This is a genomic window from Tardiphaga sp. vice304 (assembly GCF_007018905.1).
Lineage (GTDB): Bacteria > Pseudomonadota > Alphaproteobacteria > Rhizobiales > Xanthobacteraceae > Tardiphaga.
Genome location: NZ_CP041402.1, coordinates 980001 through 1095343, shown reverse-complemented (window position 1 = coordinate 1095343; position 115343 = coordinate 980001). Strand labels below are relative to the sequence as shown.

Below are 115343 nucleotides of genomic sequence, written 5' to 3'. Positions count from 1 at the left end.
CATGATTAGCGGATGATGCTGATGCGCTTCTGCAGTCGCTTGACGAAGAACGACGCGGTGAAGCAGATCACGAAGTAGACCACTGCCGCGAACAGATACATTTCAGTGAGGCGGCCGTCGCGCTGCGCAACCTTCGAGGCAGCACCCAGGAAGTCGGTGATCGACAGCACGTAGACCAGCGAGGTGTCCTGGAACAGCACGATGGTCTGGGTGAAGATCACCGGCAGCATGTTGCGGAATGCTTGCGGCAGCACGACATAGCGCGTCACCTCGCGGTAGTTCAGCCCGATGGCGTAGCCGGCCATCACCTGGCCGCGCGGGATCGACTGGATGCCGGCACGCATGATCTCGGAGAAATACGCCGCCTCGAACAGCGTGAAGGTGACGATGGTCGAGGCATAGGCGCCGACCTGGACCGGCGCGTCGGCGCGCAGGATCCATTGCCCGATATAGGGCATCAGGAAATAAAACAGGAAGATCACCAGCACGAGCGGCAGCGATCGCATCAGATTGACGTAGCTCGCCGCGATGGTCGAGAGCAGCATGTTCGACGACAGCCGCATCAGGGCGACGAAAGTGCCGAGGATCAGGCCGCCGACGGTGGCGATCGCCGTCAGCGTCAGCGTGAAGGTCATGCCCTCGCGGAACAGATAGGGCAGGCTGCGCCAGATGACGTTGAAATCGAAATCTGCGAACATCACGCCTTGCCCCCGTTGAAGCCGGGGATGACCAGGCGCTTCTCGGCATAGCGCATGCCGATCGTCACCACCGCGCTGAGCAGCAGATAGATCACGGTCGCCGCGGTGAAGGCCTCGAACACCTGGAAGGAAAATTCCTGCATCGAGCGCGCCCGCGCCGTCAGCTCCAGCACGCCGATGGTCAGCGCCACCGCGGTGTTCTTGATGGTGTTGAGAAATTCGGAGGTCAGCGGCGGGAAGATGACGCGGTAGGCGAGCGGCAGCAGGATGTAGCGATAGGTCTGCACCGTGGTCAGGCCGATCGCAGTGCCGGCCATGCGCTGGCCCTTGGGCAGCGAATTGATGCCGGCCGACACCTGGGTGGCGACGCGCGACGCCATATAAAGGCCAAGGCCAATCATCGCAGTGACGAACGGGCCGTTGCGCAGCTGCTTGACCCAGGTGCCGAGTTCCTGCGGCAGGATCTCCGGCACCACGAAGAACCAGATGAACAATTGCACCAGGAGCGGCACGTTGCGGAACATCTCGATATAGACATTGCCGATAAACACCGGCACCCGCCCCGGCAGCGTGCGGATGATGCCGATCAGCGAGCCGACGACAAAGGCGATGGTCCAAGCGCACAGCGCCAGGGCGATCGTCACGCCGAGCCCGCTCATCAGCGAAGCAAAGTAGGTGCCGGTCGCCTCGGGCGTCTGCTCCCAGAAGATAGCCCAGTTCCAGTTGTAGTTCACGCCCCGCCCCCTGCCGCGAATATCCCGATCGAAACTTCATGCAATGGCCGGGCCATTGCTCTCTTCCCTGGCCCCGCACTCGCGGGGAGAGGTGGCTCGAAGGACCGCAGGTCATTCGAGACGGGTGAGGGGGTTGCGAGTGAAACACCGACTCCCCTCACCCGAACAGCTTCGCTGCGCTTCGCCGGGTGACCTCTCCCCAACGGGAGAGGTCAGAAGGGTTACATTGCGTAGGCGTCGGGATCGGCCGAATCGCTGGGCTTCTCGAACGACTTCTTCTGCTCCGGGCCCATCGGCACGTTGAGCGTCAGGCCCTTCGGCGGGATCTTGGCCATGAACCACTTGTCATAGAGCTTGGCGCCTTCGGGGCTCTTGTAGAGCGCTGCGGTGGCGGCATCGACGGCCGTCTTGAACGGCGCGTCGTCCTTGCGCAGCATGATGCCGTAGGGCTCGGGCTTGGAGAACGCATCCTTGGAGATCACGTAGCCGGTCGGATCCTTGGAGCCGGCGGCGAGGCTGGCCAGCAGGATGTCGTCCATCACGAAGGCGACGGCGCGGTCGGTCTCGACCATCAGGAACGCTTCGGCATGGTCCTTGGCGGCGATCACGTTGATGCCGAGGTTGCGCGCGGCGTTGGCCTCGGTGAGCTGCTTGATGTTGGTGGTGCCGGAGGTCGAGACCACCGACTTGCCCTTCAGATCGTCGATCGAATTGAGCTTGCTGGTTTTCTTGGAGACGAAGCGGCTGGCGGTCAGGAAGTGGGTGTTGGTGAAAGCGACCTGTTTCTGGCGGTCGACATTATTGGTGGTGGAACCGCATTCCAGATCCACGGTGCCGTTGGCAATCAGCGGAATGCGCGTCGCCGAGGTGACCGGGTTGAGCTTGACCTCGAGTTTCGGGAGCTTGAGATCGGCCTTCAGCGCATCGACGATCTTGTAGCAGATGTCCATGGCGAAGCCGATCGGCTTCTGGTTGTCGTCGAGATAGGAGAACGGCACCGAGGAATCGCGGAAGCCGATGGTGATGGCACCGCTGTCCTTGATCTTTTTCAGCGTGCCGGTCAGTTCCTGCGCCTGGGCCTGGGTGGCGCAGAAGGCGACCGCGAGCGCGGCGCCGGCAAGACGGATCGAATTCATCGTTGAATTCATATGGGCTGTCTCCTGGTTCGGTGGATATGAGCGTGGGGCTCGTCGCGATGCCCCGCGCCGGACTATTGCGATGCTTGCACAACCCGGGCAAAAACGGAATTGGTTGTATCTGCACCGTTTGTCGGGGTGCACAGCATCCCGTACAAGTCGGTCATGAGCAATGCCCTCCCCGCCCCCTGCGACGCTGCAGCCGCGCAGACGGCGCTGCACGCCGGCCCGTGCACGCGACCTAATCTGGTGATCGTCACCACCATTCTCGCATCCAGCCTCGCTTTCATCGACGGGTCGGTGGTCAATGTCGGCCTGCCGGCGATTGCAGCGAGTTTCAAGGCGGATGCCGGCCAGCTACAATGGGTGATCAATGCTTACTTGCTGCCGCTCAGCGCGCTGCTGTTGCTCGGCGGCGCAGCAGGCGACCGCTTCGGCCGACGCCGGTTGCTGATTTTCGGCGTGGGCCTGTTCGCACTCGCGTCCCTCGCCTGTGCCGCTGCGCCCAGCCTGATCTGGCTGCTGGTGGCGCGCTTCGCTCAGGGCGTTGCTGCGGCGATGCTGATGCCGAACAGCCTGGCGATCCTCGGCCAGACCTTTTCCGGCGAGGCCAAAGGCCGCGCGATCGGCATCTGGGCGGCATCGGGCGCAGCCGGCGGCGCGCTCGGCCCGGTGCTGGGCGGCTGGCTGATCGACATCGGCAGCTGGCGATACGTGTTCCTGATCAATGTGCCACTGGCGCTCGGCGCCCTGGTGATGGCGCGGATTTCGGTTCCCGCGGACCGCGCCGTTAGCGGCGACCGGCTCGACGGCCTCGGCGCGACGCTGGCCACCGCCGGGCTGTTTCTCACCACCTGGGCGCTGACCGAAGGCTCCAGCCGCGGCTGGTCGGGCTGGGTGCTGGCCGCGCTCGCGGCCGGCGCGGCGCTGCTGGTGCTGTTCGTCGCGGCCGAGAGGCGGCAGGGCGAGCGCGCGATGATGCCGCTGGCACTGTTCGGTTCGGCCAGTTTCGTCGGGCTGTCGCTGCTGACCTTTCTTCTCTATGGCGCGCTCGGCGGCCTGTTCGTGCTGGTGCCCTATCTGCTGATCGAAGCCGGAGGCTACAGCGCGACGCAGGCCGGCGCGGCCCTGCTGCCGCTGCCGCTGGTGATCTCGCTGACTTCTCCGCTGGCCGGCGCATTTGCGGCACGGACCGGGCCGCGGCTGCCGCTGACGATCGGGCCGGTCATCGTCGCTCTGGGATTCCTGCTGGCGTTGCGCATCGGGGACGGCGCCAACTATTTCACCGACGTGCTGCCGGCGATGCTGGTGATCGCGCTCGGCATGGCGGGCGCTGTGGCGCCGCTGACCACGGCGGTGCTGATGTCGGTCGACGCCCGCCATGTCGGCTCGGCCTCGGGCTTCAACAGTGCGGTGGCCCGGACCGGCGGCCTGGTCGCCACCGCGCTGATCGGCGCCGTGCTCGTCGCCACCGGTCCCGCCCTGATCTCGGCTTTTGGCGGCGCCGCTATGGTCGGCGCGGCGCTCTGCCTCGCCTCGGCGCTCAGCGCGTGGTGCCTGATCCCGGCGAGGACCTAACGGCGCTTGCGGTGCGCCAGCACGGCGGCGCCGAAATTCTCGAATAGCGCGCGATTGATCGGGTTGAGCTGCGGGTCGTATTCCGCGTGCCACTGCACGCCGAGCGCAAAGCCCGGCGCGTCCTGGATGCGGATCGCCTCGATGGTGCCGTCCTCGGCGACGCCTTCGATGACGACGCGCTGGCCGGGCGTGTCGATGCCCTGGCCGTGCAGCGAATTCACCGTGATGGTATCGCGCCCGAGCAGATGGGCGAAGGTGCCGTCCGGCGTCAGGTGCACCGCGTGGCGGTCGGCGAACACGATCGCCGGGTCGGGATGGATTTCGCCGGTCTCAAGGCGCGGCATGCGGTGATTGATTCGGCCGGGAATGTCGCGGATCTCGGGATGCAGCGATCCGCCGAAAGCAACGTTCATTTCTTGCAACCCGCGGCAGATGCCGAAGATCGGCACGCCGCGCGACACGCATTCCGACGCCAGCGCCAGGGCCACGGCATCGCGGGCATTGTCATAGGGCTCATGGCGGATGTCCGGCTCGACGCCGAAATGCGACGGATGCACATTTGCCCGTGCCCCGGTCAACACGATGCCATCGACCACACTCAGCAGCGCATCGATGTCGGTGATGTCGGGCGCGCCGGCGAACATCAGCGGCAGCGCGTCCGCGACCTGGGCGATGGCGCGCAAATTCGCTTCGCCGACGTTCTGCACCGCGAAGCGATCTTCCACGCGATAGGCGTTGCCGATCACGCCAATTACCGGCCGGGTCATGCCAGAATCACTTTCGGTCAATTATTCCATGCTTGTGCATGACAATAGAATGTCGATGCTGCGTTGGCGAGCATTTCGACGCGCCTGGGCTGATTTGCCCAACGGACGGGCAAAGTTGCGGAAATGGCCGACATCCGGCCCCTGGCCCGCGATCGATCGACCGGGTTTTGCGATGCGAAATGTCTGTTCAAGGAGGGTGACATAATGGTGGTGCTCGCAGTCAGCTGCGAACCAGTCTCCGACCAGTTATTGCGTCAGCAAGCCTGATAACAGGGAATTTTTGACAAATTCGAGTAGATAACAGGCTTTCGGCCTGACCTATCGCCGGCGGCAGCCGCAAATTCTTCAGCGATCTCCTTGAGTTAGGCAGGTGCTCAGGCACTTTCCTGTTATTCCGCAGAACAGGCATTTTATGTGAAATAACAGGCGTCGGTTGCCAATTAGTCGATAATCGAAACCGAACAACAGGCGACATTAAACTAAGAATCATGCGAGATTTCAGGGCCGCTCAGATCTGACTTAGCTGACCGGTCTTGACCTGACCCGCCCTGCCCTGGCCCGCCCTGCGTCGACCCGACTCGCCCCGCGTTTCATCGCTTCTAAGCTGAAGCGGCGCGACCCCGTGCCGCTGGTCATTGGCAGGATCTCTAAATTGGATCAGAAAACTACTGCGGCCGACTTTTTGTTGCGCCTGGCGATCGTCTATCGGCCGGTGGGCGACCTCATGCCCGATCCCCGCAATGCGCGCACCCATCCGAAGCGGCAAATTGATCAGATTTGCGCATCGATCAAGGCCTTCGGTTTTACGAACCCGGTTTTGGCTGATCCCGAAGGTCGTCTCATTGCGGGTCATGGCCGGCTCCTGGCGGCTCGCCTCGCGGGCCTTGCCGAGGTCCCGGTCATTACCTTGCCGGGCCTGTCAGAGACGCAGAAGCGTATGCTGCGGATCGCGGACAACAAAATTGCGCTCAACGCCAGTTGGGACGTTGAAATTCTGCAGCAGGAACTTGCTCAGCTTGGGTCGATTGACGTCGATATCGATCTTAACCTGACTGGCTTTTCGACGGGCGAAATCGATGTGATTCTGGCTTCGGCGGTCGATCCGGATGATGAAGTCATCCCCCCAGTTCCGGCCACACCCCACACAAAGCTCAACGACATCTGGCTTCTCGGAAATCACCGGGTGGGTTGTGGCGACGGCCGGGATAGCACGTTCCTGCAGAGCGTCATCGGCCATGGAGCGCGCGTCGACGCGGCATTTCTCGACCCGCCCTATAACGTCGCAATCGGAGGTCACGCAGTGTCCGTCGGCCGTCACCGGGAATTCGCAATGGCCTCTGGCGAGATGAGCGAGCAAGAGTTCCGGTTGTTCCTCACCGACACGTTAGGTGCCGCGGCACGCGTCTCCCGCGATGGCGCCGTCCACTTCATCTGCATGGACTGGCGCCATATGGATGACGTGTCAGCGGTCGGTCGGGCAGTTTATGGCGATCGCCTGAATCTGTGTGTCTGGAACAAGTCCAACGCGGGTATGGGATCGCTCTACCGTTCCAAGCACGAACTGGTTTTCGTGTTCCGGGTCGGCACAGCGCCCCACCTCAATATGGTTGAGCTCGGCAAGCACGGCCGCAATCGCACCAACGTCTGGGACTATGCCTCCGTGAACTCCTTGCGTGGCAGCAGATCGCAGGACCTGGCGCTGCATCCCACGGTTAAGCCGACCGGGATGGTGGCCGACGCCATCAAGGATGTCACCCGCCGTGGCGATCTCGTCCTTGATATGTTTTTGGGCTCGGGCACGACGCTTTTGGCAGCTGAGCGCACTGGGCGGCGCTTTCGCGGCCTCGACATCGACCCTGTATATGTGGATGTGGCGATCGAACGCTGGTCAGCAATAACGGGCCTCGAACCGCTGCTCGAACGGCCGGCGTCATGAGCGGGTCGGGATCCGATAAAACACCAAACTCCGGGCAGTTCCGGAAAGGCCAGAGCGCCAACCCTGGAGGCCGCCGCAAAGGGTCTGGTGCTGCAAAATCTTCTGCGTTCGCTGTCATTGTCGAGAAGGTCATCACCGAGACCCGTAACGGCGTGACGCGCCAACTTTCAGCGGAGGAAGCACTTCAACAGCGGTTGTATAACGATGCCTTGGCAGGCGACATGAAGGCTTTCGAAAAAATACTCACCTGGATAATCGAGCGCGAGGCGTGGTTCGCTAAAAACAGTAAGAAGACAATCAAACCGGCAATTCGTCGTCGCTCGCCAGATTCGGAAAATGCGGACGCAGCTCTGCAGATCCTCGGAGTCGCAAAGGTTGACCAGTCGAAAGCAGAATACCCTGCGCGAGATCGCGCTTATTTGCTTCTCGAGCCTTCGATGGTCGACGCGGCCTTCCGGCACAGACGCGGCGGTCAACGCCTAACCGTCAATGAGCGCAACGAAATTAAGCGCTGCACTAGAGATGCTGACTCTTTGCGCTGGCCCCGTGGAACCGACGAATGAGTTCGCAAAGCATTCCGCCAGACGATAAAAGCAATGATGCTGGGTATAAGCGCCCACCCGCGGCGTCCCGTTTTAAGAAAGGCAGGAGCGGCAACTGCGCCGGCCGTCCGCGCGGTCGTGCCAGCGAAGCACCTTACGAGGCCGTTCTTGGCCAGATGGTAGACATCCGCGAAGACGGCCTTAGCAGGCGAGTTACGGCGACTGAAGCCTTGTTGCTGGTCATGATGAAGAAAAGCCTCGAAAAAGGCGGAACCATCGCTCGCAAATTCCTGGCAGCAATCGAGAAGAATAAGTATCGCGCAGGGACCGCCCAAGATCTCGGGTTTATTATCCGTGTTTCTTTGACACCCGGAAGTGTCACTCTCGCACTGCAGTATTTGCGAATGGCGAAACAACTAGATCCATTTCGGGAGACTGGAAGGATGGCCATTGAGCCCTGGCTCGTAGAAAGTGCGTTGGGCAACCTCGTTCGGGTACTTAGTCCCGCCGAGCAGCGAACCATCATGAAGGCGACGCGTACTCCCCACAGGGTCAAGTGGCCGGAGTGGTGGAGCGCATTTCCTTGACGTTGCGCTAGCTCTCTATGCTCGACCGGCAGGTTTCCGACCTCAATGGCCTATTCTCTCGTTCACCCAGGCCGGAAACCCATCGGGGCAGATAGACGCAGCGATACCATCTTGCGCTTATCGAATTGAGCCCCTGGGTCGTAGGGCGTGAGATATACGCCATCGATTTTCACGACCTTCATACCCATTTAGCGCACCGCGAATACCGCAATATCACTTCGCCAGGCTAAAGTCTTCAAAGCCGAATTTCTCACAAATCCCATTCAGCCAGCGGGGAAGCCTGAACACCGTCTGACGGCCGACCGGCGCAGCCTGCGCTATCCCAGTGATTTGAGTGACGCGGATTTGGCGCTTGTTGCTCCGATGATCCCGCCGCGCGACGAGGCGGACGCCGCCGTTCGGTCGATATACGCGAGGTGTTGAACGCGATCTTCTATGTGCTGTCTACCGGCTGCCAATGGAGGGCAATGCTGAAAGATCTGCCTCCCAAGAGCACAGCGCATCTTTATTTCAAGTTATAGGACTAAGACAGCACGTTCGATCGTATTCACGACGCGCTCTATGTAGAGACACGCGAAGGTCGGCGACAAAGTCAAATTCACGGCAGAGCGCGGCAGCGATGGCATTGCCATCACCAAAATGCAGAAGGCAGAATAGGCTAGGTCATACAAAAGCCTACAGTGGACCTATGGTCATGAATGCAGGGTGAATAGGGTGTTCCCAAAATGTTCAGAACAAACAGTTACGATCAATGAAGTGAACTTTGCAGACGTCGCTGCGTTATGCCAAAGCACTTAAACGGGAGATGACAATGACCATATCAAAATCACTGATCGCATCAGTCGTGTTAATGCTCAGCATTCCTGCCGTCCCGGCGCTGGCGCATGATGATGAAGACCGCGGCGGCGGGGGTCATGGACAGCTTCATGATCAGCTATCGAATTCACATGAACGAGCCCATGACGAGGGTTTTGAAAGCCGCGGCGAGCATCGCGCCTATCACCGCGCTCTGCGCGACTATCATGACGATTCACACGATCGTGCCGAAACACGCAGTTACTATGAGCGGCCGCGCTACCGGTCATATCGCTTCTACCGCGAATACTGAGATTAGATATTCCTTTATGGGCGTCTTAAAGAGACGCCCATTTTTTTATTGAAAGGACTTCACGAAATGCGGTACCTCGCGAAAACGGTCGGCCTGTTTGCAACGCTCGCCATATTGACGACGGCAAACGCTGCAATCGCCCATCCGAAGTTGGAATCGTCTTCTCCCGCGCCAGACGTATCGACAAACCCCGCCCCAAAAGAGATCAAACTGAATTTCAACGAGGGCGTGCTTGCAAAGTTTTCCGGAATTGAATTAAAGGATGAAGCAGGCAAGGCGGTCGCAACAGGAGTGCCGGCTACGGATCCAAAAGATCAAAAGCAACTCATCGTCCCGATTTCAGGCGGCCTAATCCCTGGTCGATATACGGTCAGTTGGCACGCGGTTTCAGACGACACACACCGGGTCGAAGGCCAATATTCGTTTCAACTTGCGCAAGATTCGGCGCCCGGTGCATCGGAAAAACCGCGTGGTACCGAATATCGGCCCGATAGCGAATTGAAGGCCGCTGATAAAGACGGTCGCGGGGACATGTGTAAATGCCCGAGCTCCGAAGACAAAAATGTTGGTCGCGGATCTGATCGAGAAGATCGAGTAGACCGTAGCCGCAACCGACGCGATGATCGTGAGATGGAACGGGATGATGGATATCGCGGCCGCGATCGTGAATCACGTTATCGAGACAGTTCTCGCTTGCGACCGGAATGCGTCGTCGACGATGAGGGCGTGAAATACTGTCGCGTTCGATAAGGTCAATGCCAGCACAGGAACGCGCCCGGCCAAGCCGTCGGCCGCGTTCTCGCGTTTGAATTCCTCTCGGAAAAAATAAATGAAACATTCCCAACTAATTGTTACGCTCGTGCTTCTCGCGGCTGGGCCAGCCTTCATCGGATCGGCCGCGGCTCATCCAAAACTGCAAGTGAGTGTCCCACCTCAAGGTGGGTCCGTCGATGTATCACCGACAGAGTTGCAGCTCAGCTTCAACGAGGGTGTTACGCCAAAGTTCTCTCAGGTAGATCTCAAAGATGCAGGTGGGAAAGCTGTAGCTATCGGAGCCGTAGCCTCAGGTGCTTCCAAAAAACAGCTGGTTGTTCCGCTTCCGACAAAACTTCCTGTTGGAAATTACACCGTGAATTGGCGGGTGGTGTCTGAGGATACACACCGCGTTGAGGGCAACTATTCGTTCAAGGTGAACCGCTGATGATTGAATTCGCAGTCGTGGCTGGGCGTTTCCTTCACTACAGCGCTGCCCTACTGCTTTTTGGTCTCACACTTTTTCCCGTCTATACATATTCCGCTTTCGGTGCGCGCCCGCCGGATAGCTCGTCTGAATGGTTGCGGCAGTCGATCAAATGGATAGCCTGAACTGCACTTGTCAGCGCTTTACTAATATTTGCATTCGTCACTACCAATATAACAGGGACGTTTAGCAGCTTGGTGGATTCGTCCTCATTATGGACGGTATTGGTCGATACAACCTTCGGGCGTATATCGCTGTTTCGCATTGCGCTCATGTGTGTAATCGTGATCGTCGCGACGACGACGGCGAAGACTCCGAATTGGACGTGTATTTGGTTGTCTGCTCTGTTCCTGGCGACCTTGGCTGGCGTGGGACACACGCAAGTCGAGGACGGGTTTTCATACGCTGTGCACGTTATCGCGGACGGCATTCATCTTCTCGCTGCAGGTGCGTGGCTTGGTGGATTGATCCCGCTCGGGTACATAGTATCAAGATCAGTTCTGTTACATTCGACATCGGCAGCCAAAGAGGCTGAGGACGCCGCCATACATTTTTCGGACGTCGGCTACGCAGCAGTAGCGGCGCTCATTGGTTCGGGAGTTATAAATTCTTGGTTTTTAGTCGGCTCCATCGACCACTTGTTTGATACAAGTTATGGGCGGCTACTGTTGGCGAAGATTTTCTTGTTCGCTGGCATGCTCCTGCTGGCTGCAGCCAACCGCTTTTGGATCGTCCCCGGTGTGTCGGCTCGCGCTTGCTACGGCGGGGGCCGTGAGATGCTGCAGCAGTTGCGACGACATGTTTTAGCCGAGCAAGCGCTTGGTGTCATAGTTCTTCTAACAGTCAGTATTCTCGGCACGATGCAGCCGGGGATTGGTCAATAACTACTGAACGAGGCGCAACTCTTTTGGTCGTCTCAGTCTGTTCCCCGTCAGCACCCTTGAGACAAATTGAGGGACTTCACGAAGGGAGGATTTCTGGTTCATCGTAGCAGCAAGGAGCGAAGATGGAACGGAAATCCGTACCGGGCAAAGCGCCCGCCGCCCCCTTGGCAGGATGGAGGATGAAGACGCGGTCGCCGTCCTGACCATAGTCCTTGGTGTCGACCAGCAACCTCAGCATGTCGGCAAGTTCCCCACGATTCCAGCGCGTGCGGAACTTCGCATCCATTACGAGGCCGGAGTGCTGCCCGGGCGGGTTTCCGAAGATTGATGGGCGATATCCCCATGCCATATCATGATTGTCTTCGAGCTCCTCTGCAGCTGTAGAGGCGGAGACCTTGAAACGCAGCCGAAAATCCGGCCGCTTTCCGTTGGCTAACACGGGTTCAACAACCAGTTGGGCCGTCATACTGGGACGCTGACGTGTGAATCTGACGGTGAAACCTGTGGCTCTGGGTGCAGTCGCTTGAGTGGAGAACATCACAACATGTTCGACCCAATCCGACTTTGGGATATAGTCGGACTCTACCTCGCCCAGAGCCCCTGTCGGCTTCCCAATCGCCAGCCAGACCAGTTCGTCCCGAAAGTCGTCGAGATACTCCCGCGCATGGGCGCGATCGAGCTCATTCGCGACGGCGTCGATGACCAGGTTCCGGTATGGTCCAAGCTCCACCGCAAAAGTCCCAAAGGATCGATGCATCTCAGAGCGATGTCGTCTGTTGGACTTGCTCCAGCCGGTAACGGGAATCCACCAGACAGCACCTTGTGTCAACGCCGGAGAGATTTTACAGCGGCTGGCCGGAGTAAAAGTGCAGCACGGACGCAAGCAAGAAGGCCCCCGATCGGGGGCCTTCTTGCTTGTCGCGTTTCATTCCTGAGGGGCTGCGTCCGACGGCGGTTCTGACCGCGCTCGGCGTGACCGGCGTCTGGAGTCGGCGAGCCTAAAGCTGTCGCCGTTCATCTCGAGAATATGGACGTGATGTGTGAGGCGGTCGAGGAGCGCGCCGGTGAGCCGCTCGGAGCCGAACACGGACGTCCACTCGTCGAACGGCAGATTGCTCGTGACCAACGTGCTGCCTCGCTCGTAGCGCTGGCTGAAGACCTCGAACAGCAGCTCGGCCCCGGTCACAGAGAGTGGTACATAGCCGAGTTCGTCGATGATCAGCAGCTTGTAGCCGGCGAGCTGACGCTGAAGACGCAGTAGCCGTTTTTCGTCGCGCGCTTCGAGCAGTTCGTGGACCAGAGCCGACGCCGTGATGAAGCCAACCGATAGACCCTTCTGGCAGGCCGCCAAGCCAAGCCCGAGCGCGATGTGGCTCTTGCCTGTGCCGCTGTTGCCGACAGCAATGATGTTTTCGCGCCGCTCGACGTAGTCCGAGCGCGCCAGTTCCAGCACCAACATCTTGTTCAGCGATGGCAACGCCAGGAAGTCGAAGCTGTCGAGGCTTTTAACGGTCGGGAACCGCGCCGCCTTGATCCGGCGCTCCACCATACGTCGCTCGCGATCAATCATCTCCATCTCGGCCAGCCGCATCAGGTAACGCGGATGGTCGACGCCTTCAGCCGCACACAGCCGGGCGACCTTGTCGTACTCCCGCAGGAACGTCGGCAGCTTCAACGCCTTCAGATGATGGGCGAGCAGGATCTGCGGCGCGATGCGATCGAGATAAGATCGGGACACGGCAAGCGTAGGGGCATCCATCCCGGCAGCGGGAGACTCATCTCGATCTGGCGCCGCGATTCCGGTTCGCCACTCCAGGCATCCGCAATCCCGCCTTTGGTCAGGACCGCCGAGATCCGCTCTTTCCGTCCGGCCGGGGATATCAACAGTAATCCCTGCGCAGTGGCGCCGTCGACGCCGGTGACGACAATTGCCTTGATGCTGCCACCATCCCATGTCGCGCAATCGATCCCGGCCGCCCGCGCCTTGCGGATGACCGCATCGACTTCGGCCCGCTCGTTCTCGGGCCGCCAATTGCGCATCGCGATCAGCCGCCGAACCTCGGTCGGCGTCAGCGAAGCGGCGACCTGCCCGAGCGCTCCGGCAACCGCGCGGCGCATAGTCGAATTTGGATCGAGCAGGAAAAGAACCGCGGCTCCGCGCGCTTCGGGGATGCCGGCAAGCGCGAGGCCCAGATAACCGATCGCAAGCGGCTCATCCTGGCCAACTGGAGGCATGTGGCGAGCCCGTGAAGGCGGCAAAGATTTCGCGTGGGAAGCTTTCGCAGTACCGATCGAAGGCATCATTGAACGGGGGGCGGTCGACCCTTGGCGATCGCCTGCGCAATCCGTCTCGCATGCTCATCCGTCGGCGAGGATTTTGACTGGGTTAGGCTCATTGAGGCGCCTCCGCGAATCATTGCCAATGATAGCCAGGAGTTGGTCTCGCTCCTTTCAGATCTGGCGAGATCCACTCACAAAATCAGCGCCCTTGGCGTCGGACATGGCGGCATGACTTAAACTAAACAGCCTCCCGAAAACCGGAGCTTCAGTAGGAGGTCGTACAGAGATTTTAACGGCCGACCGACCTCAACTACTAAAAGCACCGCAATCGGCGTGTTGGCAGTCAAAAAAACAAACCCCGTCAAATCGACGGGTTCTGCTGATTGCGGGTCTATCAATGATTTGATTTAAAAGCCACCGAAGCTGAATCCGATGCTCGGCCCACCGCCGTATCCGTAGCCACCGCCATATCCACCACCGTATCCGTAGCCGGAGCCATATCCTCCGTAATACGGACTCCCGCCGTAGCCGCCATATCGATAGGAGCGGACGACCGGATAACTATCGTCATAATCGTAGCTACGGTATACGTAGCGGGGACGGTAGTGGCGGCGGGCACCATAGTAGCGGCGGTGATACACCGGGACGACACCTGCTTTGCTGCTTACAACGGGAGCCATCTTTGCGACCGGCATAGCGGACGCGGGCGCGGTGAGGGCCACTAATCCAAGAACAGCAGTTCCTGCGAATAGCGATATGCGCATATTCATCTCCTTGGTTGACAGACCAATTCACGCGCGAGCTTCACGTTCCCAAACCGAAGTTCAGTCACAAAATCGTGAGGTAAACTACGGAAGGACCGGACTGCAGAACAGCCGCTAGGGCTTGGGCCATCATCGGCGACGGCGCTAGGAATGTTCCGGAGACGAGGCGGGACTGGCCCGCGGGCCTGATGGCCCAGCCGACGAGCGCCGAAGGCGAGCCGACGCAAAATCGATCGGTTCGAAAGGCAAATCGAAGGCCCGACGCGGTTTGCGCGGCGTACAGCTGGTGATCTCAGACGCCCACTGTGAATGCTGATCGAACTTTGACCCCGTAGTTGTCGCCCGCGCGGATCTAAAGTCTTGATGTTGTTGATGTGGGAACGGTGACCCCGGCGCCGATCGGCGTCCAGACTCCACGCCGAAACACAGGGAGTCAATTGTGTTGCCCATCTGCAGCCTCATCTTATCGCTTTGCCAATTTCTTCATCGCAGCGATTTGTCGAAAGAAGTCCTTTATCGGTTGTGCAGGACTTCCAAGAACTTTAGCGCCAGGAGACAAATTCGAAATAACTCCTGACTGCGCACCGATCTCCGCGCCGTGACCGATCCTAAGATGCCCGGCCATACCTGATTGCCCCCCAACGCGGACGAAATCTTCAAGGTGGGTTGAACCCGAAATACCCACTTGTGCGACAATTACACAACATCGGCCGAGAACAACATTGTGGCCAATCTGTACAAGGTTATCGAGACGAGAGCCGGCACCAATCACCGTATCTCGCGACGATCCTCGATCAATCGTCGTATTAGCACCGATTTCGACATCGTCTTCAATGATCACGCGACCGAGTTGACGGACAGAAATAAATCCATCCTTCGTAGAGGCGAAGCCGAAACCTTCCTGTCCAATCCTTGCGCCCGGATAGACGCAAACGCGTGCTCCCAAAAGCGCGTAACTTAGGCTCACATGTGCGCCAATCCGGCAATCTCGACCGACAATTACGCCGGCTCCAATGACAGAACAAGGTCCTATCCGGCAGCCAGGTCCTATTTCTGCCCCGGTCTCAATCACAGACAGCGGTCCTATTTCCGACGATGGATCGACGAGAGCTCCCTCTGCCACGATTGCGGAAGGATGAATGCCTGGAAACAGCGGTGGCTCGGGATAGAACAGTGACGTAACGCGCCCCCAGGCAGCATAAGGTTCGGTCGTTAAGATTGCGACCGTTGCCTTTGGTACTCGGGCCGCCATATCCGGATGTACAATCACCGCACCCGCCAACGTATCATCAAGGGCCGAAGAGTAACGTCGATTTTCGAGAAAACTCACTTCACTCGGGCCGGCCGATTGCAGAGGCGCCACACCCTCGAAAAATAGTTCACGATCATCTGCAATACCGCGTGCCATACTCACAATATCTGCAAGTGTGTGGGGACCGCTTCGACGAAAGAACCTTGAATCGCCTAAAGTTTCTTTTGTCATCCGGTTCCCCACAAATATGAGACTGAAGCGTTTCGACTGGTAGTGTCCAGAATCTTTCGCACATTCATCATGCGACGGCTTCGATTTCCGATTGCTGCTGTTGATAGAGTGGCTGCATATTCATGTAGCATTTCGCTGTGTCAACGCCGGAGAGATTTTACTGCGGCTGGCCGGATTAAAAGTGCAGCATGGACGCAAGCAGGAAGGCCCCCGATCGGGGGCCTTCCTGCTTGTCGCGTCTCACTCCTGAGGGGTTGCGTCCGCCGGCGGTTCAGGCCGGGCTCGGCGTGTCCGGCGCCTGGAGTCAGCGGGCCTGAAGCTATCACCGTTCATTTCGAGGATATGGACGTGATGCGTGAGGCGGTCGAGGAGCGCGCCGGTGAGCCGGTCGATGACGACCGGAACCCCATCGCCGGCGTAATCGACGAACAGCCGCTCGCCGGCCGCGTGCGTCTGCCGCATCGTCGGCGACAAATTCGATTCAAAGCCGCGATAGAGCTCGCAAAATTGCGAATAGCTGTAGCCGCCGGGATTGGCGGCGATATATTCATCCCAGACGATCACCAGGGTGACGTGCTTGCGCTTCAGCTCTCGATGAACCGTCAGCCAATCCGGCTCGGCGTGGCGGCGATGGCCCCGTTTGGTCCCGTAATTAGCGTAAAGCGCCGCCTCCAGGTCGCCGTCGCTCATGCCGTCCGGCAAGGGCCAACCCAGCTCGGCGCCCTCGAAACGCCTCAACGTCTCGCGCACCGTCGAGGCCGCTATGCCCAGCCGACGCGCGATTTCCCGCGTCGAAACACCGGCGGAAAACTTCAAACGAATGATCTCGCGCACTTGGCGCATCGCAACTCTTTCCGCTGGCATCATCGCTCCCTTGGATTGCCAAAGGAGGGACCCTAAACAGGCCAGCGGAGGCACTCGTCGCCATTCCAGACCCCGGGCGGCTTTATTCCGTTCCGGTGGGCGGCATCATCTCGTTATGTTGGGCGGCATCATTCCGTTACGGCGGGCAACATCATCTCGTTATGATGGGCGGCTTGGACAGGAATCAGCATTGACATCACACTTGCCGCTCGATTTGCCTGAAACTGCGTTGAAAATCGGTTGTGGGCTGGGGTGTAAAGCGATACGGACTTTGTAGGGCGGCAGGATCGACGGCGAGACCCTGATGCGGGCGGGGTCGGTAGCGCCTGCCTCGCGATCACGCACACGCGGCTGGCGGACGACGACCGGACCGATACCGGTCATTACCTCGCGCTCCGGCAGGTGACCGTAGCGCACGATCCGCTGGTGGCCGTCCGCGGTCTTCAAATCGGTATGCTTGCCGAGAAAGTCTGCGACCTCGGCCTCTACCGCCTGGACGAGCAGGGTACGCGCCCCGTTGCGCAAGATTTCAGGGAGTTGATTCCCTGGATCAAACCGCCAGCCCGCAAGTTCCGGGATGTTATCCAGCCGATCTCCGCACCTTCACATCGGACGCGGCCCATTCGAGCAGAACGACGCGTGGGACTCATTCGCGCGGTTGACGCCTATTTTGATCGCAGCTTATGCCGGCGCGGCTTCCAAATTCCAGACAATGCGTTGACGGCGGCCTTGAGCGTCTCCCGGTCGATGACGTTGGGATCGAACCGCTCCGGGCCCCAGATGCGCATATGTTCGTGCTCCGGATGTGCGGGGTCGCTGATGGCATCGAGGTATTCGGCATAGCCTGGCGCACCGCCGACGTCTTTCGGAGGACAACGACCGGCGGCCTCGAGCAAGAGGGGAAGTCCCTCTGTTGTCGTGTTGTCGAGCCATTTTTCAAGCTTGATCACATGGTCCCAACTGTCGCTGAAGTCATAGAGATAATGGATCATCTTGGCGCCGGTCTCTTGAACGATATCGCAGAGCCGCGCCTTGCGGACATCGATGGGCGGGGAGCCAAAATCACCATCGGGATCGGGGATGCCCCAACGTTCCCCGTACCGAACTTCAGCACCCGCGTCTCGCCTTTTCCGTGTCCTTGGAGCACGAAGATTTCGCCTGTCGGCCTTGTTCCCCGTCAGCACCCTTGAGACAAATTGAAGGACTTCACGAAGGGAGGATTTCTGGTTCATCGTAGCCGTAAGGAGCGAAGATGAAACAGAAATCCGGACCGGGCAAAGCGCCCGCAGAACAAGTTCTGAAGGACATCCGGCGCCAGACGCGTCGGCATTATTCGGCCGAGGAGAAAATCCGCATAGTCCTGGAGGGGCTGCGTGGTGAGGAGAACATCTCGGAGCTCTGCCGCCGGGAAGGCATCGCCGCCTCGATGTATTACGGCTGGTCCAGGGAGTTCCTGGAGGCCGGCAAACGTCGATTGGCCGGTGACACTGCGCGCGCCGCAACACCCGGCGAGGTGAAGGATCTTCGTCGTGAGGCCACCGCATTGAAGGAGGTGGTGGCCGATCTCACTCTCGAGAACCGTCTGCTTAAAAAAAATATGATCGGGGATGGGGAGGACGAGGCATGAGGTATCCCGCGTCCGAGAAGGCCGAGATCATTGAGTTGGTCGAGCAGTCGCATCTGCCCGCCAAGCGCACGCTGGACAAGCTCGGCATTCCGCGCGCCACTTTCTATCGCTGGTATGGCCGTTACCGTGAGGGCGGGCTGGCGGCGTTGACGGACCATCGCTCACGACCGGATCGCGTCTGGAATCGTATCCCAGACGAAGTCCGCGGGCAGATCATCGATCAAATGGGGGCCTTTCTCGGCTCATTGATCGGCCTGGCCGAATGCCTGCACTTGTCAGCTGAGGCGGGAGGATCCGATTTCGAATTAGCAAATTGCAATTCGGGTGCTCTCGCTTGTCCGACAGGGATTCGAACCGTCAGCGAGACCGCAGCTGAAAACACCTTAAATGGCTGCCTCCGAAAACCGTACCAAACCGCCGCACTACGAAGCTTTGGAGAAAAACGCCGTCTCCAGCCTCACATCTCGGAAAATAGGCAATTCTCTCGTACGGCACAAATTCTAAGGGGCCTGTTTTTATTGGGCTTTTCGGCGCCTTTAGCTACGGGTAGCGTTGGGAGAGCAGCGGCGGTGGCGGAGGGAGAGGAACTGGGATCGAACCTTCTCCGCGTAAATCAGCGCGGCTGGCAGTAGAACGGGGGGCACCAAGGGGTCATTGCTATATGAGCTGGCGCCGATGCCCTTTTTTGTCCTCTTCTTCGGTAGTACGGCTCTAACAGTCCGCTGAAAAAACCAGAAACTGGTCTATTTTCCTGTCCGATCGACAGGCGTGATAGTGGTGTAGTTGGCTGATCGGCGTTGTGCGTGGTCGCCTGGACGGCGACGTGGCTATGCAACGAGCAGTTTTGGAATGCGGATCAGGTTGTAGGCGATCAGGTTGAGCATGAAGTCGGCGGCGACGGCGCCGATGCCGCGATGTTTGGTCTTGCGCATCGTGCCGTGTTGCTTGCCCCATCCGAAGATGCATTCGATCATCGCGCGGCGGGTCTGCGACATGCCGTAGCCCTCGTGGCGGGTGGTTCGCTCATCGATGGCGCTGCGACGGCTCCGGCCGATCTTGCCGATTGCATTGTTCTGCGTCACATGCGGCGTCACGTCGATGGCGCGCAGATTGGCGACGTGATCGGCGGTGTCATAGGCCTTGTCAGCGCCAGCGGTGATGCGGCGGCCGGCCTGTCTGGCCTTTGCCTTGAGCATCACCTGCGCGGCGCGACGCTCGGCGGTGCCGCTGGCATGCGTCACCATGCCGGCGACCGCCAGACCATTACGGTTCTGCATGGTGGCGTGGCCCATGTAGCAGAGCCTGGCCTCGCGGCCGGCGGCCTTGCGGTAGAGCCGGCTGTCGGGATCGCTGGTGGAGGCATGGGTATCGTTCTTGCGGGTCTGGCCGTGGAAGTTGGTGCCGTCATCGCCGTCGCTGCCGTCCTTGGGACGGAAGCTCTTGTGGGAGGCCCAGGCTTCGATCAGCGTGCCGTCCACCGAAAAATGCTCGTCCGACAACAGCGCCTTGACCTCGGCGAGGTTCAGCAACCTGGTCATGAATTTGGTGAACACGTCGCCGTTCTGCAATCGCTCACGGTTCTTCGTGAAGGTGGTCGGGTTCCAGACCCGGTCGTCCGGCGACAACCCCACGAACCAGCGGTACAACAGGTTGTAGTCCAGTTGCTCCATCAGCTGGCGTTCCGAGCGGATGCCATAGAACACCTGCAGCAGAAGCGCGCTGAGCAATTGCTCCGGCGGGATCGAGGGACGCCCTTCCTTCGCGTAGAGGCTGGAAAAGCTGCGGCTCATCTCGCCCAGCACATTACGGACCAGCGCCCGGATCTTCCTCAGCGGGTGGTCCTGCGGCACCCGCGCATCCGGCGAGATGTATGAAAACAGCCCGCCCTGATCCTCGAATACCCCGCGCATCCGACCTCCACCGATTCTCGATCAAATTGAATCAGGAAATGAACGCCGCCGCGAGGAGTTTTTCAGCAGACTGCTAAAGCAGCCGCCCGATAAAACGGCGGGCTGGGCGCGAGGCCTGTCCGATCTGGGTGCCGAGCCCGGCAAACGCCCTAGGAGCGCTCCCGCTGCCTGTTGCCTGTTGCTTCCGCCCCCGCCAAACTGACGAGGCGGTGCCTACCGCCAGTATGAACGTTCAGCGCCGCTGATTCTGAGCCGGCGACGGTTTCGATTTGCTGCGTCATGAAGATTGTATGGGGTTCAATCTTCGTTGGATCGCCCCCTCCGATCACGGCTCCGTGAGCTCGGTCGGAGTTCGGGCGCCGTCGGCCCCATTGATCCTTCCAAGCAACCAGGGCAGATTTTGCCTCATCTTAGCCGAAAGAATTTTGCCGCCGCGAAATCCAAATTCGCGCGCCAGCCGTAAGATTATCATTACGGCCATCTGGCAGTGCCCCGCTACTGATGGCTGCATTGTACCCGGTCGTTGCCCCGCGACCGGGCACCGATTTTTTATTGATCGGGATCACAATGCCCGCAGCCGGCCGACTCGTAAAAAGGACAGTACCGTGACCGTACAAGGCAGCCGCTTCGCGGGTCTGGCGACCGTTGGCGCGGCGGTTCTTATTACTCACCGACGCGTACTTGGACGCGCGTTTTCGTGGATTATCTACTTTTGGCTTTCACGAATACGACAGCATTTTCTCCTGGCGACATATTTCCGCTCGCGACACGCGCAAAACTTTTTGGTGTCGGCTGAGTGCGCGATCCCTTGATACTAATCGCCTCTATTGCATCAAGGGACGTTCGCATCTTGTACTCGTCCCGCGTACGACGAAGCCCTAGGGTGCCCAGATATTTGCAACAGCATCGTGTATAAGACAAAGTATGCAACGCAATATGCCAGCGTAAATAATGCAATTATATCTGCCATGACAGCGAAGCCTCAGTGTGACATTTCAATCTCATGACGGCATTCGGAACGCGCGCACCTGAGCACGTTACAGTTACAATCAATAGCAAGAATGGTTTGGTTCGACCCACGTTTATAACGCATTGCGATTTTGGAAATTAGATTTGTCCTACGAAAATAATTGGAGCCAACTCGATCCGTATTGTACCACAGCGCGCATGGCGCTCGAACCTTGGCTTGTCGAATCAGCTTTCACAAACCTCGGTCGAGTGCTTAGGAGGCATTCAAAATTCAGTAAGATTATGGGAGAGCAAAGATTCTTAACGAAATTCGTCTACTATCGGCCTCGCAGAGCCGCAGCGTCCGTAATGCGATTATCTACGTTTCGCTTCGGCGCAGCCACCATTCAAGGACTCGAATATGTTGGCGGATAGAAGTCGTTTTAACCCGACATTAGGCTTGGTCCCGCGGATCGTAATTCTGTCGGTGTCCGGCATCCTTTTGCTGGGTGTCTGCGTAATAAGCCTTTCCGGATATTTTCTCAAACGCGGCGCTATCGCTACAGCTAGGGAGCGGGTCGACGCCAACATGCGCGTTGCATGGGAGGTACTCCGGTCCAACGGCAAGAATTTCAGCCTCGTCGACGGCAAGCTAATGGCTGACGGCCACGTACTGAACGGCGATATTTCCATGGTCGACAAGGTCAAGGACTTAGTCGGCGGCAGCTGTACTGTCTTCATGAATGATCAGAGAATAGCGACCAATGTGCTGAAGCCGGATGGCATGCGCGCGGTGGGGACACAACTTGCGCGCAGCGATGCCTACAGCGCGATCTTCGATCAAAAGGTATCGTATCGCGGCGAGGTCCGAATTCTCGATGAACCTTACATGACAGCCTATGACCCGATCTTCGGCCAAAATGGCGAGTTGCTGGGCATTCTCTACGTCGGAATAAAAAAGGCCGAATTCCTGAAGGCCGCCGATGAGACGTTCTGGACGATCATCTATTCGATCGCGGCGGTAATCTCGATCGTGGTCATCGTCAGCTATCTCGTCGCGCGCAGAAGCGTGGTGGGTCCGTTAAAGGTGAGCATTGTCACCATGAATCGCCTGGCGCAGGGCGACCTTGGTGCCGAGACGCCGGTGCCGCGACGCGCTGATGAGATCGGCGAGATCATGGCGGCGCTGGTAGTCTTCAAGCACAACGCAATCGAGAAACAGCGGCTGGAAAAACTGCAGGCCGCAGATCGGGCTGCGTCGAAGGTTAGGCAAGAGGAGATCAGCCAGCTGATCGGCTTCTTCGGACGCAGCATGAGCGGCTCCTTTAATTCCCTGTCCGGCGCCTCCGCCGATATGTCACGCACGGCAACGTCTCTGGAAAGCGCCGCGCAGACGACGGGTAGCCAGGCTACACAGGTACTGAGCGAGGTCGAGCAAACCTCGCTTGCGATCCAGACGGTAGCGGCGGCATCGCAGCAGCTGTCGGCATCGATTGGGGAGATCGGCCGACAGTCCACCGAGTCCGCCCGCGGCTCCGGTATTGCGATGCAGCAGGCCGAGGATGTCGTAGCGAAGGTTGATCAATTGCGACAGGCGGCTGATGAGATCGGCAATGTCGTGAAACTGATTAACAGCATCGCCGCCCAGACCAACCTGCTGGCGCTCAACGCGACGATCGAGGCTGCCCGGGCCGGCGAAGCCGGCCGAGGCTTCGCTGTCGTTGCCGGCGAGGTTAAGGCGCTGGCCCAACAGACCGCGCAGGCGACCAGCGACATTGCAAGCCAGGTCGCTTCGATTCAAGCCGCCACCACCGGTGCCGCCGAGGCAATCCAGGGGATTTCTGGAACAGTCCGCGGCGTCAACGAAACGGCGGTGGCGATCGCCACGGCGGTCGAACAGCAGAGCGCGGCGACCCAGGAAATCGCGCGGAGCATCGAATACGTGACGGCCAACGCCGCCAGCGTGACCCGCAGCATGGGGCAGGTGCGCGGCGCGGTCGACGACACCAGCGGCAATGCCGCCGAGGTGAAGCATACGTCGTCAGCGCTGTCGGCGGATGCCGCAACGCTGAGCGCGGAGGTGACGGATTTCCTGGAGTCGCTTCGCGATCTCGGTGAGGACCGGCAGTTGACTCAGCTCGATGTAAATCTTTCCGCCACGGCCCTGGCGGGCGGGAAAAGCGTCGCAGGCCGGGTGCTGAGGGTTTCGCCCGGCATGGTTCTGTTCGACGGGCCGTTGCAGGTCGCCGCGGGAACCCTGCTGGAAGTGCGCATCGATTCGCTTGGACGTTCGCTGGAGGGCCGCTTCGTCGATCGCGTTGCTGCCGGCTGCCAGATCCAGCTGCTGCTCAATCACGCGCACCTAAGCTTCATGGAAAGCGCCATGGCTCGCCTCGCGGCCGCTGCATGAGCGCGGCATCGCAAACGAAGCCGCAGTACGAGGTCGCGGCGTCTGCCGAAATTGAGCGGCGTACTGTGCTCGATCGTTATCAGATCCTAGATACGCCACAGGAGCATGCCTTCGATCGTATCGTCCAGCTCGCCGCGCTCCTGCTCGATGTTCCCATCGCGCTCATTTCGTTGATCGACGCGGATCGGCAATGGTTCAAATCCAGGTATGGATTGAACCTGCCGGAAACGCCACGTACGCTGGCCTTTTGCGACCATGCCATTCGTGGCAGCAACGTGATGGTTGTTCCTGACGCCGCGCAAGACCCGCGGTTTCGCAGCAATGCGCTCGTCACCGGTGATCCGCATATTCGGTTCTATGCAGGCGCGCCGCTGGTGACGCCCGATGGTTTTGCGCTCGGCACCATCTGCGCGATCGACCGTGCGCCAAGGCAATTGACTGCGCGCGATGCCGCGGTTCTAACGGCGCTCGCCGAACAGGTGATCCATGAGCTGGAAGTTCGCGCGGCGCTGGGCGAGATGTACAAGGAAGTGTCCGAAGGACGCCGCGCCACGCGCACCCTCCAGGGTGAGGGTGCGCGGCTGGAAGCCCTGCTGAATGCAACCGGCAATGCGGTGGTCACCGCGGATCCGGATGGCTGTATCGCAAGCCTGAACCGCGCCGCCGAGGCTATGTTCGGGTTCGAGCCCGGTGAATCCGTCGGCCGGAACCTGAAAACCCTCATGTCGCAGAACCTGGATATCGACTTGGACATTCCGACAAGCCCTGACGCCGGAATCGGGTGGCGCAAGGATGGGACGAGCTTTCCGATCGAAGTTTCCCATGCCGATTGGATCGACATGCACGGCCGCAACGCATCCGGCGCCATTGTGCGGGATTGCACCGAGCGCCGGCGCGCCGAATCGGAATTGCGCAGCCGCGACGCGGCCGACCAGGCGCAGGAGAAGCTCGCGGCGGTGGGCCGTGTTTCCGGCGGGGTGGCGCACGAGCTGAACAATCTCCTGCAGCCGGTCATCGGCCTTGCTCAGCTGGAACTGGATTCGCAACCGGTCGAGGGTTCGACCGAGCAGTTGGAGACCCGAGAAAACCTGACTACAATTCTGGACTGTGGCGCACAGATGCGAAGCATCGTACGCAAGATTTTGATGTTTTCCCGCAAGTCCAATCCAGAGCGACTGCAACTGGATTTTCGTGCGGTTCTGGAACGCGCGTGCAGGTTCGTCGGCAAGCTGCTTCCGCCGGGAATTCGGGTGGATATGGTTATCCAAAGCGACGTCTGCGGCCTTGCGACGATCAACGAAGCCGAGCTGGTCGAAGTCTTCACCAATCTCGCAATCAACGCCGCCCATGCCATGGAAGGCAACGGGACGCTCGCGATCGCGGCGGATCGTCTGGAACTGGCCGAAGGCTCGGTGATGCCGTTGGGAGTCCAGGCAGGCGCTTATTTCAGAGTCGCAGTCTCCGATACCGGCCGTGGCATGGACGCGATTACCAAAGCAAGAATTCTGGAACCATTCTTCACCACCAAGCCGATAGGCCAAGGCACCGGCCTCGGGCTGTCGCTGGTTTACGGGGTGCTGCGCGACTGGAATGGCGCGCTGTCGGTCGATAGCATTGTCGATGTCGGCAGTACCTTTACGCTTTACATCCCCATCACCGGTACCCACTGAAAAGGAAAAGCCATGGCTAAAATTCTTTTGATCGACGACATGGCGGGCGTGCGCCGCACGGTCTCAGCCGTATTGAAGCGCGCCGGGCATAAAGTCACCGAAGCCGATGACGGTGGCATCGGTCTGCAGCTGCTCAAGAGCGATCAATTTGATCTCGTGATAACCGACATGCTGATGCCGAACCATGATGGCATGGAAGTGATCCTGTTCCTGGAACAGCAGCCGAAACGGCCGAGGGTGCTGGCGATCTCCGGCGGCGGAAGCCAAGTCTCCTCCGATGATGCTTTCATGCTGGCACGTAAAAAGGCCGACGCGACACTGGCAAAACCGTTCGACAATTCCGAATTGCTTGCCGCGGTCGACAAGCTGCTCAAGGTCGAGGCATGATATCTTTTTCGGCTTGACGTTCTTCCCTGACTCGCCGGCGCCAGCCAAATAATTGCTGCGGCGACAATCCGTGCCGCCGTGCCACTCCAGAAACAGAGTCGCCACTGGCTTCGATCTCCGCGACGACCCGCACCTTGTCCTCGCCGCTCCGTGTCTGCTGGCGTCCCGCACCGGTGAACACCTCCAGCCGCCGAACCGGCTTGGTGATAGCACTATCTACTGTGTCCATTCTAAGCCTTTCGGTTCGAACGAATCACAACATCGCAGATCAGCACGTCAACCGGAAGGTGGGGCCAGGACGACGCTTATAGAGCACCGCAACGGCCTCCATTGGCCTTTTCCTGTCGGAGCCCGATTGTGCTGTCTTGTTTATGACAGCACAGGTGTCGATCCGTAATTGTACGTAAACGAAAAGGCAGGCAATATTTTATTCAATCCGGCACTCTGCGGATCAGATCCTTATTTGATCGCTCTGCATTAAAGAAAAGTTCCCTCGGCAATGTTTCCTTTAGCCAAAACCCAAAAGTCCGCGCCCCGGCGCGGGACAACCACCCTCATCGTCACAGCGATGCTCGCCGTCGTCGTCGGCTTTTCTGCCATCTCCGTGAATGTACTGCTGCATATGCGGAAGGCCGCATGGGAGCTGGCGCGCCAGAGCAGCGAGAATCTCGCCTCCACCCTAGATGCAGATATCAGGCGGAATATCGACGTCTACGATATCTCGTTGCGCGCCGTAGTGACCAACATCATGATACCGGAAATTGGCGAGCTCAGCCCGGCGATCCGGCACCTGATCCTGTTCGACCAGGCAGCCACCGCGAAACATTTCGGTCCGCTCAAAGTGTTCAACGCCGCGGGGCATCTTATGATCGATTCATCCGCACTGGAGCCCGCGCCTGACAGAGCGGTCAATCGCGAATATTTCCAGGTTCATCGTACAGACGAGAATGGAGGACTTTTCGTCAGCCACCCGGCCGCCGATGCCAAAGGGGAAATGGCGGTCTATCTCAGCCGTCGTATATCCGGAACCGATGGAGCATTCGGCGGCGTCGTCGTCGGGTCGATCCGGCTCAGCTACTTTCACGACCTGTTCCGCCGCGTAAAACTAGGCCCGGAAGACTCGTTGACGCTCATCCATAGGGATGGGTTCGTGGTGATGCGCAGCCCGTTCGACATCGCCATGGTTGGCCGGGACTTGCGCGGCGTCGTCGGCGTCGAGCGCATCCGCAGCGAGCAAACAGGCTGGCTGGAAGCTCCCGGTGCGGTCGACGGAGTTCCCCGGCAGTTCGTGTGGCGCGACGGTGGCGGGCCGCTGGTGACGCTGCTCGGCAAGTCTCTAGCCAGCATCTATGACCCTTGGCAGTCCGACGCGGCTTGGATCCTCAGCGCCATGGCGGTGCTTGCCATTGTTGCGGCAGGTGCATCCATCCTGCTCGCCCGCGAGATGAGGAAGCGCAGCGCCGACGAACACCGCTTTGCATTGCTCTCAATCACGGATGGCCTCACCGGCCTCGCCAACCGCCGACAGTTCGACGATATCTTGCAAAGCGAGTGGCTGCGCAACCAGCGCAACAAGACGTCGCTGGCACTACTGCTCATCGACGTTGATTATTTCAAGATTTTCAACGACACCTACGGTCATCAGGGTGGCGACAGGGCGCTCAAGCAAATTGCCACGACGATCCGTCACGAGGTGCAGCGCGCGGCTGATTGCGCGGCGCGATATGGCGGTGAGGAGTTTGCAGTCATCCTGCCCGAGGCGACTATCGAAAGTGCGCAGATGGTGGCGGAACGGATCAGAAGCGCGGTCCAGGCCATCTCCCTCGACGGAGCCCATATCACCGTCAGTATCGGCATTGCTGCGGTCGTGCCGGCTTCCAATTGGCAGCCGGCGGAGTTGATCGCAGCAACTGATGCAGCGCTTTACAATGCCAAGGATGCAGGTCGCAACCAGTGCCGGTCAGCCCGCCCGCTCACACCAGCCCCGGGTCAGGGATCTGCCGGCCTGAGCGCGAGGTCGGCCGGCGACCGTATCACGGCGGCGGCGGGCTGAGCCGCCTAGCATCCACGCGATGCCGACCTCTTGGATGCCATCCAAAAAAATGTAGGGACCGATGCCGTCGATGTTAGGATCGTAATCCAATTGCAACTTGCCCGGTGGCTGCCTTTCGCTAAAAGGAGAGTGCGATCGACGGCATGCCAAAAGGCTAGGTGGCTTTTTTTGTATTAGTTACGCTGAATGGTCAGTCACGGATTCCACCCGGCAAATAGGCTTTTCTAATTAAAAAGCAATTTTTACGTGCGGATCACCCTAACTGGTCCGAGCCCCTCCCGGCGCAAATTTTGATACCCCCCTGAACTGTCAGCAACCTGCAATCGAAATACAGCCGTCGCCGAACGCCGTCGTTCGCCCATCAGATGTTATGAAAGGACTAACCGGAGGCAAGGCGAGTGTCGTCTAGATGGGCACTTTTAATATCCATGTGATGCAAGACTTGTCCGCTCAAGGAGCGGAGAACGATGAAGGCATCGAAGTTTTCGGAGGCCCAGAAGGCGTTCATTTTGAAACAGGGCGCTGATGGCATGCCGATGGCGGACATCTGCCGGAAGGCAGGGATCAGCGCGGCGACCTACTTCAACTTCAAAGTTCGGACGCGGCCACGTCGATAGTCAATGATGCCATTTTCTCTAAGAGTCCGACTCATAATGATTATGTTTGATGTCAAGCTCTTACGAGTCGTCTTGTAAGGATGCGAATGTGAGCTACGAGCGCCCAGGCAACGGCGCTGGCGATTGTCGCTTCGAAATCCTTTGCCAGTCTGCGACAGCGACCGAGCCACGAGAAAGTACGTTCGACGACCCATCTGCGGGGAAGAACTTCGAAGCCCTGCGCGGTGTCGGAACGTTTGATGATTTCTACCGTCCATTCGCCGATGCGCTTCAACGCCTTGCGCAATTTATCTCCGGCATAGCCACCATCGGCAAAGATATGGCGCAGCCAAGGATAGCGCGAGCGGATCGAAGCAAGGACACACGGGGCGCCATCGCGATCTTGAATGCTGGCTTCGTGCACGACGAGCCCGACCAGATTGCCTTGGGTGTCGGTGACGATGTGGCGCTTGCGGCCCTTGATCTTCTTGCCTGCGTCAAAGCCCCGTGGGCCGCCGCTTTCCGTGGTTTTCACCGACTGGCTGTCAATCACTCCGGCCGTCGGGCTCGCCTCTCTGCCAGCAGCCTCGCGTGCCGCCATGACAAGCGTGTAGTTCAGCGAGGCAAAAATTCCACCACGCGACCACGCGTAGAAATAGCCCTGCACCGTCGAGTAGGGTGGGAAGTCCTTGGGCAACTGCCGCCATTGGCAACCGGTGGACGCAATGTAGAGGATCGCATCTATCACCGTTCGCATGTCTGTTGCACGTGGACGCCCGAGCGCTGAAGCGGGCGGCAGAAGCGGCTCCATCACAAACCACTCTGCATCCGTCGTATCGCTTTCATACCGCAAGCCCTCGCGTCTATAATGTCGACGAGTGATTTCAGTCCAGACCATCGTGCTCTCCCTCGAATCTTCGCAAATCCGAAGGAATCACAACTGGCTGAAATCACTCAGCTTCTTTTTCAGTCCGGCTCTCAGTCACCGATAAATGCCGGGTTCCGGTCGATGATTACTCATCGTAGGACTCACATCCAGAAAAGCGAGTCATTTTAATCTAAGCTACTACGGATTGGTCAGACCAGCACCAAAAGCGTGCGGACTTTACCGTCAGGTCAAGGTCGGCGGCGATATCGCCGTGCTGCTCGGCAGGTGCAAGCACGTGTTCGCCGCCAACGACGCGGCCCAACAGCTTGGCAAATGCGTGCTGGATGTTGCGTTCATCGCGCAGCACACCGACGGCCTCGCTGAATTCGAGGCCAAAGTGCGAGACACGTCCTGGGAAGAGATCGAAGTGGCGTCGGGGCTGTCTCGTCAGGACATTGAACGCGCCGCCTAGTCTATGTCAAAGCCGAGCGGGTCATTGGGATCTACGGCATGGGTCTGACCCAGCACGTCCGTGGCTTCCAGAACATCACGATGTTCGGCAACCTGCTGCTGCTCCGAGGCAACATCGGACGCGAAGGCGCCGGGATTTCGCCGGTGCGCGGCCACTCGAACGTGCAGGAGCAGCGGTCAGCGCGTTAAGCATCATGCAGCTCTACCATTTGCGGAGCTAGCATCATTCATGAATGCACTTCGCTTGCAAGACGGAGCTTCAGCTCAGGCGCTTGAATTTGCGATCTTGACCGCCGCCCGAACTGGCGAGGTCATCGGCGCCAAATGGTCTGAAATAGATTTGAACCAGAGGATTTGGATTGTGCCGGGAGTGCGAATGAAAGCGGGACGCGAGCATCGAGTGCCATTATCATCGAGGGTTACGGAGGAATCGAAGGGTTGCAAAATTCAGTTTTCAGCAGACTGAAAATCTCGTGAATGGTGCCGCGCGACAACCAAGATGAGGATTCTCATCTTGGTTGTCGCGTTATAATTAGGGCAGCATCGACTTGGTGCGGTCTGCGGGTTAAGCCAAACAAACTGCGGTTGTCAGGCGTCTTTTGATAGCTATCACTTCCCTAAGTCGTTGTTCGACATCCCTAATGACGTAAGGCTTGGCTATGACAGCACTTCCCGCGAGGTGGTCGGGCAGCACGCTGGACACGTCATATGCGGTGCCGAACACGAACGGAATGCCGCGGCTCATCAGGATCGCTGCAACGTCCCAAGATGTCTCACCGTCAAGATTAACGTCAAGGAGGGCTGCGTCGAACGTCTCCAACTGCGCCAGCGCGATCGCCTCGGCCTTCCGTGTCGCCGGTCCGACCGCCACCCAGCCAAGGTCGTCGAGCATGGCTTGGATCGTCATGATCAGAAGAAACGAATCCTCGACCACAAGGATCCGGAAGATTTCCGGAGGTGACGCAGCCGGCACTTCCGCCATCTGGACGCGTTGCGCTTGTACACTCGCGCCATCTACTACGTTCGCATCGGATTCAGAAACTGACGATGCAGGCAGCAAGATATTGCAGACGACGCCGCCGCGCAGGTACTGCACAATCGAATGGCCGCCGGTTTCCATCGCCAGCGCACGTTCGATGAGCGTCGTGCCGAAGCCGCGACGCTTGGGCTGCTCGACGAGCGGTCCTCCCGTCTCGGTCCAGGACAATTCGACACTACCGTCGTTGGCCCGCCGCCAGTCCACCGCCACATGTCCGTAGGTTTCGGTGAACGCGCCGTATTTGGCCGCGTTGGTCGCCAGCTCATGAACCGCCAGCGACAGCGACAGCGCCGACTTCGGCGTCAGTACGATGTCGACCCCGTCAAAGCTCACCGCCCGATGTCTAGTGGCATAGTGATTAAGCTCCTCGCGAAGCAGCCTGGCGATCGACACGCCCTCCCAGCGACTCTCGGAAAGCAGGCTGTGGGCCTTGGCCATCGCCAGGATGCGGCCCTCTAATCCTTTGACGAAGCCTGTCAACGATTCTGCGTTGCGACTCGATTGGATAACGAGGGCCTGGATGTTGGCGATAGTGTTCTTCACGCGATGGTCTAGTTCGGCCATTAGGACTTTGTCGCGTTCAGCCGCCCGCTTGCGTACCAGCGCAGCCGTGTTGATCCGGCGCAAGACCACGTGGAGCAAGGAGACCCGCAGATCGAACGCCGCATCGAGATCGGCGGGCGTCCATGGAAGGCAATGTCCGCAAACCGTTTCCTTCCAGACCTCGAAGGACTTGCGCGGACGAAGCTGGTCGCCGTTGGGGCCACTCTCGACCAGCTTCGTCGGCTCGCCGGCCCATTCGGATGTGCCAACGAGTTCCGGTCGGAACCAGATGATGAAGTCGGACAGTTCCTCTGTCACCGAGATAACCAGCACGCCAGAGGCGACATCCGCGAAGGCACTCGCAGGCGGCCAGAGCTCGCTCAGGCAATCGGTCGAGAACACGCCGTCATTCTTCGAGACATAGGGATTCAACCAGTCCACAAGGGACAGGATTTGAGCCTGACTGGGTGTCGTTCCCAGAAACGTTAATTGTCCTTTGACGCTTACCGCGACGCCCCCCTGGCGCGTTCCGTCGGCGGAGAGCAGGCCGCAATGAATGTAGTCGAGCAGGTTGGGTGATTCCCTCGTTAATCCGACCGCGTAATCGTCTGCGCTGGCCAGGTTGAGCATGAGGTTCTGCAGTATCATGCGGCTCGCCAACCGTTCACCGAACTGCTCTCCCTTCTCGCGAACCTCGAGCTGGAGCGAAAACATGGAGCCAAACAGCTCGCATATGGCGCGCAAGTGCCGTGGCAGGATGCGCGGACTGTAGTGGTGGCAGGCAATGAGCCCCCAGAGCTTGTCACCGCGAATGATCGATATCGACATTGAGGCGTCGATGCCCATGTTCCGGAGGTATTGACGATGGATAGGCGACACATCGCGCAGGATCGCCTGGCTCATGTCCAGCGGCTCCCCCGTGCGTGGATTGACCACGGGGATCAAGGGCGCCGAGTCATAGTCGACCTGGGTGATCAGCCGCAGCCAGTTCTTCACATACAGGGCTCGGGCCTGCTGGGGGATGTCGGCGGCCGGGTAGTGGAGGCCCAGGAATGGTTCGAGATGCGGCTCCATACTCTCGGCGATGACCCATCCCGAGTCATCGTGCATGAACCGGTAGACCAGAACGCGGTCGTAGCGAGCGACGTCCCGCACCCGGTCGGCGGCAAGCTGGCACAACGCCTTGAGCGAGGACGACTCATCGAACCCGCGAACCATTTCCTCAACGCCGGCGAGCGGGTCTGCCGCGAACCGGTCGCTGGGATGGGCGGCCTCGAACTCGAGTACAAGCGACCCGGCGCTGCGATGCAGGCTCGCGTCGAGCGGTAGACCGGTAATCACGCGCATCTGCGGATCAAGGAGGTGGCGTGGCTTTGCGAGATCGAGTGCGGCCGCCAGCCCTCGCAGGTTCTCGATCTGGTCGGGGCGGAACAGCGTAGCCGCCGACTGTCCGAGCAACTCCCCAAGGGGAACGCCCAGTAGGCGGGACGTGTCGCCGGCCGCCTGAATTATTTCCAGCGTGTCCGCGTCCAGCACCAGCATGGCGCCGTGCGGCAGGATCGCGCCCGGGATGTGTATCGGCTCCCGGTCGCAGTTGGTCACGTCAACTGACGCTGTCGTAAAGCCGAGTTCAGCCATGGGCCAGGGGGTTCCATCCGTTTAGTCAGTGTTTGAAAACGGCGAACGTCATAATCAGGCCCTGGGTGATCTCCGCAGTGCGGACGGCTCAGACGGCTCTGCATATAACAAAATACCGCAACTTCTTCGTGCCTGAACCGTTTTGGGACCACGGTCAATTAAAAACTGCCTGCCGCCCGACACGTCCTTGTCGAAAGTCCGGTCCAGACCGCGCGCTAACTCGCAACTCCCCAGAGCCGATCTTTCGGCTACAAAGAGCGGCCCAAGCCTGAGAGTCTGACTCATAATGAATTCGTTTGATTTCAGGCTTTTGCAAGCCGTCTTATAAGGACGCGAATGTGAGCGACGAACGCCCAGGCAACGGCGCTGGCGATTGTGGTCTCGAAGTCCTTTGCCAATCTGCGGCAGCGACCGAGCCATCCGAACGTTCGTTCGACGACCCATCGGCGCGGTAGGATTTCGAAGCCCTGCTCCCTGTCGGATCGTTTTATGATTTCTATCGTCCAATTGCCGATGCGCTTCAAAGCTTGACGCAGCTTATCTCCGGCATAGCCACCATCGGCAAAAATATGGCGCAGCCACGGATAGCGATAACGTATCGAAGCAAGAACGCACGGGGCACCATCACGGTCCTGAATGCTGGCTTCGTGCACGACCAGCCCGACCAAGTTTCCTTGCGTGTCGGTGACGATGTGGCGCTTGCGGCCCTTGATTTTCTTACCTGCATCATAGCCCCGGGGGCCGCCGCTTTCCGTGGTTTTCACCGACTGGCTGTCAATCACTCCGGCCGTTGGGCTCGCCTCTCGGCCAGCCGCCTCGCGCGAGGCCATCACGAGCGTGTAGTTCAGCGACGCAAACAGTCCGCCGCGCGACCACGCGTAGAAATAGCCCTGCACCGTCGAGTAGGGCGGGAAATCCTTGGGCAACTGCCGCCATTGGCAGCCGGTCGACGCAATATACAGGATCGCATCCATCACCGTTCGCATATCTGTCGCACGCGGGCGACCGAGCGCCGAAGCAGGCGGCAGAAGCGGCTCCATCACAAACCACTCGGCATCCGTCGTATCGCTTTCATATCGCAAGCTCGCCCGCCTATAGTGTCGGCGGGTGATTTCAGTCCAGACCATCGTGCTCTCCCTCGAATCTTCGCAAATCCGAAGGAATCACAACTGGCTGAAATCACTCAGCTTCTTTTTCAGTCAGCCTCTGAGATGCATGCTGTTATGGCGCGACAATCAAGATGAGAATCTGTATTGCCGCATCCGAGATTGTTGCCGAAGGCCGTTTCGTTGCCTCATTCAAAATGTCGCCATTGGCCTTAAGAGCGCGTTGACATTCAGCATTCTCACGGACTCGCAAATCTGATTCAAGCTCCTTTTCGGATGGGAGCGTTGAATGCCGGTGGTTCGCCTGTCTCTACGGGACGATCAATGGGAACGGATAGCTCTGCACTTGCCGGGTAAGGCGGGAGATCCGAGTCGCAGCGGAACTGACAACTGTCTTTGCGTTGAAGCGGTTCTCTGGCTGGCCCGGACCGGATCGCCATGGCGCGATCTGCCGGACGTTTTTGGCAAGGCTAACAGCGTGTTCGTGCGCTTCTCGCGATGGTCCAAAAGCGGCGTGTGGGACCGGTTGTTCGCCGCCATGAGCGACGCTCCGGACTTTGAATACATCATGATCGACTCGACTATTGTCCGGGCGCACCAACATGCGGCGGGCAGAAAGGGGGGCCTGAAGCTCGTGCGATTGGCTGATCACGCGGCGCGCTGACCACCAAGATACACGCGGTGGTCGATGCGGTGGGCAATCCTCTGCGCTTCATTCTCTCGCCGGGGCAAGCGAGCGATTACACCGCGGCCGCGGCTCTCATCGCCGATCTACCGGCCGGGCATGTCCTCGGCGACAAAGGTGTCGTCTCGAAAGCGCTGCGGGACGCCATCATCAAGCGAGACGCTATCGCAGTCATTCCGCCCAGAAAAACGTCGCCACAGGTTCAACGCCACCACGCGTTAAATTGCGAGCGAAATCTCATCGAGAGCTTCTTCCTAAATCTCAAACACTTCAGGCGCATCGCAACGCGCTACGAAGAAACACCTAGAGCATTCATGTCGATGATATCAATCGTCAGCGCGCATATTTGGACACGATGAAAAATGTCAACGCGCTCTAGGGCCGTTTCCCGCTCAGGTGGCTTTTGCATTAATTTCGGTGAATGGTCGGTTGCAGATTCCGCTTAGCAAGTGGGCTTTTGAGATTAAAAAAACCAACTTTTCGCGTGTGAACTACCCTAACTGGTCCGATGCCCCTAACCCTGTGAGTTTTCACCACCCCCCCATCCCCGAGCGGACACCAAGAGCGCCTAGCATTCCTGATGCAGCTCAAGTCGCCGGGCCGCACGCTAATTCATTATGACGACTAATTCCGTCAACTAGGGCCTGTTGGGATTCAGGATTCCCACCCGGGCTTGGTTGTGATTCAAGCTGTGGATGGACCGATTCGTTTTGACTGACGCCCAATGGGCGAAGATGGAGCCGCTTTGTCTCGGCAAGCCGAGCGATCCCGGCCGCAGCGGCAAGGACAACCGACTTTTTATCGAGGCCGTTGTAGCGCGTCAATCTGGATGGGAAGCGCGACAATCAGGATGGCAATTTAGCGGTCGCGGCGTGGGGATGATTGTCGCGGCCTGACGATAACGCAAGTGATAATTGCGTGTCGTGGAGTTGATTGTCGTGGAGCGACAATCAGGATGACGCTTTGATTGTCGCGCGCGTTGGCGGCCTTCCGGCTCCGCGGGCTTTGTCGACAGCCTCTTTTCGGCGATAGCTGTCGACATTCATTTCGAGGATCGTGGCGTGGTGGACGAGGCGGTCGATCGCCGCCAGCGTCATGGCTTGGTCCGGGAAGATTTTTCCCCATTCACCGAATGGCTGATTGGCGGTGATGAGCATTGAGCGGCGTTCGTAGCGGGCGCTGATCAGTTCGAACAGAACGCTGGTCTCGGCTTGATCTTTGGTCACATAGGCAAGATCGTCGAGGATCAGCAGGTGATATTTGTCGAGCTTGGCGATCGCCGCTTCGAGCGTGAGGTCGCGGCGCGCGATCTGGAGTTTTTGCACGAGATCGGTAGTTCTGGTGAACAACACGCGCCAACCGTTTTCGATCAGGGACATGCCGAGCGCCGCTGCCAGATGCGATTTGCCGCCGCCAGGGGGACCAAAACACAACAGATTGGCGCCCTTGTCGAGCCAGGCGTCACCGGCGGCGAGAGCCTGCACCTGCGCCTTTGAGATCATCGGCACGGCATCGAAGTCGAATGCAGCGAGGGTCTTGCCCGGCGGCAGGCGGGCTTCATCCAGATGACGTTCGAAGCGACGACGGTTTCGCTCCACCATCTCCTGTTCAGCCAGGGCCGCCAGGAAGCGGGCGGCGGGCCAGCCTTCCTTATCGGCGGTTTCCGCCAGGGCGGCCCAGATCAGCTTGATGCCGGGCAGACGCAGTTCGCTGAGCAGCAATTCGACACGGGCGGCGTCGATCTTGACGGTCGCGTTCATGCGGCTTCTCCCACAGCCGCGGCAATCTGGTCGTAGATAGCGAGCGAGGGCAGCGTGACGACGACGACCGGTAGTGCCATGCCCTTCGGTCGGAAGCGTTCGATCAGCGCCTTGAGATCCGGCAGGATGCCGTCGTCGAGCGTGGCTTGCAGCACGGCACCGAGCTCCGCCTCGCAGGCCCGTTCATGTGCGAGCGCCAGAAGCCCGACCATGGCACGGCAGGCTGGTCTTTCGCCAATGCCGGCGAGCAAGGCGTCGAACGCACGAGCGTAAACGCGGCGGGGGAACAACTGGTCTCGATAGACCAGATTGAGCAGCGCCATCGGTTTGCGGCGCAGCGAATGGATGACGTGACGATAGTCGATGACATGGCCGTGTTTGCCGTTGGGCTGGCTTCGCCCGCGCCGCAGGGTGACGATGTGGGTGGCGCCCTGGAAGCATTCGAGCCGGTCGTCATAGAGACGCACCCGCAGCCGGTGACCGATCAAGCGGGAGGGGACCGAGTAAAACACCTTGCGCAACGTGAAGGCGCTTGATGTCGTTACATCGACGTTGACCTCCTCATAATCGGCGGTCTTGCGGACCGGCAGTTTCTGTAGCGCCGTCCGCTCCTGATCGATGCGCTTGGCATTGCGCGCGTTGCCGCGGCCAACGATCTCGTCGACAAAACCCCGCCAGGCCGCAAGATCGTCGAAGTCGCGAGAGGCACGCAGCAGCAGGGCGTCTGCCAACGCTCTCTTGAGATGGCCATGCGCACTTTCGATCGAGCCGTTCTCATGCGATACGCCGGGATTGTTGCGGGTCGGCGTCATGCCGTAATGGCCGCAGAACGCCTCATAGCGCGTCGTCAAATCCTCCTTGGCATCGGCTCCGAGATTGCGGAACGCGGCCGACAGGCTGTCGCTGCGGTGCTGCTCCGGAACCCCGCCCAGCGACCACAGCGCGTTCTGCAAGCCTTCCGCCAGCGCGACAAAGCTTTCGCCACCGAGCACGACGTGGGCGTGTTCGAAGCCGGAGAAAGGCAGCCGGAAGTGATAGAGCCGGCAGTCCAGCAACTGGCCCGCAATGGTGACGCCGAGATCGGCGACCTCGGTGAAGTCCGACAACCCCATGCGACCCGGCGGATGTTCCTGACGGAAGATCACCTCCCGATCCGGCCCGTTCACCGCCCGCCATGCCCGAATGCGCCGCTCGAGCGTCCGCCGCGTTCCAGAACCCAGTTCCGGATGCCGCCGGCATAGTTCCTCGAACACGGCGATCGGCCGCAATCCGGGGGCGGCCCTCAGTATCGGCAGAACTTCGTTCTCCCAAACGTCGATGAACGGATCGGCTCGACGGCGTGCGCGGCGCGCCTTCTTCTGGGTCGGAAGTCGGGGATCCTTCTCGTATCGGTAGGCGGCGGAGGTGCTGAAACCAGCCTTTGCAGCGGCGACGGCTGGCGAATGGTTGCGACGCAAGCTCATGAAAAGCCTCATTTGTTGATCGGTGACATGCCGGCCGGCCAAAGCACTGGTCCTCTCGAAGGAGAAGCCGATGCTTTACCAGCCGCCGTTACCGCCAATGAGGCCCCTTCGGGCCGACACGCCGCTGCTGGGGTGCCTCCGGTCGGGCTAAGCCCTCCCTTCGTCACCCCAGCAGCGGCGCATTCTCATCCTGATTGTCGCGGGATTCTCATCCTGATTGTCGCGCTACAGGCCGTGCTGTGGATCGCTCGAACAGGCAGCCCTTGGCGGGATCTGCCGCCCTCGTTCGGTCACTGGAACAGCGTGTTCACGCGCTTCCGCGACTGGGTGAAGGCGAATATCTGGAAGCGGTTGTTCGACGCGGTCTCCGGCGATCCCGACATGGAGTACGCCATGGTCGATGCCACCATCGTCAAGGTCCACCGCCACGGTCAGGGCGCAAAAGGGGGACGCAAAATCAAGCGATCGGCCGTTCGAAAGGCGGCATGACCACTAAAATCCTGGCCCTCACCGATGCACTCGGCAATCTCGTGCGCTTTGTGCTTCTACCGGGACAGCGCTTCGACACCGTCGGCGTGCCGACGCTCATCGACGGATTGGCCTTCGACGCGCTCATCGCCGACAAAGCGTTCGACAGCAACGCCATCATCGCTGATCTCGACGCGCGCGGCGCCAAAGCCGTCATCTCCCAGCATCCGCGCCGTGCAACGCCTCTCGCCATTGATAAAGAGATGTACAAATGGCGGCATCTCATCGAGAACTTCTTCGGCAAACTGAAGGAATTTAAACGGATCGCCATGCGCGCAGACAAGACCGACCAGAGCTTCGCTTCCATGATCCATCTGGCAGCAGCCGTGATAAACTCCCGATGAATCCCAACAGGCCCTAGGCCGTGAAACGGAAATCTGCCAGACTGACGCAACGCCCGAGTCCGCTATCCCCCGATAGCCGACGCATTGCTGCATAGCAACGAAACGACGCTATTTGCCAGAAACGGACTGGCATTCTTCTAGCTAGAAAGTACGGGTAGGCTTCATCCCACTATTTGTGGCGCCAATTCGATGCATCCGTTATGTCACGCTAGTAAGTTCACGAACAGCGCTGATAATTTGCGCGGCTTGGTAAGGCTTGGCAATAAACCGGGCGTCGGCCGGAAGGTCCCCGGCTCGTACTTTGAAATGCCCCGAAGTCGCGATGATCCTAATCGGTGGCCATCGGTCTCTGACCGTCGCCGCCAATTTTAAACCATTCATTGAACCCGGCATATCGATATCGGTAAATACCAGCCGAATATCGGAATTGCGTTCGAGCATCTGAATGGCCTCGTCCGCGTTGGTAGCCTCAAAAATGTCGAACCCGGCCGCGTCGAGCATCTCGACCACGTCCATACGAATGACCATTTCATCTTCGACAACAAGAATGCGGATCGGTGAAGCGCTAGAAAACATATAAAGTTAACTCATAGAATTAGCGCTGTTATCCGGCGCCTGGTATGTCGACTTCAACTCGCGCATCAAGCGTTCGTTTAGGGCGGATCGAGGGGAAATTTGATTGTGAATAACGCTCCGCTTGGAATGTTTTTAGAGATTTTCAACTCGCCCATCAACTGCTTGACCAAGCCGTTGATGACACGAAAGCCAAGACTGTTGCGCGGCTGGTTGACGTCAAACCCTTCGGGTAGCCCCGTGCCTTCGTCGGAAATCTCAACAAGCAGATGGCCGTCGATTTCCCGGGCCTCGACCCGGATCACACCTGGTAAATCGACATAGGCGTACTTGACAGCGTTCGTGACCAACTCGTTCACGAGCAACCCCAACGGAATCGCCTTATCGGCGGATATGATAATAGGTTCAGAGTGGCACTGAACCGTATGCTCCGGTGCGGAACTCTGGAGATTTTGGCAAAGATGACCGACAAAGTCTGATAGATCGACAAATCCAACCTTGCTGCCCCGCCACAGATGATCATGAACTTCTGCGATGGACGCGACACGCATGGCTGCATTTTCCAAAGCGTTCTTCACGTCAACGGACTCGGAACCGCGTGCCTGGACACGCAGAAGGCCCACGACGGAGGAGAGGCTGTTTTTGACGCGATGACTCATCTCACGCGTCAGTAACCCCTCATGATCGAGGGCTTGCTGAAGCTTGGCGTCTGCGTGTTGACGTTCAATCGCAATGCCGAGAAGGCCGGCAAAACCTGCCAGAAAATCCGCATCGGCGTCATCGAACTGTCCGGGATCGGGACTGTCCGCTTCGAGGACACCGAAGGGAGTATCGCCTTCGCCACCCCGCCTGATAAGCACATTGATCGCGCGTTTGATGCCATGCTCTGCCAAAAGTTTTGGCGTTCGAAAACGCGTCTCTTCATTCAGATGATTTGAAATGACCGACTGCCCAGTTTGAAAAGCAAAGCCGGCGGGAGATTCGATATCCGCGCCTAGCGATACATGGTCGACCGTGCCCGCGGGCCAGCCAATGCCCGCGCGCACGATCAGACGCTTTTCATCGGGGAGATACTCCAGAACTTTGGCATATGAGCACCCCAGACCGCGGGCACTCAGTTCGGAGGCTTGCTGAAGAATGTGCCGGAAATCACGCGTCTGTAACGCCGCCGTTCCAAATTCGCGAAGGAGAGCCTGTTGGCGGCGACGATACGGAAGCTCGTCCTGACGATTTAGGAAGGCGTCGGAGGCGGTAGGAGAGACCAGCGTCGGTTCGGAAGGCATAATGCTTCCAATTCTGGATAGCGTCATTGCACCGGAATGTTGACAATACACGATCGCTTTGAGGAGCTTACCGTACCAACTGCCTGAATGACTCATCCTACAACGCTATCAACGTCTCTTCGTTCCGCCGCTCAGGGGTTAACGTTCGCGCCACGGTGCACTCAAGGTCGATGTCCGACTAGGGTCAAATGGCGACCAAAGTCTGCCGGCGCGGCATGTCCGTATCCGCACAGATCATCCGCGTCGAATAGCTAAATGACTACAGCTAGGGGATGGCGTTCGGCTTAGCTAAATCTAGCCCTACCTGCCAGGTAGGGCTAATTGCTGTCGCTTGCCATGGCACACAGATGGCTTTCTGTATTGAGCTTCTGTTTCTTTCCGTGCGAAGCACCCTAACCGGTCCGCCCCCTCAAGACCCCAGACTTTTGGTCCCCCCCGTTGCGCAATGTAAGTCGGGGCAGCGCCGGCGCCGCTGCAAAGACTCGAGCTGATTCGTTTTGATCGACCCTGCTGCACGCCGCTCATTTGACGAGCCTGCTGGCGCCATGCGAAGGCTACTGGACGAGTCAGCATCAAGAACCGAGTCGTCCGCGATATTCCTGCAGCGACGCTGCCAGCAAACGCACGAAACTGCGGCGCATGGTCTCCTCTGCGCCGAAGCCGCAACGTTGCGAGATGCGCTTCACAGGCAAGGTCGTGTCCGAGAGCAGTCGCCGCGCCGCTTCGACATGCAATTGCTCGACAGCACGCGCGGGCGTACCCCAAATCACCGCCCTGGAGGATTGAGGAGGGGAATGACAAGTGCTTCTGGGTTTTTGACTTCACCGGATTTCTGATTGTCGCCGTCAGTCACCGTGAGGATCCGCACCCCAAGCAGGTTCCCGAACATGTGTGCTATCACAGCCCGGGGGGAGCGCGACGGGTCGCAAAGGCGATTGAGGTGGTCCCGGTCGTCTGAACAGATTTTCCGCGTCGATAAGTGGAGCTTCCGCCGGGGTTAGGCTGCCATGCGGATGGGCAGCGGGTTGAAGTAGGCCTGATCGGGTGTTCGCCCGTCAAGACTCGAATGCGGCCTTCGGCCATTGTAAAAGTCCAGATACCGACCGATCGATTGTCGCGCCTCGTCGACGCTGTCGTAGGCCCGCAGATAGACTTCCTCGTATTTGACGCTGCGCCACAATCGTTCGACGAACACGTTGTCCCGGCAGGCGCCTTTGCCATCCATGCTGATGGCGATGCCGTTGTCGGCAAGCAGGCCGGTGAAGGCCTGGCCGGTGAACTGCGAACCCTGGTCAGTGTTGAATATCTCCGGCTTGCCGTGACGCGCCAAAGCATCCTGCAGCGTCTCGATGCAGAACGAGGCTTCCATGGTGATCGATAGCCGCCATGACAGTACCCGGCGGGTCGCCCAGTCGAGCACTACGGCGAGATAGACGAAGCCACGTGCCATCGGAATGTAGGTGATGTCCGTCGCCCAGACATGGTTCGGCCGCGTAATTTCCATGCCGCGCAGCAGATACGGATAGATCTTGTGGCCGGGCTCGGGTTTGGTGGTGCGCGGACGCCGATAGATTGCCTCTATCCCCATTCGCTTCATCAGCGTCTTCACATGCCGGCGGCCGATCTGGCACCCCTCGGCAGCCAGCAGGCCGCGCAACATCCGCGACCCGGCGAAGGGAAACTCCAGATGCAGCCGATCCAGGCGCTGCATGATCGCGAGATCGGTGGCGGACACCGGACGCGGCAGATAATAGACACTGCCGCGGCTGATCTTCAAAACCTCCGTCTGCTTTGTGATCGACAGATCGTGATTACGGTCGATCATCGTCTTGCGCTCAGCAATCCCGCCTTGGTGAGCGCGCCTTCTAAAAAATCGTTCTCCAGGGTCAGCTCTCCGATCTTGGCGTGCAGCGATTTGACATCGACGGCCGGCTCCGTCGGCGCCGTGCCTCCCGGCCCGAACACCCCGGAAGCGGCGCCCTCCAGTTGTGCCTTCCAGGTCGTGATCTGGTTCGGGTGAACGTCAAAATGCTCGGCCAGTTGGGTGATCGTGCGATCGCCCTTGATGGCGGCCAGTGCCACCTTGGCCTTGAAGCCCGGTGTGTGGTTCCGGCGCGGTCGTCTCGTCATGGTCTCTCCTGTGCGCGGCGATTATCGCTGCTGTCAGGCAGAAACTCCACTTATCGTCCTGTGCAGATTTCCGGGGCCGGCTCTAGGCTCCGCAAAAGGAAAAGTCTCTCTAACTTACGCTACGGATCAGGATGGGCTGATCCAGCAACGGTACATCGGGCAGCGCCATCAACGCAGGCTTGGCGAAATGATAGCCCTGGAACAGCGAAATGCCGGCAGCGCGCAGCACGGTGAGCTCGGCGGCGCTCTCAACACCCTCGGCGAGCACGATGATGTCGAGTTCGCGCGCAATCCCGACAATGCCGGCGACGATCGCCTGCTTGGCGCGGCTGAGATGAATGTTGCGCAGCAGTTCCATGTCGATCTTGATCAGGTCGGTCTGCAGCCGCGCCAGCAGGCCAAGGCCGGCATAGCCAGCGCCGAAATCGTCCAGCGCAGTCATGAAGCCGAATTTCCTATACGCCTCAACGATCCTCTGCACATGCGCTACGTCGCTCATCCGCTCGTTCTCGGTGAACTCGAACATCAGGTTCTGGTGCGGAAAGTCGACCCGCCTGGCCGCGGCCAGCGACTTCTGAATACACGCCGCAGGCTCGTAGACGGCGTTCGGCATGAAGTTGATAGACAGCCGCAAATGCGGCTGCTTGAACAACACACCAGCGGTCTCGATCGCCAGAACGCGCGCCGTCTGGTCGAAGCGGTACCAAATCTCGTCGGTCACCTGATCGAGCACCGAAAAGGCAGACTCACCGTTTGGGCCGCGCACCAGCGCCTCATAGCCCCACACGCGTTTGGCCTTGAGGTCGACGATCGGCTGAAAAGCCATCTTGAATTCGAAAGGCAGCGGGACTTCTTCACCGCATCCTGCGCACTTACCGCCCATATCCCCTCCGCCCACCGATTTCTGATACTTGCGAACCAGCAATTAGAGTAGTGGCGAACAGCTGAAAAACCGGTAAACGGGCTAAGATCGATATCGGTCACAGCAGCTTGACCGGTCACCGCGTGGTCTTCCTCAGCCACGGCGGCGTGGTGGATCCGCGTTAATTGTCGTGGAAAAGGGCACGATCCTGGACTGCGACGTGAAATAAGCGGTCGAAACCGCTTCGGTTCGCCGCACACGGGATTGAGCGACTAGGGTCGCTGATTGTTCGGCATGCTGTCCGGCATCCGAATACAGGGAAGGATGCGACTGATGCACCACATCCTGCTGTTCAATGAAGCCGCCTCTCAAATGGGCAAACGCACCGTCCCGGCAGAGACGCAAACCCATTGGGCGGGTGGACTGACTATATGGGTGCGATCCCCCAAAGCGGCGCGATGGCAATCGGGAATGGGATCCCCCCACCTGAGGTCGGTACGACGATCCGGATGAAGAACGGCAAGCGCCATATTTTCGACGGATCATTTGCCTACACCGACAGAAGTGGCTTTTAGTATTAATTCTGCGAATTTCAACAAAATAACCGGCGCCGCGCTTTCCGTCTCAAGTGGGCTTTCAGTTTTAAAAAGACCGACTTTTTGCGCGCGAAACACCCTAACCGGTCCGATGCCCCTGCCCCCTAGAGTTTTCGCCCCCCCCCCCCCAACGTCGCCTTCGGCGCGGCAAAGAGCAAGAGCACCAGCTTCTCCTGTGCATCTGGCGGACCGCGGAGCCGTGCCCTCATGCGTCGCCGCCACGACTTCGCGCCGGCCGCATCCGCCCTGATGGCTTTCTCTATTGAGCTTTCGTTTCTTTATGCATGAACCACCGTAACCGGTCCGGTGGCCTATCCCATCAGAGTTTTGATACCCCCTGGCTCCGCCTTGCATTGAAAGTCGGCTTTGCCAGCAGCGGTCATTAGCTGGCCGCAAGACTCAGCAAATCCCGTCGGAAAGCTGGCGCTCCACCGCCATGAGACTGACCGCGCTGCACCACCGTCGCCTGGTACGAGGTAACATCACGTCGTCTGCGTGGTTACAAGTCTGCAGGCTTGCAATGGACGGCACTAGACAGCACAATTGCTTTTCAACATTGCCGCGCGGGTGCGCTCCGCTCCTCAAGCCGATCGGCTCTACAAATTGGCGACTCGATGCTTGACAAATGGTACTACGCAGCGGGCGAAACGACCATGGGTCCGCTCGGACTGACGGAATTGAAAGTATTGCTGGACGGGGCGACAAATTGGCAAGGGCTGATGGTTTGGCGCGCAGGGTTCACCCAATGGCAAACGGCCGGAAGCGTCAGGGAAATTCGCCTTCTTTATGAATTTTCCCCGCCCATTGTATCGACGGTTCCCCCGACGCTGGCGAGGCCGAAACGTGCGCTGCCTCACAGGATCATTCTTGGCATTATTGTCTTAGCAGCCGCCATGGCGTTTGGCGCGTTCGGACTGATCTTTTTCCAGCGCGTGCGGAATGTTCAATCCACGGCTTCGTCGACCATGGCCACGCCCGGTATCGAGGGCGAAATCGCCGGCGCTCTGGATAAGATTCGATCCGGTCTGCCGAGAAAAATAGACGCCACTACCATCCTGACGGGTGTGCGCAATTTAAACGCGCAACTTATCTTTGAGAATATCGTCACTACGGATTTCAGCAAATTTGACGATGCGACGAAAGACAGGTTGCGCCAGTCCGTCGTCAGGAATGTCTGCGGCAATGCCGAGACGCGCAAGATCTTGGATATCGGCGGCTCCTTTCGATACGTCTACACGGATTTACAAACTCGACCCGTATTCGATATCGACGTTCTCAAGACCAGCTGTCCGTAGCGGGTTTACTGGCGTCGGTACAATCGCGCGCTTGCCGGTGGCCACGGGCTCGCGTCAGCGCGGCAATGCTGATGTAAGGATCACTGCAGACCAATCATGGCAGTACTGCCATCCACACCGAAATTTCAAAGAGACGCCAGACAGCAGCAACGGGCGTAAAGACCAGGCTGAAGTGGACTTGCAAGGGCTGCGTTTCGTAATAGCCACGAATGTGCAAGAAGCCTTTGCCGTCGAACTCCGGGCTGCCGATGAATTTCGGCTGGTAGAGGACAATCGGACTGAGATTCACGCCGTTCGTACGCATGTTGGCAAATGTCGCGGCGAGCTGTTTTGTCGAGTTGAGTTTCTGAAAGCCCGGTGCGGCGAGATCGCGCAACACTGAGTAGTTGCCGGTCAGATTGGCATGGTTGAGCGCAATGAGGGAATTGTGCGCCAAAATCGCCAGTCCGTCATTGTCCGGCGCCAATAGCCGCGGCGGCTCTGTCGCCTTCGCTGTGCGAGCGATGGCCTCGACAGGCTCTTTCGTCTCTGCAGCGGCCGTGCAGCTCGGCATCGAAACGCTAGCTGCAAGCACGATGGCGAGCACCAATCGTGTGCAAATTCCTCCCGGGCGCGCGCGACACTGCTCCTCACCGGTCTGCAAACGGAGAATACCTACCAACTGTATTGCGCGCTGACGCGGCCGCCTACCATGCTCTTGCCGTAGCCGGATACGTCAGCCTCCGCCCAGCCTCCGGCTCCTGATAGGGTCAGCCGGTCTCCTCTTGACAGCAGCCCTGTGCCGAGAACGCCAGCGGCGCTGAAGCCGTAACCGTAGGCGCCACCGAATGCGCTGGCGTTAATCTTGATGCCGAATCTTTCCGAGCCCGTGAGATTGGGATCCGAAAGCGCCATGCCAATCACGACGCCGGCCTTGATGCTGGCCACCTGTCGGTAAAGCGCGCCATTGTCAGAGGCTAGGTTACCGGCATTGTCCGACGTCACGACGCCAAGCAGACCTTGCTGCCTGGACCTGCTGAGATCGGTATTCATCCCAGGCGCCGTCGTGGTCTGGTTGGATGTACCAAGGGTTACCTGGTTGCTGGCCGAAGCCGACGCACCGGACCCAAGCGCTGTCGAATTTTCATAAGCGGCCGCAACGGTCGCGCCGGACCCGAGCGCAGTGGAATTGGTCGCCGCGCTGGTCGCGTTCTGACCGACGGCCGATGAGGCAAACCCCGAAGCGGTCGATCGCGTACCGACCGCGACGGCATTGGTCGCGCTGGCATTCGCGGTCTGGCCGAATGCAATCGCTCCGTTCATCGTCGCACTTGATCCCTGCCCCTGGGCGATTGCCGCGTTTCCGATTGCGATATTGCTGTCACCGATGGCGAGTGCGCCCGTCCCTGCGGCGACATTGAGATTGCCGGCAGAGAACGCACCCTGTCCCAAGGCCGTATTGTTGGCACCGACACCCACCGCGCCCGTTCCGGTCGCGATATTGGGGTCACCGATCGCGACGGCGCCGCTGCCGGAGGCCACGTTCAGATTGCCGATCGAAACTGCGCCGATGCCCTCAAGAACGCTCGACGTTCCACCTGCGAACGAGCCTGCCCCCGCCGCCGCAGAGACCAGCGCGCCGAAGCCGATGGCGACCGATGTCCCTGCAAGTGCCTGTGACGAACCGCCGACCGCGATGGCGTTGTCGGCCAGTGCAAGCGCCGTCTGGCCCTGGGCAATCGCGCCCGCACCCGTGGCACGCGAACCTTGACCGAGCGCGATGGCCGCTTGTCCTGACGCTGTATTGCTGCTTCCAGTCGCGACCGCGCCCCGGCCCGTGGCAGTATTATTATCGCCGGTGGCGACGGCACCTGTGCCTGAGGCATTATTGAGGTTGCCGATTGAAATCGCGCCGGTCCCGTCAATCACTGTGGACGTGCCGCCGGCAAATGAGCCGGCACCTGCCGCCGCAGAGACGAGTGCGCCAAAGCCGATGGCGACCGATGTATCTGCGAACGCCCGCGATCCAGTTCCGATTGCAGTCGCGTTAAGACCTGTCGCTGAAGCGTCGGTGCCGAACGCGACCGAGCCTATCCGCGTCGCGCTCGCGTTGTTGCCAATCGCGACGGCGGTAACGTCGCCGGTGAAAGCCTGGGCTCCACCTGTGCCGGCACCGGAGAACGCACCGCCACCCAATGTTATACCGCTCGAATAGGTCGTCAGACCGGGATCACCGATAGTAATCGCACCGCCGAATGCAGAGATGCCTTGCGTGGCCGAAAAGGTGCTTGCGTCAATGTTTCCCGCCACATTCAGAGCGCCGGCGACTCCAACTTTACCACCGAACACAGAATCGCCGGTAACGTTAACGCCGCCGGCCTTGACGGTGACCGTGCCGGTGAATTTCGTATCACAGGAATCGAGCGTGTTGACGTAGGTCGTTAGATCCTGCGCCTGATGCGCAAACACTGAGGATGCGACCTGGGATGCAACGCCTGAAACAGATGCGGCAGCGCCAACTGCCGACGCTGCCGTCACAATTACGGCGGCGGTGGAATCCGCGGCAAGTGCGGCGGCGCCACCAGCGGCGACTCCAAGTCCGGGTGCGGCTGCGCCAGCATCAAGCGGCACAACGACGCCAATTGCTGCTTCCGCAAGCCCTCCGGAAATGGCACCAAAAGATATGGCTGCGGCCGTCTGGGCGGCGCTTTGAGCGGTCAAACTGACAACGACGGCAGCGGCCCCGACACCATTAGACGCAAGGCCTACGTCATTCGCAGTGAGCGCCTGATTGGCAATGCGGCTGAGGCCAGGGAGATATTGCTGGGAGCAACCTCCACCACCGACAACGGGATTTGCAATCTCCGTGCTTGTCACGACCGGCGCAGGCGTCGGCGAAGCCGGATTGGGGATACCGGCATTGCCTCCTGCCGCCAGGGTCTGCCTCACCATTGAAAGCGACAAGGACGCAATCAGCGTGATGCTGATGCTGGTTGCCAGCGCGCGGCGGCGCGCCGACGGAAATATTGCCACGGTCGACTCCAAAATTTCTATTGAAAAGAAAAGATGAAACGAAGGCTCGCAATCCGACTACTGTCGGTAACCGCTCGTCTTCGGTTAGCCCGGAAAAACCTGCAGCTGGAACGACAGCCGGAAGATGACTGGCAGCTCTGCTTTGAGCCACGTGATGTTGAAATTAGCTGCGGTCTTGGGGTGTTGACTCGACGCTACCGCTGTTCGATATAGCGCTAATTAGGGTTAATTCTTTATTAAAATTGACGCCTCTTCCATCGGATCGGCAAGTTGGCTGCGGAGACAGCGGCCTTCGCGTTGGTACAACGACCTGAGTCACGCGCTTTTCACCGAGCAATGCTTTCAAGATTTTGCTGCCGCGCATGCCAGTCGCATCCGCAGGAGTAGGTCGAGCATAATCAGATACCCAGAGTTAGCCCAGTTGCGTGCTCGACGATGCCGGCGTGCATGGGTGCGGTTTATGGATGCAATAAGCGCAGCTACACCCATTGACCCTCCGCTCTGGGTTGAGCTGTCTAAAGACTCAGGTGCCCAGTCCGCTCAATATGGGCCGGGCACCTGATCAACAGCAGCTTCGCGGCAGGAGAGTTTGTTGGTCGCCGGAGCATCCACATAGGGGAAGTGGCTTTTTAAATTAATTCCGTTAAATGCGCGTCCGCAAATTCCGCCTATAAAGTGGGTTTCTAGTTTTTGAAAAACAACTTTTTGCATGTGGACCACCCTAACCGGTCCGATGTCCCTACCCCTCAGAGTTTTGACCACCCCCCCCGCTAGGCCAGAGGCTCGCGGTCGTGCCTTTCGGCCGGGCGGGAAGTCTCTAACGCAAAGCCCAGGCAGTCAGCTCACCGTGCGGACCGCCGTTAGCTCCATTAGCAGCGTGCACAGATGGCTTTCTGTATTGAGCTTTTTTATTTCCGCGTGAAGCACCCTAACCGGTCCGGCTCCCCATCAGACTTTTGCATCTTCTCCTAACTTATGTTCTGGCAATACCGGGCTTTGATGCAAAGGCCTCAACACGCTCAATACTGGCATCCATGGCGCGCCACGCGACGAGCAGCTGCACCTCATAGTCAATAATGATTTTGGTCGCGTGGAAAGGCGAAGGAGCCACCAGAGTGACTGTACCATCCGCAACACCAGCGACCGTAACCTTGGCGAACCAGCTCCTAAAGATGTCATCGCCAAGCCGCTTTCTTAAACTTATAGCAATCACATCAGGCATTGGACCCGCCAAAGGGACTGTAAAAGCCGGAGCAATACTGCCTCACTGAAGCGGCCGATTTGATTGGCTGCGCCGGAGTAAAACTGCGGCAGTTAGAGTCCTTTGTCTGGAACGGCAGGGGGCGGGGGATGAAGACAGTGGAGCTTTACGCGCGGGTCCGGCACGCCGTTCTGATCGAGGGGATCAGCGAGCGCGCTGCGGCAGACCGGTTCGGCATCAACGCCAGGACGGTCTCGAAGATGCTGAAGTTCTCGGTGCCGCCCGGATACGTGCGCAGGAAGCCACCGTTGCAGCCTAAGCTCGACGAGTTCAGCGGTATTATTGATGCGATTCTGGCGGCCGACAAGGACCGGCCGAAGAAGCAGCGGCATACGTCCAAGCGGATTTTCGAGCGGCTCTGCGACGAGCACGGATTTACGGGCAAAATCACAATCGTGAAGGACTACGTTGCCGGCTGGCGCCAGCGGACGCAGGAGATGTTCGTGCCGCTTGCACATCCGCCAGGGCATGCCCAGGCCGACTTCGGCGAAGCGATCGGCGTCATCGGCGGCGTCGAGTGCAAGATTCACTTCTTCGCGATGGACTTGCCGCACTCCGACGCGATCTTCGTGGTGGGCTATCCGGCGGAGACGACGGAAGCGTTCTGCGACGGGCACGTGCGAGCGTTCGCGTTCTTCGACGGCGTGCCGCAGTCGATTCTCTATGACAACACCAGGATCGCGGTTGCCCGCATTCTCGGCGATGGCAAGCGTCAGCGCACGCGCGTGTTCAGCGAGCTGCAATCGCATTACCTGTTCACGGATCGGTTTGGCCGCCCTGGCAAGGGTAACGACAAGGGCAAGGTCGAGGGGCTTGTGGGGTATGCGCGGCGGAACTTCCTGGTGCCGATCCCCGTGTTCGCTGACTTCGAGGCCTTGAACGGGCATCTTCTGGAGGGGTGCCGGAAGCGCCTTGCGGACCGGCTGCGCGGCCATGACGGCACGATCGGCGAGCGGCTGCAGCACGATCTCGCCGCGTTCCAGAAGCCGCTGCCGGCGCCCTACGACGCTTGCGACAAGAAGCCGGGCAGCGTCAACTCGCTCTCGCTGGTGCGCTATCGGCTGAATGACTACTCGGTGCCGACGGCCTATGGGCACCAGAAGGTGCTGGTCCGTGGCTATGTGCACGAGGTCATCATCGCCTGCGGAGCCGAGGTGATTGCGCGCCATCCCCGCTCCTACGCGCGCGAGGACTTCGTGTTCAATCCACTGCATTACCTGGCGCTCATCGAGCAGAAAACCAATGCGCACGACCAGGCAGCCCCGCTCGCCGATTGGAAGTTGCCCGAGGAGTTCGCGACGTTGCGCCGCCTGCTTGAGGCCCGTATGGGCAGGTCCGGCAAGCGCGAGTTTGTGCAGGTGCTGCGGCTGATCGAGGTGTTCAAGGTCGACGACGTGGCCGCCGCTGTGCGCGACGCAATCGCGCGCGGTGCGGTCGGCTTCGATGCCGTGAAGCATCTGGTGCTGTGCCGTATCGAGCGGCGTCCGCCACGCCTCGACATGACGATCTATCCGTATCTGCCCAAAGCGACGGTCGCGACAACATCGGCGCGGTCGTACATGGATCTGTTGGCCGGAGTGGCGACATGACCGACGCGCCGCAGATCCTGCTCGCCCACCATCTGAAGGCGTTGAAGCTGCCGACGTTCCTGCGAGAGTACGACAAGGTCGCCCGGCTGTGTGCGGCTGAAGGCGTCGACCATCCGCGTTACCTGATGCGGCTGGCCGAGATGGAGATGATTGATCGCGAGCGACGTATGGTGGAGCGCCGGATCAAGGTGGCGCGGTTCCCGACCGTTAAAAGCCTCGATAGCTTCGACTTCCTGGCGTTGCCATCGCTAAACAAGATGTTGGTGCTGGAACTGGCGCGCTCCGACTACGTCGAGCGGCGCGAAAACATCATTGCCGTCGGCAACAGCGGCACAGGCAAGAGCCACATCGCGCTCGGGCTTGGCTTGGCGGCCTGCCAGAAGGGTCTATCGGTTGGCTTCATCACGGCGTCGGCTCTGGTCCACGAACTGCTCGAAGCGCGCGACGAAAAACGGCTACTGCGTCTTCAGCGTCAGCTCGCCGGCTACAAGCTGCTGATCATCGACGAACTCGGCTATGTACCACTCTCTGTGACCGGGGCCGAGCTGCTGTTCGAGGTCTTCAGCCAGCGCTACGAGCGAGGCAGCACGTTGGTCACGAGCAATCTGCCGTTCGACGAGTGGACGTCCGTGTTCGGCTCCGAGCGGCTCACCGGCGCGCTCCTCGACCGCCTCACACATCACGTCCATATTCTCGAGATGAACGGCGACAGCTTTAGGCTCGCCGACTCCAGACGCCGGTCACGCCGAGCGCGGTCAGAACCGCCGTCGGACGCAGCCCCTCAGGAATGAAACGCGACAAGCAAGAAGGCCCCCGATCGGGGGCCTTCTTGCTTGCGTCCGTGCTGCACTTTTACTCCGGCCAGCCGCTGTAAAATCTCTCCGGCGTTGACACGGAAGTGACGATCAGGCCGGATCTCCGCCCGCAACCTATCCAAAACGAGAATTTCGAAACTCTCGGTCGGAGACTTTCGGGAGATCGAGGTTTTTTTTGCGGCCAGTCTGCCACTCTGAAACTTCTCCCGGATACAGAAGGTCCAGCAAATACGGGCCTTTCTGAGCTAACCGGCCGGTGGTCGAATGCCCGGACTGCTTGGTTGGGACGGGAGAATCCGAACTGCCACACCGCGCGACCAGGCGAAAGAAGCGAAGTCGCCTTAAGACTGTAAGAGAAGACCACAATCCTGGCGAAAGGACTGGCTTAGTTCTGAAAACGGAGCGCTACTGCACTGCAAAAGTATGCACTGAAGTTCTTCAGACCCTGCCCCGCTGGCCGTTTGGCCACTGCGGGGCCGCGGCGGTGGGGCGCGATGGATGCCCCGCAGCTTTGGAGATTCCTATGACGAAGACTAAGGCAAAAGCAAAGCCGACGCGCAACTCCACGATGAAAAAGCCGGCGCGAAGGGCCGCAACGGCTGGAGCCGTTAATGTGAAGCAAGTCGCGCCGAACTCACCAAAGAAGGTGCATGCGAAGCAGCCAACCGCGTCTGAGCTACCCGCCGCAACAGCGCCAAGCGCCAGCGCCGGCAGTAAACAGTCGCGGGTTCTTGCGATGCTTCGGATGATAAATGGCGCGACAATCGAGGACATCATGCGAGCGACCAGCTGGCAACAACACTCAGTGCGCGGCTTTTTCGCTGGTGTCGTGCGAAAGAAGCTCAATCTCGATTTAGCTTCTGAAATTATCGGCGGCACCCGCCGCTACCGGATCAATGGACAGACGACGGTCGGCGGCACCAACAAACCTGCAAGAGCGGCCTAAGAGTCTGACTCATAATGAATTCGTTTGATTTCAGGCTTTTGCAAGCCGTCTTATAAGGACGCGAATGTGAGCGACGAACGCCCAGGCAACGGCGCTGGCGATTGTGGTCTCGAAGTCCTTTGCCAATCTGCGGCAGCGACCGAGCCATCCGAACGTTCGTTCGACGACCCATCGGCGCGGTAGGATTTCGAAGCCCTGCTCCCTGTCGGATCGTTTTATGATTTCTATCGTCCAATTGCCGATGCGCTTCAAAGCTTGACGCAGCTTATCTCCGGCATAGCCACCATCGGCAAAAATATGGCGCAGCCACGGATAGCGATAACGTATCGAAGCAAGAACGCACGGGGCACCATCACGGTCCTGAATGCTGGCTTCGTGCACGACCAGCCCGACCAAGTTTCCTTGCGTGTCGGTGACGATGTGGCGCTTGCGGCCCTTGATTTTCTTACCTGCATCATAGCCCCGGGGGCCGCCGCTTTCCGTGGTTTTCACCGACTGGCTGTCAATCACTCCGGCCGTTGGGCTCGCCTCTCGGCCAGCCGCCTCGCGCGAGGCCATCACGAGCGTGTAGTTCAGCGACGCAAACAGTCCGCCGCGCGACCACGCGTAGAAATAGCCCTGCACCGTCGAGTAGGGCGGGAAATCCTTGGGCAACTGCCGCCATTGGCAGCCGGTCGACGCAATATACAGGATCGCATCCATCACCGTTCGCATATCTGTCGCACGCGGGCGACCGAGCGCCGAAGCAGGCGGCAGAAGCGGCTCCATCACAAACCACTCGGCATCCGTCGTATCGCTTTCATATCGCAAGCTCGCCCGCCTATAGTGTCGGCGGGTGATTTCAGTCCAGACCATCGTGCTCTCCCTCGAATCTTCGCAAATCCGAAGGAATCACAACTGGCTGAAATCACTCAGCTTCTTTTTCAGTCAGCCTCTAAGGAATGGAGACTAGAAATAACACTCGTCGCGCTCACGGCGCGGCAAGTGTGGAGATCGAGGTCGCGCGCTTGCGCGATCTCGATCTCAGAGCTTTACGTATCCGATGGCAAGGCGAGACTGGTCGTGCGGCGCCTTCGCACTTACCGCGGCACTTGTTGTATGCCATGCTCGCCTATCGCATTCAGGTTGATGCCTTTGGAGATATCGATTCAGAATCTCGGCAAATTTTGAGGGCGGCCGCAGGATTGACTGGATCCGCAACGATCACGCAACTCACTGACAGGATAGATCAGCGCAATCAGGAATTGCTGACCGGCGCCACCCTGAGCCGGGAGTGGAACGGACGCGATCATCGCGTCATCGTGGTCGATGGTGGGTATTCATTTGAGGGCAACCCTTACAATAGCCTTTCAAAGGTCGCGTTCGCCATCACAGGGACCAAGTGGAACGGCCCGCGGTTTTTTGGTCTGCGTGCCGCGTCACGGGTGACGAGGCCGTCATGACCTTAGCCAACAAATCGGTTCGCTGTGCAATCTACACCCGGGTCTCCACCGATGCTGGACTCGATCAGGCGTTCAATTCGCTGGATGCGCAATTCGATGCATCGGAGGCCTATATCCGAAGCCAGGCGCATGCGGGTTGGACCTTGATCAAGTCGCGTTATGACGACGGCGGCTTCTCGGGCGGATCGACCGACCGACCTGCCCTTCAGAAAATTCTGACCGACGTAAAGGCCCGCAAGATCAATGTCATCGTTGTCTACAAAGTTGATCGGCTGACCCGGTCGCTCGCTGATTTTGCCAAGCTGGTCGAGCTATTCGACGCACATGGCGTTTCGTTCGTCTCCGTAACCCAGCAGTTCAACACCACGACTTCAATGGGGCGCCTGACGCTGAACGTCCTGCTTTCCTTTGCCCAGTTCGAGCGGGAGGTCACCGCCGAGCGCATTCGGGACAAAATCGCCGCCTCCAAACGAAAAGGCCTCTGGGTCGGCGGAATGGTTCCTCTCGGCTATACCCTCACGGAGGGACAACTTCTTATTCATGAAGAAGAGGCCAAGACAGTCCGGCTCATCTTCACGCGCTATCTCGCACTAAAGAGCGTCAACCTCCTGGTGGTCGATCTCAAAGGCCAGGGCCTGACTTCAAAGGTGCGAAACCTCTCAACTGGCAAAACAAGAGGTGGCGTTTCGTTCACTCAGGGCTCTCTATTCTATATACTGCGTAATCGGTTCTATATCGGCGAGGTCTTGTTCAAGGAAGAGATCCTGCCCGGCCCGCAGCCGGCGCTGCTTGAGCGATCGCTGTTTGACGCTGTTCAATCCCAACTTTCAGACCAATGGTCGCACCGGACCACCAGTCGGGAAAAGTCGAAGCCATTATTGTCAGGCCTGCTGTTCGATGACGCGGGCAACAAGATGATCGCCACGCACGCGACAAAGAACAGGGTGCGGTATCGCTATTATATCTCGCAGCCACTTCAGCGGGGGCATTCCGATGCGCCGGTCGGTTCGGTCTCGCGCGTGCCCGCTGAGGAGATCGAGCAAATCGTCATAAAGGCACTGAAAGACCTTGGCACATCGTTGGTGGGCAAGTCTGCCGCACAGCCAGTAGCGGACATGGTTACAACCTGGGCTGGGAGGATCGAGATCCGTTCGAAGGAATTGATGATTGCGATCAAGCCGGCCCAACAGACGCTGGCTGAGCAAACCCAGAATCGAGATGACGTAATCCAAGATCTTCAAGGCGAAGTGATCTCCATCCCCTGGGTCAAACCACCGGCTCGGAAGTTCCGGGATGTGATCCAGCCTGCAACGGCGTCTTCTCTTCGGGCACGACCCATTCGTTCCGAACGTCGAGCTGGCCTGATAAGGGCCATCGCACACGGTCGACAATGGCTCGACGAAATCGTGTCGGGCCGAATGACTATTGAAGATATTGCGGCGAGACAAAAATGCAGCACGCGGCAAGTCAATCTAACACTATCGATGTCATTCCTGGCTCCGCCTCTCGTCAAAGCCGCGATCGAGGGGCGCCTTCCCCGTGGCATCGGCATCGCCGAACTCCGCGATGCACCCGCCGAGTGGTCGAAGCAATATTTGAAGCTGGGGTTGCCGCCGCTTTAATCGGCTTCCGCCCTGAGCGGAAGGACCCCCCCGCCGAACAATATAGGCGCCGGGAACGCCTAGGATTAGCGCGGTCGTTACGAGAAACCCGGCCCGAGCCCATCGTGAGCCTCGGAAAATTCGCCCATAGCCGCCTGGCAATTATCGTGCAGGACGCCACCCTGAACGGGTATTTTACGACCGGAGACGGGCGGCGAAAAACGCCATTCGTGGCGAACGGAGACGCAGATCCATTGTCGGAGGCCGATAAAACCCCGCCAACAGCGGGCCTTTGGTGCCAGTCTCCAATAATGTCGGTACTGGCGGACTGGATGGTGGGCGCGACAGGGATCGAACCTGTGACCCCCTCGATGTCAACGAGGTGCTCTCCCGCTGAGCTACGCGCCCTTGAACCGGTCTTGACGGGTGCGGTCCGTATAACGGACCAAGTTCAGACAGGCAAGGACGCCGAAGCGACATTCCCTGCCTGATTGAAATAAAAGCGTCGCGTTCTTCTCCTCTCCCCCGTGAGAGAGGAGAAGGGGAAGACGACCTCAGGCCGCCAACATCTTGTTCACTTCGCTGACCAGTTCGCGCAGATGCACGGGCTTGGCGAGCACCTTGGCGTTCTTCGGCGCCTCGGAATCCGAATTCAGCGCCACCGCGGCGAACCCGGTGATGAACATGATCTTGATGTCCGGATCGAGTTCGCTGGCGCGGCGCGCCAGCTCGATGCCGTCCATCTCCGGCATCACGATGTCCGTTAGAAGCATTTCAAACGGCTCTTCGCGCAAACGCTGATAGGCTGAAAGCCCGTTATCGTGGGACGAAACCTGAAATCCGGCGTTTTCCAGGGCCTTCACCAGGAAGCGGCGCATGTCGTTGTCGTCTTCGGCAAGGAGAATCTTGTGCATGGCTGTGAGACGTCGAACCCGAATGAGAGGACCTGTACGCCCACTAGGCCCCCGGTCTGGTAAATTTGGGGTGAAGGCGGGGCGCACATCCGTAGCAATACTGTCCCGCGATGGTGCGCCTGATTGGCTCCGCACGCAACAAGGCCGCCGCTTTGTGCCGCGCGGGAGCGCAAACCCAAGCGGTTTAACGACGTTGAACGCTTCTCCAGCCGGCTGCTTGTACCTGCAATGAGTTCGCCCCCTCCCCCGATTTTCTGGCACAGTATGGTCGCAGAACAATCCTGCGGCTGGGATGGCGCGCTTCGATGACCCCCTTTGACGGCGAGCTGTCGCCTCCCTTCGACATCGTCGAGCCCGCCATGTGGCGCGCGCCGATCATTTTCAATTCGCCGCATTCCGGCTCGGTCTATCCGCGGGATTTCCTCGATGCATCGCGGATCGACGTCGTGGCGCTGCGCCGCTCCGAGGATTCCTTCGTGGACGAGCTGATCGCGGGCCTGTCCGCGCGCGGCTTCCCCGTGGTGCGGGTGCACTTCCCGCGCTCCTATGTCGACGTCAATCGCGAGCCCTACGAGCTCGATCCGCGGATGTTCAACGGCCGGCTGCCGAGCTTCGCCAATACCCGCTCGATGCGGGTGGCCGGCGGCCTCGGCACGATTCCGCGGGTGGTCGGCGACGGCCAGGAGATCTATCGAGAACGGCTCGAGGTCGACGACGCCCTCACCCGCATCGAGACGCTGTACAAGCCCTATCACCGCGCGCTGCGCCGGCTGATAAACCAGGCGCATCAGCGCTTCGGCACCGCGATCCTGATCGACTGCCATTCGATGCCGTCGATCGGCATTTCGCGCGACGAGCCGCGGCGGCCGGACATCGTGGTCGGTGACCGCTATGGCACCAGTTGCGCCAGTATCGTTGCGGAGACGGTGGAGGCCTCGTTCGGCGGGCTCGGCTACTCGCACGGTCGCAACCGGCCCTATGCCGGCGGCTTCATCACCGAGCATTACGGCAATCCCGCCAGCGGCCTGCACGCCGTCCAGATCGAACTCAACCGGGCTATCTACATGGACGAACGGCGCCGCGAACGCACCGCGCGGTTCGGCCGGATCGCCGCGGACTTCGCGGTACTCGCCGAAGCGTTGACGCAACTTCCGTTCAGTGAACTTGGCCCGTTCCAGGCCGCGGCGGAATAGGTGGGCGGCAGCGCCGCCCCGCCTTTAGGCTTTTCGCCTCCGTTTCTGGTTGCGGAATGACTCCGCGCAACCTCAACAGGGGGCCATGTGAAAAGCTACCTCTCAAAATTTTGGTCCGACGAGTCGGGCGCAACCGCGATTGAATACGGCCTGATCACCGCTGGCGATTTCCCTGGTGATCATCGCCGCGGTCAACGGCCTGGGCACCAGCTCGAACACCAGTTTTACGGCCATCAGCAATTCGCTGAAGTAACAAACCCAGCATCATGAACGGCATCGGTGCCATTCGCTGGTTCTCAGCCGGCGGCACCGTGCAGAAGTCTGTGTGCACTCCCGTGACTGTCCGGAAGATTGATGGATACACATCAATAATTCCCGGCGGGGCCGCCAGCCCGACCCTGGCGCAGCGTCCCCCACAAACTCCAACGAAAAAAGGGCCGCTTGCGTTGGCAAGCGGCCCAAGTCTAGGGAGGAAACGCCCAAGGAGGGCAGCGATAACGCAAGGCGTTACCGCACCGCAACAATATGCAGGCGCGACGTGAAAAACGCAAGGGTTTTTGACGTCAGCCGCATGCATATTTTGCATGGCGGAAGGCTTTACACGGCATGGAGCGGGCGACATTCCTTATATTTGTCAACTACTTGAAGAAATGACGGTCAAATCGCCGCGCGCTCTTTATGAATCAGAATTCATCTGAACAGAGTTATTCGAATGTTGACGATTCAGCCGAACGCCGGCTAGCCACGGGCTTCAACGTATCCGGTAACCCCGCCATTTGCCTGCAGATATTCTGGCGTCACGGCGGATCCGCAGATGCGGGCCGGTGTGGCGCGATGTATAGAAGCGCGAGCCCGCGCCGGGCGCGATTGCAAGGATTCTGCCGTGACGGTCATCGATTTCACAGCCTTCATCGGCCGCCTCGCCACCGCTTCGGGCGAAACCATCCGGCCGTTCTTCCGCACCGCGCTGAGTATCGACAACAAGAACAGCCATGATTTCGATCCGGTCACCGAGGCCGACCGCGCCGCCGAGGCGGTGATGCGCCGGTTGATCAAGCAGAATTTTCCGCAACACGGCATCGTCGGCGAGGAATTCGGCAGTGAGCGAGAAGACGCCGAATATGTCTGGGTGCTGGATCCGATCGACGGCACCAAGTCCTTCATCTCCGGCTTCCCGATCTGGGGCACACTGATTGCGCTGCTGCACAGGGGCACGCCGGTGTTCGGCATGATGCACCAGCCCTATATCGGCGAGCGCTTCAGCGGCGACAATGGCGCGGCGCGCTACGCCGGCCCGTCCGGCGATCGCAAGCTGATGGTGCGGCGCTGCGCCTCGCTCGACGAGGCCGTTCTGTTCACGACCAGCCCGCGCCTGATGGGCGATGCCGACCGCGACGTCTTCTTCCGGGTGGAGAAGGACGTGCAATTGTCGCGCTATGGCGGCGATTGCTATTCCTACTGCATGCTGGCCGCCGGCCACCTCGATCTGGTGATCGAGACCGAACTCAAGCCCTATGACATCGCGGCCCTGATCCCGATCGTGACCGGCGCCGGCGGCATCGTCACCACCTGGGAAGGCAAGCCGGCGCAAGGCGGCGGTCGCATCGTCGCGGCGGGCGATCCCCGCGTCCACGAGGCCGCGCTCAAGCGCCTCAACCCGTAATTCGTGCCTCGCCGGCTTTTCGACGGACCCGCGTTCCGCCACCGCCCAGGCGCCTCGATTCTGCCGGATTCGCGCCATTTTTTCGCAAATCCCGGCGTTCGTCCGTTGTCGGACAAAACTAATCTCGTGCCGGCTGCGGTCGCCGCCCGCCGAGCCTTGTAGCTCAACTGCCCACCTGATCCGGGAGTGTTCAGGTAAATCCCCGCTAAGACCGGTACCGGACCGACAAATCCCTGTTATGCTTCTTATATCAATGAGTTGCCGCAGCACGCGCTCTCGGAGCACTGTCCCCACCCCTGCGCAAAACGCGGCCCGACCGATCGGGTAGGTAATCGCATTGAACCCACCGAATTCCGACCCCATGCTCAATCAATTGTTGGCAGCCCTGCCGCGTGACCACTTCGCATTGCTGGCAACCCATTTGACGACGGTTACGTTATCCCAGAATCTGGTGCTGGCGGAGACCGGCGACGAAGTCGATCAGATCTATTTTCCTCATAACGGCATGCTGTCGCTGCTCGCGGTGATGCGCGACGGCAAGGCGATCGAGACCGCGACGGTCGGTCGTGAAGGCGTGGTCGGCGGGATGGCCGGCCTCGGACTCTACATCTCGTTGGTCCGGGTGATGGTCCAATTGCCGATGACCGCCAGCAAGATTTCCTCGACGCATTTCCGCAAGGCCGTGGCCGCCAGCGAGCCGCTGCGCAATCTGTGCATTCATTTCAATGAGGTGCTGCTGACCCAGGCGCGGATCACCGCCGCCTGCAACGCGCTGCATCCGGTCGAGGCGCGCTTCGCGCGGTGGCTGCTGCAGTCCGCCGAGCGCGCCGAAAGCGCAACCGTCGGCCTGACGCAGGAATTGATGGCGGAAATGCTCGGCGTGCGCCGCACCTCGGTGACCGAGGTCGCCGGCAAGCTGCAGGCCGCCGGCATCATCAGCTACTCGCGCGGCGTCATCAAGATCATCGACCGCGCCGCGCTCGAAAACGCCTCCTGCGAATGCTATGCGACGCTGATCGACCACACCCGCAAGATCTCCTCCTAGCCGGCGCTGCGCGGCACTGATTCACTGCGCAGATGTTCGTAGAGCTGCTGCGCCGGACGCGACAGCGCCTTGAAGCTGCGGACGCAGATCGCCATCCGCCGGCTTGCCCACGGATCCCTTATCCGCACCAGCCGGATCGGCATCGACCGCGCACAGCGCCTGGCCGCGACCTCCGGAATGATGGCAACCCCGACCCCCGCCGCTACCATCTGGCACATCGCATCGAAGTCGCGCAGTTGCGCCCGGAAGCGCAGCCGCGCGCCGAGCCGCGCGGCATACTTGCCGATATGGCTCTGCAGCGCCGTCGAGTTGGTCAGCCCGATAAAGTCCTGCTGGACCACCTCCTGGAAATCGATATGGCGTCGGCTGGCGAAGGCGCTGCGCGGCGGGACCACCAGCATGAAGCGGTCCTCGCAAAACGAAAACCGCTCGAGATGGTCCGGTAGCGTGTGGTCGGCGGCAAAGCCGATGTCGGCCGCGCCGCTGGCGATCGCCTGCGCGATGTCGGCGCTCTCGCGCTCCTCGACCGCCAGGCTGATGTTCGGATGCGCGCGCAAAAACGACGCCAGCGCCTTCGGCAGATGTTCGGAAAGTCCGACGGTATTGGCGAGCAGCGAGACGCTGGCTTTCAGGCCGCGCGCGTAACCGCCGAGATCGCTGCGCATCGTCTCGACATCCTGCAGCACGATGCGGGCGTGGCCGAGCAGCGCTTCGCCGGCCGCGGTCAGCACGATGCCGCGCCGGCCACGCGTCAGAAGCGCCACGCCGAGCGACGCTTCCAGCGCCTTGATCCGCGCACTCGCCGACGCCAGCGCCAGATGCGCACGGGCCGCGCCATGGGTGATGCTGTTCGCCTCCGCAATGGCGACGAACAATTGAAGATCGACCAGATCGAACCGCATCCGCGCCCTCTGCCTTCGTCGCTGCCGAAGGCTTGCTGCAGAACCTCCAGATTGTGCCGCCCGGAGCGATCGGTCAATGTACGGCCATGATCGATTCCCTGCTCATTTTGATCGCTGCCGTTTTTGCGCTGGCCGGCTTCGTCAAGGGCGTGATCGGCCTCGGACTGCCGACGGTGTCGATCGGCCTGCTGGCGGTGGCCATGACGCCGGTACAGGCGCTGGCCATCGTGATCGCGCCGGCCGTCGTCACCAATATCTGGCAGACCTTCGTCGGCCCCTATCTGCGCGACATCATCCGCCGGCTATGGCCGTTGATGCTCGGTACGGCGATCGCGATCTGGGCCGGCGCCGGATTGATGATCGGCCCCTATGCGCGCTACGGCCCGATCGTTCTCGGCCTGCTGCTGGTGATCTATGCCATTATCAGCCTGGTCAAATTCCAGTTCCGGGTGTCGCCCGCCAACGAGAAATGGGTAGGCGGAATCGTCGGCGTCATCACCGGCGTGATCTCTGCTGCGACCGGCATCCAGGTGATCCCGTCGATGCCGTTCCTGCAGTCGATCGGCATGGAGAAGGACGAACTGGTGCAGGCGCTCGGCCTGTACTTCACGGTGGCCACCGTGGCGCAGGCCTTCAACCTGACCAGCGCCGGGCTGCTCAACGCCTCCACCGCGCTGCCCGGCGTGGTCGCGATGGTCGCGGCGTTTGCCGGCATGTTCCTCGGCCAGGCGGTGCGCGACCGCATGCATCCGGCCGCCTTCCGCCGCTGGTTCCTGATCGCCATGCTCCTGCTCGGCGTCTACCTCACAGTCAACGGCACCTATGCCGTACTAAAGTAACGACAGTCATGCCTCAGACGCAGGCGGTCATGTTTTATCACCTCTCCCCACCGGGGAGAGGTCGGCTTCAAGCTTTAGCTTGAAGACGGGTGAGGGGGCTGCGCGCCCTCGACAAACCTGTGTCCCCTCACCCGGCGCTGCGCGCCGACCTCTCCCCGCTGGGGAGAGGTGGATTGAGAGGCCTGCGCTTGGTGTGTGGGTCAGCGTGCCTGCAGCATCGCGACGCGGACGCCGAGCCCGATGAACATCGCGCCGAGCGCGCGGTTGAGCCAGACGAGCGCGCGGCCGGACTGCCGGATCCGGCCGGCGGCCTTCGCCGCGAACGCCGCCACACCCAGCCCCCATAATGTGCCGGTGCCGATAAAGATCAGCCCGAGCACGACGAAGGCAAGCGCCTTGCCGGGCGCGGCGGCATCGACGAATTGCGGCAGGAAGGCGAGGAAGAACAACGCCACCTTCGGGTTCAGCGCATTGGTCAACGCGCCCTGCCAGAACACCTGGCGCAACGTTGTCGCACGCGGCACGGTCACGGTGGCCGGCGATGCCGCCTGCGTCAGCAGCATCTTGATGCCCGTATAGATCAGATAGGCCGCACCGATCCATTTAATCGCGGTGAAAGCCAGTGACGACGCCGCCAGCAGCGCCGACAGTCCGATCGCCGCGGCGAACACATGCACCAGGCATCCCGCACTGATGCCGAGTGCGGCCGCCGCACCGCCGCGCCAGCCGATCTGCGCGCTGCGCCCGACGATATAGGCCGTGTCCGGCCCCGGCGTGATGTTGAGCAACACGCCGGAAAGCACGAACAGCCAGAGCGAATGAATGCCGAGCATGGATGCTCCTTAAGTAAACGCCGCCGTACCCGGCACGAAGGCGTCGAATGCCGCCCAGAACTGGCCGCGAAAACGGTCCTGCTCCTGCAGGATTTCGTGATGGGCACCGGGAATCACCAGATGCGCGCCGCCGCGCAGATGATAGGCGAATTCCTCGATCGCCGCGGTCGACACGACCGTGTCGTTGCCGGCGGCCATCATCAGGATCGGCTGCCGAATCCTCGCCGGATAGTCCGGCGCGCGAAAGCCGTGCATCGCCGCAAAGGCGGTATCGGCCCAGGCCACCGTCGGCGACGCGATGCCGAGCGTCGGATCTTCCTGGTAGAGCGCGGCGTTGCGGGCGTAGCGCAGCGCATCCGAAGTGAGCTGGTTGCCGTTGAACGGCGCGGTGCCGACCAATGATGCGCCGCCGCCCGGCACATAATTGCCGCCCTGCCCGGTCAGCCGCATCACCCGCAGCAGCGCGCGCGCCGCGAAAGAGGTGCGGCTGCCCGGCAGATCGACCATCGGCGCCGACAGCACCATGCGGTCGAACCAGCGCTTGCCGGCATGCGCCACGCGCAGCATCACCGCGCCGCCCATCGAATGCGCCAGCGCGAAATAAGGCGGCGGGCAATCCGGCAGCACGATCTGCTGCACGAAGGCCTCGACGTCGATTTCGAACTCGCTGAAGCTGCGGACGTAACCTTTACGAAAATCGCGCAGCGCCCGCGCCGAATGGCCCTGGCCGCGCCAGTCGATCATCGCCACCGCGAAGCCGCGGTCGCGCAGGTCGCGCACCGTCTCGAAGTATTTTTCGATACATTCGCCGCGTCCCGAGAACACGCAGACCGTGCCGCGGCGACCGGACGTCGCCGGCCAGCGCGCGAACCGCAAATCGACGCCGTCCGGCGTCGTGATGGTGCCGGACACGACGCTGTCGGGGACGGGATTGGCCGGGATCGAGACGAGCGTCATGAGCGGGACCAGTGGTGAAATCGACAGAATTTCAAGGGGATGGAGGGAAACAAAAATTTTGGACGGACGATCTTGAAGACCGCCTTGACCCATCCATATCACCTTCGTGCAGGCCTGATCTAGGCTGCACGAAAGCAGGCCCGGCCCGATTTGGCGGGCGGGTTATTCAACAGTCGCTCAATGGAGGACTATCATGCGCACTTACGATCTCACCCCTTTCTATCGTTCCACCGTCGGCTTCGATCGGTTGTTCTCGCTGCTCGACCAGTCCGGTCGCGCCGCCGATACCAGCGCACCGGGCTATCCGCCCTATAATATCGAGCGCACCGGCGAGAACGATTACCGCATCAGCGTCGCGGTTTCCGGCTTTGCGCCGAACGAGCTCTCCATCGTCGCCAAGGAAAACACCCTGACGATCAAGGGCGAGAAGGCCGCCAACGAGAACGCCGCGCCGCAGGCCGAGGTACTCTACCGCGGCATCGCCGCCCGCGCCTTCGAGCGCGCCTTCCAGCTCGCCGATTTCGTGCAGGTCAAGAACGCCTCGCTCGAGAACGGCCTGCTCCACGTCGATCTCGTGCGCGAGATCCCGGAAGCCAAGAAGCCGCGCAGCATTCCGATCAGCACCACGAGCGCCGTCTCGGCCCCGCAGGTGGTGGATGGTTCGGCCAGCAAGGTCGCTGCGTAAGCGGATGGCTGTCGGCTGAAGTTGCGTAACATCGAAGCGCCCCGGGAAACCGGGGCGCTTTTTATTACCGTGAGCTCATCCGAAGCCCGGAGGCATTCTTCCCTCTCCCCTTGTGGGAGAGGGTGGCCGCGCGCCAGCGCGGTCGGGTGAGGGGTAGCCGCAAGCTCCGAACCCCGCAGCTCCCCCTCATCCGTCGCGGACTTCGTCCGCGCTTCCTTCTCCCACTACGGGAGAAGGAAGAAGCGCACGGCGAGGCTGGTTCTACTCGACGCCCTGCACTGGCGGCGCGGCCGGGGTGACCTCAGCGGCGGGCGGCGTAGCCGGCTTCGCCTCGGTCGCCGGTGCAGCAACCGTGGGAGCGGCCGGCGTCTCGGTCGCGGCCGGCGGTGTGGCCGTCATCGGGATCACCCGCAACTCATCCGGCTTGGGTGCCACGACCGCCTGCTGCTCGACAGGCGCGGCCGGCGCCGCAACCGGCGGCGTCACTGCGACCGGCACCGCCGGCGTAACCGGCTTGGCCGGCGTAGCCACGGCCTTGGCAGGCGACTTCTTCGGCAGCGGCACGGCAGCCGGCGTCCGGCTGGCGACCCGGGGGACCGCCTCGCGCGGCACGGCGCCTTCGCGAGATGGTACGCCCGGCTGCGGACGGCGATATTGCGGCAGTTCCGGCATCGCCGCCGCCGGTCCGTAGGTGACGACGGTCTCCTCGCCCATCCGGTCCCGCAGGCGATAGGCCGGCATGAAGCGCAGGATGCGGCCAGTACGGGCGTCGATCACCAGCCGGCCATCCTCGCCGTCCACATTGATCGCCGACAGCGTGTAGACCAGGCCGCGCTGCTGCGGCACGCCGAGCGGCTCAAATCCCGTCTCGCGCGCGATGGCAAAAATCTCCCGTGGCGGCAGCACCGACAGCGTGTAAGGCACCGGCGCATAGCGCGACGGGCCGTAACCGGGCGGCAGGTCCGGCGGCAGCGCCGCATAGGGACCGCCGACATCGGACACCGTGACCGCGGCACCCATGCCCAGCCGGTACGGCGCCGGCACCTGTGCCTCCGCGGCGGTGGTGACCAGCACGCCCGCGGTCGCCACCCATCCTATGAACAGTTTCATCGCAAGCTCCTTTGACGCCCCCGCGCCCGAACGCTGCCCTTCCCCTGGACGCGCCCGCTTCGCCGCCGGCGCCGATACCCCGGTGCCATGCGAACGAGCCGCAAGCTGTGCGTTGAAATGGGCCGCGATACGGCCGACCTCGGGCGGTCGGGGGACCCTACGCGGGCTGGAACAGGGCGCTGCCGGACAATTCGCCATCCGGAAACGAACGCAATTCCCGATACGGAACGTTGCAAGCCCTGACTCGCGCGCGCTTGTATGATAGAAAAAAATTTGGCAAGGTCAGAGTTATGACAGCATAGCTGTCGCAATTTGAGGCAATCCCGGCACAGGGATTGCAAAATATGCGGGCAGATTGACGGCGCCCAGGACGACAGTGCGCGAGGTGGCCGCCGGGGACGATGGGCACCACCGCCTGAATTCTTGAAATCGAGGCTCGCGGCGTGCGAGCGGTGGCCCCGCAGGGTTCGCGACGGGTTCCGCGACCGCCCAAGGTGCGCCGACGAGGATGTAGAGCCCCCTCGGGGGTACAAAGCCCTTCGGGGTTGAGAGGACGAAGATGAGCGGGTCAAAGCACGAGCGCCAGACGATCGAAACCGGCATGCTGTCGGCCGACGCATTGTCGAAAGACCCGGCTATCAAAACCGAGCAATATCCGCGCGAGCTGCATACCTGGCGGCCGGAGGCCGAGGGTTTGTACGATCCGTCGCAGGAAAAAGATGCCTGCGGCGTCGGCTTCATTGCCAATATCAAGGGCGTGAAGTCGCACCAGATCGTGGCCGACGCGATCAACATCCTGTGCAATCTGGAGCACCGCGGCGCCACCGGCGCCGACCCGCGGTTCGGCGACGGCGCCGGCATCCTCGTGCAGATCCCGCACAAGTTCTTCGCCCGCAAGGCGACCGAGCTCGGCTTCACGCTGCCCGAGCCCGGCAACTACGCGATCGGCGCGCTGTTCATGCCGCGCGACACGTCCTGGCGCCAGGTCATCAAGGGCATCATTGCCGACGAGATCCGGGCCGAGGGCCTGGTGCTGCTCGGCTGGCGCGTGGTGCCGACCGACAATTCCTCGCTCGGCGAGACCGTGAAGCCGACCGAACCCGCCAACATGCAGGTTTTCATCGGCCGCGGCGACGCGCCGATCAGCTCCGAAGACGACTTCGAACGCCGGCTCTACATCCTGCGCAAGTCGATCTCGCAGGCCATCTACCAGCGCCGCGACCGGAGGCTCGCAGGCTATTACGCCTGCTCGCTGTCGTGCCGCACCGTGATCTACAAGGGTATGTTCCTCGCCGACCAGCTCGGCAGCTATTATGCCGACCTGCACGAATATGATTTCGAGAGCGCGCTGGCGCTGGTGCATCAGCGCTTTTCGACCAACACCTTCCCGACTTGGTCGCTGGCGCATCCTTACCGCATGGTCGCGCATAATGGCGAGATCAACACGCTGCGCGGCAACACCAACTGGATGGCCGCGCGCCAGGCCTCGATCCACTCCAAGCTGTACGGCAAGGACATCAGCCGGCTGTGGCCGATCTCCTATGAGGGCCAGTCCGACACCGCCTGCTTCGACAACGGCCTCGAATTCCTGGTGCAGGGCGGCTACTCGCTGCCGCACGCCGTGATGATGATGATTCCGGAAGCCTGGGCCGGCAACCCCCTGATGGATGAGCAGCGCCGCGCGTTCTACGAATATCACGCCGCGATCATGGAGCCGTGGGACGGCCCGGCCGCGCTCGCTTTCACCGACGGCCGCCAGATCGGCGCCACGCTCGACCGCAATGGCCTGCGTCCGGCGCGCTATCTCGTGACCCGCGACGACCGCATCGTGATGGCGTCCGAAATGGGCGTGCTGAAGATTCCCGAAGAGGACATCATCACCAAATGGCGGCTGCAGCCCGGCAAGATGCTGCTGGTCGATCTCGAACAGGGCCGCCTGATCCCGGACGACGAGATCAAGGCCTCGCTGGCCGCCATGCATCCCTATGCCGCCTGGCTGAAGAGCACCCAGATCGTGCTGGAAGAACTGCCTGACGCCCCCGCCAAGGGCCAGCGCTCCAACCTGCCGCTGCTCGATCGGCAGCAGGCGTTCGGCTATACCCAGGAAGACGTGTCCATCCTGATGACGCCGATGGCGGCCCTGGGCGAGGAAGCCTCGGGCTCGATGGGCAATGACGCGCCGATCTCGGCTTTGTCCGACAAGCCGAAGCCGCTATTCACCTATTTCAAGCAGAACTTCGCGCAGGTCACCAACCCGCCGATCGATCCGATCCGCGAAGAGCTGGTGATGAGCCTGGTCTCGATCATCGGACCGCGGCCCAATTTGTTCGACCTCAAGGGCGGCACCGACGGCACCAAGCGCCTCGAAGTGCGGCAGCCGATCCTCACCGACCAGGATCTGGAAAAGATCCGTTCGATCTCCGACGTCGCCGAGTCGCACTTCGTCTCGTGCACGCTCGACACCACCTTCCATGCCGGCTTCGGCGCGGCAGGCCTCGAGCATGTGCTGGATGAACTCTGCGCGCGCGCCGAAGCCGCCGTCCGCGAAGGCGTCAACATCATCATCCTGTCCGACCGCATGGCCGGCTCGGACCGTATCCCGATCCCGTCGCTCTTGGCCTGCGCCGCCGTGCATCATCATTTGATCCGCACCGGCCTGCGCACCTCGGTCGGCCTCGTCGTCGAATCCGGCGAGCCGCGCGAAGTGCATCACTTCGCCTGTCTCGCCGGCTACGGCGCCGAAGCGATCAACCCCTATCTGGCCTTCGAATCCATCATCGGGATGAAGGACAAGTTGCCGACCCCGCTCGACGACTACGAGCTGGTGAAGCGTTACATCAAGTCGATCGGCAAGGGCCTGTTGAAGGTGATGTCGAAGATGGGCATCTCGACCTACCAGTCGTATTGCGGCGCGCAGATCTTCGACGCCGTCGGTCTCAAGGCCGAGTTCGTCGCCAAGTACTTCACCGGAACCCACACCCAGATCGAGGGCGTCGGCCTGCCGGAGATCGCGGAAGAGACCGTGCGCCGCCACACCGAGGCGTTCGGCGACATCCAGATCTACAAGACCGCGCTCGATGTCGGCGGCGAATATGCCTACCGCACCCGCGGCGAGGACCACGCCTGGACCGCGGAATCGGTCTCGACGCTGCAGCATGCCGTGCGCGGCAATTCGCTGGAGCGCTACCGCGCCTTTGCAAAAATCCTTAACGAACAGTCCGAGCGTCTGCTGACGCTGCGCGGCCTGTTCAAGCTGAAGACCGCCGAGGACGAAAAGCGCAAGCCGGTGCCGCTGGAGGAGGTCGAATCCGCCGCCGACATCGTCAAGCGGTTTGCCACCGGCGCGATGAGCTATGGCTCGATCTCGCGCGAGGCGCACACCACGCTGGCGATCGCCATGAACCGGATCGGCGGCAAGTCGAACACCGGCGAAGGCGGCGAGGAGTCGGATCGCTACAAGCCGATGGCCAATGGCGACTCGATGCGTTCGGCGATCAAGCAGGTCGCCTCCGGCCGGTTCGGCGTCACCACGGAATATCTCGTCAATTCCGACATGATGCAGATCAAGATGGCGCAGGGCGCCAAGCCCGGCGAAGGCGGCCAGTTGCCCGGCCACAAGGTCGACGCGACGATTGCGGCCGTGCGGCATTCCACGCCCGGCGTCGGCCTGATCTCGCCGCCGCCGCACCACGACATCTATTCGATCGAAGACATCGCGCAGCTGATCTATGACCTCAAGAACGTCAATCCGGAGGGCATGGTCTCGGTCAAACTGGTGTCGGAAATCGGCGTCGGCACGGTCGCGGCGGGCGTTGCCAAGGCGCGCGCCGACCACGTCACCATCGCCGGCTTCGAAGGCGGCACCGGCGCCTCGCCGCTGACCTCGATCAAGCACGCGGGCTCCCCATGGGAAATCGGCCTCGCCGAAACCCACCAGACCTTGGTGCGCGAACGGCTGCGCTCGCGCATCGTCGTGCAGGTCGATGGCGGCTTCCGTACCGGCCGCGACGTCGTGATCGGCGCACTGCTCGGCGCCGACGAGTTCGGCTTCGCCACCGCGCCGCTGATTGCGGCCGGCTGCATCATGATGCGCAAGTGCCATCTCAACACCTGCCCGGTCGGCGTCGCCACGCAGGACCCGGTGCTGCGCAAGCGCTTCACCGGACAGCCCGAACACGTCATCAACTACTTCTTCTTCGTCGCCGAGGAAGTCCGCGAGATCATGGCCACGCTGGGTTACCGCACCTTCAACGAGATGGTCGGCCAGACCCAGATGATCGACCAGTCGACGCTGGTGTCGCACTGGAAGGCCAAGGGTCTCGATTTCTCGAAGCTGTTCGTCAAGCAGAAGGCGCTGCCCGGCCAGACCATCTACCATTCGGAACTGCAGGATCATCACCTCGAACACGTGCTCGACCGTGAGCTGATCGCGCAAGCACAGCCGGCGCTCGACCGCGGCGCGCCGGTGAAGATCGACATCGAGATCAACAACACCAACCGTTCGGCCGGCGCGATGCTGTCCGGCCGGGTCGCGAAGATCTATGGCAATGCCGGCCTGCCCGACGACACCATCAAGGTGTCGCTGAAGGGCACCGCCGGCCAGGCCTTCGGCGCGTGGCTGGCGCGCGGCGTCACCTTCGATCTCGAAGGCGAAGGCAACGACTATGTCGGCAAGGGCCTGTCGGGCGGCAAGATCATCGTGCGGCCGCCGGCGCATTCCGGCATCGTGCCGGAAGAGTCGATCATCGTCGGCAATACCGTGATGTACGGCGCGATCGAGGGCGAGTGCTACTTCCGCGGCATCGCCGGCGAACGCTTTGCGGTGCGCAATTCCGGCGCGGTCGCGGTCGTCGAGGGCGCCGGCGACCATTGCTGCGAATACATGACCGGCGGCATCGTCGTGGTGCTGGGCAAGACCGGGCGCAACTTCGCGGCCGGCATGTCCGGCGGCGTCGCCTATGTGCTCGATGAGGATGGTGGCTTCGACAAGCACTGCAACATGTCGATGGTTGAACTGGAACCGGTGGTCGATGCCGAGATGCTCAAGTCCGGCGCGTTCCACCAGACCGGCGATCTCGACGCCAGCGGCCAGGTCGATGTGTTTGCCAATTTGCTCGGCGAGGACATCGAGCGGCTGCACGTGCTGATCTCGCGTCACGCGAAATATGCCGGCTCGGCCAAGGCCGCCATGATCCTCGCGGACTGGAAAACCTGGCTGCCGAAATTCCGCAAGGTGATGCCGATGGAATATCGCCGCGCCCTGAAGGAATTGCAGGCCGCAGCAAACGCCATCCCGAAACTCGCGATCGGGGCGTAACACGCAACAATAAACTCGCCGTCATTGCGAGGTGCGAAGCGACGCGGCAATCCAGAGGCCGCGAACTCCGCAAGAGCTGGATTGCTTCGTCGCAAGAGCTCCTCGCAATGACGAACAGCTAGAGACCGTTTGGGGCAGTAAGTCGTCATGGGCAAGATCACAGGTTTTCTCGAGATCGATCGTCACGATCGCAAGTACGCGCCAGTTTCCGAGCGCCTCAAGGGCTATGGCGAATTCGTCATTCCGCTGGACGAGAAGGAAACGAAGGACCAAGCTGCGCGCTGCATGAATTGCGGCATTCCGTATTGCCACGGCACCGGTTCGGTGCTGCCGGGCACGCCGGGCTGCCCGGTCAACAACCAGATCCCGGACTGGAACGACCTCGTCTACAACGGCAACTGGGAAGAGGCGTCGCGCAACCTGCACTCAACCAACAATTTCCCGGAGATCACTGGCCGGATCTGTCCGGCGCCGTGCGAGGCGTCGTGCACGCTCAACATCGACGACAACCCGGTGACCATCAAGACCATCGAATGCGCCATCGCCGACAAGGCGTGGGAGAACGGCTGGCTGAAGCCGGAGATCGCGCCGCATAAGACCGGCCGCACCATTGCCGTGGTCGGCTCCGGCCCCGCAGGCCTCGCCTGCGCGCAGCAGCTGGCGCGCGCCGGCCATGACGTCCACGTCTACGAGAAGTTTGCCAAGGCCGGCGGGTTGATGCGCTACGGCATTCCCGACTTCAAGATGGAAAAGCACGTCATCGACCGCCGCGTCGCGCAGATGGAAGCGGAGGGCGTCACCTTCCACTATAATTCTCCCGTGGGCGGCGACACGCCGGGCGCGATCGACCCCGCCGAGCTGGTGAAGAAATACGACGCCGTGGCCCTGACCGGTGGCTCAGAAGCCGGCCGCGATCTGCCGATCCCCGGCCGCGCCTTGCCGGGCGTCCATTTCGCGATGGACTTCCTGCCGCAGCAGAACCGCCGCGTCGGCGAAGAGCCGCTCGGCGAGCGCGCCGAGATCCTCGCCACCGGCAAGCATGTCGTGGTGATCGGCGGCGGCGACACCGGCTCGGACTGCATCGGCACCTCGTTCCGCCAGGGCGCGCTGTCGGTCACCCAGCTCGAGATCATGCCGGCGCCGCCGGAGCATGAGGACAAGGGCATGACCTGGCCGAACTGGCCGCTGAAGATGCGGACCTCGTCGAGCCAGGCCGAAGGAGCGCGCCGCGAATTCGCCGTGCTGACGCGGAGCTTCACCGGCCACGGCAAGGTGGAGAAGCTCAACTGCGTGCAGGTCGATGACAAGTTCAAGCCGATCCCGGGCTCCGAATTCGAACTCAAGGCCGATCTGGTGCTGCTGGCGATGGGCTTCGTGCATCCCATCCACGAGGGCATGGTGAAGTCGCTCGGCGTGGAGCTTGATCCGCGCGGCAACGTCCGTGCCGCGCTCACCGACTTCCAGACCTCGATGCCCAAGGTGTTCGCCGCCGGCGACATGCGCCGCGGCCAGTCGCTGGTGGTGTGGGCGATCCGCGAAGGCCGGCTGTGCGCGCGTGCGATCGATCAGGCGCTGATGGGAACCACGACGCTGCCGAGATAGAACTCGGTTTCTTCCTTCTCCCCTTGTGGGAGAAGGTGGCGCGGGCGCAGCCCGCGTCGGATGAGGGGGCTTTGGGCTGGGAGCTTGTGGCGCCCCCCTCACCCGTCTCGAACCGTTTCGCGGTTCGATCCACCCTCTCCCACAAGGGGAGAGGGGAACAGCGCCACGCATGTGGACAAATAAATCTCTGCTTCGCGCCATCACAGAAAAGCACGAATGCTTCGGCATCCTGATGCCGTAAACAGTCCTGCACTCCCCGCGCGAAGGCCCGCCTTGCTCATTTCTTTCGTCACCGGCACCGCCGGCCGCTTCGTCATGGGCGCCGCCATGACTCTCATCGCCGTTTCACCTGCTGCAGCGATGCCGCAGGCGGTCGCCATCAGCGCCGGCTCGTTCTTCGCCGCCGCCACGCAATGCGAAACCCGCGACCTGATCTCGGCGGGACAGACCGCGGCGCTGCGCAAGGCGCTCGATCGCTATCTCTCGGCTTCCGACCGGCGGCAGATCGAAGCCGGCTACAATCGCGGCCTTAAGGATTCCACGCTTTACGTCGTCGAGCTGAAAAGCTGGGAACCCTTTACCCCGGACTCCGCCAGCTGCTACCGCGTGCAGGGCGTGCTTGACGACTACAAGAGCCATCTCGACCCGGCGTGAGGGAGGGCCCCTACCGAGGGGCGGGCGCGGCGCGTAGCCGGTGCCGCTCACCATGCCGCCAATCCGCGCTTGACGAACCGCGCCGGCCGCGTTTGATGGCGGCGGGCTGCCCGCTTGCGGCCTGAATCCGGGTGTAGACGGGCTTGGAACTCTCATCGGTTGCGGTCGAGGCGCATGTCACAGAAGCCGAACTTGCCGTGGTTGTCGCGTAGCGCCGTTGTCGTGCTCGCGGGCACCCTGTTGCTCGGCATCGTGGCGCCGGCCTCGGCGCAGTTCTTCGGATTCGGAGGGCCGCCGGAGCGCCAGCAGCCACGGGAGCGCGAACGCGGTTTCGGCTGGTTCGGCGGCAACGACACGCCGTTCTTCGCCCCGTTCCAGCAGCAGGCGCCGAAGCGGCAAGCGCCCCGGGAAGATTATTCCCGCGCTCCAGCCTCTGAACGCCGCGATTCGACCGCGGAACGCAACGTGCTGGTGCTCGGCGATTCGATGGCCGACTGGCTCGGCTATGGCCTCGACGACGCCTATTCGGAACAGCCCGACATGGGCGTGATCCGCAAGCACAAGACCGTCTCCGGCCTGCTGCGCTATCAGCCGAAGGGCGATCCGGCCGACTGGGCCGCCGCCGCCAAGGCTATTCTGGCGACCGAAAAGCCCGACGCCATCGTGGTGATGCTCGGCCTCAACGACCGCATCGCCATCCGCGAGCCGGACAAGGCCGACAAGAAGGGCAAGCTCCGCCCCGACGGCACCTCTGAACCAGCCAATCCCGGCGACGATGCCGATGCCAGCCAGGACATCGCCGACCCCGGTTCGATCGCGGCGCCCGAGCGCGGCGCGCGCAGCGCGGCCGGTGGCGTGGTGGATTTCCGCGACGACCGCTGGGGCGAGCTCTACAGCAAGAAGATCGAGGAGATGATCGCGGTCGTGAAGGCCAGGGGCGTGCCGGTGCTGTGGGTCGGGCTGCCCGCGGTGCGCGGCACCAAGGCCACCGCCGACATGCTGTACCTCAACAGCCTGTATCGCGATGCCGCCGGCAAGGCCGGGATCACCTATGTCGATGTCTGGGACGGCTTCGTCGATGAAGGCGGCCGCTTTCTGCAGCAAGGGCCGGATTTCGAGGGTCAGATCCGCCGGCTGCGCTCCTATGACGGCGTCTATTTCACCCGCGCCGGCGCGCGCAAGCTGGCGCATTATGTCGAGCGCGAGATTACCCGGCTGATGGCGGCGCGCACGGGCCCGGTGGCGCTGCCCAGCGAGCCCGCGACGCCCGATGCCAAAGCCGTTCCCGGTGCGCCGCCGCCGCGTCCGCTTGCCGGTCCGATCGTGCCGCTGGTGGCCTCGATCGTCGGCACCGACCAGTTGCTCGGCGGCCCCGGCGTGCGCCCGGTGGCGGCCGACCCGTTGGCATCGCGCACCCTGGTCAAGGGTGAACCGCTATCGGCCCCCGCCGGCCGTGCCGACGACTTCGCCTGGCCGCGCCGCGAGGTCGGCCGCGAACAGGCCCGCGGCGAACCGGTCGCCGCCATCGCTCCCGCCACCCTGAGCGCGGGGAGCCTGACCGGCCCTGAAGGCGCCCCGACCACGGCGGCGCCCGCCGCACCGAAGCCCAAGCCGAAGCCGAAGCCGGTGGCGACGATGGACGCCCCGGCGCCTTCCGGCATCGGCAGCTTCTTCGGCTTCGACGAGCCGCGCCGCGCGCAACCCGCCCCGCCGCAGCGACCGGCGGCAGCGCAGTCGCGCAACGGCCCGCGTCCGGCCAATGGCGGCCCTTCGGCCTCAGCCCCGGGCTTTTTCCTGCGCTAGGCCAGAGCGACAGGACGGCGACATCTGGTTGGCATCGCCTTCCGGTGGGTTTTCGACCGTAGCGAAACGAAAAACCCCCATCCTTTTCAGAATGAGGGCTTGATCGAAGGTCCGGTTTGACTGCTCTCAGCCATACTGGTCCGCGTCAGCGACCGGCCTTGTCTTCTTAGTACCAGCGGTTCGGACGGCGCGGCGCCGGGCGGGTCAGCAGCATCGCCAGAGCGAAACCGATGCCACCAGCGACCAGCAGCGCGCCGAGTGGATTGTCAGAAACCTGCTTCTTCACGGCCTGAGTGCCATCGCGATAGACATCGCTGTCGATAGCGTCCTTGGCGTAGCTCACGGCTGCGTCGGAGGCGTCGCGAACGGCGTCCTTGGCTTGGCCATAGAGATTCTGCACGGTGCCTTCGGCCTCGCGGGCGCGGCCCGACGCTTCGGTCTTGGCATCGCCGGTCAGATTGCCAACGGCGCCTTCAATCTTGCCTGCGGCATCCTTGGCGGCGCCGGCGAAACGGTCCTTGTCCATGATCTCGTTACTCCATGAGAGAATTCTCAGCCTCAGTAACCCCCAAGGTCGCGAGGGGTTCCCGGCCATGTAACGTCATCTCCCGCGCAACCTCTCCAGCACCTCAGACGACGCAAAGCCGTCCGCCGGTGCCCCGATCGAGGCCTGGTACGCCCGCAGCGCCTCACGGGTCATGCCGCCGAACTGACCGTCCGGCGTTCCCTTGTAGAAGCCGCGCTGCACCAGCAGCTGCTGCAGCTCCAGCCGCTCGGCGCGCGACAGCACGCGCTCCTGGCGCGGCCACGGCTGCACGAAGGGCGGGCCACCGCGCAGCCGGTCGGCGAAATGGCCGATCGCCAGCGCATAGGCCTCGGCCGGATTGTACTTCATGATGACGCGGAAATTCTGCTGCATCAGGAAGCCCGGCCCGCCGGCACCGGCCGGCGCCAGCAAATAGGCCTTCTCATTCGGGCGCGGGAATGGCTGGCCGTTGGGGCGCTTCAACCCGAGCGCCTCCCATTGCGCCAGCGTCATCGACTTGGCCTTGTCGGCCAGCAGATAATTGAGCCCGGCCGGCAGCACGACTTCATAGCCCCAGCTTTGCCCGCTCTGCCAGCCGTCTTTCTTCAAATTGTTGGCGGTCGAGAAGATCAGGTCGGTCGGATTATCGACCACGTCGCGGCGGCCGTCGCCGTCGCCGTCCACCGCGAAGCGCTTGAAGGCGGTCGGCATGAACTGGGTCGGGCCAAACGCGCCGGCCCACGAGCCGCGCAGCTGCTCGGGGCGAAGGTCGCCGCGGTGCAGGATCTCCAGCGCCACCAGAAACTCGTCCTTGAAGTAACCCTGGCGGCGACCGACGCAGGCCAATGTCGCCGTCGAGCGCAACACGTTGCGGTCGCCCATCTGCGTCGAGTAGTTGCTCTCGATGCCCCAGATCGAGGCGATGATGTAGCGGTCGACGCCGTAGGTCTTTTCGGCCGCGTCGAAGATGGTTTTGTACTGCGCCAGCACCTCGCGACCCTTGGCCATCCGGGTTTCGTTGACCAGGATGTCGAGATAGTCCCACAGCGCCTTGGTGAATTCCGGCTGCGAATCCATCAGGTCCATGATGCGCAGGTCTGGCGTCAGGCCTTGGGTGAAGCGCTGGAAACTCTCCTGCGAAATGCCGCGACGTGCGGCATCGGGCCACAGGCCCGCGACGCAATTGTCGAAATTGGCCGCGGCCTCGCGAATGGCCTGCGCTGTCATCAAGGGATGGCCGGAGGCGCCGTCCTCGCCGGTCCACGGTTGCACGGCGCCCGGCGCGGCCGGCTGTGGCGGCCCGGCCTGCGCCGGCGAGTTGCTCTTGAACATGTCGAAAATGCCGAACGGGCTGCCTTGCGCCTGCGCCGCTACGGGCCATGCCAGCAATAGCACGCCGCACATCGCCGCGCGACCCACACGCCTCCGGATCGGGCTTTGTTGCAACGCGGGAGTGGCAGGTCGAATCATTTTCATTTTGGAATCCAGCCATGACATTCTGGCGACAGCAGGCCCGGTCGCGGTTTCGATCGGCTTAATGCCATCGGATATTGATCCGCCGCATGGTGAGGTTAGCCCGAGCGGCGATGATACGCACCACAGATTAGCCGTTGTTCCCGGTTGCAAATGGAACTGCCGCAGGCAATCTACGTTTGCCTGCACGTCCGGTTTCCCTCCACGTCTTCCTTCAAGTCAAGCAAAGTCCCCCTGATGAAAATTCGTAAAGCCGTTTTCCCGGTCGCTGGCCTTGGCACGCGGGTTCTGCCCGCCACCAAGGCGATGCCGAAGGAAATGCTGACCATCGTCGATCGCCCGCTGATCCAGTATGTGGTCGATGAAGCGCGCGAGGCCGGCATCGAACATTTCATTTTTGTCACCGGCCGCAACAAGGGCATCATCGAAGATCACTTCGACCACATGTTCGAGCTCGACGAGAGCCTGAAGAGCCGCAACAAGTCCAAGGAAATTGCCGAGCTGGCACGCTTCCAACCCGAAGCCGGCGAGATGAGCTTCACCCGCCAGCAGGCCCCGCTCGGCCTCGGCCACGCGGTGTGGTGCGCGCGCGAGCTGGTCGGCAACGAACCCTTCGCCGTGGTGCTGCCGGACGAGCTGGTGCTCAACTCGCCGGGCTGTCTGAAGCAGATGATCGATATCGCCAATGAGCTCGGCGACAAATCAAACCTGGTCGCCGTCGAGGAAGTCCCGACGGCGCTGACGCATCAATACGGCATCTGCGGCGTCGGCGCACGTCACGCGTCGCGAGACAATGCTTTCACCATCGACGGCATGGTCGAGAAGCCGCCGCAGGGCACCTCGCCGTCCAATTTGTCGATCACCGGACGCTACATCCTGCAGCCGGAGATCTTCAAGATCCTGGAGACCCAGGAGCGCGGCGCCGGCGGCGAGATCCAGCTCACCGACGGCATGATCAAGCTGGCGCAGAGCCAGACATTCTACGGCGTGGAATTCGAGGGCGAGCGGCACGATTGCGGCTCCAAGCCCGGCTTCCTGCGCGCCAACATCGCCTTCGGGCTGCAGCGTCCCGATCTGAGCGAAGGCCTGCGCGCCGAGATGAAGCGCTATCTGGGAGAGTAGCTCCCAATTGTCATTCCGGGGCGCGAGCGCGCAAGCGGCGAGCGAACCCGGAATCCCAAGATGTTCAGAACAATTCGAGATTCCCCGCCACTCCAATTGGAGTGGCTGAGGTCTGCGCCATCACGCTTCGCCGTCTGCCGTATCCCGAAATGACAGCTACATTTACGCGGCCATCAGCAGATGCGGTGGCACCGCGATGATCGACTGGTTGCGGCCGGCGGCTTTCGCCGCGTACAGCGCCTTGTCGGCGGCTTCGACCAACTCGCAGAATTCCATTGTCACCAGCGGCACCATGCTGGTGACGCCGACGCTGATGGTCAGCGCGCCGGGATCGGCCGGCAGCGCCGCAACACGAAGCCGGATCCGCTCGGCGACGATAAGCGCCTCGTCGGCCGAAACCCCCGGCAGTAATACCGCGAATTCCTCGCCGCCATAGCGCGCCGCACAGTCGCCGGCGCGGATCGCCGACGCCTGGATGCAGCGGGCGATCGCGACCAGGGCCTGGTCGCCGGGCTGGTGGCCAAAGGTGTCGTTGAACTGCTTGAAGTGGTCGGCGTCGATCAACAGCATGGCCAGCGGGCGCGATTGCCGGATCGCGCGTCGCCATTCCGCATCGATCGCGGTGTCGAACTTGCGGCGGTTGTGGAGACCGGTCAGCGCGTCGGTGGTGGCGAGTTCTTCCAGCCGGTCCTCGGCGCGGGCGCGCCTCCCGATCTCGCGCGCCGAGAACAGCGTCACCGCGGTGATGAACACCGCAAGCCCGAGCATGATGCTGCCGATCCGCAGCGCCTGCTGTTTCCACCGCGCGTAGATGTCGGCCCACGGCTTGGCGACGATCACCACCAGCGGCCGGCCGCTGTCGCGCCAGACATAGAGCCGATTGATCCTGTCGATCGCGCCGATCCCGGAATAGAATCCGTTGGCCCGCGCCAGCAATTTCATCACGTCCGCGGCCTTGCTGACGTCGCGCCCGTCGAAATCGGGATTCGACGGCGCGCGCAGAATGGCAACGCCGTCTCGGCGGACCACCGTGATTTGCTCGTCGGCATTCAGCCGCAGACGGCCGAACAGGTCGTCGAAATAGGAAAGCTTGATGGCCCCGGCCACCACGCCGGCAAAATTGCCGTCGCTGTCGGTAATCCGGCGGCTCAGCATGATCGCCGTGCCGCCCCGGTACGGCGCCGGCTGACTGATGAACAGCCCGCGTTCGCCATCCGTGCGATGCACCTTGAAGAACTCTTCGGCCGCGCTGTTCTGCCGGGCCGGCTGCAGCGCCGCGGAATCGATCGAGAGATTGCCCTGCGCATCGAACACCTGGAGGGCGCCGAGATAGGAAGCCGACGCGGCATGGTCGAACAGGATCAGCTGGCGCATTTCGCGGCTGACCTGGCCGATCTCCGGCATCGTCAGGCCGGCCAGCACGGCCCGCAGTGACAGGTCGTAGACCTCGACGGTGCGGCCGATGTCGGCATCCAGGGTGGTGGCGAGGTTCTCGTTGCTTCGCCGCGCCAGCGTCTCCTCGCCGCGCCGCATGTCGAGCATCACGCTGCCGCAAACGATCGAAAAGCCGAGGATCGCGACCAGCGAGGACAGAATCAACAACTTGGCCGAAGACGGCCAGCTCCTGATACCCGTTCCTGCCCTGATCGCTCGCACGGCGTTCTCCTGTGCCATCTGGATCGCACGCCAAAGCTTGCCGAGCACTTAAATCCCGGCCCGAGTTCCGCCACGCCGTTAATGGTCCGTTTCCAAAACCGGCGGCAACAGAACAATGGGGTGCCTGGATATGGGAAGACGGTTGCGTGACGCCGGGCGGTCTCGCGCTGGCCTCCTGCCGCGCATCCTTGTATGACGGTCGCACACCCCGCCGAGGATCTGCCGTGCCCGATTACGACCTGCTGCGCGACCATTTGAGCAAACAGACGCTGGACGAATTCGTGCTCAGCATGGAGGCGATCGAGGAGATCCTCGACGACGCCCTGCCGCGCGCCTCGTTTCGCGCCTCGTGGTGGGAAACCGAGCGCGCCCCGGACGAAAAAATGCCGCAACGCGAAGCCTGCATCGCCGCAGGCTACATCGCCACCCGCCTGCCGGACGGATCCGGCGTACGGTTCCGCAAGAAGTCAGCGAAGTTCATGCGGAAGTGGGTGTGAGAAAACGCGCTTCTATCTCTGCAGCCTGACGCCCAGCATCACTACGGTCGCGGCGGTGCTGGCGCCCTGGATGTTGGAGTCGAGGATGTCGCGCCGTGCCTGCAGCTTGAGCTGCACCTCGCGGTTCAGCTTGAATACCAGATCGCCCTGCAGCGAGTATAATTTGTCGTTGCGCGGATTGTCCTGATATTCCTGCGTGCCATAGGTGAAGCGGCCGATGGCGGTGAGCCAGCGGCGGAAATCATGATCGACCTGCGCGGTGTAGTTGCGCGTGAGCACGCCGGATACGCCGGGCACCGTGGTTTCATCGATCGAGGTCGTCGCGAACATCCGCACGGTGGTGAGCGGCGTCGCGGTCCAGACCAATGACGCCGCGGTCAGCAGGCCGGTCAGGTTGTTAAGCCGCGGGTCCGAATAGCTGCGCGCGGTGTAGCCGATCGAGACCTCGCCGGTGATCAGGCGGGTGAATTCGAAGGTGGTGCCGGCCTTGATGTAGCCGCCGTTGGAATCGCGCAGAAAGCCGAAGCGGTCCGGCGTCACGTCATGGACGCGGGTGTCGCCCTGCAGCTCGACGAATGGTTTCAGGCCCGGCAGCACCTCGAAGCCGACGCGGCCGAGCCCGCCATAGCGGATAAAGTCGCGGTCGTTGTTGCTGGTCGAGGTGCCGTCGGTGAGTTGGGAGTCCTGATACTTGGTGCGGTCGATCAAGGCGTCGAGCCTGACCTGCAGGCGGTTGAAGTCCTGCTCGATACCGAGCGTGCCGCCGAGCGTGGTGAACAGCGGAAACTTGGAAAGGCCCGCCTGGATGTTCGGGCTGCCGGGATTGTCGGCGCCGACGCGCAGCCGGACCTGGCTGTTGATGCGGGTGTCGCGTGTCACGTCGATGCGGCCGTCGATCTTGCCGGTGAAGTCGATGCGGTCGACATTGACCGGCGACGGCGAAATCTGCTGCGGGGCCGAGGGAAACGTCCGGTCGTAGCCGTCGAACGAGCCGCGCAGGTCGACGATCACGGAATGCCGGCTCCAGTCCGACGCCGCCAGCACTTCGGGCGCGATCCGGTAAAACGCCGAGCCTTTCGGCGGGATCAGGCGCGCCGGGTTGTCGTTGTAGCCGCCATAGATCTCGACCGCGGACTTCACCAGGAAGCTGCCGACATAGACGCCGGTCGGGCCGAACGGATCGGTGTCGATGCGTAGCCGCTTGCGCGGCGGCTGTCCGGGAACGAGGCCTCCGACCGAGGCCGAGATTCTCGGCCGGTTATTGCGCGGGTCGAGCGAACGGGTGAGCGCCGGCGCCGCGTCCTGCGGCGGCAGGCTGCCGGGACCGGGCGGCGGCTTCGGCCGGCGTTGCCCGGGATAATATTTCACCAGCTTGCGGCGGCGGTTCACCGAATCGAAGCCGGTGTTGGAGAGCCCCGCGCCAAAGGCGGCAGCATTGCCGTAGGTCACCGGCTGGCCGATGCGCGACGGCGCGATCGGGCTGGTTGCGAGGGTGCGCTCGCTGGCCGGTGTCTCCGGGCTGGGGCGCAGCGGCAAGTTCTGCGGCGCCACGAAGCTGCCTTGCACCGGGGTCAGCAAATCGGAGGTCAGGGCCTGGCCGAGCACCGGCAGCGGCGCCATCGCCAGCCATAGACCGGCCGTCAGCGCGCAAGCCGTTTTCGCGCGGTTCCGGCGGTCCAGGGCGGGACCCATGTTCACGATCCGCAAACTCCAGCAACATCAAGATTTTGGCGGCACAGGCAGGTAGCCCGCGACCGCCGCATGGTTAAGGGAGTTAAAACGGATATGGTTAATAGGCGGTTGAGATTGCCGGCCTGCTTGTTTCGCCAGCGCGCGCCGGTCGTGCTAGAATATCGCAGAAATCGACGACCGGGACACCAGACTGATGGCACTCTCCACCCAGGCAACCGCCCCCATGACCGACCAGGCGATCCCGGCCCAAGCTGACCAGGCCATCGCCTCGGCGCTGCGCACGCTGGAGGCAGAGGCCGGCGGCGTCGCCGCGCTGGCGGCGGCCCTGCAGTCGGACAAGCTCGGCGCCGCCTTCATCGCTGCGGCCGAGTTGATCCGCCACGCCCGCGGCCGGCTGATCATTACCGGCCTCGGCAAATCCGGCCATATCGGCCGCAAGATCGCCGCGACCTTCGCCTCGACGGGGACGCCGGCCTTCTTCGTTCACGCCGCCGAAGCCAGCCATGGCGACCTCGGCATGATCACCGCCGACGACGTCATCATGGCGCTGTCATGGTCCGGCGAGCAGCCGGAAATGAAGAACCTCGTCACCTACGCCAAACGCTTCAAGATCGGCATCATCGCGATGACCTCGGACCCGGGCTCGACGCTGGCGCAGGCCGCCGATGTCGCGCTGAACCTGCCGAAAGCGCGCGAGGCCTGCCCGCATAATCTGGCGCCGACCACCTCGTCGCTGATGATGCTGGCGATGGGCGACGCGCTCTCGATCGCGCTGCTGGAAGGCCGCGGCTTTACCTCGGTGGACTTTTCGGTACTGCACCCCGGCGGCAAGCTCGGCGCGATGCTGAAATATACCCGCGACCTGATGCATGCGGGCCCGGCCGTGCCGCTGAAGCCGCTCGGCACCAAGATGTCGGACGCGCTGGTGGAGATGTCCTCGAAGGGCTTTGGCTGCGTCGGCATCATCGACAGCAACGGCCACGTCGTCGGAATCGTCACCGACGGCGATTTGCGCCGCCACATGCGGGCCGACCTGATGACCGTGTCGGTCGACGAGGTGATGACGAAGAATCCCAAGACCATCAGCCGCGACCTGCTCGCGCTGGAAGCGCTGGAGATGCTGAACTCGGCGAAGATCACCGCGCTGCTGGTGACCGACGCCAGGAAGCCGATCGGCATCGTGCACCTGCACGACCTGCTGCGCGCGGGCGTGGCTTAGTCACACATGGTCATTCCGGGGCGCGAGGGCATGGCCAGAGCGAACCCGGAAGGACAGTTCTAGAGCACTGCCACCGTCAGGCGGACGCCTTCGGCCTTGACGATCTGGACCCGCGCACCGACCGGCGCATCGGGACCAAAGATGCGCCAGAACGTATCGTCGACCCGCAACCGGCCCTCGCCGTCGACGATCGGCTTGTCCAGCGTGAACTCGCGGCCGATCAGCGCCTCGCCGCGCTTGTTGAGCCTGTTGGAGCCCAGCTTCGGCTGCGACGCGCCCCGCCAAAGCGGCACCGCGGCCACCGCCGCCAGCGCGAACATCAGGATCTGCGCCTGCCAGGAAAGCTCCGTCGCAAACGACAATCCGCCGACGATCATCGCCGCCAGCCCGAGCCAGAACAGGAACACGCCGGGAGCCAACAGCTCCAGCCCCCATCAGGACCGCGCTGAGGATCAGCCAGGACCACGGCCCCAGAGAGGAAAACGTCTCGATCATCATGGCAGTCCTTGCATCGGGTCAGCGGGTCTTAGGCTGGCAATCAAGCCGCGGCAACAAGGACCAGCCACGTCGACCGGCCGCTTGACGCGCCGGCTTTCAGGCGATGGGACCTCAGCGCTGTGGCGTCGTGGGCACCGGGCCGACATTCGGCACCGAGCCGCGCTTGGCGGCCTGCGCCGCGGTCGCGCTGTCGCCGAACGTCGCCTTGGCAATTTCGCCGATCCCGGCCAATGACCCCAGCACGCCCAGCCTCGATCGGCAGCATGATGATCTTCTGGTTCGGCGAGTCGGCGATCTGGCCGAACGCCTTGATGTATTTGTCGGCGATGAAATAGTTCAGCGCCGCGACGTCGCCGCTGGCGATCGCGTTGGAGACCATCTCGGTCGCCTTGGCCTCGGCTTCGGCGGCGCGCTCGCGCGCCTGTGCGTCGAAGAAGGCGGCCTCGCGGCGGCCTTCGGCCTGCAGGATCTGGCCCTGTTTGGCCCCTTCGGCACGAAGGATCTCCGACTGCCGCTGGCCTTCCGCCTGCAGGATGTCCGCGCGCTTGACGCGCTCGGCCTTCATCTGCCGGCCCATCGCCTCGACCAGATCGGCCGGCGGCACGATGTCCTTGATCTCGATACGGTTGACCTTGAGGCCCCATGGCGACACCGCGGCATCGACCACGCGCAACAGCCGCTCGTTGATCTCGTCGCGATGCGACAGCACCTGGTCGAGATCCATCGCGCCCATCACCGAACGGATGTTGGTCATGGTCAGCACCACGATCGCCTGCGTCAGGTCGGAGACCTCGTAGCTCGCCTTGGCGGCATCGAACACCTGGTAGAATGCGACGCCATCGACGGTGACGGTGGCGTTGTCCTTGGTGATGACTTCCTGCTCCGGGATGTTGATCACCTGCTCCATCACATTGACCTTGCGGCCGACGCGATCGAAATACGGGATGATCAGATTGAGCCCCGGCGACAGCGTGCGGGTGAACTTGCCGAACCGCTCGATGGTCCAGTCATAGCCCTGCGGCACGGTCTTCACGCCGGCGAACAGCGTGAGAATGATCAGCACGACCACGGCAATGGCGAAAATATCGAAACCGGTCATTGAAATCTCCAGGGGGCGAAAATGCGTCTGGATCCGAGCATAGCAGCGTCAGCCGGGAAAAGCGCTTGCCGCAAATGTCACCGTCATCCTGAGGTGCCGAGCGAAGCGAGGCCTCGAAGGATGCGCCGCAAGCGCTGAACACGCATCCTTCGAGGCTCGCCTAAGTCGGCGAGCACCTCAGGATGACGGCGGAGCGTGCGGCCGCAGCCGCCGTAAGCAGCCCGCTTAAATCCAGCCCTTGAGCTCGCGCAGTACCAGTTCGCGGATCACGTCCATGCCGGGCTCGCTGTCGTTGAGACAGGGGACCGCAGAAAAATGCTCGCCGCCATTGCCTTCGAAGATCTCGCAGTTCTCCTGCGAGATCTCTTCCAGCGTCTCCAGGCAATCCGCCGAAAAGCCCGGCATCACCACGACGAGGCGCTTGAGGCCGTCCTTGGCGAGGCGCTCGATGGTCTTGTCGGTATAGGGCTTCAGCCACTGGTCGAAGCCGAAGCGCGACTGGAAGGTCAGCATCAGCCGCGGCGCATTCGGCCCCAGGCGACGCCGCAGCGCCTCGGTCGTGGCGATGCATTGCGTCTGGTAGGGGTCGCCCTTGTCGATGTATTTCTGCGGCATGCCGTGGAACGACGCCACGATCAGTTCGGGCACGAAATCCAGAGTCGCGATGTGGCTCTCGATCGAGACCGCCAGCGCGTTGATGTAGTCCGGCTCGTCGAAATACGGCGGCGTCACCCGCAGCGTCGGCTGCGCGCGCATCTCGGCCAGCACGTTGAACACCTCGTCGCACACCGTGGCGGAGGTCGCCGCGGAATATTGCGGATACAGCGGCACCACCAGGATGCGGTCGCAGCCCTGCGCCGTCAGCGCCGCGATGCGCGAGCGGATCGACGGATTGCCGTAGCGCATCGCCCAGTCCACCGTGATTCGCGTGTGTCCGGCCAGGGCCGCGGCAAGCTTGTCGGACTGGTTGCGGGTGATGGTCTTGAGCGGCGACTCGTTGAGATCGGTATTCCAGATCTTCAGGTAGTCCTTGGCCTTGCGTTGCGGCCGGGTGGTCAGGATTATGCCGTTCAGCACCAGCTTCCAGATCAGCCCCTGATCCTCGATCACACGTCGATCCGACAGGAACTCGCGCAGATAGACGCGGACGCCACGGGCATCGGCCGTATCGGGCGTGCCGAGATTGACCAGCAGCACGCCGACGCGGTCCGGCGACTTGTCGATGGAAACCGCGGGCCGCTCGATTGCAACAACATTCGTCATGATATCAAAGGCTTCGCGCGTTGGCCGAACCTTGTCAAGACAGGCGCCGGCGGAGGGTTCAGAAACACGTGACGCGTTCGGTAGCCACATAGCCCAGCAACAGGCCGATGCCAAACAGGAACACCAGCCCTGCGGCACCGAATTCGAGCCCGCGCATCATCAGGGCACCGCGGCCCTCCCGGCCCGCGGCGAGGCGCCGCGCCAGGCCCTTGGCCGTCACGGCGATGACGGCAATGCTGGCCACGGTGATGGCGGTCCCCAGGCCCATGACGAAGGCGGCGGCGATGCCGGCCCAGAACATGCCCTGCGCCAGCGCGAACACCAGTACCAGAATCGCGCCGGAACAGGGCCGCATGCCGACCGCGACAATCGCCGACAGCCCGCGCGTCCAGCCGCCGGGGCCGGCAAGCTGGTCCGGCGTCGGACCATGCGAATGGCCGCAATGCTCGTCGTGGACGTGGGCATGGCCATGCGCGGCCGGCTCGGCATGTGCCGTATGGGCAGGTGCGTGGTCGTGACCATGGTGGTGATCATGGCCGTGATGATCGTGATGGGACGCACCGGCATGAGCGATGGCGAGTTCCGGCGTGAGCGCGGCCAGCGACGGACGCCAGGCCCGCAACAGGCCACGCCCCTTGCTCCACACCAGCCGGGCGCCGAATGCCGCGATCAGCACATAGCTGGCGATCTCGATGATGCGCTCGGTGCCGCACATCGTCTTGGCGGTGACGTTGAGCAGCCAGGCCCCGATGCCGACGATCAGCACCGCCACCAGTGCCTGCATCAGCGCGGAGACGAACGACAGCGCGATGCCGCGCAAGGCGGTTTCCTCGTTGGCGATCAAATAGGACGAGATCACCGCCTTGCCGTGGCCGGGACCGGCGGCGTGGAAGATGCCGTAGGCGAACGAGATGAAGAGCAGCGTCCACACCGCGCTGCCGTCGGTCTTCGCGGCCCGGATCGTGGCGGACATCTCGCGGTAGAATTCGGATTGCTTGGTCAAGAGCCAGCCGATGATGCCGCCAACCTGCGAATCCGGCGCGGCTTTCGGAGCGCCGAACGGATTCTGGGCAAGGGCGGTGTGCAGGGAGGCGTCGGTAAGCACGGCGACGACAAGAGCAGCGCATGTAAAAATCAAGACGATGTGCCGCGTCATAGCTGCGCTTTCCTCCCCCTCCAGCGGAGGGTAAGCAAGGTCCAGCCCGTGACTCAGCAAGAGTTTCCCTCGCCTCCACAAGCTCATGGGCAGTCCACCGTGATCTTGTTGGCGAACATGGCGCCGAAATTGCCGCCGGCGGCGCCGTCCATGAAATTCTCCTCGCCGAGCTTCTTCGCGGCGGGGGCGGCGTCGCTCGGGCGTTCGATCACGACAGCGCAGTTTGCCGGCGCGCCGACCAGCCGGATCGGATCTTTCTTCTCCAGGCCGAAATCGACGAAGAAGGACGGGTCGTAGATTTCCAGCGCCAGTTGCCTCGCCTTGAACGGCGTCTTGAACGGCATGGTGAAATGCAGCACCAGCGCGCCGTCCTTCTGCTCGAGGTAGTAATCGACCGGATCGAGAAAGCGCTGCTTCTTGCTGCCCTCGGTCTTGGCGAAGGTGAAGAAGCCGAACTCCTTCAGCGATTCCACATTGGTCTGGGCCAGCGGCGCCAGTTCCTCGCGGGTGAAGACGCCCTTGGTCTTGGACTCGATGCCCTGCAGCGCATAGGTCGAGAACATGTCGTCGAACTTCCAGGCATGGCGCACACCGGTGATGCTGCCGTCGGCAGCGTAGATCAACTCGCTGGAAGCCGTGACCCAGACGTGGGGATGCGCGGCAGCGGGGGTGAGGGAGCCGGCGAAGGCCACCAGTAATGCAAGCAGCCCGAGCACGCGAAGCCTGAGCGTCGCGGCAAAACCTTTCCACGAGTCATCCCCGCGCACGCGGGGGTCCATCCACGCTGTCATCATGTTCGTCCGTTTGGTCAGTGGCATCGCGTCAACAATCCCGACGGAGGATATGGGTCCCCGCTTTCGCGGGGACGACATGGTGAGAGGGCGCAGCGGCACAGGCGCGTCTTCGTTCAAACAGCAAGTGCGCTGCCGTTAGCCGCCTCACGCCGCCTCCGGCTCCAGCAGCCCGCGCCGACGCAACAGCGCGTCCGGCGCCGGCGGGCGGCCGCGGAACGCGATATAGGCCTGTTCGGGATCGACGGAGCCGCCGGACGAATAGATATCGTCGAGCAGACGTTTCGATACCGCGGGGTCGAAAATGTTGCCGGCCTCCTCGAACGCGCCGAAGGCGTCGGCGTCCATTACTTCGGACCACATGTAGCTGTAATAGCCCGAGGCATAGTGATCGCCGGAGAAGATGTGGCCGAACTGGGTCGGCCGGTGCCGCAGCGCGATTTCCGCGGGCATGCCGATCTTCTCAAGCTCCTTCTTCTCGAACGCCGCGACATCCGTGCTGGCCGAGGCCGGCTGGGTGTGGAATTCGAGATCGATCAGCGCCGACGACACGAATTCCACCGTGGCAAAGCTCTGGCCGAATTTTCGCGCGGCAATGAAGCGCTGCAGGAGATCGTCCGGCAACGGCTCGCCGGTCTGGTAGTGCGTTGCGAACTGCCTGAGCACCTGCGGCTGCTCCTGCCAGTGCTCGTAGAGCTGCGACGGCAGTTCGACGAAGTCGGTGAACACCGAGGTGCCGGACAGCGAGGGATAGGTCACGTTCGACATCATGCCGTGCAGGCCATGACCGAATTCATGGAACAGCGTGCGGGCGTCGTCCGGCGACAGCAGCGAGGGCTGGCCGTCGGTGCCCTTGGAGAAGTTGCAGACATTCAGGATCAACGGCGCGATGTCGCCGTCGAGCTTCTGCTGGTCGCGTAGCGAGGTCATCCAGGCGCCGGAGCGCTTCGAGGGCCGGGCATAGTAGTCGCCGTAGAACAGCGCCTTGTGCTTTCCATCGGCGTCCTTGACCTCCCAGACGCGCACGTCGGGATGCCACACCGGGACATCGCGGCGCTCCTCGAAGGTGACGCCGAACAATTTGGTCGCGGTGTCGAACGAGGCGGCGATCATGTTGTCGAGCGCGAGATAGGGCTTGATCGCGGCGTCGTCGAAATTGGCGCGGCGCTGCCGCAGCTTCTCGGCGTAGAAGCGCCAGTCCCACGCGGCGAGCTGGAAATTGCCGCCCTCCTCGGCGATCAATTCCTGCAGCGCGTCGCGGTCGGCGAGCGCGCGCTCCCGCGCCGGCTTCCAGACCCGCTCCAGCAGGCCACGCACGGCCTCCGGCGTCTTCGCCATCGAATCCTCGAGACGATAGGCAGCGAAGGTCGGGAAGCCGAGCAGCCTGGCGGATTCTTCGCGCAGCTTGAGGATTTCGACGATGGTCGCGTTGTTGTCGTTGGCGTTGCCGTTGTTGCCGCGCTCGATGAAGGCCTTGTAGGCTTTTTCGCGCAGGTCGCGCCGGGTCGAACTCTTCAGGAACGGCTCCATCGAGGAACGCGAGGTGGTGATGATGGCCTTCCCCGCCATGCCCCTGTCTTCGGCCGCGGCCTTCGCGGCGGCGACAAAGCTTGCCGGCAGGCCGGCGGTGTCGTTCTCGCCTAGCTCCATGCACCATCCCTGTTCGTCGGCAAGCAGATGGTGACTGAACGAGGTGCCGAGCGACGCCAGGCGTTCGTTGATCTCCGCCATCCGCGCCTTGGCCACCTCGTCGAGGCCGGCGCCGGAGCGGTGGAAGCGGTTGTAGCTGCGCTCCAGCAGGCGCATCTGCTCGGACGTCAGACCCAGTTCGGCGCGGTTGTCGTGCAGCGCGGCGATGCGGCCAAACAGCACGGCATTCATCATGATCGGGTTCCAGTGCCGCGCCATCCGCAGCGACACTTCGGTATCGATCGCCAGCAGCGCCGGGTTGGAATGCGCCGAGACCAGATCGTAGAACACCGAAGCGACGCGCCCGAGCAGCTTGCCGGCGCGCTCCAGCGCGATGATGGTGTTGGCGAAGTCCGGCGCCGAATTGTCGTTGACGATGGCCGAGATCTCCGCTGCGTGGTCGAAAAACGCCTGCTCGAACGCCGGCATGAAGTGCTCGGGCGTGATCTCGGCGAAAGGCGGGGTCTCGAACGGGGTCGTCCACGGGCGCAGCAGCGGATTGTCGAGCGCGTGAGGGGTGGCCACGGAGTTCAAGCTGTCTGACATCATAAATCCTGATTTGCCGCGCTTTTTACGTGCGGCATCTATACCATGCCGTGAGGCTTTTTTGGGCCCTTTAGCGCTTGCCGCAGCGGGCTTTTTCGGAGAGATTGCGGCCCGCAAAAGGACTTTCAACATGACCACCTCCCCTGCCCCCCGCCGGATCTACTGGCCCAGCGTCATCACCGTGATTTCGGCCGCGATCCTGATCGGTGCCGAGGTGTTCGGCGCGGCGTTCGCGGGTGGCTGGGCGCTGTCGATCCTGTTTGGGCTGTCGACCACCGGCGAGCACATCCTGCAGGTGGCGCTGTTCCTCGGGGGCGTCGTCATCATGGCGGCTTTCATGCGCAACGCAGCACGCATCGAGCCGTTCACAAGGCGGGGATGAGTAGCTCGCTTCCTTCCTTCTCCCCTTGTGGGAGAAGGTGGCGCGGACGAAGTCCGCGTCGGATGAGGGGGCGCAGCAGAGCACTACCCCTCACACTCCTGCGTCAAAAAGCTCCTACTTCCTTTCATCTGACTTAACGTTCGTTCATGTTCGCCGCCTGGCTGCGTCATGTTTGCAACGCTTCGCCGCCTCATCGAGCAAAATGGTCGCGGCCCTCAAGAAAATTCTTGCGCCCCCCACCCAAACACCCTAATTGCAATCTTGCCCAATTTCGCACGTGCCTGTGGTCGTGTGTCAGTCGGTAGGTATCCGGACAAGAGGCCGGACAGCCGCCAAGGGACAAGGAAGCCGAGGGTCACCGGGTCGCAAGATCGGGAGGCCAGCATCTCTCTCCAGGGATGCCGATGAAGGTGACCTTGATCCTTGCAACCGTGACTGGCAGCCGGAGGCGAACCGGCGCACCTCGTTCTCAACGGGGGACGCGACTTAAAGCAACGACGGATCGGGCTTTTTTGGTCTCTGCTGGCTTTCCATCAGCCAGCGCGAATACCGAAGAGGCTTGTCCTTCATTGCCAGGTGTGCGGTAGGGTAACACCCGACCAATCCACGGCAGCACTTACGGTCTGTACTTTCGGCTTTGCCGCGCCTCCATCGCGCGTCGTTGCCCGAAAGCGCTGAACCGTCATCATTTTTTGGACGCGACCCGTCGCTGGGCCGTCCGGGAGAGTGCTATGACCGAACGTATCCAGGAATTCCTCCGCGCCCGCCGTACCGAAGGCAGCGATATCGAGCCCTGCCTGGTCGTCGATCTCGATGTCGTGCGCGAGAACTTTCACAGCTTCGCCAAGGCGCTGCCGGACAGCCGGGTGTTCTACGCGGTGAAGGCCAATCCGGCGCCGGAAGTGCTGTCGCTGCTGGCATCATTGGGCTCGTGCTTCGACTGCGCCTCGGTGCAGGAGATCCAGATGGCGCTCGACGCCGGCGCGACCCCTGAGCGCATCTCGTTCGGCAACACCATCAAGAAGGAACGCGACATCGCGCGCGCCCATGCGCTGGGCATCGCGCTGTTCTCGGTCGACTGCGCGCCCGAGGTCGAGAAGATCGCGCGCGCCGCGCCCGGCGCCCGCGTGTTCTGCCGCATTCTCTACGATTGCGCCGGCGCCGAGTGGCCGCTGTCGCGCAAATTCGGCTGCGATCCGGAAATGGCCGTCGACGTGCTCGAACTCGCCAAGCGTCTTGGCCTCGAGCCCTATGGCATCTCGTTCCATGTCGGCTCGCAGCAGCGCAAGGTGAAGGCGTGGGACCGCGCGCTGGCGATGGCGTCGAGCGTGTTCCGCGACTGTGCGGAGCGTGGCATCAACCTCTCCATGGTCAACATGGGCGGCGGATTCCCGACCAAGTACCTGAAGGAAGTCCCGGCGGTCGTGCAGTACGGCCGTTCGATCTTCCGTGCGCTGCGCAAGCACTTCGGCAACGCGATCCCGGAGACCATCATCGAGCCGGGTCGCGGCATGGTCGGCAATGCCGGCATCATCGAAACCGAAGTCGTTCTGATCTCGAAGAAGAGCGACGAGGACGAGGTGCGTTGGGTCTATCTCGACATCGGCAAGTTCGGCGGTCTCGCCGAGACGATGGACGAGTCGATCCGCTACGCCATCAAGTCGCGCCACGATGGCGCCGAGATGACGCCCTGCGTGCTCGCCGGCCCGACCTGCGATTCCGCCGACGTGATGTACGAGAAGCTGCCCTACCCGCTGCCGGTGACGCTGGAGATCGGCGACAAGCTGCTGATCGAAGGTACCGGCGCCTACACGTCGACCTATTCGGCCGTGGCGTTCAACGGCTTCCCGCCCTTGCGCACCTTCCACATCTGAGCGCTCTTCCTTCCCTCTCCCGCCCTGCGGGGGAGGGTGAAGCGAGCACGCCCGGCTTGATTTGCCGGCCAATACACGGCATTGCGGGGCCTGTTCATTTCGAGGGCCCCGCAATGACCCGCCGCCTGATTTCCACCGGATCGCCTTTCGAGAAAGCCGGCGGCTACAGCCGCGCAGTGGTCGACGGCGACTTCGCGTTCGTTTCCGGCACCACCGGCTACGATTACACCACCATGGTGATGCCGGCCGATGTCACGGCGCAGACACAGAACTGCTTCAAGACCATTGGCGCCGCGCTGACGGAAGCCGGTTTCGAAATGGCCGACATCGTGCGCGCGACCTATTACATCACCGACCGCGCCGACGCGGACGCGGTGTTCGCGGTCACCGGCGCGCATTTCGGCGAGATCCGGCCGGCATCCGCCATCCTCGTCGTGGCCGGCCTGTTGAAGCCGGAAATGAAAGTCGAAATCGAAGTGACGGCGAAGCGGCGCTCGACCTGAACCTTTCCACCCCCACGAACGGCGCGGCTTGTGTCCGCCGTCTCGTCCATTGACTGTCTGGAGCTACCTGAATGACCACCCCCTGGCCGATCTACGCAAAAATCACCGGACCTATCGTGATGGTCGGCTTCGGCTCGATCGGCAAAGGCACGCTGCCTTTGATCGAACGCCACCTCGACTATGACAAGTCGCGCGTTACCGTGATCGATCCCAAGGACGAGGGCCGCAAGGCGCATTGCGAGAAGCAGAACGTGCGCTTCATCCAGCAGGGCGTCACCAAAGAGAACTATCGCGAGCTGCTGACGCCGCTGCTGACCGAAGGCGGCGGCCAGGGCTTCTGCGTCAACCTGTCGGTCGATACCGGCTCGAAGGACATCATGGAGCTCTGCAACGAGCTCGGCGCGCTCTACATCGACACCGTCAACGAGCCCTGGCTCGGTTTCTATTTCGACGCATCAAAAGGCCCGGAAGCGCGCTCCAACTACGCTTTGCGTGAAGCCACGCTGGCCGCCAAGAACGCGCGCGCCCCGGGTTCGACGACGGCCGTGTCGTGCTGCGGCGCCAATCCCGGCATGGTGTCGTTCTTCGCCAAGCAGGCGCTCTTGAACGTCGCCGCCGACCTGCAGCTCAATGCGCCCGAGCCAAAGACCAAGGCGGAGTGGGCCGACCTGATGCGCCAGTGCGGCGTCAAGGGCATCCACATCGCCGAGCGCGACACCCAGCGCTCGAAGAAGCCGAAAGAGCCGGACGTGTTCGTCAACACCTGGTCGGTCGAAGGCTTCCTGTCGGAAGGCGTGCAGCCGTCCGAACTGGGCTGGGGCACCCATGAAAAATGGATGCCGGAGAACGCGCACACGCATCAGACCGGCTGCGGTGCGGCGATCTATCTGATGCAGCCCGGCGCCGATACGCGCGTGCGCACCTGGTGCCCGACGCGCGGACCGCAATACGGCTTCCTCGTCACCCACAACGAGTCGATCTCGATCTCGGATTATTTCACGGTGCGTGATGCGTCGGGCAAGGCCGTGTACCGGCCGACCTGCCACTATGCCTATCACCCCGCGGATGACGCGGTGCTGTCGCTGCATGAGCTGTTCGGCCGCGCCGCCAAGATGCAGGAGAAGCACCACATCCTCGACGAGAACGAGATCGTCGACGGCATCGACGAACTCGGCGTGCTGCTCTACGGCCACGGCAAGAACGCCTACTGGTTCGGCTCGCAGCTCTCCATCGAGGAGACCCGCGAGTTGGCACCTTACCAGAACGCCACCGGCCTGCAGGTGACCTCCGCCGTGCTCGGCGGCATGGTGTGGGCGCTGGAGCACCCGAAAGAAGGCATCGTCGAAGCCGACGAGATGGATTTCCATCGCCTGCTGGAGATCCAGGGTCCCTATCTCGGCCCGGTGAAGGGCTACTACACCGACTGGACCCCGCTGGAAGGCCGCCCCGGCCTGTTCCCGGAAGACATCGACACCAGCGATCCCTGGCAGTTCAAGAACGTCCTGGTGCGCTGACACCAAGCCGTCATTTGGGGATGCAGCGGTCGGCGAAGCCGGCCGTTGCCTCCCGGAACTTCATGATGTTGACCGTCGCATGTCGAGATACCCCGCCGCTCCGATGAGAGCGGCTGGAGTTCGCTTGAGCTGGTGCGCTCGCGCCCGGGAATGACAACTTCGGTCCAGAAACCGCGTAACGTTTATTTGGTCGAAATCGGCGGCGCCATTTTTTCGGCCGGTGACGGCGGCAGAGCCGGCGTGGCACCCGCCTTTTGCGCGTCGGCATCCGGTTGCGCCGGCTGCGGCGGGATTTCCTGCGGGCGGGCGCCGGTGGTCGCAGGCTCTGCCGGCTCCGATGGCTTGCTGGCGGCGCCGGGGGTCGATTGCAGCGGCTGGGTGGCCTGCGCCATTTGCGCGTGCTCCGGGGCGAGCTGCGCCAGCGAGGCGGCGGAAATGCCTAGCCCGGCCACGACCATGGCGCCGGCCAGCCACAGGTCGTTGCGGTATGCGCGTTTTCGACGGGTTGCGATCATGATTGCCACCTCATTTATGTCGGTGGTCAACGGATGCGGAACTTCATGGTTCCGTTGTCATCACGACGCGGCCAGCAACGCGGCGCCGCTCAGTCCTTGGTGCTGACTTCCCAGGTCGCATGGCCCACGCCGGAGCGGCGCTGCAGGTCGGCGACGACGACGTCGAGTTCGCGGGGGTCGATCGCGGTCGAGACCAGCATGGCGGTGATTTCCTGCTGATCGTCGCCGAGATCAACGACGTCGATATTGGCCACCGGATAATTCGCCGCCTCCAGCCGCTCCACCAGATATTCGCGCAGCCCGGCCAAAGCCTGGTCGGATACGGTCAGCTTGAAATAATACGTCGCCTCGGATGATTTCTCGTCGAGCGGCGCGCGGTTGATGGCGTTGACCAGCGGCCGCAGCAGCGTGTTGCCGGCCAGCACGAAAACCGTCAGCGCCAGCGCCTGCGCGATCATGTCGGCGCCGGCGCAGCTGCCGACCGCGGCCGAGCACCACAGCGTCGCCGCGGTGTTGAGGCCGCGCACATTGGTGCCTTCCTTCATGATGACGCCGGCGCCGAGAAAGCCGATGCCGGAGACGACATAGGCAATGACGCGCACGGCGCCGTCGGATCCGGCGAGCTGCATCGCAAGATCGACAAAGGCCGCCGCGCCGACCGCCACCAGCACATTGGTCCGCAACCCCGCGGTGCGCTGCCGGTACTGCCGCTCGGCCCCGATCAGCGTGCCGAGAACGAACGCAGTCGTCAGGCTAAGCAGCGTGTCGAGGAAATCGAGGGTCTGGAACGTGGCGAGGAAGCGCATGGCGTGTCATGGCGGCAAGAGGTGACAGAAAAATGACGGGCCCGCGATGCGCGATCGGATGCTCGCAGTTCAGATTTCCAGCAACCCGGCATCTCCGGTCTGGTCGGCGAAGGCCAGCAGCGTGCCCTTCGCGTTCCAGGCCAGCGCGGTGACCGGCTCGCCCTTGTTGGCACGGACCAGGATCTCGGCGCCGTCGGTCATCCGCACCATCAGGATGGTGCCGTCGCTATAGCCGCAGGCGAGAATATCCTGCTTGGGATGGCAGGCGACCATCGTCACCTTGGCCTTGAGCGGCGCCAGCATGCCGGGCTCCTTGCCCATCGGGCCGTCCTTGCTGGCGAACGGCCAGACGATCACGCTGTCGGCGCCGGAGGTCGCGAGCCCCTTGCCGCCCGCGCTCCACGACACCGAGCGCACCCGCGCGGGGTAGCCGGTCATTCGCATGTGCTTGCTGTCGGCCAGCCGCCAGCCGTGCAGCGCCGGCTCATGCATCGCGGTGACCAGAAACTTGTTGTCCGGGCTGAAGGTGACCGCCAGATGCGACCCCGCCCATTCCAGCACTTCGGGCTTTGCCGCCATGTTGGGAAACCACAGCGTCACGCCGTTGTAATGCGCGATGCCGAGCCGCAGCCCCTTCGGCGCAAACGCCACGCCGCCGACGGTGGAGGGCACGTCGAGCGACTTCACCTCGCCCTTGGCGCTGCGGACGAAGGCGGTCTTGCCGGCCGACCACGCCACCGCGCCGTCGGGATGCAAAGCGACATTGTCAATCCAGCGCCGCTTGGCGTCGGTCGCGAGCAGCGTGACGTCGCCGTTGCGGTTCAGTTCGACGAGCTTGCCGTCGTCGCCGCCGATCAGCAGGCGCTGGTCGTCGGCGGCGGTGCACAGGATGCCACCATTATGCACAGCGACGGCGCGCTGGCCGAGCTCATCGACCAGCCAGACATTCTCTTCCGCACCGACGAACGCCGCCTTGTCGCCGAGAAAATGCACGGCGACGACTGCGCCGTCGATCGTGACCGGGCGCACGCGGTCGGTGACCGAGACGATGGATGCCTGCTCCTGCAGCGGATCGAAGTCGGACATCAGGCCGGGATCACGTTGGCGAAGCCGTCGCGGATCGCCTGCTCGGGCAGGTCGCGCCCGATGAAGACGAGGCGGCTTTCGCGCTTCTCGCCGTCCTTCCATGGTCGCTGGTGGTCGCCTTCCAGCATCATGTGGACGCCCTGGAAGACGTATCGCTCGGCATCGTTGACGAAGGAAACGATGCCTTTGGAGCGCAACATCTTACCGCCCTCCGCCGCCACCAGGCCCTGCAGCCAGGGCAGGAAGGTGGTCGGGTCGAGCGCCTTGTCGGTGCGCAGCGACAGCGATTGCATGTCCTCGTCGTGATAGTGCTTCACGCCGCCATGATCGTGGCCGTGGTGATGGTCGTGGCCATGATGATCATGGTCATGCGCGTCGCCGGCTTCGAGAAACTCCGGCTCGATTTCGAGGATGCGGTCGAGATCGAAGGCGCCCTGCTCCAGCACGTCGGACAGCTTGACCTGCGCGCGCTCGGTGCGATGCAGCTTGGCGTAGGGGTTGATGGCGCGGATGCGGGCCTCGACTTCGGCGAGCTCGGGCTTCGACACCAGATCGATCTTGTTGAGCACGATGACGTCGGCGAAGGCGATCTGGTTCTTGGCCTCCGGCGCGTCCTTGAGCCGCTCACTCAGCCATTTGGCATCGGCCACCGTCACCACCGCGTCGAGGCGGGTGTGCAGTTGCACGTCCTCGTCGACGAAGAAGGTCTGCGCGACGGGGGCGGGATCGGCGAGGCCGGTGGTCTCCAGGATGATGGCGTCGAACTTGCCCTTGCGCTTCATCAGACCGTCGAGGATGCGCACCAGGTCGCCGCGCACGGTGCAGCAGACGCAGCCGTTGTTCATCTCGAACACTTCTTCGTCGGCGCCGATGATCAGATCATTGTCGATGCCGATCTCGCCGAACTCGTTGACGATGACGGCGTATTTCTTGCCGTGGTTTTCCGACAGGATGCGGTTCAAGAGCGTGGTCTTGCCGGCGCCGAGATAGCCGGTCAGCACGGTCACGGGAATTTTGGCGGCGGTCGTTTCAGACATGATTTCTCCGGGTATCGGCAGCGCGCCGGCGGCAGGGATGCCCCGCGCTCCTAGTTCAGCGTGCTCGTCAGCGCCTTTATATTGTGCCTGACCATATCAATGTAAGTGGGCGCGTCGCCGTTTTCCGCGGTCAGGCTGTCGGAATACAGCGTTCCGCCGATCTTCGCGCCGGTGTCGGCGGCGATCCGGCGCATCAAGCGGGGGTCGCTGATGTTTTCGAGGAACACCGCGGGGATTTTGGCGGTTTTGATCTGGGTGATGATCTTCGCCAGATCCTGCGCGCTGGGCTCGGAATCGGTCGAAACGCCCTGTGGCGCCACGAACGCGATGCCGTACTCGTCAGAGAGATAGCCGAATGCGTCATGGCTGGAGATGACCTGTCGGCGGGCAACGGGAATCGCCGCCACGGCCGACCGGACCTCGGCATCGAGTGTATCGAGTTTCGCCAGATAGGCCGTTGTGTTGGCCCGGTACGCCGCGGCGCCCGAAGGATCGACGGCGACCAGCGCCTCGCGGATATTGCTGACATAACCCTTCACATTGATCACGGACTGCCAGGCATGCGGATCGGCCTTGTTGTTGATGTCGCGCTCGGCGATGCCGTCGGAGGCCGTAACGATCACCGCCTGCCCGCCGGCGGATTTCACCAGTCGCGGCAGCCAGCCTTCAAAACCCAGCCCGTTGACGACAACGAGTTTGGCATCGGTGATCTTCCTGGCGTCCTGCGGCGACGGCGTATAGACGTGCGTGTCGCCGTTGGGACCGACCAAGATAGCGACGTTGACGCGGTCGCCACCGACGTTTTTGACGAGATCGCCGAGGATCGAGAAACTGGCGACGACATCGATTTTTTGCTGCGCGAACGGAGCGGTAACCGACGCGAGAAAAAGCGCCAGAGTCACAATCGTCGATATACCGAGACGCCGCATGATGGCTCCTACGCTTCCAGATGCCGGCCGGGGAACAGTTGTCGCACGAGTCCGCTGACGCTGCCGAACAGCACCGAGAATACATAGAGCGCCGCGGCGACCAGAATCACTGCCGGGCCGGACGGCACCTTGGTCTGGAACGACAGCACCAGGCCGAGATAGCCCGACAGCATCGCGCTCGCCACCGCGATCAGCATCATGCCGGTGATGTCGCGCGACCAGAACCGCGCGATGCCCGCCGGCAGCACCATCAGCCCGACGGCCAGCAGCGTGCCGAGCGCGTGGAAGCCGTTGACCAGGTTGATGACGACGAGCGCGAGAAAGGCCAGATGCGCCGGCGCCCCGGCGCGACTCACCGTGCGCAGAAACACCGGGTCGACGCATTCGATGACCAGCGGGCGATAGATCACCGCCATCACCACCAGCGTGATGGTGGCGTTGAACGCAATCACCAGCAGCGTCTGGTCGTCCATCGCGAGAATATTGCCGAACAGCACATGCAGCAGATCAATATTGGTGCCGTTCATCGAGACGATGGTGACGCCCAGCGCCAGCGACACCAGATAGAACGCCGCCAGCGAGGCGTCCTCCTTGATCTCCGTCACGCGCGAGACGAGGCCCGCCAGCAGCGCCACCGAGAAGCCGGCAATCAGCCCGCCAAAGGTCATTGCAAACAGATTGAGGCCGGAGACCAGAAAGCCCATCGCGGCGCCCGGCAGGATCGCATGCGCCATGGCATCGCCGACGAGGCTCATCCTTCGCAGCATCAGGAATACGCCGACCGGCGCGCCGCCGAGCGCCAGCGCCACCACGCCGGCCAGCGCGCGACGCATGAATTCGAAATCGACGAAGGGCGCGATCAGCGTGTCATAGATCATCACGCGGCCCGCGGCCGGGCTGCATCGACCACACAGGCGGAGGCGCCGTCATCGAATGCCTCGCACATGCGGCGCGCTTCGAGCTGGTTCTCCGCCGTCAACACCTGGGCGGTCGGCCCCCACGCCACTGCGCCGCGCGCCAGCAGCAGCGTCTCCGGAAAATTGTCGCGCACCAGATCCATGTCGTGCAGCGCCGCCAGCACGGTGCGCCGTTCGGCGTGCCAATGCCTGACAAGCCCGATCAGGTCGGCCGAGGTCTTGGCGTCGATCGCATTGAATGGCTCGTCGAGCACGATGACGCGGGCATCCTGCAGCAGCACGCGGGCGAACAGCATGCGCTGCGTCTGGCCGCCGGACAAAGTCCCGATGGTGCGGTTCTCGAAGCCGGTGAGACCGACCGCGCCGAGCGCCTGGCCGATCTGCTGCTGCGCTTTTTTGCCGAGGCCACCGAACAGGCCGGTCGAGCGCCACAGGCCGGTGCCGACGAAGTCGAATACCGAGATCGGAAAGCTGCGGTCGATATCGACGCTCTGCGGCAGATAGGCGATCTCGCGCGGGTTGAGCTGGCCCAGCCCGATGCTGCCGGCCAGCGGCTTGAGAATGCCGACAATGCCGCGAAACAGCGTCGATTTGCCGGCGCCGTTCGGCCCGACGACCGCCAGCAGTGCACCCGCCGCGATTTCACCGGTCAGATGGTGCACCGCCGGGTGGCGGTCATAGCCCAACGTGACATCGGAAAAGGTCAGTTCCGCGGCCATCAGCGCATCGCCATCAAAACGATTGCCCACATCAGCGCGCTGACCGCCAGCGCCAGGCCGAGGCGGGCCGGCAGCGCCAGGCGCAGGATCGACCATGGCGCCGGCTGCGCCGGATGCGGCGTCAGGGGATCATGCTGGTGCGAATGCGCGTGGGTATGGGAATGCGAATGGGCCATCGATACGCCTGGACAGACAGAACCGGCGACCAAAGCCGCCCTGCCCATTTGTTATATTATAACATCCCCCGTCGCAACATTCGTTCAAGCGAAATGCCGGACTAGGGCAAGACCGGCGAACAGGCCGGCAATTGCCAACACCACCGAGCCCAGTACGTAGAGCAGCGCCATCATCGTCTCGCCGCGCTCGTACAGCAGCGCGGCATCCAGCGAAAACGCCGAGAAGGTGGTGTAGCCGCCGAGGATACCGGTCATCAGGAACAGCCGCCACGGCTGCGACGCCTCGCCCTTGAAGGCGAGGTAGCCGGCGATCAGCCCCATGATGGTCGAGCCGGTGATGTTGATCAGGAAGGTACCCCAGGGAAACGCGGTGCCGAGGGCGCGGCCGGCGGCCATATTGACGGTGTGGCGCAAGGTCGAGCCGAGCCCGCCGCCGACAAAAACCAGAACGTAATTCAGCATGGTCTCACCAACCAATTTCCGCTTGCTCATCTAGCGCGTGGGGGCTCCTCCCCCCCCCTTGCGGGGAGGGGTCGGGGGTGGGGGTGCCGCGGGCGACGGCGCTTGTGGCACCCCCATCCCGGCCTCCACTTCCGACGATGCTATCGCACCGTCGTCGTTCGGCCGACCCTCCCCGCAAGGGGGAGGGAGGCCATCGGCGTCGTCGCATAACACTCGCAAAGCGAAAGGGCGGCAGCTTTCGCTACCGCCCCGATGTTCGCTGCGAAACCGGGCTTACGCGCCGGTCTTGCCGTACAATTCGTCGACATAGTCCCAATTGACCAGCGAATCCACGAACGCCTTCAAATAGTCCGGGCGGCGGTTGCGGTAGTCGATGTAGTAGGAGTGCTCCCAGACGTCGACGCCGAGGATCGGGGTCGCGCCGTGGACCAGCGGGCTTTCGCCGTTCGCGGTCTTGGAGATTTCCAGCTTGCCGTTCTTGACCGAGAGCCAAGCCCAGCCGGAGCCGAACTGGCCGACGCCTGCGGCGGCGAAGTCGGTCTTGAACTTCTCGAGACCGCCGAGATCCTCGGTGATCTTCTTCTCGAGACGGCCGGGCAGCTTATCGCCGCCGCCGTTCGGCTTCATCCAGCTCCAGAAATGCAGATGATTGTAGTGCTGGCCAGCATTGTTGAAGAGCGGGGCATTCTTGCCGAACGAACCCTTGACGATCTCTTCGAGGGGCTTGCCTTCGAATTCGGTGCCCTTGAGCAGGTTGTTGCCATTGGTCACGTAAGCCTGATGGTGCTTGTCGTGATGGAATTCCAGCGTTTCCTTCGACATATAAGGCGCGAGCGCGTCATAGGCGTAGGGCAGTTCGGGAAGCGTGAAGGTCATTGGGAATCGTCCACAAAATTGATGGGATACGAAGGCTAACGGGAACCATTATAGATGGTTCCATTATACTTGGACATGGGCCCTGCGCGCGCGTTATGCCGCGCTGGGCATCGCATCCAGCGTCTCGCGGCGCACCGGAGGGCGCACGTTCATCAGCATCTGGAAGCAGCCGGCGATCAGGCCGACCACCACCGCGGCCTGCCACGCCCGGTCATAGCTGCCGAGCTGCGCATAGATCACGCCGCCGCCCCAGGCGCCGATGAAGGAGCCGGCCTGATGGCTGAGAAAGGCGATGCCGGTCAGGGTCGCCATGAAGCGCAACCCGAATAGCTGCGCGACCAGCCCGTTGACCAGCGGCACCACGCCGAGCCAGAGCGATCCCATCACCGCGGCGAACACCATGGTCGAAGCCGCCGAGGCCGGAAAATAGAAATAAGCCGCCAGCGCCAGCGAGCGGATGATGTAGATGCCGCCCAGCAGAATTTGCTTAGGATATTTTCCGCCGAGCCAGCCACATACATAGGAGCCGATCACGTTGAAGGCTCCGACCAGCGCCAGCGCGGTGGCGCCGAGCGAAGGATCGAGGCCGCAAATCGCCAGATAGTTCGGCAGATGCGTGGTGATGAAGACGAGTTGCAGGCCGCAGACGAAGAACGACAGCGCCATCACCACGAAGCCGGAATGGCCGAGCGCCGATTGCACCGCGGCGCCCAGCGTCTGCGCGGCTTCACTGGATTTTGCCACCTCGATCTTGTCGGATCGCCCGGCAAACAGGGCGGCCGGCAGCATCACCGCGACCAGGCCGAGAAATCCGATCAGCGCCATCTGCCAGCCCGCGGTGGTGATCAGCGTCTGCGCCAGCGGCGAGGCGATCACCAGGCCGAGCGAGCCCGCCGCCGACACCGCGCCCATCGTCACGCTGCGCTTGGCGGCCGACACGCTGCGCGACGACACCGTCATGGCAATGCTCGAGGCCGTGCAGGACAGCGCCAGACCGATGCACAGGCCGGCACCGAGCGTGAACACCAGCGCCGTGGTCGCCGCCATCATCAGCAGCAGGCCCGCGGCATAGATGAAGACGCCGGTCAGCATGACGTAGCGGCTGCCGTAGCGATCGGCGAAGGCACCGACGAAAGGCTGCGACACGCCCCAGATCACGTTCTGCAGGGCGGTGGCCAGCGAGAAATCGGCCGTGGTGATGGCGGTGTCGTGCAGAATCGCGGGCTGGAACAGACCGAAACTCTGCCGCATACCCATCGCGAGGCTGAGCAACACGGCGGCGCCGGCCAGAATCGACCAGCGCTGATAGGTGCTGAGTTGGGCCTCTGTCATGACGTTCCTCGTCGATAGAATATTTTTCTTATATTGCCATCGGAAGCGGGACCTGACCATCCCGCTGGGAACCTATATGCAATGCGAAACAGGCAGAGGTGAGTTGCGCATGGGCGTCGAGATCGAGATTCTGACCGGCCATTCGTCATGGCCAAGCGTGCAGCCGTTATTCGAGGCGGTGTGGCCGCCGGAGGTCGTCGAAAAACTGTCGTGGCGCCACATCGCGCTGGCTCCGGCCGACCTTCGGGTCCTGGTGGAGTCCGACGAGCAACTGGTCTGCCACGTCGGCATCACCCGCCGCGAGGGTACCTGGGACGGCCGCAAGGTGCGTATCGGCGGCATCGGAGGCGTCGCGACGCATCCCGATTTCCGGCGCCGCGGCTTTGCCAGCGTCGCGCTCAATGCCGCCTTGGCGACTTTGAAAGACGAACGCGCCACCGATTTCGCGATGTTGTTCTGCGAACCGCAGCTCAGCGGTTTCTTCACCAGCCGGGGCTGGAAACCGTTTACCGGCGAGGTGTTCGCGGAACAGACCAGCGGGCGCGCGCGCTTCGACACGCTGCTACCGTTCGTGTTCTATCTCAAGCGAGCGCCGCATACGGGCGAGATCGACCTCGGCGGCCTGCCGTGGTGAGACGCCAGGTCAAATTCAATCTCCTCGCTCAAAACGACGTGAGCTTCAGGGCCTCCTGATCTGGCATTGCAGAACTCCAATATGTTGCTATTCAGGCGTCCGCATTATGGAGAAACATATGGCCTTTCGTTCCGCCCTCTCGCTCGCGCTGCTCGGCGCGCTGCTTGCTGTCCCTGCGGCCACAGCTCAGGCTGTCAATGAAGCCACCGGCCTTTGGCAGACCCAGGCCGGCGACGCGCGCGTGCGCGTCAGCAAATGCGGCGGCGCCATCTGCGCGACGGTGGCCTCGTTGCGCGACAAGCTTGACCCCCAGACAGGAAAGCCGGCGATCGACGACAAGAACCCCGATCCCGCCAAGGCGACGCGCTCGATCATCGGCATCCATCTGTTCATCGACATGCGCCCCACAGCGCCGGGCCGCTGGTCGGGCCAGATCTACAATGCCGACGACGGCAAGACCTACACCAGCAACATTTCGCTGGCCGGTTCCGACACCCTCAGGGTCGAAGGCTGCGTCGGCGCCTTCTGCGGCGGCGAAAACTGGAGCCGGGTGGGAAAGTAAGCCACACCGCAACTTCGTAGGGTGGGCAAAGGCGCCCTTGCGCCGTGCCCACCACGCCGCGGCGGCGGGCACGCTTCGCCGCGCTCCGCGCAACGCAGCTTTGCCCACCCTACGTTCTACGACGACATCATCGCCTTCAGCGCCATTGTCGCGGAGGCGTAGCCGCCGCGGGCACCGTCGATGAAGTGAACGTGGTCACTGCGCAGCGCCGAGGGCGTGAAGCAGGTCATCATCGCCGCGTCCTGGCGGTGCAGGCCGTAGCGGACGGTGCCGGCGGAAGCCGCCGCGACCAGCCGCTGCTCCAGCGCTTTCTCCAGATCCGGCGTGCAATCCAGGATCATCCGCAACCCGTCGTCATATTTGCGGAAGTCGGAATTCTCCACCAGTTGCTCGACATAGGTCTTTGGCACGAAGCCGCCTACGCTGATGCCATAACGCATCACGATATAGGCCAGCAGCGTGCGACCGAGCACGGTGACGCGATTCATCAGCCACGAGCCGCGCTGCGTGCGGATCTCGAAATCGAGCCCGGCAGGCGGCCATTTAATCATGGGGCCGCCGGCCGGCACCGGCCGCCCGGCGTCGGGGCTGCGCTCCACCAGCGCAATGACGTCTTCGATCACTGCCCGGAACGCGCTTTCGGCGATGCCCACGCGCGGCACCACCAGCACCGACAGAATAAGTCCGCGTGCCGCCGGAATTTCCTCGAAGCGGCACGACAGCCCGGATAGGTCCGGCACCGCGCCCACAGCAGCCATAGGCACCGCGAACTCGCCGCGCTTCATCGCCACCTCGGCCCAGCCGAGCCCGCCACCGGTGAACATCGCGTAGGAGACGTTCGGCGAGGGCCCGAAGCGCGCCACCCGGACATCGAGCCCCTGCGCGCGCACCGCCGTCACCGGCACCACGGCCACCCGCATCATCAGATCGAGATCGTCCTGCACCCAGCGCGCCGTCGCCGCCAGCGCCTCGTGGGCGCGCCCGACATCGCCGGGCGCCACCGCGAAGCTGGCCCCGTCGCCGCCGAACACGAACGGGAATTCGCGGCCGTCCAGCGCGTTGGTGACGGCCGCGATCACCGCCGCACCCGCCATGTTGACGGCCTTGTAGCGCTGCTGCTCGATGGCGCGGGTGGATTGCACGATATCGGCCAGACCGATGATCCAGTCGTCCGGCAACGGTAAATACAGCGCCGGGTCCATCAGGTCTGCAAAGCCGCGGAATACCGGAATGCGGCCGTAGAAATCCTCGCCGCTGCTCATGGATGCGCCGTCCCGATCGGGCGCGCCGGAATGGCGCCCCGCGCATCCTAGCCACAGCGCGGGGCTGGCGTCATCCCTGGACCTCGGCCGATGCGCGAGGGCATACTCAACGCGCACCGAACCGGATAAGGTTGCGCATGGATGCCTCCGTTAAGCCGACCAAACCGTTCGAGATGCCGTCGCAGCGTGCGCGCGGGCGGCGCCGGGCTGCGCGAACCTTCGCTTTGTTCGTCGCAGCCAGTGCGCTGCTGCTGATCGGGCTGGCCGGAACCGCGGCCTATCTGATCACGCGGCCGGAGACCCTGCGGATCGCGGTTGGCCCCGCCGGCAGCGACGACGTCCGCTTCATGCAGAGCGTCGTGCAGACCTTCGCGCGCGACCGCGACCATGTTCGGCTGACGCTGACGCCGACCGACGGTCCCACGGCCAGCCTGGCCCTGTTGCGCGACCACAAGGCCGACCTGGCCGTGGCCCGCGGCGACCTTCCGATGCCCGCCGACACCCAGGCTGTCGCGATCCTGCGCAAGAATTTCGTGGTGCTGTGGTCCGTGCCCCGCGCGGAAGACGGCAAGTCGAAGAAACCCGTAAACGTCATCAAGAAACTGGAGAATTTGCCGGGACATCGCGTCGCGATCATCGGCAAGTCGCCGGCCAATCCCGCGCTGTTGAAACTGGTGCTGGCCGAGGCAGGCATTGCCTCCGACAAAATCGAGCTGGTGCAATATGGTATCGGCGAAATCGACCAGATGGCGCGCGAGCGCAAGAACGACGTCTTTATGGCGGTCGGCACGCTCAGCAGCAGAATTACGACCGAAGCCATCGCTGTCACCGCCAAGCTACGCGGCGAGCCGCACTTCCTCGGTATCGACGTGTCGGACTCGATCGCGCAGAAGCATCCGACCTTTGAATCCGCGGAAATTCCCGGCAGCACGTTCAGTTCCTCGCCGGCACGGCCGGACGACAAGATCGACACCATCGCCGTCGGCCATCTCATCGTCGCCCCGAAATCGCTCAACGAGTCCACTGTCACGGCGCTGACCCGCCAGTTGTTCGTGGCGCGCCCCAATCTGCTGCGTGAACTGCCCGGCGTGGCGACGCTGGAAAAGCCCGATACGGACAAGGACGCCGCGATCCCAGCGCACCGCGGCGCCGCGGCCTATATCGACGGCACCGATCGCACCTTCCTGGAACGCTACAGCGACTTCTTGTGGGCGGGGCTGTTGCTGCTGTCGGGCCTCGGCTCCGCCGGTGCCTGGCTGCGCAGCTATTTGAAGCGGCACGAGCGCAACAATTACCTCGCCTCGCGCGACCGGGTGCTGGAAATGATCGGCGCCGCACGCCAGGCTGTCAGCGCCGAGCAATTGCGGACGATGCAGAACGAAGTCGATGAGGTATTGCGCGAAACGCTGGACTGCTTCGAGGACGGCGCAATCGAGGAAGCCGCCCTGCTGGCGTTCGGGCTGGTGCTCGAACAGTTCCACTTCGCCGTCAGCGACCGCCGCGACGTGCTGGCGGGTGCGGACGCCGCGTAACGCGGATGACCGTCCGCGTACCGCGCAACGAAAAGCCGCCCCGATGGGCGGCTGTTTCGATATTCGTCGATTGGAAGAGATGTTTGGTTGCGGGGATAGGATTTGAACCTATGACCTTCAGGTTATGAGCCTGACGAGCTACCGGGCTGCTCCACCCCGCGCCAAAACGTGAGCGGCTTGTATGCGGCGCTGTTCGCAAACGCAACACCTTTCGTAACATGATGATCTCATTCAGGATTCTTGTTACTCCGCGGGCCGGACAACAATTGCGTGCCGCAGCTCTGGAAAAGCAGATTTTGAGACTGCTCCAGAAAACCTAGCGCAGCGATTGCGCGAAGAACGATGGCTCGCCCTTCAAGGCACCTCGAAATTCCAGCCATGTCAGCGAAGTCCATCCGGCAGCAAAAGCCAGCACCAGGACAAGCGCCACGCGACCTGGGGCGAAGCGCTCGATCGCAAGGGCAAACAAAGGCAGCACCTGAATCATATGGGTTGCAAGGAAGTGTGAAACCCGAAGGTCGCCAGCCATCCGCGACCAGCCTGTGAGCATCATGCGGGCGTCCGGCGCGGGGACACCCCCGACATAGGGGCTCAGCCGTCCACCGATGGTGAAGGCTGTCATCAAGGTCAGGACTGTTCCACCGACAAGCCCGACAATGATGGCAGCCTTCAGAGGCGGTGAGGCCAAGGCCTGGCCATCGGCGAGGACAGCGAGACCGATCGCGCCCGCAGCGCTGACAATGATGACCGCCATGAACGCCATCACCGAGTACATGAAGCTGTTGAATGGCGTTGTCAGATTGAAATGTGACTGTTGCGCCCGGGCTGCTTGCAGAATTATCCAGCCCATTTCAACGGTGCAGGCTGCCAGAAAGGCCATCGCGACAATCAGCATTCCGTTCCCTTGCCGGAATGACGGACTTAAACAGCGTATCACCAGAGCGAGGCTGGCGGCGTGGATCGCCAGCGAAATCTCGAATTTGAACGGCTTCAGCCAGACTGAATCATACCCATTGATAGTTCGCGTATCCAACGCCATCAGGACAGCGGTCACGATGAACCCGACGGTCATTGCCGCAGCAACGCCCCAATAGATCATTTCCGGCCAGCTACCGGGCAAGCGCAGCAAGGTGATGGTGTTTCCAAAGGGCCGCGCAGCGTTGCTCATAGCAAGATCCAAAACGATGTGACGATGCGCAATGCCCGCCGACGCGAAACAACAGGTTCGCGCTTCCTCCGAGCCTCACTCGCCGCGCTTTCCACACGGCTGCACAGGCTCAGCAGAAAGGCTCATCACCACGAATAGACTCAAAGCCAAAAGTTGACGCCATCAACTTACGCAACTAAGTTGATGGCGTCAACTTCTTGCAGTAGGCTTCGGATGGCGACTGAACACAGCTCAGGAGCGATGTGGCGCGATAGGTTTGGTCCGTGGGCGCTCGTGACCGGCGCTTCTGATGGTATTGGCCAGGAAATGGCGCGGGAACTCGCGCGACGCGGGCTTAATCTTGTCCTGGTTGCGCGGCGGGAAGATCGTTTGACGTCCCTCGCCGTCGAGCTGGAAGGCAAGCACAAGATAGACTGTCGCGTTATCGCGACCGATCTCGGCGAGCGCGCAGCCGTAGAAGCCTTGCTTGTCGAAACGGAGCCGTTCGACATCGGCCTGCTCGCGGCTTGCGCCAGCTTTGGAACGGCAGGCCTGTTTGTCGACCTTCCGCTCGCGAGCGAAATCGACATGCTGGAGGTCAATTGCAGCGCCGTCCTCTCCATGACCCACACGATGGCGCGACGCTTTGTGCGGCGCGGGCAAGGCGGCATCATCCTCATGAGCTCCATTGTTGCTTTCCAGGGCGTCCCGTACGCCGCCACCTATGCCGCGACCAAGGCGTTCGTTCAGACCCTTGCGGAGAGCATCCGCCCGGAGCTTGCCCTTGCGGGCGTCGATGTCATCGCCTCCGCCCCTGCACCCGTTGCGACTGGCTTCGCGGCGCGATCCGGCCTGGCCATGGGCAAGGCGGAGGAACCTGGCGTCGTCGCGCGTCAGACCATCGCGTCTCTGGGGCGCAAGACGACCGTCAGGCCGGGCTTGCTGGCGAAGTTCCTGATAGGCTCGCTCGCAACCCTGCCGCGATTTGCAAGAACGCGGATCATGAGCGGCATCATGCAGGGCATGGTCAGGAAGCACGCAGCACTGCAGAAATGACTTCAGACGACATGAACAAGAATGAACGCCGCGCCATTGGCAAACCCGCCATTCCGCGCGGCCATGTGAGGGACGCTTGTCTTGCGGAAGCCCTTCGCATCATCGAGGAACTCGGCGTCGAAGCCCTGAGCTTCCGCGAAGTATCGAGACGCCTCGGCGTGTCATATCAGGCCCCCTACAAGCACTTCGAAAGCAAAGACTCGATCATTGCGGAACTATTGACGCGCTGCTTTGACGAGTTCGCTTCGCACCTCGAGGCTGGCCCGTTAAGCGGAAACGCCGCGCAGGACATGTACGCGCTTGGCGAAAATTACTTCGACTATGCTCGACGCTTTCCAACCAAGTATCGGTTGATGTTTGAAACGCCGATGCCCGAGCCCGAAAAGCATCCGGCGATGATGGCCCAGGCGCGCCGGGCCTTCACACTGCTAAAGGTGCGACTGGCAGCAATGACCGTCTTGCCCATCGCACCGACCGGACAGTCCAGCGCCAATCTCGATGCGCTGTTTGTGTGGTCGGTGGTGCATGGCCTCGCCAGCATTTTGAATGCGGATACGATCAAGACGTTGAACTTCAGCGAATGGGAGTTGCATCAGGCCGCAGCCCATTGTCTTGCCCGCATCGGTGTTGGACTTGGAGGCAACGCTGCGCTGGCCGGAAACCCGCCTGGATGAGCACGCGACCGAATGGACCCATAAACGGACAATGCGCGGAGACAAGCAAAAGCCCCGCTGGCGAGTGCCAGACGGGGCTTTGCTAGTCTTTGGAAAGTTTGGTTGCGGGGATAGGATTTGAACCTATGACCTTCAGGTTATGAGCCTGACGAGCTACCGGGCTGCTCCACCCCGCGCCAAAGCTTCGGGAAACCGGAGAACGAAACAGTCTCGATCAACGCGGCTGCGTCGAGCGATCCCAGTCCGGAGGCTTCCTGAGAAGACAACCGAGGCCAAAGCCTGCGGTGCGAGGGGTATGTACCAATGCATCGCGGGTTTGGAAAGGGGCTTCGGAGATGTTTTCTCGGTTTTATGACGATCCTGCGGATTATTATTGAAAATCAAGCGAGAACAGTGGCTTACAAGGCCTCTATCAGGTCAGAAGAAACCCGCCATCGACGGTCAGGGTGCTGCCGGTCATATAGCGCGAGGCCTGGGAGGCCAGCAGCAGGATGGCGCCGTCGAGATCGGATTCGTGGCCGACGCGGCGCTGCGGGATGCGCTTCGCGAGCTTCTCGCCGGGCGGTGTGGCCCAGAAATCATGGTTGATGTCGGTGTCGATATAGCCCGGCGCCAGCGCATTGACGCGGATCTGGCTGCCCGCCAGTTCCAGCGCCAGCGCGCGGGTCGCCTGCACGATCCCGGCCTTGGAAATCGCATAGGGCGCGACGTGCTTCATCACGCTGAAGCCGAGCACCGAGGCGACGTTGACGATATTGCCGGGCTGCTTTCGCGCGATCATGCGGCGGGCGATCTCAGTGGCGGTGAAATAGGCGCCCTTCAAATTGGCGCCGATCACCGCGTCCCAGTCGGCCTCGGTCTGCTCGAGCGCGTGCTTTTCCACGGCGATACCGGCATTGTTGATCAGCACGCTGACCGGGCCGAGCGCGGCTTCCGCGGCGTCGATGGCAGCACTGATCGATGCCGTGTCGGTGACATCCATCTGGACGGCCACGGCGCGTCCGCCCTTGCCGACGATCTCGTCCTGCAGGCTGTTCAGCTTCGCGGTCTGCCGCGCGGCTAGCACCACGGCGGCGCCGCGCGCGGCCAGCACGCGGGCGAACTGCCTCCCCAGCCCCTGCGAAGCCCCGGTGATGAGGATGACTTCCTGGCTGACGTCGAAAATGTCGGACATGTAAACTCCCTGATGCTTTGCCCTACTGATACAGCGCAGGATCTGGATCGCAAACCGGCGGCGCGGCATGGCGATGGCTGCGGCGCGCCAAGCGTTTGCGGGTCTACTCAGGATGCGCCGGACCGGCTATAAGGCCGGCCTCGCCATCGCCAAACCTTCAGGAGTGACATCGTGGATCTGGGAATCAAGGGCCGCCGCGCACTGGTATGTGCATCCAGCAAGGGCCTCGGCCGCGCTTGCGCCATCGCGCTGGCGGCGGAGGGCGTGCACGTCACGCTGACGGCACGGGGCGCCGAGGCGCTGGCGGAGACTGCTGCTTATATCCGCCAGACCTATCCGGACGTCGAGGTCACCGAAGTGGTCGGCGACATCACCACGCCCGAGGGCCGCGAGCAGGCGCTCAAGGCCGCCGGCCAGATCGACATCCTCGTCAACAATGCCGGCGGCCCGCCGCCCGGCGATTTCCGCAACTGGACCCGCGACGACTGGCTGAAGGCGATCGACGCCAACATGCTGACGCCGATCGAACTGATCAAGGCGACGGTGGACGGCATGATGGCCCGGAAATTCGGCCGCATCGTCAACATCACCTCGGCCGCCGTGAAGGCGCCGATCGACGTGCTCGGCCTGTCAAACGGCGCGCGCTCGGGCCTCACCGGCTTCGTCGCCGGCCTGTCGCGCAAGACCGTGCGCGAGAACGTCACCATCAACGGGCTTCTGCCCGGCCCGTTCAAGACCGACCGCCTCAAGGGCGTCGCCGCCGGCCAGGTCAAGGCGACCGGCCTGACCGTCGATGAGATCCTTGCCAAGCGCGCCAATGAGAATCCGTCGGGCCGGTTCGGCGAGCCGGAAGAATTCGGCGTTGCCTGCGCCTTCCTGTGCGGCGACAAGGCCGGCTTCATCACCGGCCAGAACATCGTGCTCGACGGCGGCGCCTTCCCCGGCACGATGTAAAAACGGGATATCGAGACCGGCGACGAGGTCGCCGGTCTCCTCCCCTCACGTCACGGGCGTGGTGCGCTCGTCGGTCCAGTCGATGCCGAAGGCGTCCATGCCCTCGGCGAGAAAATCCCCGAGCAGCGGCTCGCCCAAGAGATAGCGCGCGGTGTGGCCGTTGCGGCCGTCGGCGGCTTCCTTGCGCAAATCGTCCCACTCCTCGATCGTGCCGTCGCCGCGCCCCAGCCGCATCAGCGCTACCAGATCGATCTGCTCGTCCACCGTGAGCGCGGCAACGAAGCCGTAAATCTCCTTCTGGACGGGGTCGCCGCCATTGTCCTCGAGCACGTCGATCATTCCATCGTCCGTGCCGTTCGAGCCGGAATCCGGATCGGACGCGATGTCCTTGACGTCGAATTGCCGGGCCTTCTCGATCAGAAACGCGACCTGATCGGATGAAATCGTGAGTTCGGGCATCGCAGACTCCTGTTGTCTCGGACCACCAACGCAAATCCTGGTCAGATGATCCATTGCGCGACTTCGGTGAAACCCGCATATTTTGCATGAAATCAACGCGGGATATCGCATGCAGTGGCAGGTCGGTCGGGTCAAGGTCACCCGGATCATGGAGCTGGAGAGCGTTGGCGGCACCCGCTTTATTCTACCACAGGTCGAATCGGACGACGTCACGAGACACCCCTGGATGATCCCGCATTTTGCCGATGTCGGGGGTGGGCTGAAGATGGCAGTGCATTCCCTCGTGCTGGAGGCGCCAGGCGCGCGCATCATCGTCGACACCGGGCTCGGCAACCACAAGCAGGGCCGCTCGGTCCCGGTCTGGAACGATCTCGACACGCCCTATCTCGACAACCTGACCGCGGCCGGCTTTGCGCCGGACACCATCGACATGGTTCTGTGCACGCATCTGCATGTCGATCATGTCGGCTGGAATACCCGGCTGGTCGACGGCCGCTGGGTGCCGACATTCCCCAATGCGAAATACATCTTCGGCGACGTCGAATACAAATATTGGAAGGCACACAGCGACAGCCCCCATCAGGCCGCCGTATTCGCCGACTCGGTTCAGCCGATCGTCGATGCCGGCCTCGCCGATCTGGTCGCGAGCGACCTGCAACTCTCCGACGAGATCACGCTGCTGCCGACGCCCGGCCACAGCCCCGGCCATTTCAGCGTGCTGATCCAGTCCGACGGGCAACAGGCCCTGCTGCTTGGCGACGTCGCTCATACGCCGCTACAGATGCAGCATCTCGATTGGTCGACGCGGTTCGACACCGATGCTGCACAGTATGCTGCAACGCGGCACGACCTGTTCTCACGCTTTGCCGATACCGAGACGCTGGTGATCGGCGGCCATTTCAGCGCGGGACACATCCGACGCGACGGTGACGCGTTCAGGTTCACCGCGCTGCAGGACTAGCCCGCACGGGCAGCGGTTGAATTCGTCCACGCCCTGTTCCATGACAACAGGACAGAAAATCCAAGGGAGAGAACCATGAAGCTGGTGAGATACGGCGAGTTCGGCCACGAGAAGCCCGGGTTGATCGACAAGGAGGGAAAGCTCCGCGACCTCTCTGGGCAGATCAAGGATCTGGCGGACGACGCGTTCTCTCCCGCCAGCCTCGCCAGGCTCGCCGCGCTCGATCCGGCGTCGCTGCCGGCCGTCGAAGGCTCGCCGCGACTGGGATCGCCGGTGGGCGGCAAACCGAAATTTCTCGCCATCGGCCTGAACTATATCGACCACGCCAAGGAAGCCGGCATGCCGATCCCGTCGGAGCCGATCGTCTTCATGAAGGCGCTCAACAGCCTGTGCGGGCCGAACGACGACGTCGAAAAGCCGCGCGGCTCGACCAAGCTGGACTGGGAAGTCGAGCTCGCCATCATCATCGGCACCCGCGCCAAATACATCACCGAAGCCGACGCGCTGAAACATGTCGCCGGCTATGCGGTGTGCAACGACGTCTCCGAGCGCTTCTTCCAGATAGAGCGCGGCGGCCAGTGGACCAAGGGCAAGTCGCACGACACGTTCGGTCCGCTCGGCCCCTGGCTGGTGACACCGGACGAGGTCGGCGACGTGCACGCGCTCTCGATGTATCTCGACGTCAATGGCGAACGTTGCCAGACCGGCTCGACGACGACGATGATCTTCAACGTGCCGAAGATCGTGTCCTATCTGTCAGAGATCATGACGCTGGAGCCCGGCGACATCATCACCACGGGCACCCCGCCAGGCGTTGGCCTCGGCATGAAGCCGCCGAAATTCCTGAACGTCGGCGACGTCATGACGCTCGGCATCGAGAAGCTCGGCGACCAGAAGCAGAAGGTCGTGGCGGTTTAGTCGCGCCCCGCACTCTCCACGTCATTGCGAGGAGCGTAGCGACGCAGCAATCCAGAGCCACACACTCGGCAAGAACTGGATTGCTT

At 62.0% G+C, this 115343-nt stretch carries 95 protein-coding genes, 3 tRNA genes and 14 pseudogenes; 51 read left to right on the top strand and 61 right to left on the bottom strand.

The features are described from left to right. Window positions 1-5: 5 nt before the first annotated feature. From FNL56_RS05220 to FNL56_RS05210, 3 genes are all read right to left on the bottom strand, one after another. Window positions 6-698: an amino acid ABC transporter permease gene (locus FNL56_RS05220; protein WP_143571853.1), complete on the bottom strand. Its 693-nt coding sequence runs from the start codon at window positions 696-698 to the stop codon at window positions 6-8. Continuing rightward, window positions 698-1432 (bottom strand): amino acid ABC transporter permease, encoded by a 735-nt coding sequence (locus FNL56_RS05215; RefSeq protein ID WP_143571852.1) that lies wholly within the window; start codon window positions 1430-1432, stop codon window positions 698-700. The genes FNL56_RS05220 and FNL56_RS05215 overlap by 1 nt, the downstream gene beginning before the upstream one ends. A 221-nt stretch (window positions 1433-1653) precedes the next feature. Further along, window positions 1654-2568: an amino acid ABC transporter substrate-binding protein gene (locus FNL56_RS05210; RefSeq protein WP_143576025.1), complete on the bottom strand. Its 915-nt coding sequence runs from the start codon at window positions 2566-2568 to the stop codon at window positions 1654-1656. A 165-nt stretch (window positions 2569-2733) separates the two neighbouring features. Here FNL56_RS05210 and FNL56_RS05205 point away from each other — a divergent pair, with 165 nt between their 5' ends. After that, a complete protein-coding gene (locus tag FNL56_RS05205) occupies window positions 2734-4146 on the top strand; it encodes a DHA2 family efflux MFS transporter permease subunit (RefSeq protein WP_143571851.1) in 1413 nt (470 codons plus the stop codon). Here the strand turns inward: FNL56_RS05205 and FNL56_RS05200 are convergent. Next, the gene (locus FNL56_RS05200; protein ID WP_143571850.1) at window positions 4143-4913 is read right to left on the bottom strand and encodes a gamma-glutamyl-gamma-aminobutyrate hydrolase family protein; all 771 of its coding nucleotides are present in this window, start codon (window positions 4911-4913) and stop codon (window positions 4143-4145) included. The genes FNL56_RS05205 and FNL56_RS05200 overlap by 4 nt on opposite strands. A gap of 652 nt (window positions 4914-5565) precedes the next feature. Here FNL56_RS05200 and FNL56_RS05195 point away from each other — a divergent pair. The 8 genes and pseudogenes from FNL56_RS05195 to copD all read left to right on the top strand — a co-directional run. Next, window positions 5566-6849 (top strand): site-specific DNA-methyltransferase, encoded by a 1284-nt coding sequence (locus tag FNL56_RS05195; RefSeq protein ID WP_246661622.1) that lies wholly within the window; start codon window positions 5566-5568, stop codon window positions 6847-6849. Further along, window positions 6846-7412 (top strand): DUF5681 domain-containing protein, encoded by a 567-nt coding sequence (locus FNL56_RS05190; protein ID WP_143581813.1) that lies wholly within the window; start codon window positions 6846-6848, stop codon window positions 7410-7412. The genes FNL56_RS05195 and FNL56_RS05190 overlap by 4 nt, the downstream gene beginning before the upstream one ends. After that, window positions 7409-7978, top strand: coding sequence for a DUF5681 domain-containing protein (locus FNL56_RS05185; RefSeq protein ID WP_143577573.1), 570 nt, complete (start codon window positions 7409-7411; stop codon window positions 7976-7978). The genes FNL56_RS05190 and FNL56_RS05185 overlap by 4 nt, the downstream gene beginning before the upstream one ends. Window positions 7979-8239: 261 nt before the next feature. Continuing rightward, window positions 8240-8496, top strand: a pseudogene (locus FNL56_RS28135) (transposase); the annotation flags it as partial. Between the two features lie 293 nt (window positions 8497-8789). After that, on the top strand, window positions 8790-9086 hold the full coding sequence (locus FNL56_RS05170) for a hypothetical protein (protein ID WP_143577572.1): 297 nt from the start codon (window positions 8790-8792) through the stop codon (window positions 9084-9086). Window positions 9087-9152: 66 nt separating this feature from the next. Continuing rightward, complete coding sequence (copC, locus tag FNL56_RS05165) at window positions 9153-9836, top strand: copper homeostasis periplasmic binding protein CopC (protein ID WP_143577571.1); 684 nt, start codon at window positions 9153-9155, stop codon at window positions 9834-9836. A 79-nt stretch (window positions 9837-9915) separates the two neighbouring features. After that, on the top strand, window positions 9916-10287 hold the full coding sequence (gene copC, locus FNL56_RS05160; RefSeq protein WP_143578801.1) for a copper homeostasis periplasmic binding protein CopC: 372 nt from the start codon (window positions 9916-9918) through the stop codon (window positions 10285-10287). A 179-nt stretch (window positions 10288-10466) separates the two neighbouring features. Beyond that, window positions 10467-11210 (top strand): annotated as a pseudogene (gene copD / locus FNL56_RS05155) (copper homeostasis membrane protein CopD); the annotation flags it as partial. A 76-nt stretch (window positions 11211-11286) separates the two neighbouring features. Here copD and FNL56_RS27940 read toward each other — a convergent pair. From FNL56_RS27940 to FNL56_RS05115, 7 genes and pseudogenes are all read right to left on the bottom strand, one after another. After that, window positions 11287-11940 (bottom strand): hypothetical protein, encoded by a 654-nt coding sequence (locus FNL56_RS27940; protein ID WP_210245468.1) that lies wholly within the window; start codon window positions 11938-11940, stop codon window positions 11287-11289. Between the two features lie 195 nt (window positions 11941-12135). Continuing rightward, window positions 12136-12969 (bottom strand): IS21-like element helper ATPase IstB, encoded by an 834-nt coding sequence (gene istB, locus FNL56_RS05145; protein ID WP_143581811.1) that lies wholly within the window; start codon window positions 12967-12969, stop codon window positions 12136-12138. Then, a complete protein-coding gene (locus tag FNL56_RS05140; RefSeq protein WP_143577546.1) occupies window positions 12891-13514 on the bottom strand; it encodes a hypothetical protein in 624 nt (207 codons plus the stop codon). Before FNL56_RS05140 ends, istB (FNL56_RS05145) begins: the two co-directional genes overlap by 79 nt. 1203 nt (window positions 13515-14717) lie before the next feature. Beyond that, window positions 14718-15737 (bottom strand): UDP-3-O-(3-hydroxymyristoyl)glucosamine N-acyltransferase, encoded by a 1020-nt coding sequence (lpxD, locus tag FNL56_RS05130; RefSeq protein WP_143577549.1) that lies wholly within the window; start codon window positions 15735-15737, stop codon window positions 14718-14720. Between the two features lie 300 nt (window positions 15738-16037). Continuing rightward, window positions 16038-16580, bottom strand: a pseudogene (locus FNL56_RS05125) (helix-turn-helix domain-containing protein); the annotation flags it as partial. A gap of 285 nt (window positions 16581-16865) precedes the next feature. Further along, window positions 16866-17189, bottom strand: a pseudogene (locus FNL56_RS05120) (IS256 family transposase); the annotation flags it as partial. Window positions 17190-17266: 77 nt separating this feature from the next. Further along, window positions 17267-17833: a plasmid pRiA4b ORF-3 family protein gene (locus tag FNL56_RS05115; RefSeq protein ID WP_143577550.1), complete on the bottom strand. Its 567-nt coding sequence runs from the start codon at window positions 17831-17833 to the stop codon at window positions 17267-17269. A gap of 20 nt (window positions 17834-17853) precedes the next feature. Between FNL56_RS05115 and FNL56_RS05110 the strand changes: the two are divergent. Beyond that, window positions 17854-18449: pseudogene (locus FNL56_RS05110) on the top strand (transposase); the annotation flags it as partial. Between the two features lie 606 nt (window positions 18450-19055). On the opposite strand, the gene FNL56_RS05105 reads toward FNL56_RS05110, so the two are convergent. After that, the gene (locus FNL56_RS05105; protein WP_143578797.1) at window positions 19056-20138 is read right to left on the bottom strand and encodes an IS5 family transposase; all 1083 of its coding nucleotides are present in this window, start codon (window positions 20136-20138) and stop codon (window positions 19056-19058) included. Window positions 20139-21507: 1369 nt separating this feature from the next. Here FNL56_RS05105 and FNL56_RS05100 point away from each other — a divergent pair. The 3 genes from FNL56_RS05100 to FNL56_RS05090 are packed head-to-tail and all read left to right on the top strand — an operon-like array spanning window position 21508 to window position 25553. Next, window positions 21508-23496 (top strand): methyl-accepting chemotaxis protein, encoded by a 1989-nt coding sequence (locus FNL56_RS05100; RefSeq protein ID WP_143577552.1) that lies wholly within the window; start codon window positions 21508-21510, stop codon window positions 23494-23496. Continuing rightward, complete coding sequence (locus tag FNL56_RS05095) at window positions 23493-25166, top strand: GAF domain-containing protein (protein ID WP_143581809.1); 1674 nt, start codon at window positions 23493-23495, stop codon at window positions 25164-25166. Before FNL56_RS05100 ends, FNL56_RS05095 begins: the two co-directional genes overlap by 4 nt. Window positions 25167-25178: 12 nt before the next feature. After that, on the top strand, window positions 25179-25553 hold the full coding sequence (locus tag FNL56_RS05090; protein WP_143577554.1) for a response regulator: 375 nt from the start codon (window positions 25179-25181) through the stop codon (window positions 25551-25553). Here the strand turns inward: FNL56_RS05090 and FNL56_RS05085 are convergent. Further along, window positions 25537-25782 (bottom strand): transposase, encoded by a 246-nt coding sequence (locus FNL56_RS05085; protein ID WP_143577555.1) that lies wholly within the window; start codon window positions 25780-25782, stop codon window positions 25537-25539. The two genes, FNL56_RS05090 and FNL56_RS05085, sit on opposite strands and share 17 nt — an antisense overlap. A 339-nt stretch (window positions 25783-26121) precedes the next feature. Between FNL56_RS05085 and FNL56_RS05080 the strand changes: the two genes are divergently transcribed. Beyond that, the gene (locus FNL56_RS05080) at window positions 26122-27606 is read left to right on the top strand and encodes a GGDEF domain-containing protein (protein ID WP_246661621.1); all 1485 of its coding nucleotides are present in this window, start codon (window positions 26122-26124) and stop codon (window positions 27604-27606) included. 467 nt (window positions 27607-28073) lie between these two features. After that, a pseudogene (locus FNL56_RS05075) lies at window positions 28074-28199 on the top strand (transposase); the annotation flags it as partial. A 76-nt stretch (window positions 28200-28275) separates the two neighbouring features. Here FNL56_RS05075 and FNL56_RS05070 read toward each other — a convergent pair. Beyond that, window positions 28276-29100: an IS5 family transposase gene (locus FNL56_RS05070; RefSeq protein WP_143577548.1), complete on the bottom strand. Its 825-nt coding sequence runs from the start codon at window positions 29098-29100 to the stop codon at window positions 28276-28278. A 208-nt stretch (window positions 29101-29308) separates the two neighbouring features. Here FNL56_RS05070 and FNL56_RS05065 point away from each other — a divergent pair. Next, window positions 29309-29721, top strand: a pseudogene (locus FNL56_RS05065) (FdhF/YdeP family oxidoreductase); the annotation flags it as partial. Further along, window positions 29603-30007, top strand: a complete 405-nt coding sequence (locus FNL56_RS28950) for a tyrosine-type recombinase/integrase (protein ID WP_441351269.1) — start codon at window positions 29603-29605, stop codon at window positions 30005-30007. The pseudogene FNL56_RS05065 and the gene FNL56_RS28950, both read left to right, overlap by 119 nt. A 99-nt stretch (window positions 30008-30106) precedes the next feature. Here the strand turns inward: FNL56_RS28950 and FNL56_RS05055 are convergent, their stop codons facing one another. Next, on the bottom strand, window positions 30107-32761 hold the full coding sequence (locus FNL56_RS05055) for an HWE histidine kinase domain-containing protein (RefSeq protein WP_143581807.1): 2655 nt from the start codon (window positions 32759-32761) through the stop codon (window positions 30107-30109). 302 nt (window positions 32762-33063) lie between these two features. After that, window positions 33064-33888 (bottom strand): IS5 family transposase, encoded by an 825-nt coding sequence (locus FNL56_RS05050; protein ID WP_143577461.1) that lies wholly within the window; start codon window positions 33886-33888, stop codon window positions 33064-33066. A gap of 268 nt (window positions 33889-34156) precedes the next feature. On the opposite strand from FNL56_RS05050, the pseudogene FNL56_RS05045 reads away from it, so the two are divergent. Together FNL56_RS05045 and FNL56_RS28130 are read left to right on the top strand one after the other, a co-directional pair. Continuing rightward, a pseudogene (locus FNL56_RS05045) lies at window positions 34157-34911 on the top strand (IS5 family transposase). Window positions 34912-35247: 336 nt separating this feature from the next. Then, window positions 35248-35367: pseudogene (locus FNL56_RS28130) on the top strand (IS5/IS1182 family transposase); the annotation flags it as partial. A 135-nt stretch (window positions 35368-35502) separates the two neighbouring features. Here the strand turns inward: FNL56_RS28130 and istB (FNL56_RS05035) are convergent. Both istB (FNL56_RS05035) and istA (FNL56_RS05030) read right to left on the bottom strand, forming a co-directional pair. Further along, entirely contained in the window at window positions 35503-36312 is an 810-nt protein-coding gene (gene istB / locus FNL56_RS05035; protein ID WP_143577608.1) for an IS21-like element helper ATPase IstB, read from the bottom strand. Beyond that, entirely contained in the window at window positions 36309-37817 is a 1509-nt protein-coding gene (gene istA, locus FNL56_RS05030) for an IS21 family transposase (protein ID WP_143581806.1), read from the bottom strand. The genes istB (FNL56_RS05035) and istA (FNL56_RS05030) overlap by 4 nt, the downstream gene beginning before the upstream one ends. 183 nt (window positions 37818-38000) lie before the next feature. Here istA (FNL56_RS05030) and FNL56_RS05025 point away from each other — a divergent pair. Beyond that, window positions 38001-38647, top strand: a pseudogene (locus FNL56_RS05025) (IS5 family transposase); the annotation flags it as partial. A gap of 198 nt (window positions 38648-38845) precedes the next feature. Here the strand turns inward: FNL56_RS05025 and FNL56_RS05020 are convergent. The 5 genes and pseudogenes from FNL56_RS05020 to FNL56_RS05000 all read right to left on the bottom strand — a co-directional run bounded on the left by FNL56_RS05020 (window position 38846) and on the right by FNL56_RS05000 (window position 43516). After that, window positions 38846-39223 (bottom strand): response regulator, encoded by a 378-nt coding sequence (locus FNL56_RS05020; protein WP_143577561.1) that lies wholly within the window; start codon window positions 39221-39223, stop codon window positions 38846-38848. Window positions 39224-39300: 77 nt separating this feature from the next. Next, window positions 39301-40503 carry a sensor histidine kinase gene (locus FNL56_RS05015; RefSeq protein WP_143577562.1) on the bottom strand — a complete coding sequence of 401 codons (1203 nt, stop codon included), beginning with the start codon at window positions 40501-40503 and terminating at the stop codon, window positions 39301-39303. A 572-nt stretch (window positions 40504-41075) separates the two neighbouring features. Then, window positions 41076-41261, bottom strand: a pseudogene (locus FNL56_RS05010) (helix-turn-helix domain-containing protein); the annotation flags it as partial. Between the two features lie 239 nt (window positions 41262-41500). After that, a protein-coding gene (locus FNL56_RS05005) for an IS3 family transposase (RefSeq protein WP_143577564.1) occupies window positions 41501-42633 on the bottom strand; the annotation gives its coding sequence in 2 pieces (ribosomal slippage) (window positions 41501-42378 and window positions 42378-42633; 1134 coding nt in all). Window positions 42634-42742: 109 nt separating this feature from the next. Further along, window positions 42743-43516, bottom strand: a complete 774-nt coding sequence (locus tag FNL56_RS05000) for an EAL domain-containing protein (protein ID WP_143578792.1) — start codon at window positions 43514-43516, stop codon at window positions 42743-42745. Window positions 43517-44705: 1189 nt separating this feature from the next. On the opposite strand from FNL56_RS05000, the gene FNL56_RS04995 reads away from it, so the two are divergent. Next, window positions 44706-45386, top strand: coding sequence for a DUF4339 domain-containing protein (locus FNL56_RS04995; protein ID WP_143577566.1), 681 nt, complete (start codon window positions 44706-44708; stop codon window positions 45384-45386). 94 nt (window positions 45387-45480) lie between these two features. Here FNL56_RS04995 and FNL56_RS04990 read toward each other — a convergent pair whose 3' ends face one another. The 4 genes from FNL56_RS04990 to FNL56_RS04980 all read right to left on the bottom strand — a co-directional run bounded on the left by FNL56_RS04990 (window position 45481) and on the right by FNL56_RS04980 (window position 49620). After that, entirely contained in the window at window positions 45481-45975 is a 495-nt protein-coding gene (locus FNL56_RS04990) for a hypothetical protein (protein ID WP_143577567.1), read from the bottom strand. 65 nt (window positions 45976-46040) lie between these two features. Next, the gene (locus tag FNL56_RS04985) at window positions 46041-48398 is read right to left on the bottom strand and encodes a hypothetical protein (RefSeq protein ID WP_143577568.1); all 2358 of its coding nucleotides are present in this window, start codon (window positions 48396-48398) and stop codon (window positions 46041-46043) included. Window positions 48399-48938: 540 nt separating this feature from the next. Continuing rightward, the gene (locus tag FNL56_RS27575) at window positions 48939-49109 is read right to left on the bottom strand and encodes a hypothetical protein (protein ID WP_168202858.1); all 171 of its coding nucleotides are present in this window, start codon (window positions 49107-49109) and stop codon (window positions 48939-48941) included. 262 nt (window positions 49110-49371) lie between these two features. Continuing rightward, complete coding sequence (locus FNL56_RS04980) at window positions 49372-49620, bottom strand: DnaA N-terminal domain-containing protein (protein ID WP_143577569.1); 249 nt, start codon at window positions 49618-49620, stop codon at window positions 49372-49374. Window positions 49621-49748: 128 nt separating this feature from the next. Here FNL56_RS04980 and istA (FNL56_RS04975) point away from each other — a divergent pair, with 128 nt between their 5' ends. The 3 genes from istA (FNL56_RS04975) to FNL56_RS04965 all read left to right on the top strand — a co-directional run bounded on the left by istA (FNL56_RS04975) (window position 49749) and on the right by FNL56_RS04965 (window position 53009). Next, window positions 49749-51248 (top strand): IS21 family transposase, encoded by a 1500-nt coding sequence (gene istA / locus FNL56_RS04975; protein WP_143581805.1) that lies wholly within the window; start codon window positions 49749-49751, stop codon window positions 51246-51248. Further along, window positions 51245-52039, top strand: a complete 795-nt coding sequence (gene istB, locus FNL56_RS04970; protein ID WP_143577538.1) for an IS21-like element helper ATPase IstB — start codon at window positions 51245-51247, stop codon at window positions 52037-52039. Before istA (FNL56_RS04975) ends, istB (FNL56_RS04970) begins: the two co-directional genes overlap by 4 nt. Window positions 52040-52586: 547 nt before the next feature. Continuing rightward, window positions 52587-53009: a DUF3489 domain-containing protein gene (locus FNL56_RS04965; RefSeq protein ID WP_143577537.1), complete on the top strand. Its 423-nt coding sequence runs from the start codon at window positions 52587-52589 to the stop codon at window positions 53007-53009. A gap of 30 nt (window positions 53010-53039) precedes the next feature. Here FNL56_RS04965 and FNL56_RS04960 read toward each other — a convergent pair whose 3' ends face one another. Further along, window positions 53040-53864, bottom strand: a complete 825-nt coding sequence (locus FNL56_RS04960) for an IS5 family transposase (protein WP_143577461.1) — start codon at window positions 53862-53864, stop codon at window positions 53040-53042. A 131-nt stretch (window positions 53865-53995) separates the two neighbouring features. Between FNL56_RS04960 and FNL56_RS04955 the strand changes: the two genes are divergently transcribed. Next, complete coding sequence (locus FNL56_RS04955) at window positions 53996-54451, top strand: DUF2924 domain-containing protein (protein ID WP_441351268.1); 456 nt, start codon at window positions 53996-53998, stop codon at window positions 54449-54451. Continuing rightward, window positions 54448-56073 carry a recombinase family protein gene (locus tag FNL56_RS04950; RefSeq protein ID WP_143577535.1) on the top strand — a complete coding sequence of 542 codons (1626 nt, stop codon included), beginning with the start codon at window positions 54448-54450 and terminating at the stop codon, window positions 56071-56073. Before FNL56_RS04955 ends, FNL56_RS04950 begins: the two co-directional genes overlap by 4 nt. 312 nt (window positions 56074-56385) lie before the next feature. Here the strand turns inward: FNL56_RS04950 and FNL56_RS04945 are convergent. Then, a tRNA-Val gene (locus tag FNL56_RS04945) sits at window positions 56386-56460 on the bottom strand. 146 nt (window positions 56461-56606) lie between these two features. Then, window positions 56607-56966, bottom strand: coding sequence for a cell cycle two-component system response regulator CpdR (cpdR, locus tag FNL56_RS04940; protein ID WP_138833499.1), 360 nt, complete (start codon window positions 56964-56966; stop codon window positions 56607-56609). A gap of 305 nt (window positions 56967-57271) precedes the next feature. Between cpdR and FNL56_RS04935 the strand changes: the two genes are divergently transcribed. The 4 genes and pseudogenes from FNL56_RS04935 to FNL56_RS04920 all read left to right on the top strand — a co-directional run bounded on the left by FNL56_RS04935 (window position 57272) and on the right by FNL56_RS04920 (window position 60867). Next, window positions 57272-58159, top strand: a complete 888-nt coding sequence (locus tag FNL56_RS04935; protein WP_143571849.1) for an N-formylglutamate amidohydrolase — start codon at window positions 57272-57274, stop codon at window positions 58157-58159. Window positions 58160-58246: 87 nt separating this feature from the next. Further along, a pseudogene (locus tag FNL56_RS28125) lies at window positions 58247-58412 on the top strand (Flp family type IVb pilin). 630 nt (window positions 58413-59042) lie between these two features. Continuing rightward, window positions 59043-59822: a histidinol-phosphatase gene (gene hisN, locus FNL56_RS04925; RefSeq protein ID WP_143571848.1), complete on the top strand. Its 780-nt coding sequence runs from the start codon at window positions 59043-59045 to the stop codon at window positions 59820-59822. A gap of 361 nt (window positions 59823-60183) precedes the next feature. Then, window positions 60184-60867, top strand: coding sequence for a Crp/Fnr family transcriptional regulator (locus FNL56_RS04920; RefSeq protein ID WP_143581804.1), 684 nt, complete (start codon window positions 60184-60186; stop codon window positions 60865-60867). Here FNL56_RS04920 and FNL56_RS04915 read toward each other — a convergent pair. Then, entirely contained in the window at window positions 60864-61769 is a 906-nt protein-coding gene (locus FNL56_RS04915; RefSeq protein WP_143571846.1) for a LysR substrate-binding domain-containing protein, read from the bottom strand. The two genes, FNL56_RS04920 and FNL56_RS04915, sit on opposite strands and share 4 nt — an antisense overlap. An 86-nt stretch (window positions 61770-61855) precedes the next feature. Between FNL56_RS04915 and FNL56_RS04910 the strand changes: the two genes are divergently transcribed. Next, window positions 61856-62608 carry a sulfite exporter TauE/SafE family protein gene (locus FNL56_RS04910; RefSeq protein ID WP_143571845.1) on the top strand — a complete coding sequence of 251 codons (753 nt, stop codon included), beginning with the start codon at window positions 61856-61858 and terminating at the stop codon, window positions 62606-62608. A 200-nt stretch (window positions 62609-62808) separates the two neighbouring features. Here the strand turns inward: FNL56_RS04910 and FNL56_RS04905 are convergent, their stop codons facing one another. Both FNL56_RS04905 and FNL56_RS04900 read right to left on the bottom strand, forming a co-directional pair. After that, window positions 62809-63441, bottom strand: a complete 633-nt coding sequence (locus FNL56_RS04905; protein WP_143571844.1) for a LysE family translocator — start codon at window positions 63439-63441, stop codon at window positions 62809-62811. Between the two features lie 9 nt (window positions 63442-63450). Next, complete coding sequence (locus tag FNL56_RS04900) at window positions 63451-64398, bottom strand: alpha/beta fold hydrolase (protein WP_143571843.1); 948 nt, start codon at window positions 64396-64398, stop codon at window positions 63451-63453. Between the two features lie 193 nt (window positions 64399-64591). Here FNL56_RS04900 and FNL56_RS04895 point away from each other — a divergent pair, with 193 nt between their 5' ends. Next, the gene (locus FNL56_RS04895) at window positions 64592-65083 is read left to right on the top strand and encodes an Hsp20 family protein (protein WP_143571842.1); all 492 of its coding nucleotides are present in this window, start codon (window positions 64592-64594) and stop codon (window positions 65081-65083) included. Between the two features lie 261 nt (window positions 65084-65344). Here the strand turns inward: FNL56_RS04895 and FNL56_RS04890 are convergent, their stop codons facing one another. Then, window positions 65345-66193 carry a hypothetical protein gene (locus FNL56_RS04890; protein ID WP_143571841.1) on the bottom strand — a complete coding sequence of 283 codons (849 nt, stop codon included), beginning with the start codon at window positions 66191-66193 and terminating at the stop codon, window positions 65345-65347. 559 nt (window positions 66194-66752) lie between these two features. Between FNL56_RS04890 and gltB the strand changes: the two genes are divergently transcribed. The 4 genes from gltB (at window position 66753) to FNL56_RS04870 (ending at window position 75569) form a co-directional block, all read left to right on the top strand. Continuing rightward, complete coding sequence (gene gltB, locus FNL56_RS04885; RefSeq protein ID WP_143571840.1) at window positions 66753-71510, top strand: glutamate synthase large subunit; 4758 nt, start codon at window positions 66753-66755, stop codon at window positions 71508-71510. 147 nt (window positions 71511-71657) lie between these two features. Continuing rightward, entirely contained in the window at window positions 71658-73112 is a 1455-nt protein-coding gene (locus tag FNL56_RS04880) for a glutamate synthase subunit beta (protein WP_143571839.1), read from the top strand. Window positions 73113-73385: 273 nt separating this feature from the next. Continuing rightward, window positions 73386-73766, top strand: coding sequence for a hypothetical protein (locus FNL56_RS04875; protein ID WP_246660864.1), 381 nt, complete (start codon window positions 73386-73388; stop codon window positions 73764-73766). Window positions 73767-73940: 174 nt separating this feature from the next. Further along, a complete protein-coding gene (locus tag FNL56_RS04870) occupies window positions 73941-75569 on the top strand; it encodes an SGNH/GDSL hydrolase family protein (RefSeq protein WP_143578790.1) in 1629 nt (542 codons plus the stop codon). A 166-nt stretch (window positions 75570-75735) separates the two neighbouring features. Here the strand turns inward: FNL56_RS04870 and FNL56_RS04865 are convergent, their stop codons facing one another. After that, complete coding sequence (locus FNL56_RS04865) at window positions 75736-76095, bottom strand: CsbD family protein (RefSeq protein ID WP_143571837.1); 360 nt, start codon at window positions 76093-76095, stop codon at window positions 75736-75738. Window positions 76096-76170: 75 nt separating this feature from the next. Next, entirely contained in the window at window positions 76171-77499 is a 1329-nt protein-coding gene (locus FNL56_RS04860) for a lytic murein transglycosylase (RefSeq protein ID WP_143576023.1), read from the bottom strand. 306 nt (window positions 77500-77805) lie between these two features. Here FNL56_RS04860 and FNL56_RS04855 point away from each other — a divergent pair, with 306 nt between their 5' ends. Continuing rightward, complete coding sequence (locus FNL56_RS04855) at window positions 77806-78690, top strand: UTP--glucose-1-phosphate uridylyltransferase (RefSeq protein ID WP_143571836.1); 885 nt, start codon at window positions 77806-77808, stop codon at window positions 78688-78690. 162 nt (window positions 78691-78852) lie between these two features. Here FNL56_RS04855 and FNL56_RS04850 read toward each other — a convergent pair whose 3' ends face one another. Further along, complete coding sequence (locus tag FNL56_RS04850; RefSeq protein WP_143576022.1) at window positions 78853-80364, bottom strand: sensor domain-containing diguanylate cyclase; 1512 nt, start codon at window positions 80362-80364, stop codon at window positions 78853-78855. A gap of 206 nt (window positions 80365-80570) precedes the next feature. Between FNL56_RS04850 and FNL56_RS04845 the strand changes: the two genes are divergently transcribed. Continuing rightward, window positions 80571-80843 (top strand): hypothetical protein, encoded by a 273-nt coding sequence (locus tag FNL56_RS04845; protein WP_143571835.1) that lies wholly within the window; start codon window positions 80571-80573, stop codon window positions 80841-80843. 12 nt (window positions 80844-80855) lie between these two features. Here FNL56_RS04845 and FNL56_RS04840 read toward each other — a convergent pair whose 3' ends face one another. Further along, the gene (locus FNL56_RS04840; RefSeq protein WP_246660862.1) at window positions 80856-82535 is read right to left on the bottom strand and encodes an outer membrane beta-barrel protein; all 1680 of its coding nucleotides are present in this window, start codon (window positions 82533-82535) and stop codon (window positions 80856-80858) included. A gap of 193 nt (window positions 82536-82728) precedes the next feature. Here FNL56_RS04840 and FNL56_RS04835 point away from each other — a divergent pair, with 193 nt between their 5' ends. After that, window positions 82729-83754 carry a KpsF/GutQ family sugar-phosphate isomerase gene (locus FNL56_RS04835; RefSeq protein ID WP_143571833.1) on the top strand — a complete coding sequence of 342 codons (1026 nt, stop codon included), beginning with the start codon at window positions 82729-82731 and terminating at the stop codon, window positions 83752-83754. Window positions 83755-83813: 59 nt separating this feature from the next. On the opposite strand, the pseudogene FNL56_RS04830 reads toward FNL56_RS04835, so the two are convergent. The 6 genes and pseudogenes from FNL56_RS04830 to FNL56_RS04805 all read right to left on the bottom strand — a co-directional run bounded on the left by FNL56_RS04830 (window position 83814) and on the right by FNL56_RS04805 (window position 90796). Next, window positions 83814-84249: pseudogene (locus tag FNL56_RS04830) on the bottom strand (NfeD family protein). Window positions 84250-84363: 114 nt separating this feature from the next. Further along, window positions 84364-85351: pseudogene (locus FNL56_RS04825) on the bottom strand (SPFH domain-containing protein). Window positions 85352-85576: 225 nt separating this feature from the next. Beyond that, window positions 85577-86614, bottom strand: coding sequence for a ferrochelatase (hemH, locus tag FNL56_RS04820; protein ID WP_143571831.1), 1038 nt, complete (start codon window positions 86612-86614; stop codon window positions 85577-85579). Between the two features lie 58 nt (window positions 86615-86672). Further along, entirely contained in the window at window positions 86673-87770 is a 1098-nt protein-coding gene (locus tag FNL56_RS04815; RefSeq protein WP_246660861.1) for a nickel/cobalt transporter, read from the bottom strand. 83 nt (window positions 87771-87853) lie between these two features. Next, window positions 87854-88549, bottom strand: a complete 696-nt coding sequence (locus FNL56_RS04810; RefSeq protein WP_441351292.1) for a DUF1007 family protein — start codon at window positions 88547-88549, stop codon at window positions 87854-87856. 159 nt (window positions 88550-88708) lie between these two features. Beyond that, the gene (locus FNL56_RS04805) at window positions 88709-90796 is read right to left on the bottom strand and encodes a M3 family metallopeptidase (RefSeq protein WP_143571828.1); all 2088 of its coding nucleotides are present in this window, start codon (window positions 90794-90796) and stop codon (window positions 88709-88711) included. Window positions 90797-90926: 130 nt separating this feature from the next. Here FNL56_RS04805 and FNL56_RS04800 point away from each other — a divergent pair, with 130 nt between their 5' ends. The 4 genes from FNL56_RS04800 (at window position 90927) to FNL56_RS04780 (ending at window position 95069) form a co-directional block, all read left to right on the top strand. Then, window positions 90927-91178, top strand: a complete 252-nt coding sequence (locus FNL56_RS04800) for a hypothetical protein (protein ID WP_143571827.1) — start codon at window positions 90927-90929, stop codon at window positions 91176-91178. Between the two features lie 731 nt (window positions 91179-91909). After that, the gene (locus FNL56_RS04790) at window positions 91910-93052 is read left to right on the top strand and encodes a type III PLP-dependent enzyme (RefSeq protein ID WP_143571826.1); all 1143 of its coding nucleotides are present in this window, start codon (window positions 91910-91912) and stop codon (window positions 93050-93052) included. 113 nt (window positions 93053-93165) lie between these two features. After that, complete coding sequence (locus tag FNL56_RS04785; RefSeq protein ID WP_143571825.1) at window positions 93166-93555, top strand: RidA family protein; 390 nt, start codon at window positions 93166-93168, stop codon at window positions 93553-93555. A gap of 71 nt (window positions 93556-93626) precedes the next feature. After that, complete coding sequence (locus tag FNL56_RS04780) at window positions 93627-95069, top strand: homospermidine synthase (protein WP_143571824.1); 1443 nt, start codon at window positions 93627-93629, stop codon at window positions 95067-95069. Between the two features lie 182 nt (window positions 95070-95251). Here FNL56_RS04780 and FNL56_RS04775 read toward each other — a convergent pair whose 3' ends face one another. From FNL56_RS04775 to FNL56_RS04730, 11 genes are all read right to left on the bottom strand, one after another. After that, on the bottom strand, window positions 95252-95584 hold the full coding sequence (locus FNL56_RS04775; protein WP_143571823.1) for a hypothetical protein: 333 nt from the start codon (window positions 95582-95584) through the stop codon (window positions 95252-95254). A gap of 89 nt (window positions 95585-95673) precedes the next feature. Beyond that, window positions 95674-96390 (bottom strand): MgtC/SapB family protein, encoded by a 717-nt coding sequence (locus tag FNL56_RS04770; RefSeq protein ID WP_143571822.1) that lies wholly within the window; start codon window positions 96388-96390, stop codon window positions 95674-95676. 69 nt (window positions 96391-96459) lie between these two features. Next, complete coding sequence (locus FNL56_RS04765) at window positions 96460-97476, bottom strand: WD40 repeat domain-containing protein (protein WP_168202857.1); 1017 nt, start codon at window positions 97474-97476, stop codon at window positions 96460-96462. Next, complete coding sequence (locus FNL56_RS04760) at window positions 97476-98513, bottom strand: CobW family GTP-binding protein (protein ID WP_143571821.1); 1038 nt, start codon at window positions 98511-98513, stop codon at window positions 97476-97478. Before FNL56_RS04760 ends, FNL56_RS04765 begins: the two co-directional genes overlap by 1 nt. 50 nt (window positions 98514-98563) lie before the next feature. Further along, window positions 98564-99442 (bottom strand): metal ABC transporter substrate-binding protein, encoded by an 879-nt coding sequence (locus FNL56_RS04755; RefSeq protein ID WP_143581803.1) that lies wholly within the window; start codon window positions 99440-99442, stop codon window positions 98564-98566. An 8-nt stretch (window positions 99443-99450) separates the two neighbouring features. Then, window positions 99451-100320: a metal ABC transporter permease gene (locus tag FNL56_RS04750; RefSeq protein WP_143576019.1), complete on the bottom strand. Its 870-nt coding sequence runs from the start codon at window positions 100318-100320 to the stop codon at window positions 99451-99453. After that, on the bottom strand, window positions 100320-101078 hold the full coding sequence (locus FNL56_RS04745) for a metal ABC transporter ATP-binding protein (protein ID WP_143571819.1): 759 nt from the start codon (window positions 101076-101078) through the stop codon (window positions 100320-100322). The genes FNL56_RS04750 and FNL56_RS04745 overlap by 1 nt, the downstream gene beginning before the upstream one ends. Next, complete coding sequence (locus FNL56_RS27570; protein WP_210245464.1) at window positions 101078-101254, bottom strand: hypothetical protein; 177 nt, start codon at window positions 101252-101254, stop codon at window positions 101078-101080. Before FNL56_RS27570 ends, FNL56_RS04745 begins: the two co-directional genes overlap by 1 nt. A gap of 84 nt (window positions 101255-101338) precedes the next feature. Then, on the bottom strand, window positions 101339-101746 hold the full coding sequence (gene crcB, locus FNL56_RS04740) for a fluoride efflux transporter CrcB (protein WP_246661504.1): 408 nt from the start codon (window positions 101744-101746) through the stop codon (window positions 101339-101341). A gap of 243 nt (window positions 101747-101989) precedes the next feature. Continuing rightward, window positions 101990-102592, bottom strand: a complete 603-nt coding sequence (locus FNL56_RS04735) for a superoxide dismutase (protein WP_143571818.1) — start codon at window positions 102590-102592, stop codon at window positions 101990-101992. A gap of 93 nt (window positions 102593-102685) precedes the next feature. Next, window positions 102686-103924, bottom strand: coding sequence for an MFS transporter (locus FNL56_RS04730; protein WP_143571817.1), 1239 nt, complete (start codon window positions 103922-103924; stop codon window positions 102686-102688). A gap of 109 nt (window positions 103925-104033) precedes the next feature. Between FNL56_RS04730 and FNL56_RS04725 the strand changes: the two genes are divergently transcribed. After that, a complete protein-coding gene (locus FNL56_RS04725; RefSeq protein WP_143571816.1) occupies window positions 104034-104558 on the top strand; it encodes a GNAT family N-acetyltransferase in 525 nt (174 codons plus the stop codon). Between the two features lie 118 nt (window positions 104559-104676). Beyond that, window positions 104677-105120, top strand: coding sequence for a DUF2147 domain-containing protein (locus FNL56_RS04720; RefSeq protein ID WP_143571815.1), 444 nt, complete (start codon window positions 104677-104679; stop codon window positions 105118-105120). Between the two features lie 116 nt (window positions 105121-105236). Here FNL56_RS04720 and FNL56_RS04715 read toward each other — a convergent pair whose 3' ends face one another. After that, a complete protein-coding gene (locus FNL56_RS04715) occupies window positions 105237-106382 on the bottom strand; it encodes a DUF3095 domain-containing protein (RefSeq protein ID WP_143581802.1) in 1146 nt (381 codons plus the stop codon). Between the two features lie 137 nt (window positions 106383-106519). Between FNL56_RS04715 and FNL56_RS04710 the strand changes: the two genes are divergently transcribed. After that, the gene (locus FNL56_RS04710) at window positions 106520-107914 is read left to right on the top strand and encodes a TAXI family TRAP transporter solute-binding subunit (protein ID WP_246660858.1); all 1395 of its coding nucleotides are present in this window, start codon (window positions 106520-106522) and stop codon (window positions 107912-107914) included. Window positions 107915-107998: 84 nt separating this feature from the next. Here FNL56_RS04710 and FNL56_RS04705 read toward each other — a convergent pair. Beyond that, window positions 107999-108075: transfer RNA gene (locus FNL56_RS04705), tRNA-Met, on the bottom strand. A gap of 155 nt (window positions 108076-108230) precedes the next feature. Then, complete coding sequence (locus tag FNL56_RS04700) at window positions 108231-109082, bottom strand: hypothetical protein (RefSeq protein ID WP_143571813.1); 852 nt, start codon at window positions 109080-109082, stop codon at window positions 108231-108233. 213 nt (window positions 109083-109295) lie between these two features. Here FNL56_RS04700 and FNL56_RS04695 point away from each other — a divergent pair, with 213 nt between their 5' ends. Together FNL56_RS04695 and FNL56_RS04690 are read left to right on the top strand one after the other, a co-directional pair. After that, window positions 109296-110117 carry an SDR family NAD(P)-dependent oxidoreductase gene (locus FNL56_RS04695; protein ID WP_210245463.1) on the top strand — a complete coding sequence of 274 codons (822 nt, stop codon included), beginning with the start codon at window positions 109296-109298 and terminating at the stop codon, window positions 110115-110117. 11 nt (window positions 110118-110128) lie between these two features. Next, window positions 110129-110791, top strand: a complete 663-nt coding sequence (locus tag FNL56_RS04690; protein WP_168202855.1) for a TetR/AcrR family transcriptional regulator — start codon at window positions 110129-110131, stop codon at window positions 110789-110791. 99 nt (window positions 110792-110890) lie between these two features. On the opposite strand, the gene FNL56_RS04685 is transcribed toward FNL56_RS04690, so the two are convergent. Beyond that, window positions 110891-110967 (bottom strand) — tRNA-Met (locus FNL56_RS04685). A gap of 236 nt (window positions 110968-111203) precedes the next feature. Further along, window positions 111204-111965 (bottom strand): SDR family oxidoreductase, encoded by a 762-nt coding sequence (locus tag FNL56_RS04680; protein WP_143571810.1) that lies wholly within the window; start codon window positions 111963-111965, stop codon window positions 111204-111206. A gap of 171 nt (window positions 111966-112136) precedes the next feature. Between FNL56_RS04680 and FNL56_RS04675 the strand changes: the two genes are divergently transcribed. Continuing rightward, window positions 112137-112919, top strand: coding sequence for an SDR family oxidoreductase (locus tag FNL56_RS04675; protein WP_143571809.1), 783 nt, complete (start codon window positions 112137-112139; stop codon window positions 112917-112919). A 45-nt stretch (window positions 112920-112964) separates the two neighbouring features. Here the strand turns inward: FNL56_RS04675 and FNL56_RS04670 are convergent, their stop codons facing one another. Beyond that, the gene (locus FNL56_RS04670) at window positions 112965-113378 is read right to left on the bottom strand and encodes a DUF3775 domain-containing protein (RefSeq protein WP_143571808.1); all 414 of its coding nucleotides are present in this window, start codon (window positions 113376-113378) and stop codon (window positions 112965-112967) included. Window positions 113379-113487: 109 nt separating this feature from the next. Between FNL56_RS04670 and FNL56_RS04665 the strand changes: the two genes are divergently transcribed. Both FNL56_RS04665 and FNL56_RS04660 read left to right on the top strand, forming a co-directional pair. After that, window positions 113488-114339 carry an MBL fold metallo-hydrolase gene (locus tag FNL56_RS04665; protein WP_143577529.1) on the top strand — a complete coding sequence of 284 codons (852 nt, stop codon included), beginning with the start codon at window positions 113488-113490 and terminating at the stop codon, window positions 114337-114339. A 75-nt stretch (window positions 114340-114414) separates the two neighbouring features. After that, window positions 114415-115257 (top strand): fumarylacetoacetate hydrolase family protein, encoded by an 843-nt coding sequence (locus FNL56_RS04660; RefSeq protein WP_143571806.1) that lies wholly within the window; start codon window positions 114415-114417, stop codon window positions 115255-115257. Window positions 115258-115343: the final 86 nt, after the last annotated feature.

Bases quoted from the DNA above. Each gene is read 5' to 3' on its own strand.
- FNL56_RS04770 (WP_143571822.1), bottom strand. From the start codon at position 96,390: ATGCGCTTCCTCGCCACGTTCCAGACCCTCGATTTCCTCGACACGCTG.
- FNL56_RS04920 (WP_143581804.1), top strand. From the start codon at position 60,184: ATGCTCAATCAATTGTTGGCAGCCCTGCCGCGTGACCACTTCGCATTG.
- FNL56_RS04960 (WP_143577461.1), bottom strand. From the start codon at position 53,864: ATGGTCTGGACTGAAATCACCCGCCGACACTATAGGCGGGCGAGCTTG.
- FNL56_RS05090 (WP_143577554.1), top strand. From the start codon at position 25,179: ATGGCTAAAATTCTTTTGATCGACGACATGGCGGGCGTGCGCCGCACG.
- FNL56_RS05185 (WP_143577573.1), top strand. From the start codon at position 7,409: ATGAGTTCGCAAAGCATTCCGCCAGACGATAAAAGCAATGATGCTGGG.
- FNL56_RS04810 (WP_441351292.1), bottom strand. From the start codon at position 88,549: ATGGACCCCCGCGTGCGCGGGGATGACTCGTGGAAAGGTTTTGCCGCG.
- FNL56_RS04790 (WP_143571826.1), top strand. From the start codon at position 91,910: ATGACCGAACGTATCCAGGAATTCCTCCGCGCCCGCCGTACCGAAGGC.
- FNL56_RS04720 (WP_143571815.1), top strand. From the start codon at position 104,677: ATGGCCTTTCGTTCCGCCCTCTCGCTCGCGCTGCTCGGCGCGCTGCTT.
- FNL56_RS04700 (WP_143571813.1), bottom strand. From the start codon at position 109,082: ATGAGCAACGCTGCGCGGCCCTTTGGAAACACCATCACCTTGCTGCGC.
- FNL56_RS04695 (WP_210245463.1), top strand. From the start codon at position 109,296: ATGGCGACTGAACACAGCTCAGGAGCGATGTGGCGCGATAGGTTTGGT.
- FNL56_RS04660 (WP_143571806.1), top strand. From the start codon at position 114,415: ATGAAGCTGGTGAGATACGGCGAGTTCGGCCACGAGAAGCCCGGGTTG.
- FNL56_RS05100 (WP_143577552.1), top strand. From the start codon at position 21,508: ATGTTGGCGGATAGAAGTCGTTTTAACCCGACATTAGGCTTGGTCCCG.
- FNL56_RS04805 (WP_143571828.1), bottom strand. From the start codon at position 90,796: ATGTCAGACAGCTTGAACTCCGTGGCCACCCCTCACGCGCTCGACAAT.
- FNL56_RS05115 (WP_143577550.1), bottom strand. From the start codon at position 17,833: ATGAACCAGAAATCCTCCCTTCGTGAAGTCCTTCAATTTGTCTCAAGG.
- FNL56_RS05170 (WP_143577572.1), top strand. From the start codon at position 8,790: ATGACCATATCAAAATCACTGATCGCATCAGTCGTGTTAATGCTCAGC.
- FNL56_RS04910 (WP_143571845.1), top strand. From the start codon at position 61,856: ATGATCGATTCCCTGCTCATTTTGATCGCTGCCGTTTTTGCGCTGGCC.
- FNL56_RS04950 (WP_143577535.1), top strand. From the start codon at position 54,448: ATGACCTTAGCCAACAAATCGGTTCGCTGTGCAATCTACACCCGGGTC.
- FNL56_RS04965 (WP_143577537.1), top strand. From the start codon at position 52,587: ATGACGAAGACTAAGGCAAAAGCAAAGCCGACGCGCAACTCCACGATG.
- FNL56_RS04915 (WP_143571846.1), bottom strand. From the start codon at position 61,769: ATGCGGTTCGATCTGGTCGATCTTCAATTGTTCGTCGCCATTGCGGAG.
- FNL56_RS04840 (WP_246660862.1), bottom strand. From the start codon at position 82,535: ATGGGTCCCGCCCTGGACCGCCGGAACCGCGCGAAAACGGCTTGCGCG.
- FNL56_RS04995 (WP_143577566.1), top strand. From the start codon at position 44,706: ATGCTTGACAAATGGTACTACGCAGCGGGCGAAACGACCATGGGTCCG.
- FNL56_RS04665 (WP_143577529.1), top strand. From the start codon at position 113,488: ATGCAGTGGCAGGTCGGTCGGGTCAAGGTCACCCGGATCATGGAGCTG.
- FNL56_RS04730 (WP_143571817.1), bottom strand. From the start codon at position 103,924: ATGACAGAGGCCCAACTCAGCACCTATCAGCGCTGGTCGATTCTGGCC.
- FNL56_RS04745 (WP_143571819.1), bottom strand. From the start codon at position 101,078: ATGGCCGCGGAACTGACCTTTTCCGATGTCACGTTGGGCTATGACCGC.
- istB (WP_143581811.1), bottom strand. From the start codon at position 12,969: ATGGATGCCCCTACGCTTGCCGTGTCCCGATCTTATCTCGATCGCATC.
- FNL56_RS05200 (WP_143571850.1), bottom strand. From the start codon at position 4,913: ATGACCCGGCCGGTAATTGGCGTGATCGGCAACGCCTATCGCGTGGAA.
- FNL56_RS04980 (WP_143577569.1), bottom strand. From the start codon at position 49,620: ATGCCTGATGTGATTGCTATAAGTTTAAGAAAGCGGCTTGGCGATGAC.
- FNL56_RS04710 (WP_246660858.1), top strand. From the start codon at position 106,520: ATGGATGCCTCCGTTAAGCCGACCAAACCGTTCGAGATGCCGTCGCAG.
- FNL56_RS04850 (WP_143576022.1), bottom strand. From the start codon at position 80,364: ATGGCACAGGAGAACGCCGTGCGAGCGATCAGGGCAGGAACGGGTATC.
- istB (WP_143577608.1), bottom strand. From the start codon at position 36,312: ATGAACGCGACCGTCAAGATCGACGCCGCCCGTGTCGAATTGCTGCTC.
- copC (WP_143577571.1), top strand. From the start codon at position 9,153: ATGCGGTACCTCGCGAAAACGGTCGGCCTGTTTGCAACGCTCGCCATA.
- FNL56_RS04760 (WP_143571821.1), bottom strand. From the start codon at position 98,513: ATGTCTGAAACGACCGCCGCCAAAATTCCCGTGACCGTGCTGACCGGC.
- FNL56_RS05000 (WP_143578792.1), bottom strand. From the start codon at position 43,516: ATGGGCGGTAAGTGCGCAGGATGCGGTGAAGAAGTCCCGCTGCCTTTC.
- FNL56_RS04725 (WP_143571816.1), top strand. From the start codon at position 104,034: ATGGGCGTCGAGATCGAGATTCTGACCGGCCATTCGTCATGGCCAAGC.
- FNL56_RS05095 (WP_143581809.1), top strand. From the start codon at position 23,493: ATGAGCGCGGCATCGCAAACGAAGCCGCAGTACGAGGTCGCGGCGTCT.
- FNL56_RS27570 (WP_210245464.1), bottom strand. From the start codon at position 101,254: ATGGCCCATTCGCATTCCCATACCCACGCGCATTCGCACCAGCATGAT.
- FNL56_RS05015 (WP_143577562.1), bottom strand. From the start codon at position 40,503: ATGCCTTCCGAACCGACGCTGGTCTCTCCTACCGCCTCCGACGCCTTC.
- FNL56_RS05210 (WP_143576025.1), bottom strand. From the start codon at position 2,568: ATGAATTCGATCCGTCTTGCCGGCGCCGCGCTCGCGGTCGCCTTCTGC.
- istB (WP_143577538.1), top strand. From the start codon at position 51,245: ATGACCGACGCGCCGCAGATCCTGCTCGCCCACCATCTGAAGGCGTTG.
- FNL56_RS04860 (WP_143576023.1), bottom strand. From the start codon at position 77,499: ATGTGCGGCGTGCTATTGCTGGCATGGCCCGTAGCGGCGCAGGCGCAA.
- FNL56_RS05055 (WP_143581807.1), bottom strand. From the start codon at position 32,761: ATGGCTGAACTCGGCTTTACGACAGCGTCAGTTGACGTGACCAACTGC.
- crcB (WP_246661504.1), bottom strand. From the start codon at position 101,746: ATGAGCAAGCGGAAATTGGTTGGTGAGACCATGCTGAATTACGTTCTG.
- FNL56_RS04905 (WP_143571844.1), bottom strand. From the start codon at position 63,441: ATGCTCGGCATTCATTCGCTCTGGCTGTTCGTGCTTTCCGGCGTGTTG.
- gltB (WP_143571840.1), top strand. From the start codon at position 66,753: ATGAGCGGGTCAAAGCACGAGCGCCAGACGATCGAAACCGGCATGCTG.
- FNL56_RS05140 (WP_143577546.1), bottom strand. From the start codon at position 13,514: ATGATGCCTTCGATCGGTACTGCGAAAGCTTCCCACGCGAAATCTTTG.
- FNL56_RS04680 (WP_143571810.1), bottom strand. From the start codon at position 111,965: ATGTCCGACATTTTCGACGTCAGCCAGGAAGTCATCCTCATCACCGGG.
- FNL56_RS04890 (WP_143571841.1), bottom strand. From the start codon at position 66,193: ATGAAACTGTTCATAGGATGGGTGGCGACCGCGGGCGTGCTGGTCACC.
- FNL56_RS05205 (WP_143571851.1), top strand. From the start codon at position 2,734: ATGAGCAATGCCCTCCCCGCCCCCTGCGACGCTGCAGCCGCGCAGACG.
- FNL56_RS04935 (WP_143571849.1), top strand. From the start codon at position 57,272: ATGACCCCCTTTGACGGCGAGCTGTCGCCTCCCTTCGACATCGTCGAG.
- istA (WP_143581805.1), top strand. From the start codon at position 49,749: ATGAAGACAGTGGAGCTTTACGCGCGGGTCCGGCACGCCGTTCTGATC.
- FNL56_RS04755 (WP_143581803.1), bottom strand. From the start codon at position 99,442: ATGCGGCGTCTCGGTATATCGACGATTGTGACTCTGGCGCTTTTTCTC.
- FNL56_RS04900 (WP_143571843.1), bottom strand. From the start codon at position 64,398: ATGACGCTCGTCTCGATCCCGGCCAATCCCGTCCCCGACAGCGTCGTG.
- FNL56_RS04865 (WP_143571837.1), bottom strand. From the start codon at position 76,095: ATGGACAAGGACCGTTTCGCCGGCGCCGCCAAGGATGCCGCAGGCAAG.
- FNL56_RS27575 (WP_168202858.1), bottom strand. From the start codon at position 49,109: ATGCAAAAAGTTGTTTTTCAAAAACTAGAAACCCACTTTATAGGCGGA.
- FNL56_RS05220 (WP_143571853.1), bottom strand. From the start codon at position 698: ATGTTCGCAGATTTCGATTTCAACGTCATCTGGCGCAGCCTGCCCTAT.
- FNL56_RS04870 (WP_143578790.1), top strand. From the start codon at position 73,941: ATGTCACAGAAGCCGAACTTGCCGTGGTTGTCGCGTAGCGCCGTTGTC.
- lpxD (WP_143577549.1), bottom strand. From the start codon at position 15,737: ATGACAAAAGAAACTTTAGGCGATTCAAGGTTCTTTCGTCGAAGCGGT.
- FNL56_RS04815 (WP_246660861.1), bottom strand. From the start codon at position 87,770: ATGACGCGGCACATCGTCTTGATTTTTACATGCGCTGCTCTTGTCGTC.
- FNL56_RS05020 (WP_143577561.1), bottom strand. From the start codon at position 39,223: ATGTTTTCTAGCGCTTCACCGATCCGCATTCTTGTTGTCGAAGATGAA.
- FNL56_RS04765 (WP_168202857.1), bottom strand. From the start codon at position 97,476: ATGTCCGACTTCGATCCGCTGCAGGAGCAGGCATCCATCGTCTCGGTC.
- copC (WP_143578801.1), top strand. From the start codon at position 9,916: ATGAAACATTCCCAACTAATTGTTACGCTCGTGCTTCTCGCGGCTGGG.
- FNL56_RS05050 (WP_143577461.1), bottom strand. From the start codon at position 33,888: ATGGTCTGGACTGAAATCACCCGCCGACACTATAGGCGGGCGAGCTTG.
- FNL56_RS05080 (WP_246661621.1), top strand. From the start codon at position 26,122: ATGCTCGCCGTCGTCGTCGGCTTTTCTGCCATCTCCGTGAATGTACTG.
- FNL56_RS04835 (WP_143571833.1), top strand. From the start codon at position 82,729: ATGGCACTCTCCACCCAGGCAACCGCCCCCATGACCGACCAGGCGATC.
- cpdR (WP_138833499.1), bottom strand. From the start codon at position 56,966: ATGCACAAGATTCTCCTTGCCGAAGACGACAACGACATGCGCCGCTTC.
- FNL56_RS04785 (WP_143571825.1), top strand. From the start codon at position 93,166: ATGACCCGCCGCCTGATTTCCACCGGATCGCCTTTCGAGAAAGCCGGC.
- FNL56_RS04735 (WP_143571818.1), bottom strand. From the start codon at position 102,592: ATGACCTTCACGCTTCCCGAACTGCCCTACGCCTATGACGCGCTCGCG.
- FNL56_RS04780 (WP_143571824.1), top strand. From the start codon at position 93,627: ATGACCACCCCCTGGCCGATCTACGCAAAAATCACCGGACCTATCGTG.
- FNL56_RS04690 (WP_168202855.1), top strand. From the start codon at position 110,129: ATGAACAAGAATGAACGCCGCGCCATTGGCAAACCCGCCATTCCGCGC.
- FNL56_RS04800 (WP_143571827.1), top strand. From the start codon at position 90,927: ATGACCACCTCCCCTGCCCCCCGCCGGATCTACTGGCCCAGCGTCATC.
- FNL56_RS05190 (WP_143581813.1), top strand. From the start codon at position 6,846: ATGAGCGGGTCGGGATCCGATAAAACACCAAACTCCGGGCAGTTCCGG.
- FNL56_RS04670 (WP_143571808.1), bottom strand. From the start codon at position 113,378: ATGCCCGAACTCACGATTTCATCCGATCAGGTCGCGTTTCTGATCGAG.
- FNL56_RS04750 (WP_143576019.1), bottom strand. From the start codon at position 100,320: ATGATCTATGACACGCTGATCGCGCCCTTCGTCGATTTCGAATTCATG.
- FNL56_RS04880 (WP_143571839.1), top strand. From the start codon at position 71,658: ATGGGCAAGATCACAGGTTTTCTCGAGATCGATCGTCACGATCGCAAG.
- FNL56_RS04715 (WP_143581802.1), bottom strand. From the start codon at position 106,382: ATGAGCAGCGGCGAGGATTTCTACGGCCGCATTCCGGTATTCCGCGGC.
- FNL56_RS05070 (WP_143577548.1), bottom strand. From the start codon at position 29,100: ATGGTCTGGACTGAAATCACTCGTCGACATTATAGACGCGAGGGCTTG.
- hemH (WP_143571831.1), bottom strand. From the start codon at position 86,614: ATGACGAATGTTGTTGCAATCGAGCGGCCCGCGGTTTCCATCGACAAG.
- FNL56_RS05105 (WP_143578797.1), bottom strand. From the start codon at position 20,138: ATGCGCGGGGTATTCGAGGATCAGGGCGGGCTGTTTTCATACATCTCG.
- FNL56_RS04775 (WP_143571823.1), bottom strand. From the start codon at position 95,584: ATGATCGCAACCCGTCGAAAACGCGCATACCGCAACGACCTGTGGCTG.
- FNL56_RS05085 (WP_143577555.1), bottom strand. From the start codon at position 25,782: ATGGACACAGTAGATAGTGCTATCACCAAGCCGGTTCGGCGGCTGGAG.
- FNL56_RS04855 (WP_143571836.1), top strand. From the start codon at position 77,806: ATGAAAATTCGTAAAGCCGTTTTCCCGGTCGCTGGCCTTGGCACGCGG.
- FNL56_RS04895 (WP_143571842.1), top strand. From the start codon at position 64,592: ATGCGCACTTACGATCTCACCCCTTTCTATCGTTCCACCGTCGGCTTC.